Here is a 115,343-nt window from a genome sequence, read left to right as displayed (position 1 = left end):
AATTCCGGTAAAAATGACTGACACAATGCTTCTGCCACTGGCTTGATTTGCGCCACATAATCGGCACGCCATGCATCAATCTGTTCAGCCAGATGCGCCAATTCCGCATCCCAATATTTGAGTTCTCGATAATCCGTCGCGGTTTTCAGTAACGCATTACGTTGCTTATTCAGACGACGAAAACGTCCCCAAGCCTCAAAAAAAGCCACGACGGAATGAAAGATTCCCCAGTCGAGAAATGCCCGTCGCTGTTTCGGACCATCCGTCAGCAATTCAAAGCCTTCAGGATGAATCAATTGCAGGGGTAATACCTGCGCCAGCTGAGCCAATTTTTGTCCGGCCTGCCCCCCTATTTTAACCTCAACCGTGCCATCGCGCTGCTTATTAATGCCAATCGGTATCTCAATTTGGTCGGGGTTCAAAAAACGGCCATGAACAAACAGCTCCTGACACTCATTTTGGATCACTCTGCCTGTTAAACTACTTTTAAACGAACGTCCGTGACCCAGCATATAAATCGCTTCAAGTACGCTGGTTTTACCGCTGCCATTCGCCCCGATAAGAAAGTTAAAGCCTGATGATAATGAGATATCACAGGCTTTGATATTCCTAAATTGCTGAATCATTAAGCGCGAAAGTGGCATACTTCAATCTATCGTTCGAATGCATTCATTGACTGCTCAGACTTATAACCGGATCGGCATAACGACATACATCGCACTATCGTCTTCGACATTTTCGATCAAAGCACTGGCATTCGAGTCTGACATCGACATTCGGACATTATCGCACTTCAATGTATTGAGGACATCCAGTACGTAACTCACGTTAAAGCCGATTTCTATCGGCTCACCTTCAAAATGAACATCTAACAATTCTTCTGCTTCTTCCTGCTCCGGATTATTCGCTGTAATCCGCATATCACTGCCATCAATATTCAGGCGCACACCGCGAAATTTTTCATTCGACAGAATCGCAGCGCGAGAAAACGCATGACGCAAGATATCACAAGATGCCACCAGCGCTTTATTGGTACTCTGCGGCAACACGCGGCGGTAATCAGGAAAACGACCATCGATCAATTTTGAGGTAAAAATAAACTGATTCACCTCAATACGGATGTTTGCACTACCAATTTGCACGATAACCGGCTGTTCCGGCATATCGAGCAATTTCACCAGTTCCAGAACGCCTTTACGCGGCACGATAATTTGTTGTGCAGCCAATGGTTCCGGTAATGACACTTGAGCAACAGCCATCCGGTGACCATCGGTTGCCACAGAGCGCAATGTTGTCTCTTCGATATCAAACAACATCCCGTTGAGATAGTAGCGAACATCCTGATTGGCCATCGAAAATTGCGTTTTTTCGATCAGTCCACGTAGGTCTGCCTGTGACAAAGTGAGTGATAATTCACTCTGCCAGTCTTCAATATTCGGGAAATCTTTTGCTGGCAACGTTGCCAAAGAAAAACGACTGCGACCGGAACGAATCTGTAATCGATCACCGTCTAATAAAACAGAAATCATCGCATCATCGGGCAGTCCGCGACAAATATCGAGTAATTTGCGGGCTGGCACGGTTACGCGGCCAGGCTCCACATCACCTTCCAGAGCAATTTTACCAACCAATTCAACTTCCAGATCGGTGGCCGTCAGCATGAGGGTATCACCTTCAACCGCCAACAACAGATTACCGAGAATCGGCAATGTTGTCCGTCCACCAACCGTTCCCGATACTTGCTGAAGCGGTTTAATCAAATGGCTACGTTCAATGGTAAATTTCATAGTTCGCTCTTTATTATATGTCACGCCACCGAATCAGGTCGGAGATTGACGACACCGTGCTATTTGTTCTGTATGACGATTAATTTTTTGTCCAGATATCAGGAAGAGAGCGTCCGAATTAGATTGGAATAATCTTCCTTAATATCATGGCTTTCTTCTCTTAACTGCTCGATCTTACGACAAGCATGAAGAACCGTCGTATGATCGCGTCCGCCAAATGCATCACCAATTTCTGGCAAGCTATGGTTAGTTAGCTCCTTTGCCAATGCCATCGCTAATTGACGAGGCCGGGCAACCGAACGTGAACGACGCTTCGACAGTAAATCTGCAACTTTGATTTTATAATACTCAGCCACAGTTTTCTGGATATTATCAATCGTGACCAATTTTTCCTGTAAAGCCAATAAATCACGCAACGCTTCACGGACAAAGTCAATTGTAATCGGCCGACCGGTAAAGTTAGCATTAGCAATGACACGATTAAGTGCGCCTTCAAGCTCACGGACATTCGAGCGCAGTCGTTTGGCAATAAAGAAAGCCACTTCATCAGCCAGATGAATCTGGTGGTCTTCCGCTTTCTTCATCAAAATGGCGACTCGCGTTTCCAATTCAGGGGGTTCAATCGCGACCGTCAAGCCCCAGCCAAACCGGGATTTAAGACGATCTTCTACACCGTGAATTTCTTTCGGATAACGATCGGATGTCAGAATGATTTGTTGATTCCCTTCCAGCAATGCATTGAAGGTGTGGAAAAATTCCTCTTGAGAACGCTCTTTGTTGGCAAAAAACTGAATATCATCGATCAAAAGCGCATCGACGCTACGGTAGTAGCGTTTGAATTCTTCTATCGCATTATTTTGCAGTGCTTTTACCATATCCTGCACAAACCGCTCAGAATGCATATAAACCACTTTTGCTTGTGGGTTATGATCAACGATCGCATTGCCAACTGCATGTAACAGGTGCGTTTTACCTAAACCGGTACCACCGTATAAGAAGAGAGGATTGTAGGCTGCTCCCGGATTATCGGATACTTGTTTTGCTGCTGCGAGACCAAGCTGGTTCGATTTACCTTCGACAAAGTTATTGAACTTATGCTTCGGGTTCATATTCGACCGATAGTTAATCTCGATCGGTGCCGACTCATCATCCCAAGTTTTATGGATGGGTTTTCTGGCTTGCAGTCGGGCAGGCGCTGACGACTCGGCAGCAACATCAGCCGGCGTACGTACCGGCGTGCGTTTCTGCTCAGCAACCGGACGATTGCCAATTTCGAAGCGTAAACTTGGAATATCACTCCCACAATACTCGTTGAGAAGGCGATTGATGCTATTGAGATACTTATCTCGAACCCAATCAAGCACAAAACGGTTGGGGGCGAATAAAGTGAGAGTATTGTCATTGAGCTCGGCTTGCAGCGGTCGAACCCACATACTGAATTCTGTCGCAGGAAGCTCTTCCTGAAGCTGTTGCAAACATTGCAACCAAAGAGAAGATGACACTGTTCCCTCACTCCGATTAGATGATCGATAAAGATTGGCAATTCTACCTGTTGATCTTCAAGATCGCCAGTGATTGATCGTCAATCCTGTAAACTAGATCCAAGTTATTCACACTTTTTGGCCAATTTATTCTTGGATCCACCCCAAATGTCCCTACTTTACCCACATGTTCATGCACAAAAACGTCGATCTTACAAAGTTATCCCCAAATGCGTATAATCACATTTTGTAAAATATAGCGGTTCTCGGTCCTGATAGAGATCATTACAAGAGATAAACAATATGAATGGATATTCATATTTTTATTATAGGTTATGAACCATAACTTATGGTTATTTCTTTTGTTGTGCTATATGTCATTAAAATAAGCGCCCGAAAGATTTTGGAGCTCAACATGAAAAAATGGTTTATTGCTGCAATTGCGGCTCTCACATTGACAACTATCAATGTCCATGCAGCAACAGAGGTAAAAGTCGGCATGTCTGGCCGCTACTTCCCGTTCACGTTTGTTAAAAAAGATGAACTACAAGGATTTGAAGTTGATCTATGGAAAGAAATAGGCAAACGCAATGACTATCAAGTGAAATTTGTAACCGCAAGCTTCTCGGGTCTGTTTGGTCTGTTAGAAACAGGGCGAGTCGATACGATCTCAAACCAGATCACCATCACTGATGCCCGCAAACAAAAATATCTTTTCTCAGACCCATACGTGATTGATGGTGCTCAAATCGCTGTACGTAAAGGTAATAATACCATTCACAGCCTGGATGACCTGAAAGGTAAAACCGTTGCCGTTAACTTAGGTTCTAACTTTGAACAACTGTTACGTGAGCACGATGCAGATCATCAAATCAACATCAAAACTTATGACTCAAGCTTTGAACAAGATGTTGCTCTGGGTCGAATCGATGCTTTTGTTATGGATCGTCTTTCTATTCTGGAAGTGATTCAAAAATCAGGCTTACCACTTCAATTGGCAGGAAAACCATTCGAAACTATTGAGAATGCCTGGCCTTTCCTCAATAATAAAAGAGGTAAGAAGCTTCAGGGTGAAGTCAACAAAGCTCTCGCAGATATGCGTGCTGACGGAACACTGAGCCAGATTTCAGAAAAATGGTTCAATACAGACATTACAAAAAGATAATGAACCATCGGCATGATTCCTGATGAATCATGACACTATATAAACCCACTGTCTGAACCAGCACAGTGGGTTTCTTTTTAAACACACAAATGCATTAACACCAACATTCAGGAATCACTGACCGCTGTCAGTTGCTGATTCCCTGATAAAAAAAGAAGACACACATTATGGGTTTTGATTTTCAATATATGCTGGAGCTGATGCCAATCCTGCTTAAGTATCTCGGCATTACAATAGAGTTAGCCTGTTGGGGCATGATACTTTCCATCATTTTATCGGTCATCATTGCGAATATCCGGGTCTTCCGTATCCCAGTACTCGATCAGATTTGCCAACTTTATATTAGCTATTTTCGGGGCACACCGCTGCTCGTCCAGTTGTTCCTCTTTTATTATGGATTACCACAAGTTTTCCCGATCATGACCGGAATGGATGCTTATAGTGCCGCGATTCTCGGTTTAGCGCTCCATTTTGCGGCTTATATGGCGGAAACCATTCGTGCTGCAATTATTGGCGTGGACAGAAGCCAGATGGAAGCGAGCTTATCTATCGGTATGACAACCACTCAATCGATGCGTCGTATTATCCTGCCACAAGCCACACGGATCGCTTTACCTTCACTGATGAACTATTTCATCGATATGATCAAATCAACCTCACTGGCATTCACGCTCGGGGTTGCTGAAATTATGGCGAAAGCACAAATGGAAGCCTCTTCCAGCTTTCATTATTTTGAAGCTTTCCTCGCCGTCTCTTTCATTTACTGGGGAATCACCATTATCCTGACCCGAGTACAAAGCTGGGCAGAACACAAACTCAATAAGGCGTATATGAGATGATCAAGTTAACCAATATTCATAAACGTTTCGGAGAGAGTGAAGTTCTCAAAGGGATTGATCTTGAAATCAATCAAGGCGAAATCATTGTCATTATCGGATCGAGCGGCACCGGAAAATCAACGCTACTGCGCTGCGTGAATTTTCTGGAGAGTGCCGACCAAGGCTCAATTACCATCGGTGATGTGAGCGTCGATAGTACCAATCCGAATAAAAATGATGTACTGGCACTCAGACGTAAAACCGGATTTGTATTTCAAAACTATGCACTCTTTGCGCACCTGACAGCAAAACAGAACATCGCAGAAGGATTGATCACCGTCCGGGGCTGGAAAAAAGATCAAGCGTATGAGCGTGCTCAGCAAATTCTCAATGACATCGGACTTGGGGATAAAAGCGAACAGTATCCGGCATCACTTTCCGGTGGTCAGCAACAGCGCGTAGGCATTGGCCGGGCAATGGCTCAGGAGCCGGAACTCCTGCTATTCGATGAACCGACATCGGCGCTCGATCCAGAGTGGGTGGGCGAAGTACTGAGCTTAATGAAAAAACTGGCCCGAGTTCATCAAACCATGCTGGTGGTCACCCATGAGATGCAATTTGCCAAAGAAGTCGCGGATCGCGTGATCTTTATGGCTGAAGGCAACATTGTTGAACAAGGATCTCCACAGGATATATTCGATAATCCACAGGATATCCGCTTGAAAAAATTCTTAAATCAAGTCGGGATCGAATAAGGATCCTTGAGATTTTATCCGTACAACGTATAATCGCCCGACTAAATTGAAATGAAGCGCAGTATCGTGCCGATTTGCTTTGATTAGCGGTTAGCAAAACCGAGATAAAAGCAGTTTATAAGCCAGAGATTCAGACGCTTCGTTTCCCCAATTATTGACACCATCGGTGGCAGTGATTACAATTCCGCCTCTTTGTTGCAAGGCGTCGGATTTTACTCTCTTGAAAAAGAGGCAAATAGAGCCCAACGCCGGGTTTAACAAGAACCTAGAAACTACTGATCAGTAAGGTAAAAACAATGAAACGCACTTTTCAACCTACAGTTCTGAAGCGCAAACGTACTCACGGTTTCCGTGCTCGTATGGCAACTAAGAACGGTCGTAAAGTAATTAACGCACGTCGTGCGAAAGGCCGTGCACGCCTGTCAAAATAATATCTGAATTATTTTGAACAAGTACGCTTTTCGTCGGGAGTTACGTTTGTTAACTCCCGAACACTACCGATATGTATTCCAGCAAGCTCGTAGTGCTGGCTCTCCTCATTTTACCATCATTGCCCGTAAAAACGCTTTATCCCATCCAAGACTGGGATTAGCCGTTCCGAAAAAACAGATTAAAACTGCCGTTGGGCGCAATCGTTTTAAACGGCTTGCCCGAGAAAGTTTTCGCCTGAAGCAGCACGAATTACCGCACAAAGACTTTGTCGTGATTGCGAAAAAAAGCGCTCAGGAACTCAGCAATGACGAAATAACAAGGCTGTTTGATAAACTATGGCAACGCCTGTCTCGCCCTTATCGTGGTTAGTCATCGGACTGATTTATCTATACAGATGGTTCATTAGCCCTCTGTTAGGACCACGTTGCCGATTTACACCGACCTGCTCTCGATATGCGATAGAAGCATTGAAAGCTCACGGTTTTGTAAAAGGATGTTGGTTATCAGGCAAACGTCTATTAAAATGCCACCCTCTGAATGAAGGGGGCTATGACCCCGTTCCACCTAACCCAAGACAAGACAGAGATAAATAACGATGGATTCTCAACGTAATATCCTGTTAATCGCTTTGGCGCTGGTTTCTTTCTTACTGTTCCAGAAATGGCAAGTAGCACAGAATCCTGCACCAACTGCGGTTGAGCAGACACAATCAAGTAGTTCAGTTCCTGCTGCTCCTCAAAGCTCAGATTCTGATGAGTTTGAACCCGTATCAACTCAGGATGTTGCAGGAAAGATAGTGACCGTGAAAACGGACGTTCTCACGCTTTCCATCAATACAGTGGGCGGTGACGTCATTTCTGCTGAACTGAATCAATACTCCAAAGAATTGAATTCTGATCAGCCTTTCGCGCTGCTGAAAAAGAACAGTAATTTTCAGTTTATCGCTCAGAGTGGTCTGATTGGCCCGCAAGGCATCGATAAAAGAGACGGTCGCCCGACTTATCAAGTTACCCAAAGTCATTATCAACTGGCAGATGGTCAAGATGAAATTCGCGTCCCATTGTCTTATCAGGCGAACGGCATCACCTACACGAAAACATTTATCCTAAGACGTAACAGCTATGCGATTGATGTTGATTTCAACGTCAATAACCAATCGGGTCAAAATGCGACTGTCGGCATGTATGCGCATCTTCGTCAGACTCTGGAAGCATCCGGTAGTAGCTTTGCCATGTCAACGTACCATGGTGGTGCTTATTCGACAGAAGATACCCGCTACAAAAAATTCAGCTTCAGTGACATGAAAGATCATGCCCTCAATGAAACATTGAATAATGGTCAAGGCTGGGCAGCGATGATCCAGCACTATTTTGCAGCGGCATGGATTCCACGTCAGGCTCCGGATACCAAACTCTTTTCGCGGGTGATGACCAATCGTAATCTTGGTGATATCGGAATTAGAGAGCCAAACCGGACAATCGCAACAGGCGAAAGTACAGACTTCGATGCAACCTTATGGGTTGGCCCGAAATTACAAGACCAAATGGCAGCAACAGCACCAAATTTAGATCTCGTGGTCGATTATGGCTGGTTATGGTTTATCGCCAAACCACTGCATAGCCTGCTTTCCTTTATTCAGGGTATCGTCTCAAACTGGGGTATCGCAATTATCTGTCTGACCTTTATCGTCCGTGGTGTCATGTACCCACTGACCAAAGCTCAGTACACTTCCATGGCAAAAATGCGCATGCTGCAACCGAAGTTGCAAGCCATGCGTGAACGCATTGGCGATGATCGCCAACGCATGAGCCAGGAAATGATGGCGCTATATAAAGAAGAAAAAGTGAACCCACTGGGTGGCTGTTTCCCAATTATTCTGCAAATGCCAATTTTCATCTCGCTCTACTGGGCACTGATGGAATCTGTTGAGCTCCGCCACCAGCCGTTCTTTGGTTGGATCCACGATTTGTCTGCACAAGACCCGTACTACATCCTGCCACTGTTGATGGGTGCAAGTATGTTCATGTTGCAGAAGATGAGCCCGACAACCGTTACCGATCCGATGCAACAGAAGATTATGACATTTATGCCAGTCGCATTTACGGTCTTCTTCCTGTTCTTCCCATCAGGTCTGGTGTTGTACTGGTTGGTATCAAACATCGTAACCCTGATCCAGCAAATGGTGATCTACAAAGCGCTGGAGAAGAAAGGTTTACACTCGAAGAAGTAGAAACCTGAGCAATGTGAAAAGAGGCGGCCAAAGGGTCGCCTTTTTATTAGCGGCTGATTACAATGCCCATCATACTATCCATCATGACAATCCATGATGGATACTGCCTTTTTTGACTGAACAGACAAAATCACTATGACTACAGATACAATCGTTGCACAAGCAACACCGACAGGCCGTGGTGGTGTCGGCATCATTCGTGTATCCGGCCCGAAAGCAACTGAGGTTGCCAAAGCCGTAACGGGGAAAAAACTCCGCGCCCGATATGCAGAATATCTGCCTTTTCAGGATGAAGACGGCACCCAATTGGATCAAGGCATCGCCCTGTTTTTCCCCAACCCGCATTCGTTTACCGGTGAAGACGTTCTTGAGTTACAAGGACACGGTGGCCCCGTCGTGATGGATATGCTGATCCGACGGATTCTGACTCTTCCCGGAGTTCGGGCCGCACGTCCCGGTGAGTTTTCAGAGCGGGCATTTCTCAATGACAAACTGGATTTAGCACAGGCCGAAGCGATTGCTGATTTGATCGATGCCAGTTCCGAACAGGCAGCCAAATCAGCACTGCAATCCCTGCAAGGGCAATTCTCAACCCGCATTCATACCTTGGTTGAGTCACTGATTCATCTGCGGATCTATGTCGAAGCGGCAATCGACTTCCCCGAAGAAGAGATCGACTTTCTGGCTGACGGTAAAGTTGCCGGTGATCTGCAAACAATTATTGATAATCTGGACAAAGTTCGGCGCGAAGCCAGCCAAGGCGCAATCATGCGTGAAGGGATGAAAGTCGTCATCGCCGGTCGGCCGAATGCGGGCAAATCGAGCCTGCTCAATGCACTCTCCGGCAAAGAGTCCGCGATTGTCACCGACATCGCCGGAACCACCCGCGACGTTCTGAGAGAGCACATCCACATTGATGGTATGCCGCTGCACATTATCGATACCGCAGGGCTGCGGGAAGCTTCTGACGAAGTCGAACGCATCGGGATTGAGCGTGCCTGGGATGAAATCAAACAAGCCGATCGCGTTCTGTTTATGGTCGATGGCACCACAACCGATGCCACCGATCCGAAAGAAATCTGGCCGGATTTCGTTGATCGTCTCCCGGACAATATCGGCATGACCGTGATCCGCAATAAAGCCGATCAAACCAATGAAGAAATGGGGATCTGTCACGTCAATGTCCCCACGCTGATCCGGCTCTCGGCCAAAACCGGTGACGGGGTCGAGGCACTGAGAAGCCACCTCAAAGACTGCATGGGATTCACCGGTAGTCAGGAAGGCAGCTTTATGGCCCGCCGCCGCCACTTAGATGCTTTGGACAAAGCCGCCGAACACCTAGCCATTGGCCAACAGCAACTTGAAGGCTACATGGCCGGAGAGATTCTCGCTGAAGAACTGCGCATCACCCAACAGTACCTCAACGAGATCACCGGTGAATTCAGTTCCGATGATTTACTCGGACGAATCTTTTCAAGTTTCTGTATCGGGAAGTAAAGTCGCTTTTTAATCAGAGAAACGAGTGAAACCCTTCAAAACAAATCAAGCCAATTATGGTCATTTTGGAATTTTGTTTATGAATCGGTTTTACTCCCTTTTACATACCTTTGCTTCATACCCAGTCAAAAAGTCCCATTACAAACTATTAAAAACTATCTATTCAATAAAATCAGATCATTCTCCGGCACAATATCTCATCATAAAAAGAAAATGAAACTGAATGTATAATTAACTAAGTGATAAATTTAAAATAATCCCTTTCCAAGTCAGTGGGGCATCTATGGTGTCATCCCTTCAAGCCTGACCTTATAGGTTTTCTCCAAATAAACAACACCACGAAAATCGTATAAAGCAAAAAATCAACAACCACATCATTTTGAGGACAACAACCAAATGAAAAGCGGTCGGTATTGGGTAACATGGGCAAATTCACATGCAAAGAATAGCCAGAGTGTTGAGGATCTTGAAGCTGGATTCAAAGCCAACGCCAAAGCTTTTATCAAAGCATTAACCGATGCTGGTGCAACCGTGAAAGTATCAACGACCAAAAGAAGCGCCAAACGAGCCTATCTGTTTCACTGGTCGTGGAAAATATCACAGGGGAAATGCAAGCCATCAGAAGCTAAAAAAATGTCTGGGGTTGATATTCAATGGGATCATAACGATCTGGCAAAAAGTAAGGCCGGCGCTCTGGAAATGGTCAAAGGGTTTGGGTTAGCCGTTCCTCCCAGAAGTATTTATCCACCTTCACTGACAAGTAATCATATTGCTGGAAAAGCTATCGATATGACCATTACATGGAGTGGTACAATCACGATCAAGAAAAACGATGGTACTGGTGTTAAAGTGACTTATATGAAAAATGTCAATGATAATACGGTATTGCACACTGTTGGAGCATCTTATGGTGTTAAAAAGTTGAAAAGTGACGCACCACACTGGTCATATAATGGAAGATAAAATGAAACAATTATTACGCTTCAGCACTGTTTTGTTACTCACATCCTGCCATGCAATACCAGAAAGCAATCATCACTCTGGTTTTCGTGATATTGGCTGGATGCATGGTAAATGTCTGGCGATCAAAAATTCAAAACTGAAATTACCTGTTGAAGTCACTGTCGTTCATCTGGAAAACAGCAATCAAATAACCCAAGGCCATGTCACCAATAAGGCCACATCGGCTGACAACTGTTATGCGCTCACAGAAGACAGAAAACAAATAAATATCGACAACGGCTATAGTTTTTATCAGGTCAGTTCAGAGAGTGATATTGGCCTGGCAATCGGACTGATTCATATTCCTGAGCCCCAAAAGTATAGCTACCATTACTGTACAACCAGCGAAGGAATTCAATACTCGATGAAACTTCAGGGAAACAGTGTCTGGCAAGGGTATTACTATCTTGGCTATGATTCAGAAGAAACCTGCTCAGCCGAAGCCAATCACTGATCATACCTTCACAAGCCATATATTTTGCATCTGCTCCATAAAAAGAACAGGTGCAAAACGGTTTATTCCAGCCAACCGCCTTGATCCCAGTTATCATACCCCATGGTTCCGCTTACATTATGCCGCCAGATAATTTCTTTATAGCTTAATTCAAGGACTTCATTCATCTCTTCTTTATGATCAATAACAGTATGAGGAAGTTTAAAACTGATCCCTGTAATCACTGCTTTTTTCAATTCAATAGAATAAAATTTTTCGTTATATCCCTGCTCATTGGTTCTGAAGAAGTCAATCACACAATCCAAATATTCTTGTTTAGCAAATGCCGTCGATAGTAGGGGGCTGGATTTATCAATATTTTTGATAATTTGAATCGGATGATGTGTCTTCCCGTGTTGGCCCTGATCTTTAAACATATTTTGTTCACAAGCCAAGATGGTAATTTCATCAGTATGAGTTTCCTGATATTTATTTCCCATTGAATCTTTGGTGTTACAACCACTGGAAATCATCCCTTGCTTCTCACCATTAACCGTCATATATGCTATATGTGCCATCTGCTCATACCCACCATTATGTAAATAATGAAATATGATGACTAACAGGAATGCTGTCTATAACTTCTTTATGAGATTAATTGCAAAATGATTTTGTACCAGAATTTTACACATACAAATCAGTTGATTGTCAATAATCTTTTCTGATGCTGTTTACTTTTGATTTAGCAGCCACAGTAAAATCAGATCTTCATCCTTACATCTAATAAAGGAGAGCTTCGCTCTCCTTTGACTTGCCCACCGATATTAGTCCTCTTGCTGCAACTGCATTTCATCATAGGTAATCAGATTATTGAGATACAACAGCACTTCGCGCAGCTCATGTTGATTGGTCTGAGCATCGGTACACAAGCCAAGCAGATCGATCAGATAACCACGGGCAACCAGCGGCAGATAGAGTGTAAATTGATTCAAATCGGACATATGCTTTTCCTCGAGTTCATGAATAACTTCACCACTGATAGAGGTTCGAATCTCGGGAGGTGGTGAACTGAACGGGTTCGAACTGCCGCACTCAAGGAAACGGCCTGACCGAAGCCAGCCTCATCCAGTCCACCATAATTCAGATATGGTAAGACTGTGTATAGTAAAGTCCGTAAAGACGGACGTCTATACTCCTTAAGCTTGAATGCGGGGTTCGAATCCCGACGCCGGAAATCACCGGCACCCGTGCAGACTAAATGACACCTGCCTTGACCACGAGTCACAGCAACAAAAAATCCGAATTGAATCGAAGCAAACCATTCTTTCATAACTGGTTTGTTACCGAATCTTACGAGTGACTTCACGGTTTTGGCGCCCATGAGGGGCAAGTCAAAGCGACGATATTCGCTCCGATAAGCACATATACAGACAAACGGATCATGATATTGATCGAACAAACCTGGGCAAAGTGATCATTGATTGTTACCCACACCAAACCCACATTAGTATACAAGTGATGATCATGCTCGATGATCACCTTCATACACGGGTTAGTCTCATCCTATCCACACTATATACAGTTTGCTTCTTCCTTTCCCGCTTCGGTTTGATTACTCTTATGCTGACAATTTGTATCTCGACACATGTTTCTGATGAGATTTTGGTGTCAATACGTTTTATCTAAATTAATCAAAGCATTCCATTGGTGAATGCCATTGTGAAGAGGATGAATATGATCCATATCATTACGGGAAGTACGCTGGGCGGCGCTGAATATGTCGGTGATCATCTTGATGAATTACTCCAACAGCAAGGACATGAAACCGAGATTCATAACCAGCCGGATTTAGCGGATATCCCGGCAGAAGGCATCTGGCTGATCATTACATCAACACACGGTGCCGGGGAATATCCTGATAATATTCAGCCGTTTATTCGGGCACTTCAGGATACACCGCCCAGAACAGACCAATTATCATTTGCTGTCATCGCGATTGGCGATTCCAGCTATGACACATTCTGCGCCGCAGGAAAACATGCTTACGAACTGATGCTTGATATCGGGGCGACGCCTCTGACTGACTGTTGTACGATTGATATTATTGAGCATCCAGTTCCGGAAGATGCCGCCGGGGAGTGGCTCACCCAGCATATTGAACAGTTCAATGCATAATTCAGTAGCACATAAAATAAACCATACATAAAGCCAACGGTGTATAAGTAGTTACCCACAGGGTAGTAAAGCTGCCCTGTAAAATGACTCCCAAGCTTGTCCACACAATAAATCACAACCAATTGCGTTAAAATTACTGACAATCCTCTTTATGCTATCGTAATGAACACCATGTCTTAAATTTAAATAACCAATTGATTTTATTCATTTAAATAATCATTTATTCATCGATGGATATGAAACAAGAATATTTCGCCTGGCGTGAAATCCCATTGAGATCTTCCCCCAAAAGGGAGCAGGAGAACCCATATATTCAGATCAACGGCATAAGCAGCACTTTCGGATTGAAACGTTGATCACTCACTCCTTGCCATTTTTAGGTTCAAATCATCTGTGGATAAATACAGAAAGATCCAGTGAAGAAGCTATAGTTATCCCAATAATAACTTAGCACTCCCCGAGGGGTTGTGTATAAGTGCCATTTTTGATCCCAGCTAATCCTCGATCTGATCAATGCTTGATCACAGTAAGTGATCGTCCTAAAGCTGATGATCATGTTGATCATTTTGGCGTTATCCACAAAGATCCGCTTCCTTAATAGTAGATCTAATAAAAAGATCTATATAAAGATCTTATATATTTATAGGGTTCAAGGATCATGTGTAAAAGCACAAAATCAATTTTCTAACGCCGATAAAAAAGGTAGAATGCGGCTCTTTTATTTCTTACACAGATCTGAATATCTGAGGTCGGTTCATGCTTTATCACGAAAATTTTGACGTCATTGTGGTTGGTGGCGGTCACGCTGGAACGGAAGCCGCTCTCTCATCTGCACGCACAGGACAAAAAACATTACTCCTAACACATAATATTGACACGTTAGGACAGATGTCATGCAATCCAGCCATTGGTGGGATCGGGAAGGGTCATCTGGTTAAAGAGGTTGATGCTTTAGGTGGGCTTATGGCTCAAGCGATCGATCATGCAGGTATTCAGTTCAGAACACTGAACGCTTCAAAAGGCCCAGCTGTTCGAGCAACAAGAGCTCAGGCAGATCGAGCGTTATACAAAGCGTATGTACGCCACGCATTAGAAAATACCCCGAATCTGATGTTGTTCCAGCAAGCAGCCGATGATCTGATCGTCGAGCAGGATCGCGTGATCGGCGTTGTAACCCAAATGGGGCTCAAATTCCACGCGAAAGCGGTAGTACTCACTGTCGGAACATTCCTAGGTGGAAAGATCCATATCGGGATGGAAAACTATTCTGGTGGCCGCGCAGGTGATCCACCATCGATCGCACTGGCTCAGCGTTTACGTGAATTACCATTTCGGGTTGATCGTTTAAAAACAGGAACACCACCCCGGATCGATGCCCGTACTGTCGATTTTTCGCAGTTAGCGGTACAGCATGGTGATGATCCAACCCCGATCTTTTCGTTTTTAGGTCGTCGTGATCAGCATCCGCATCAAATTCCTTGCTACATTTCTTATACCAATGAAAAAACTCACGATGTGATCCGCAATAACCTTGACCGTAGCCCGATGTATGCGGGAGTTATTGAAGGTATTGGTCCACGTTACTGCCCGTCAATCGAAGATAAAGTGATGCGGTTTGCTGACAAAAATAGTCATCAGATCTTTATTGAACCGGAAGGCTTAACAACAACCGAATTATATCCAAACGGGATCTCCACCAGCTTGCCGTTTGATGTTCAGGTGCAGATCGTGCGTTCGATGCAAGGTTTTGAAAATGCACATATTGTTCGTCCGGGATATGCCATTGAGTATGATTTCTTTGACCCGCGTGATTTAAAACAGACTTATGAAACTAAATTTATTCAAGGGCTATTTTTTGCCGGGCAGATCAACGGGACAACGGGTTACGAAGAAGCGGCTGCACAAGGTTTGATGGCAGGTTTGAATGCGAGTTTGTATGTTCAAGAGAAAGAAGGCTGGAGTCCGCGTCGTGATCAAGCCTACATGGGCGTACTGATCGATGATCTATCAACACTCGGTACCAGTGAACCTTACCGAATGTTTACCTCACGCGCTGAATATCGTTTGTTACTCCGAGAAGATAATGCTGACTTGCGTTTGACTGAAAAAGGTCGCGAACTTGGTCTGGTTGATGATGAACGTTGGGCTCGTTTCAACCAAAAAATCGAAAATATGGCTCTTGAGCGTCAGCGCTTGAAGGATATCTGGGTCAACCCTGAATCTACGGGGGTTGAATCTCTGAATGAGATGCTCAAAACACCGATTTCCAGAGAAGCCAGCGGCGAAGATTTATTACGTCGCCCAGAAATGACCTATGATTTACTGACAAGCTTACCGCAGTATTCCCCGGCATTAGATGATCATCAGGCCGCTGAGCAGGTTGAAATTCAGGTCAAGTATGAGGGGTATATTCAGCGGCAGAAAGATGAAATCGAAAAATCACTGCGTCATGAAAATACCAAACTACCGATTGATCTCGACTATAGCCTTGTCAAAGGGTTATCGAATGAAGTGGTGCTAAAACTGAATGCGGCAAAACCGGAGACGGTTGGTATCGCATCACGTATTTCGGGGGTTACGCCGGCAGCGATTTCTATTTTGCTGGTGTATCTCAAGAAAAATGGCATGCTTAAGAAGGGAGAGGCGGCATAACATGGGGACGCTGGCAGCACGTCTGACGCAGTTGATTGCACAGACAGATCTCACGGTAAGTGAACATCAGATGACGCTTTTGCTCGGATATGTCGAGCGCTTGGATAAGTGGAATAAAGCTTATAATTTGACGTCGGTTCGTGATCCGGAAGACATGTTGGTGAAACATATCATGGATAGTATCGTTGTAAGTCCTTACTTACCCGGTAATCACTTTATCGATGTCGGAACTGGGCCTGGTTTGCCCGGTATTCCACTTGCGATTATGAACCCTGATAAGTGTTTTACTCTGCTGGATAGTTTAGGAAAACGGATTCGGTTTATTAAACAGGTGATTTATGAATTGAATATTCATAACGTGACACCGGTTCAAAGCCGAGTTGAAGATTTCCAACCAGAAGATAAATTTGATGGTGTGCTCAGCAGAGCATTTGCTTCCATGGTAGATATGGTAAATTGGTGTCATCATCTCCCCAAAGCGGATGGAGGTGTTTTTTTGGCATTGAAAGGACAATTACCGCATGATGAGATAGATTCGCTTCCTGAATGGTGTTTTGTGACGGATATCCAATCTTTAGCCGTTCCTGAACTCGAAGGTGAGCGTCATCTTGTAATCTTATCGCGCAAGGAATAGACAACGAGGCATGCCGTGGGAAAAATAGTAGCAATCGCCAACCAAAAAGGTGGTGTTGGTAAAACAACGACTTGTGTCAATCTTGCCGCCTCGATGGCGGCAACGAAACGTAAGGTATTAGTGATTGATCTTGACCCGCAAGGCAACGCAACAATGGCAAGCGGTATTGATAAGTATCAGATCGATTATACCGCTTACGATTTATTAGTTGAGGAAGTGCCGTTTCAGGAAGTGGTCTGTCAAAAGACAACTGGCCGTTATCATTTGATTGCTGCAAATGGTGATGTGACTGCTGCGGAAATAAAACTGATGGAAGTTTTTGCCCGTGAAGTCCGGCTGAAAAACGTACTCTCTTCGGTTCGTGATAACTATGATTTCATCTTTATTGATTGTCCTCCCTCTCTTAACCTCCTTACAATCAATGCGATGGCTGCTGCGGATTCTGTTTTAGTACCAATGCAATGTGAGTATTTCGCGCTTGAGGGATTAACGGCCCTGATGGATACCATTAGTAAGTTGGCAGCTGTCGTGAATAGTAATCTGAAAATCGAAGGGTTACTGAGAACGATGTACGATCCTCGTAATCGACTCTCCAATGAGGTATCCGATCAATTAAAACAGCACTTTGGTGATAAAGTGTATCGTACCGTTATCCCACGTAATGTTCGTCTTGCCGAAGCGCCAAGTCATGGTAAACCAGCAATGTATTACGATAAATATTCTGTTGGTGCCAAGGCTTACCTTGCATTAGCCGGAGAGATGTTGCGCCGAGATGAAGTCATTGCATAACCAAAAAGGAATCCGCTTACATGTCTAAACGTGGTTTAGGAAAGGGCTTGGATGCGTTGCTTTCGACAAGTTCTATGGCAAGAGAAAAGCAACAAGTGGCGACCCAGAGCCAAACGATGTCATCTGACGGCGAATTGGCAGAAATTTCTATTACCCACCTGAGACCCGGTGTATATCAACCCCGGAAAGATGTCTCTCCTGAAACCTTGGAAGAGCTATCGGCTTCGATTCAGGCGCAGGGAATTATCCAACCAATCGTAGTGCGGCCGATTGATAACGGAAATTATGAAATTATTGCCGGAGAACGGCGGTGGCGAGCTGCCAGACACGCAGGTCTCAAGCAAGTCCCTTGCTTAGTCAAACATGTGGAAGATCGTGCAGCAATTGCCATGGCGCTGATTGAGAATATTCAGCGGGAAGATCTGAACGCAATTGAAGAAGCTCAAGCACTGGAACGGTTACAAGACGAGTTCAAACTGACCCATCAGCAAGTTGCGGATGCGATTGGTAAATCCCGAACGACAGTGACAAATTTATTGCGTCTGAATCAGCTCGATGAGGTTGTTAAATCATTGGTTGCTGAGAAAAAAATAGAAATGGGTCATGCGCGAGCGCTGTTGATGCTAGAGGGTGAGGCTCAGGCTGAGATTGCCAGCCAAGTCGCGAAAAAGCAGTTAACCGTTCGTCAGACTGAGCAACTGGTCAAAAAAACACTGTCACCGAAACCTGAAATACAGAAACCTATTGTAACGAATCAGGCATTGAATTTATCTGATAGATTGAGTGAAATGCTGCAGGCTAAAGTTTCTGTGAACCTTTCTGATAAAGGGCAGGGGAAAATCACCATCAGTGTTGCTGACAGCCAAGCTTTGGAAGAAATATTGCAATCATTGACTGCAAAACTAGAGTCATAATCCATAGAACAGAGATGATTATTTTTGCAATCATTGATTTACATTTTATGGGTTTTTGTGATGTATCTAGAGGAATTGTAGGTCCGACTTTATTGTAAAAGGTAAAGGCGGATGTATAATCGGCCTATAGTTAACGGGTGGTAACTTATGTTAAATAAATGGTTTATTCTGTCATTTTTGTGGCAGTTAGCCTTTTTCATAGTATTAGCTACCATTGTCGGCTATGTGCTGGATGAGAAAAGTGGTCTTTCCGCTTTTCTTGGGGGACTTACGTACATCGTACCTTCACTATTGGCAAATTTATATATGCATAGAAAGTTGAGCCGCGAAGACAATGCGGGTCTGGATGTTGGTCGTGCATATATGGGCAATCTATACAAATTAATGATGACCGCTGGCGTTTTAGTGTTTATTTTTAGGGAAATTGACATAAATGCCGGGGCTCTTATTGTGTTTTATTGTCTGGCTAGTGTGGTGCAGTTCGTAACGTCATTTTTTTCAATCAACCGTGAATAGATAGGATATTCAATGTCTGGTTCAGGTGAAACCACTCTAACCTCTCAAGAATATATCTCTCACCACCTGACCTTTTTAAGTTCAGGCGATGGCTTTTGGAGTCTGAATATAGACTCAATGGTTATCTCTGTCCTTTTGGGGGCTGGCATGCTTTGGCTGTTTTTTCGAGTCGGAAAAAATGCGACAAGTGGTGTACCCGGAAAACTACAATGTTTCATCGAGATGCTCGTTGAATTCGTAGACGGGACTGTCAGAGATGTATTCAGCGGAAAAAGTGCGTTAATTGCTCCATTGGCGATAACCATTTTCGGATGGGTGTTCCTGATGAACTTAATGGACTTGATCCCGGTAGATTTTCTTCCTCATGCAGCAAGCTTAGTTGGAATCCACTATCTTCGTGTCGTTCCTTCTGCCGATGTCAATATTACGCTATCGATGGCGTTAGGTGTCTTTATTTTGATTCTGTACTACAGCTTCAAAATTAAAGGGCCAATCGGGTTTGCAAAAGAGCTAACACTGCAGCCATTCAATCATTGGGCATTCATTCCAATCAATTTGATTTTGGAAGGGGTGACTTTGATTTCGAAGCCGGTATCACTGGGTCTTCGTTTGTTCGGTAACATGTATGCGGGTGAATTGATCTTTATATTGATTGCCGGATTGTTACCATGGTGGTCACAGTGGGTGTTATCAGTGCCTTGGGCTATTTTCCATATACTGATCATCACATTACAAGCATTTATCTTCATGGTATTGACGATAGTTTATCTATCTCAAGCTTCTGAAGATCACTAATTCAACTTAATCAATCAGAAACTCAATTAGTATAAAACTTGGAGTCAATAATGGAAAACTTGAACATGGATCTGCTGTATCTTGCAGCGGCAATCATGATGGGCTTGGCAGCGATTGGTGCAGCAATTGGCATCGGTATGTTGGGTGGTAAGTATCTTGAAGGTGCTGCTCGCCAGCCAGATCTTATTCCACTAATCCGTACTCAGTTCTTTATCGTGATGGGTCTTGTGGACGCGATTCCTATGATCTCTGTCGGTCTAGGTTTGTACGTCATGTTTGCGGTTGCCGGCTAAGTTAGCACAGTAGGTTTGTGTCTATAGAATTGGCTGGTGTTTTTAATTATTTGCAAACATAGAAGGAGTCTGCGGTGAATATAAACGCAACTCTGCTAGGTCAGGCTATTGCCTTCGCTATCTTTGTTTGGTTTTGCATGAAATATGTATGGCCACCATTGATGGCAGCAATTGAAGAACGTCAGAAAAAGATTGCTGACGGTCTATCGGCTGCTGAACGCGCTGAAAAAGACCTCGATCTAGCTAAAGCGAATGCTTCTGAACGTATCAAAGAAGCCAAGCAAGCAGCGGCTGAAGTCATTGAACAGGCGAATAAACGGAAATCACAAATTCTTGATGAAGCGAGAGATGAAGCCCTTGTTGAGCGTAATCATTTGATTGCTCAGGCTGAAGCTGAAATTGAGTCTTTGCGTATTCGTGCCAGAGATGACTTACGTAAACAGGTTGCTACGCTTGCTGTGGCTGGAGCTGAGAAGATTCTTGAGCGTTCTATTGATAAAGATGCGCATAAAGATATTCTCGATAGCATTACTGCGAAACTTTAATTAGGGGGGCGCAAATGTCTGATTTGACAACAATAGCACGCCCCTATGCTAAAGCAGCATTTGACTTTGCGGTAGAAAAGGGGCAACTCAACGAATGGGGTGAGATGCTTACTTTTGCTGCTGAAATCACGAAGAACGAACAGATCCATGAACTACTGAGTAGTTCTATGGCTGCCGGTAAGTTGGCAGACATTTTTGTTGCGATTTGTGGTGAACAGTTTGATGAATACGGTCAGAACCTGATTCGGGTGATGGCTGAAAATGGGCGCTTAAGAGCGCTCCCTGATGTTTGTGAACTGTTTTTTGTGTTGAAAAAAGAGCATGAAAAACAGGTGGAAGTTGAAGTTGTTTCGGCAACGGAGCTTTCCGCAGAACAAAAAGCAGAGATCAGCAGCAAACTGGAGCAGCGCCTCGAGCGCAAAGTTCAGCTGAATTGCAGTATAGATGAGGCCCTACTCGGTGGGGTAATTATTCGAGCCGGAGACTTAATCATCGATAACTCAGTACATGGCCGTTTGAGCCGTCTGAGCGATGTATTACAGTCTTGATGGGGATTGGAGAATGCAACTTAATTCCACGGAAATTAGCGATCTAATTAAACAGCGTATTGAACAATTCAATGTTGTTAGTGAAGCTCGCAATGAAGGTACTATCGTCTCGGTAAGCGATGGTATTATCCGCATCCACGGCCTGAAGGACGTGATGCAAGGTGAAATGATCGAATTACCGGGTGGCCGTTATGCCTTAGCACTCAACCTTGAGCGTGACTCGGTTGGTGCGGTTGTAATGGGCCCGTATGCTGACCTTAAGGAAGGCACTAAAGTTACAGGTACAGGTCGGATTCTTGAAGTACCAGTTGGCCCTGAAATGCTTGGTCGTGTGGTCAACACGCTGGGTGAGCCGATTGATGGTAAAGGTCCAATTGAAGCAAAATTAACTTCTCCTGTAGAAGTGATTGCACCTGGGGTTATCGAGCGTAAGTCGGTTGATCAGCCTGTTCAAACGGGTTACAAATCTGTTGACTCAATGATTCCGATCGGTCGTGGTCAGCGTGAGTTGATTATCGGTGACCGTCAGACTGGTAAAACAGCGATGGCGATTGACTCGATTATCAACCAGAAAGATTCTGGTATTTATTCTATTTATGTTGCGATTGGACAGAAAGCTTCCACGATTGCAAACGTTGTGCGCAAGCTTGAAGAGCATGGCGCATTATCGAATACAGTCGTTGTTGTCGCTTCTGCTTCTGAATCTGCAGCACTGCAATATCTGGCGCCTTATGCTGGATGTGCAATGGGTGAATACTTCCGTGATCGTGGTGAAGATGCACTGATTGTTTATGATGATCTGTCAAAGCAAGCCGTTGCTTATCGTCAGATTTCTCTACTACTGAAGCGCCCACCAGGCCGTGAAGCATTCCCTGGGGATGTATTCTATTTACACTCTCGTTTACTTGAGCGTGCATCACGTGTCAGTGAAGGATATGTAGAAAAATTCACCAATGGTGAAGTGAAAGGTAAAACGGGTTCTTTAACTGCATTGCCTATCATCGAAACTCAAGCTGGTGACGTTTCTGCATTCGTACCGACAAACGTAATCTCGATTACAGATGGTCAGATCTTCCTGCAGACAGAATTGTTTAACGCAGGGGTTCGTCCTGCTGTTGACCCAGGTATCTCGGTATCTCGTGTGGGTGGTTCTGCTCAGACGAAAATTATCAAGAAACTCTCTGGTGGTATTCGTACCGCGCTTGCACAGTATCGTGAGTTGGCTGCGTTTGCTCAGTTCTCTTCTGATCTGGATGATACGACGAAGAAACAGCTGGATCATGGTCAGAAAGTTACTGAACTGATGAAACAGAAGCAATACTCACCAATGTCCGTTTTTGAACAGGCACTGGTTATCTTTGCTGCGGAACGTGGTTATCTTGGAGATATCGAGTTAAATCGACTCCTTGATTTTGAAGCCTCATTACTGTCGTTCGCTCGTAATCAATATGCTGATTTAGCAGCTGAGATCAACAAGACAGGTGCTTATAACGATGACATCGAAGCACAGCTGAAGAAGCTGGTCGATGAGTTTAAAGCAACTCAAACTTGGTAATCAAAGTCGGTGGCTTGATTGCCACCAACTAATGGAGAGTGACGATGGCCGGCGCAAAAGAGATACGTAGTAAAATCGGGAGTGTGAAAAGCACCCAGAAGATTACGAAAGCGATGGAAATGGTAGCGGCTTCTAAAATGCGTCGTAGTCAAGATGCAATGGAGTCTTCCCGTCCATACGCGGAAACAATGCGTAAAGTGATCGGTCATGTGGCAAACGCAAATCTGGAATATCGTCATCCGTATCTGGAAGAGCGTGAAGCCAAACGTGTTGGTTATATCATCATTTCTACTGATCGTGGATTATGTGGTGGTTTGAACATTAACTTGTTCAAAAAAGCCCTACTGGATATGACATCCTGGTCAGAGAAGAATGTTGACGTTGAGTTGGCCGTGATCGGTTCAAAAGCGACAGCATTTTTCAATAACAGCGGCGCAAAAGTTGCTGCTCAGACTTCTGGATTAGGAGATGCTCCATCTCTGGAAGATTTGATCGGCTCTGTTAATGTGATGCTGAAAAAATATGATGAAGGTGAGTTGGATCGCCTCTATGTCGTGTTTAACCGTTTTGTGAACACCATGGTGCAAGAACCAACGATCGATCAATTGCTACCTTTGCCTAAATCAGACAGTAAAGAAGTAAAGCGTGAGCATTCATGGGATTACCTCTATGAACCTGAACCAAAACCTCTACTTGATATGTTGTTGCAACGTTATATAGAGTCTCAGGTTTATCAAGGGGTAGTGGAGAATCTTGCTTGTGAGCAAGCGGCTCGAATGGTTGCTATGAAAGCTGCAACTGATAATGCGGGTAACCTGATTGAAGATCTGGAACTTGTGTATAACAAAGCGCGTCAAGCTGCGATTACACAAGAACTGTCGGAAATCGTGGGCGGCGCAGCTGCGGTTTAAGTGAAGGTCAAATAAATAGTTTAGAGGATTAACGATGGCTACAGGTAAGATCGTACAGATCATTGGTGCAGTAGTCGACGTAGAGTTCCCACAGAGTGATGTACCTAGTGTTTACGATGCTCTGAATGTTGTCGATGCTAAAGAGCGTTTGGTTCTTGAAGTACAACAACAACTAGGCGGTGGCGTGATTCGTGCCATCGTTATGGGTAGCTCGGATGGTTTACGTCGTGGAATGACAGTAGAAAATACTGGCGCTCCAATCTCAGTACCTGTCGGTACTAAAACGTTAGGTCGTATCATGAACGTTTTAGGTGATGCGATTGACGAACGTGGTGATATCGGTGCAGAAGTAACGTACTCAATTCACCGTGAAGCGCCAAGCTACGAAGAACAGTCAAATTCGACTGAGCTTTTAGAAACAGGTGTTAAGGTTATTGACTTGATTTGCCCGTTTGCAAAAGGGGGTAAAATCGGTCTGTTTGGTGGTGCTGGTGTTGGTAAGACCGTCAACATGATGGAGCTGATCAATAACATCGCACTGCAACACTCAGGTTTGTCAGTATTCGCAGGGGTTGGTGAGCGTACTCGTGAAGGGAACGATTTCTACTTCGAGATGCAGGAAGCTGGTGTTGTAAACATCGAAAACCCTGAAGAATCTAAGGTAGCGATGGTTTATGGTCAGATGAATGAACCACCAGGTAACCGTCTGCGTGTTGCCCTGACTGGTTTGACAATGGCCGAGAAGTTCCGTGACGAAGGTCGTGATGTACTTCTGTTTATCGATAACATTTACCGTTATACATTGGCGGGAACAGAAGTTTCAGCCCTATTGGGTCGGATGCCTTCCGCGGTAGGTTATCAGCCGACACTGGCAGAAGAAATGGGTGTGCTACAAGAACGTATCACGTCAACCAAAACAGGTTCTATCACGTCTGTACAGGCGGTATATGTACCTGCGGATGACTTGACTGACCCATCTCCGGCGACAACATTTGCTCACTTGGATGCGACGGTTGTATTGAACCGTAACATCGCGGCAATGGGTTTGTATCCAGCGATTGACCCGCTAGATTCAACGTCTCGTCAGCTTGATCCACTCGTTGTTGGTCAAGAACATTACGACATTGCTCGTGGTGTTCAGTCAACACTTCAACGCTATAAAGAGTTGAAAGATATCATTGCGATTCTGGGTATGGATGAGCTTTCTGAAGATGATAAGCTGGTTGTTGCTCGTGCGCGTAAGATCGAGCGTTTCCTGACTCAGCCTTACCACGTTGCTGAAGTATTTACTGGTGACCCAGGGATTTACGTCCCTCTGAAAGAAACCCTACGTGGTTTCAAAGGTCTCCTTTCCGGTGAATATGATGACGTTCCTGAACAAGCGTTTATGTACTGCGGTGCAATTGATGACGCTGTTGAGAATGCGAAGAAGCTATAAGGCTGACTAGGAGGCGATATGGCATCAATACCCTTTCATCTGGATGTTGTCAGTGCTGAGAAGAAAATTTTCTCTGGCATGGTTGAAACATTTCAGGTGACCGGTAGCGAAGGTGAACTTGGTATTTACCATGGTCACGCACCGCTTCTGACCGCTATAAAGCCTGGTATGGTGCGTATTGTGAAGCAGCACGGCCACGAAGAAATCATTTATGTTTCTGGTGGTATAGTGGAAGTTCAGGCAAGTACCTCTACGGTACTGGCTGATACAGCCATTCGTGGTGAAGATCTAGACGCAGCAAAGGCGGAAGAAGCCAAACGTCGCGCTGAAGAGAAAATTCAGAATCAGCAAGGCGGTATGGACTTCGCGCAGGCGGCCAGTGAACTGGCTAAAGCCATTGCTAAGCTACGAGTAATCGAGCTGGTTAAAAAACGTCGTTAAACCATTTATGACGTTCAAAAAGGCGACCTGCGGTCGCCTTTTTTGTTTCCCTTCAAAAATTATTGCTGATGATTTAACTATTGGGGATTTCCCATATAAAATCAGAAGTCTCTTTCCGATTAAAAATAAAGGTAGTCCATGAAATTCAGTGCCGTGATTTTGGCCGCGGGAAAAGGAACCCGGATGTATTCTCAGTTACCCAAGGTTCTCCATACGTTGGCAGGCAAACCGATGGTAAAACATGTGATTGATACATGTCAGGGGATTGGTGCCCAGCAAATCCACCTTGTTTATGGTCACGGTGGTGAGTTGATGCAACAACAACTTTCGACTGAATCCGTCAATTGGGTACTGCAATCGCAGCAATTGGGGACAGGACATGCAGTCGATCAGGCGGCTCCTTATTTTCAGGATGATGAGCAGATCATTGTTTTGTATGGTGATGTGCCGTTGATTTCGGAAGAGACGATCGGCAATTTGCTCTCTTCACAGCCACAAGGTGGGATAGCATTATTAACCGTCGTATTAGACAATCCTACAGGATATGGACGAATTATCCGTCAAAATGATGCTGTGACTGCCATTGTCGAGCAGAAAGATGCCTCAGAAGCAGAACTGGCGATCCAGGAAGTGAATACCGGTGTATTGGTCGCTTCAGGAAAAGATCTAAAACGCTGGTTGTCTGGATTAGAGAATAATAATGCGCAAGGTGAATATTATTTAACGGATGTTATTGCGGCAGCCCATGCGGAAGGAAGAGCGATTCAGGCCGTTCACCCGATGGATTCAATGGAAGTAGAAGGTGTGAATGATCGTGTTCAGCTTTCTCGGTTGGAAAGAGCTTATCAGCATTCGCTGGCGAATAAACTCTTAGCGCAAGGGGTTATGCTTCGGGATCCGGCCCGGTTTGATCTCCGGGGACAGTTACAATGCGGTTATGATGTCGAAATTGATGTCAATGTTGTTATCGAAGGCAGTGTCTCTCTGGGCAATAATGTAATTATTGGCGCGGGCTCGGTGTTGAAGGACTGTGAGATTGATGACAACACAATCATTCGTCCGTACAGTGTTATTGAAGGGGCGACGGTCGGAGAAATGTGTACTGTCGGTCCGTTTACTCGGTTGAGACCGGGCGCTGAGTTAAAAGATGATGCGCATGTCGGTAATTTTGTCGAAGTTAAAAATGCACGTTTAGGCCAGGGTTCGAAAGCCAATCATCTCACTTATCTGGGTGATGCTGAAATCGGTGATCGCGTAAACGTTGGTGCGGGTGTGATTACTTGTAATTATGATGGTGCCAATAAACATAAAACAGTGATTGGTGACGATGTGTTTGTCGGGTCTGACTGTCAGCTGGTGGCACCGGTCACAGTTGAAGATGGTGCAACGATTGGGGCAGGGACAACATTAACCCGAAATGTGGCTCAGGGAGAGTTAGTGATTACCCGAGCGAAAGAGCGCCGGGTTGAAGGTTGGCAAAGACCTGTGAAAAACAAATCCTAATTCACAAGAGATACGGGTTAGGAACTAATCATAGTTAGAAACCAACCATAGTTAGAAATCAGTGCTCACTAGGTATGAATAAAAGAAAAGGCTCCCGAAAGGAGCCTTTTTCGTTTGGGGAGCAATCTGATTAGCGGACGCGTTCAAAAATAGTCGCGATTCCCTGGCCCATCCCGATACACATAGTTGCCAGCCCAAACTGGGCATCCTGATGTTCCATTACATGTAGTAGTGTTGTCGATATTCTGGCACCTGAACATCCCAGCGGGTGACCCAATGCAATCGCACCGCCCCATAAATTCACTTTATCGTCAAAGCTATCCGTCAGTTCAAAGTGCCGGATACAAGAAAGAGCCTGAGCTGCAAAAGCTTCATTCAGTTCGATGACGTCAATATCGTGCAGAGATAATCCGGCTCTGTTCAGTGCTTTTCGGGTTGCAGGGACGGGGCCAATTCCCATCACTGAAGGTTCACATCCTGCGACAGCCATTGCCCGAATCTTTGCGCGAATTGGTAATCCGAGTTGCTGTGCTTTCTCTTCTGTCATGACAACCATGGCTGATGCTCCGTCTGATAAGGCAGAAGAACTTCCGGCGGTCACGGTTCCGTTCGCTGGGTCGAAAACAGGCTTGAGCGATGCAAGAGAATCGAGCGATGCATCACGACGAATGACTTCGTCCTCTTGCAGCGCAATCAGTGCGCCTTGTTCATCGTGGCCTTGCGTTGGCACGATTTCCCGTTGAAATAACTTTTTCTCGGTTGCTTGTGCCGCTCTTTGATGAGAGCGTAAAGCAAATTGATCTTGGGCCTCTCGACTGATGTGGTTTTGTTTGGCCAACATTTCCGCGGTCAAACCCATCATCCCGGCAGCTTTCGCCGCATGTTTACTAAGGCCGGGATGCATATCAATCCCATGTGTCATCGGGACATGGCCCATATGTTCGACCCCACCGATGAGACAAATATCTGCGTCCCCGACAGCAACAGATCTTGCGGCATCATGCAGAGCCTGCATTGATGAACCACACAGGCGATTGACCGTGACTGCGCCTATTTCAAATGGCAGTCCGGCTAAAACAGCGGCATTGCGCGCAATATTCATTCCTTGTTCTAGCGTTTGTTGAACACATCCCCAATAGATATCTTCGATTTCTGTAACCGGGATTTGTGGGTTACGTTGAATTAGTGATTGCATCAAATGTGCGGACAGTGTTTCTGCACGAGTATGGCGAAACACACCTTCTTTTGAGCGGCCCATTGGCGTGCGGATACAATCCACGATCACTGCTTGCTTACTCATACTCTTACCCTCTCTCTGATGCTGATTTTTCATGGTGGATAGGATAGAAAACCCTGGCCTCACGAACCATAACTTCGAGAGATTTCGGAACCTGATAGAGTTCTCCTAAACGCTGGTATGACTGAGCAGTTTGAATATATTGTGCAATACCAATGGTATCCAGATAGCGACAAACACCGCCTCTGAATGGCGGGAAACCGAGCCCGTATACGAGAGCAATGTCTGCTTCTGCGGGTGAGAAGACAATCTCTTCTTCCATACAGAGAATCACTTCATTCATCATCGGAATCATCATGCGATCCATAATCATTTGCTTATCCGTCACTGGTAGTGGCTCTTCCGATGCATAGACAAGCGGATAAATATCCGGTGATAAAACCTTCTGGCTTTTGCCCCGTTTATCCGTATGGTACTGATAGAAGCCTTCACCGGTTTTCTGACCGAATTTCTTCGCCTCATAAAGTCGGGTAATAATGTTATCCGAGGATGCTTTCATCCTTTCGGGATAAGCTTGGCAAATCACTTGCTGAGCGTGATACGCAATGTCGATACCGACGACATCAAGCAAGTAGGCCGGCCCCATTGGCCAACCAAAATCTTTTTCCATGATTTTATCAATCTGGACGAAGTCATATCCTTCATCAAGTAACTGACAAAAGCCCAGAAAATAAGGAAACAGAACGCGATTGACAAAAAATCCGGGGCAATCGTTGACGACAATAGGCGATTTTCCCATCTGAGCTGCAAAAGCAACCACAGCCGAAATCGTTTCTTCACTGGTTTCTTTACCGCGGATAATTTCAACCAGCGGCATTTTATGCACCGGATTGAAAAAATGCATGCCACAGAATTTTTCAGGTCTTGAGAGTTCGGCAGCTAATTGGGTAATCGGAATTGTCGAGGTGTTTGACGTCAGAATGGTATCTGGCGAGACTTTTTCTTCCAGCTCTTTCAGGACTGACGATTTGATTTTAGGGTTTTCAACCACGGCTTCAACCACGATATCGACTTCTTCTATACCGGTATAGTTGAGTGTCGGGCGAATCGATGCAAGCGTGTTGGCCATATCTCTCGGGGACAGTTTGCCTCTCTTAACGCCTTGCTCTAACAATTGGGTCGTATGATCCATTCCCAATTTTAGAGAGTCAGGAACGATATCTTTTAAAACGGCTGGGATGCCTTTTATTGCGGACTGATAAGCGATACCGCCACCCATCACGCCAGCACCAATCACTGCACTATGGTTGGTGGCATGGGTAAGTGACTGTTTGGCTTTTTTAGCGAGACCTTTAATATATTGATCATTGAGATAAATACTGACCAGAGCGGTTGCCTGATCTGATTTCGCGAGTGTGACAAAGTTCTTCCGTTCAATATTGAGCGCTTCATCTCGGTGCAGAGTGGCTGAAGATTCAATGGTCTCAATCGCCAAGAAAGGTGCCATGTAGTGAGTGCTCACTTTTTGGTGAGTCATTCCCTTGGCTGTAGAAAAGACCATCAAGCTTTCGACGGGTGATAAAGAAAGTGGTGCACATTTTTCCTGACGTATTTTTTTCCAGTCAATCCGACAGTGAATGGCATCATCCAGCGTTCTTTTTGCTGTTTCGAAAAGTGCTTCTTCGGTTGTGATCGCATCGACCAACCCGATGGATAGGGCATGTTCAGCATTAAATATCTTAGCCTGAACAATCGCTTCTAAGGCGTTATCTGCACCCACTAACCTTGGCAGACGAACACAGCCGCCAAATCCGGGCATAATTCCGAGCCTTGTTTCGGGTAAGCCTATTTTTGTTGATCGCGCTGCAACACGAAAATCGGTTGCGAGTACACACTCACATCCACCCCCAAGGGCATATCCGCGTAGTGCTGAAACTGTCGGTACCGGCAGATCTTCAAGTTTACAGAATATTTGGTTGGCATAGTGAAGCCATTGCTCCAACTCATCACTTGGATATTGGAACAAGCTTAAAAACTCATTGATATCGGCACCGACAATGAAACTGTCTTTATCGGATGTCAGTACTAAGCCTTTAAGTCCCGGAAAGTCTTGGATTGTATCCAATGCTTTATCCAGATAGCCCAACGTTGTCGTATCAAGGGTATTGACCGACTGAGGTGTGCAAAACTGCAGCTCAAGGATACCACCTTCTATTTCCTTTACCTGCAATGTCTTTGATTGAAAAATCATGAATTATCTCCTGACATGCATTTGTCCTAAGTCAACTGGTACGATGACTTTTTTAGTATTCGAAAAGTGTGGTCATAAGTCGAGATAACTGCAATAAATGGAAAGATAAATTCCGTTTTTTTAGATCCGCAGCACTTTTCTTTATGGTCGTGCTAGACTGTGGCAATTCTCTGATTTGATGTGATTCTGAATATTGAATGAATGATCAGCCTTATGCAGTTCCGGCAATTCCGGTCCGTTATGAAGAAGAGATCAAGAAAAGTCTGTTTATGACTTTTCTTCAGCATACGCCGGGGATTGAATCATCCAAGGGCTTTATTGAGCAGATTAAACATCAGTACCCTGATGCCAGACATCATTGTTGGGCTTTTGTCGCCGGACGACCGGAAGATTCAATGAAATGGGGATTTAGTGATGATGGTGAACCATCCGGAACGGCAGGAAAGCCGATTTTAGCGCAGTTGTCGGGGGCGCACATCGGAGAAATTACCGCGGTAGTTGTTCGTTACTATGGTGGTATTAAGCTGGGAACTGGTGGATTAGTTAAAGCTTATGGTGGTGGTGTTCAGCAAGCGCTTAAGCAACTTCAAACTATCGAAAAAAAAATCACCAAGAGATTAAACTTGGCGCTAGACTATGGGTTGATTCCTTTGGCTCAATCCGTTATTCAGCAATTTGGTGCTCAGGAGCTAGAAGCACAGTACCTTCAGCGGGTTGTTATCACGATTGAGATTGAAATTCGATATATGGATGAGTTTATACAAGTGATAACCAATAAAAGTAGTGCAAGAGTTCTTGTGAGTTCAGATGATGAACTAATCAACTAAGGTCAGAATCAACCATACCATCATGCAATTTCGTTCTATTATCCGTATCGTCGGATTACTCCTTGCCTTATTCAGTGTTTCTATGCTGGCGCCTGCGCTGGTGGCTTTGATCTATCGTGATGGTGCCGGCGTCTCATTTGTGACGACTTTTTTCGCCTTGCTCCTTTGCGGTGCTGTTATTTGGTTTCCGAATCGGAATCATAAACATGAATTAAAATCTCGTGATGGTTTTTTGATTGTTGTTTTATTTTGGACCGTGATTGGGAGTGCCGGGGCGATTCCATTTTTTATTTCGGAGAATCCGAATATTTCTTTGACGGATTCTTTTTTTGAATCTTTTTCTGCCCTGACAACCACCGGAGCGACCGTCATCGTCGGCTTAGATGAGCTTCCTAAAGCCATTTTGTTCTATCGACAGTTTCTACAGTGGTTCGGTGGGATGGGAATCATTGTTCTAGCTGTTGCAATTCTCCCTGTTCTTGGAATCGGTGGGATGCAGCTCTATCGGGCTGAAATACCCGGTCCCGTGAAAGACACGAAAGTGACACCACGGATTGCCGAAACCGCAAAAGCGCTTTGGTATATCTATTTAGGAATCACGGTCATCTGCGCTTTTCTGTATTGGCTCGCGGGGATGACCCTCTTTGATGCGATATGCCATAGTTTCTCTACGATAGCGATCGGTGGGTTTTCTACGCATGATGCCAGTATGGGGTATTTCAATAGTCAGGCGATTAACCTGATAACGGTTGTTTTCCTGCTGATCTCTTCTTGTAATTTTACGTTGCATTATGCGGCCTTTGCTTCCGGCGGTATCCATCCCAAGCTCTACTGGAAAGATTACGAATTCAGAACATTTTTGTTTATTCAGGCGATCCTGTTTGTCACTTGTTTTTCCGTTTTACTGATTCATCAGCAATCCGGTTCAGTCGCTGAAGTGTTTGATAAAGCACTATTCCAGAGTGTCTCCGTTTCAACCACTGCCGGATTCACGACCACGGGGTTTTCGGATTGGCCACTTTTTTTACCGGTATTGTTGCTCTTCTCTTCATTTATTGGCGGGTGTGCAGGGTCCACGGGCGGTGGGTTGAAAGTGATTCGGATTCTGCTGTTGACCTTGCAAGGTGGGCGAGAGATGAAACGTCTTGTCCATCCTCGGGCTATTTATCCGATTAAGCTCGGAGATAAAGCCTTGTCTCCACGAGTTATTGATGCCGTATGGGGGTTCTTTTCTACCTATACGCTGGTTTTCGTTTTATGTATGTTGGCTTTAATCGCGACAGGGATGGAAGAATTAAGTGCTTTTTCGGCTGTTGCAGCGACACTCAATAACCTTGGTCCGGGGCTGGGAGAAGTCGCTGTCCACTTTGGTGATATTAATGATAAAGCAAAGTGGATTCTGATTATTTCGATGCTATTTGGACGATTAGAAATCTTTACACTGCTTGTTCTATTCACACCTGCATTTTGGCGTAATTAAGAGGGATACTTGTGAAAAAAGTTCTCTGTCTGTATTCAACCCGAGAAGGGCAGACCAAAAAAATTGTTGAACATATCATTGCACAGCTTGAAGGCTATCAGTGTGAGTATGTTGATTTACATCTGAATCCAAAACTCAATTTGGCGCTTTACGATAAAGTATTAGTCGGTGCTTCGATTCGCTACGGTCGATTGAACAAAGCACTTTATCAATTTATCGATCATCATCATCAACAGTTGGATGAATCAAAAGCCGCTTTTATTTGTGTCAACTTAACCGCGCGAAAAGAAGATCAGAAAAAGGACACACCGGAAGGGAGTGCTTACATTCAGACGTTTTTACGTAAATCTCTCTGGCACCCTCAAATGATCGGTGTATTTGCAGGGGCATTACGTTATCCAAAATATCGTTTTTTTGATCGGTTCATGATTCGCTTCATCATGAAGATGACCGGTGGTGAAACCGATACATCAAAAGAAGTCGAATATACAAACTGGAATAAAGTTGAAATTTTTGCACAAGCATTTAAAAATTTGTAGATAAAACAAGCTGATTGAGTGAAATATACCCATAAACAGGTGTGTTCATCGTTGTTTTAAAAAAACTTGCAAAAAAGGCTTGCCAATCGAAAGGCGATGCCTATAATGCCCCTCGCTGACACGGGATAGCGGAGAGAAATCCCCGTCTGTATCAGTCCGGTCTTCACCGAAAAATAAATCTGAAAAAAGTGTTTGACACCAAGATTTATCTCGCTAGAATGACCGCCTCTTCGAACGGAGAACGTTTTGAAGAATCGCTCTTTAACAATATAGACCAATCAATCTGTGTGGGCACTCGTCGATAAATATCCAATAAGATTTTATCAATGAATCGAGTGACCAATATCAAGTTGGAAAGCAGTTTACTGTAATCTGACAAGAGCACAGTCAATTCAACATTACTTATGTAATGTCACTTTTTGCTTCTGCTTTTTTAAAAAGCGGAGACGAAAAGCAGTATTCATTGAGCCGACACTTCGGTGTCACAAAAACTTTAATTGAAGAGTTTGATCATGGCTCAGATTGAACGCTGGCGGCAGGCCTAACACATGCAAGTCGAGCGGTAACAGAAAGAAGCTTGCTTCTTTGCTGACGAGCGGCGGACGGGTGAGTAAAGCCTGGGAAATTGCCCTGATGTGGGGGATAACCATTGGAAACGATGGCTAATACCGCATAATGTCTACGGACCAAAGAGGGGGACCTTCGGGCCTCTCGCGTCGGGATATGCCCAGGTGGGATTAGCTAGTTGGTGAGGTAAGGGCTCACCAAGGCGACGATCTCTAGCTGGTCTGAGAGGATGATCAGCCACACTGGAACTGAGACACGGTCCAGACTCCTACGGGAGGCAGCAGTGGGGAATATTGCACAATGGGCGCAAGCCTGATGCAGCCATGCCGCGTGTATGAAGAAGGCCTTCGGGTTGTAAAGTACTTTCAGCAGTGAGGAAGGGTGTAGCTTTAATAGAGTTACATTTTGACGTTAGCTGCAGAAGAAGCACCGGCTAACTCCGTGCCAGCAGCCGCGGTAATACGGAGGGTGCGAGCGTTAATCGGAATTACTGGGCGTAAAGCGCATGCAGGTGGTTTTTTAAGTCAGATGTGAAAGCCCGGGGCTTAACCCCGGAGTTGCATTTGAAACTGGGAGGCTAGAGTACTGTAGAGGGGGGTAGAATTTCAGGTGTAGCGGTGAAATGCGTAGAGATCTGAAGGAATACCGGTGGCGAAGGCGGCCCCCTGGACAGATACTGACACTCAGATGCGAAAGCGTGGGGAGCAAACAGGATTAGATACCCTGGTAGTCCACGCCGTAAACGATGTCTACTTGGAGGTTGTGGCCTTGAGCCGTGGCTTTCGGAGCTAACGCGTTAAGTAGACCGCCTGGGGAGTACGGTCGCAAGATTAAAACTCAAATGAATTGACGGGGGCCCGCACAAGCGGTGGAGCATGTGGTTTAATTCGATGCAACGCGAAGAACCTTACCTACTCTTGACATCCAGAGAAGCCGGAAGAGATTCTGGTGTGCCTTCGGGAGCTCTGAGACAGGTGCTGCATGGCTGTCGTCAGCTCGTGTTGTGAAATGTTGGGTTAAGTCCCGCAACGAGCGCAACCCTTATCCTTGATTGCCAGCACTTCGGGTGGGAACTTCAGGGAGACTGCCGGTGATAAACCGGAGGAAGGTGGGGACGACGTCAAGTCATCATGGCCCTTACGAGTAGGGCTACACACGTGCTACAATGGCGTATACAGAGGGCGGCCAACTTGCGAAAGTGAGCGAATCCCAAAAAGTACGTCGTAGTCCGGATTGGAGTCTGCAACTCGACTCCATGAAGTCGGAATCGCTAGTAATCGTGGATCAGAATGCCACGGTGAATACGTTCCCGGGCCTTGTACACACCGCCCGTCACACCATGGGAGTGGGCTGCAAAAGAAGCAGGTAGTTTAACCTTCGGGAGGACGCTTGCCACTTTGTGGTTCATGACTGGGGTGAAGTCGTAACAAGGTAGCGCTAGGGGAACCTGGCGCTGGATCACCTCCTTACGAAAAGATATTTGAGATGAGTGTCCACACAGATTGATTTGGTTTATGTAGAGTGCATTGTCCCGTTCGTCTAGAGGCCTAGGACACCGCCCTTTCACGGCGGTAACAGGGGTTCGACTCCCCTACGGGATACCACTTCCCTAGTGAAGTCTGGGTCGTTAGCTCAGCTGGTAGAGCAGTTGGCTTTTAACCAATTGGTCACAGGTTCGAATCCTGTACGACCCACCATTTTCCTCCTGTTTGAGGAAACGCCTGAAAGTGGGCGATTAGCTCAGTTGGGAGAGCACCTGCCTTACAAGCAGGGGGTCACTGGTTCGAACCCGGTATCGCCCACCACTTTCTAACTATTTTTGGCTCGACAACTCAAACCAGCGGTTTTAACCGATGTGGTTCGATTTTGTGGCGCTGAAAGTCATTAGAAAGTGTTGCTTGAAGTAACAAGTATTGCACTTTGCTCTTTAACAATTTGGAAAGCTGACAAAATAATGTGTGTTTCTTTGGAAACAGACGATTATTTGTAAAAGTTCTCAATCCTTTCTCGAAAGAGAAAGACCAACACAATCAAGTGTTCTTGGAATGACACGATTTAGTGTCTATTCAATTGAGTCCGGCAAAACCAGTCTCTCACTCATGTAAAATAATGAGAGACACCTAGGTTGCTGATAATGCAGCTCGAAACTTCTTCGGGTTGTATGGTTAAGTGACTAAGCGTACACGGTGGATGCCTTGGCAGTCAGAGGCGATGAAGGACGTACTAACTTGCGATAAGCGTAGATGAGGCAGTAAGAGCCACTTGAGTCTACGATTTCCGAATGGGGAAACCCACATGCAGCAGCATGTATCATCAGGTGAATACATAGCCTGATGAGGCGAACCGGGAGAACTGAAACATCTAAGTACCCCGAGGAAAAGAAATCAACCGAGATTCCGAAAGTAGCGGCGAGCGAAATCGGAGTAGCCCTTAAGCTTTTACAGCGTTAGGTGAAGTGTCTGGAAAGGCACGCGATAGAGGGTGATAGCCCCGTAACCGAAGGCGTTGTTTAAGTGAAAACGAGTAAGGCGGGACACGTGATATCCTGTCTGAAGATGGGGGGACCATCCTCCAAGGCTAAATACTCCTGACTGACCGATAGTGAACCAGTACCGTGAGGGAAAGGCGAAAAGAACCCCTGTGAGGGGAGTGAAATAGAACCTGAAACCGTGTACGTACAAGCAGTAGGAGCACCTTCGTGGTGTGACTGCGTACCTTTTGTATAATGGGTCAGCGACTTATATTCAGTGGCAAGGTTAACCGATTAGGGGAGCCGTAGCGAAAGCGAGTGTTAACTGCGCGTTTAGTCTCTGGATATAGACCCGAAACCGAGTGATCTAGCCATGGGCAGGTTGAAGGTTGAGTAACATCAACTGGAGGACCGAACCGACTAATGTTGAAAAATTAGCGGATGACTTGTGGCTAGGGGTGAAAGGCCAATCAAACTCGGAGATAGCTGGTTCTCCCCGAAAGCTATTTAGGTAGCGCCTCGGACGAATACTACTGGGGGTAGAGCACTGTTAAGGCTAGGGGGTCATCCCGACTTACCAACCCTTTGCAAACTCCGAATACCAGTAAGTACTATCCGGGAGACACACGGCGGGTGCTAACGTCCGTCGTGGAGAGGGAAACAACCCAGACCGCCAGCTAAGGTCCCAAATTACAGCTAAGTGGGAAACGATGTGGGAAGGCTCAGACAGCTAGGATGTTGGCTTAGAAGCAGCCATCATTTAAAGAAAGCGTAATAGCTCACTAGTCGAGTCGGCCTGCGCGGAAGATGTAACGGGGCTAAGCTGTAAACCGAAGCTGCGGCAATGCGATTTATCGCATTGGGTAGGGGAGCGTTCTGTAAGCCGTTGAAGGTGTGTTGTAAAGCATGCTGGAGGTATCAGAAGTGCGAATGCTGACATGAGTAACGACAAGGGGGGTGAAAAACCTCCCCGCCGGAAGACCAAGGGTTCCTGTCCAACGTTAATCGGGGCAGGGTAAGTCGACCCCTAAGGCGAGGCTGAAAAGCGTAGTCGATGGGAAACGGGTTAATATTCCCGTACTTGTTGTGAATGCGATGGGGGGACGGAGAAGGCTAGGTGGGCCTGGCGACGGTCGTCCAGGTTCAAGTGCGTAGGCTGTGGGATTAGGCAAATCCGGTCCCACAATAGGCTGAGACACGATGTCGAGCATCTACGGATGTGAAGTCATTGATGCCATGCTTCCGGGAAAAGCCTCTAAGCTTCAGTTCACAAGAAATCGTACCCCAAACCGACACAGGTGGTCGGGTAGAGAATACCAAGGCGCTTGAGAGAACTCGGGTGAAGGAACTAGGCAAAATGGTACCGTAACTTCGGGAGAAGGTACGCTCTTGACGGTGAAGTCCCTCGCGGATGGAGCTATTGAGAGTCGCAGATACCAGGTGGCTGCAACTGTTTATTAAAAACACAGCACTGTGCAAAATCGTAAGATGACGTATACGGTGTGACGCCTGCCCGGTGCCGGAAGGTTAATTGATGGGGTTAGACTTAGGTCGAAGCTCTTGATCGAAGCCCCGGTAAACGGCGGCCGTAACTATAACGGTCCTAAGGTAGCGAAATTCCTTGTCGGGTAAGTTCCGACCTGCACGAATGGCGTAATGATGGCCACGCTGTCTCCACCCGAGACTCAGTGAAATTGAAATCGCTGTGAAGATGCAGTGTACCCGCGGCTAGACGGAAAGACCCCGTGAACCTTTACTACAGCTTGGCACTGAACATTGAGCCTACATGTGTAGGATAGGTGGGAGGCTTTGAAGCAGTCACGCTAGTGATTGTGGAGCCGACCTTGAAATACCACCCTTGTATGTTTGATGTTCTAACTTGGCCCCGTTATCCGGGGTGAGGACAGTGCCTGGTGGGTAGTTTGACTGGGGCGGTCTCCTCCCAAAGAGTAACGGAGGAGCACGAAGGTGGGCTAATCACGGTTGGACATCGTGAGGTTAGTGCAATGGCATAAGCCCGCTTAACTGCGAGAGTGACGGCTCGAGCAGGTGCGAAAGCAGGTCATAGTGATCCGGTGGTTCTGAATGGAAGGGCCATCGCTCAACGGATAAAAGGTACTCCGGGGATAACAGGCTGATACCGCCCAAGAGTTCATATCGACGGCGGTGTTTGGCACCTCGATGTCGGCTCATCACATCCTGGGGCTGAAGTCGGTCCCAAGGGTATGGCTGTTCGCCATTTAAAGTGGTACGCGAGCTGGGTTTAGAACGTCGTGAGACAGTTCGGTCCCTATCTGCCGTGGGCGTTGGAGAATTGAAAGGGGCTGCTCCTAGTACGAGAGGACCGGAGTGGACGAACCTCTGGTGTTCGGGTTGTGATGCCAATCGCATTGCCCGGTAGCTAAGTTCGGAATCGATAACCGCTGAAAGCATCTAAGCGGGAAGCGAGCCTTGAGATGAGTTCTCCCTGGCGCTTAAAGCGTCCTGAAGGGTTGTTCGAGACTAGAACGTTGATAGGCAGGGTGTGTAAGCGCTGTGAGGCGTTGAGCTAACCTGTACTAATTGCCCGTGAGACTTAACCATACAACACCGAAGGGGTTTTAGGGCTCATAAGAGACTTGATTGTGTAGAGAGAATCAGCTTTTCGAATTGAAAGAATTTGCTTGGCGACGATAGCGTTTTGGACCCACCTGATTCCATGCCGAACTCAGACGTGAAACGAAACAGCGCCGATGGTAGTGTGGGGTCTCCCCATGTGAGAGTAGGACATCGCCAGGCTTACTTCCTTGTTTTCAGATTTTGAAAAATCTGAAGGCAAAACTAAATAAAGCATCTAATCAATAAGACTTTATTTGGTAAAAAATTGAGTGGAGCGGTAGTTCAGTTGGTTAGAATACCGGCCTGTCACGCCGGGGGTCGCGGGTTCGAGTCCCGTCCGCTCCGCCACTTATTTGAAACCTTGGTCGTGATACCAAGGTTTTTTTGTATCTGGCGAATAGAGCCCCATTCTTACGTCTCATCAACAGTCCAAGTGGCGCGGTCGTTCAGTGGGTTAGCCTTCTTTTTAAAAACGGCGGCCTGTCACGCTGCCGTGAGGCAATCGCGGGTTCGAGTCCCGTCCGCTTGTCCGTAAAGAGATGGGCACTTATTTTGAAACCTTGGTCGTGATACCAAGGTTTTTTTGTATCTGGCGTAAAGACCGATTCCTATTGTTTCATCGACAGTCCAAGTGGCGCGGTCGTTCAGTGGGTTAGCCTTCTTTTTAAAAACGGCGGCCTGTCACGCTGGCGTGAGGCCATCGCGGGTTCGAGTCCCGTCCGCTTGTCCGTAAAGAAATTGCCACTTATTTTGAAACCTTGGTCGTGATACCAAGGTTTTTTTGTATCTGGCGTAAAGACCGATTCCTATTGTTTCATCAACAGTCCAAGTGGCACGGTCGTTCAGTTGGTTAGCCTTCTTTTTAAAAACGGCGGCCTGTCACGCTGGCGTGAGGCAATCGTGGGTTCGAGTCCCGTCTACTTATCTGTAAAGAAATAGCCACTTATTTTGAAACCCTGATAGCGATGTCAGGGTTTTTTTGTATCTGATGTAAAGACCGATTCCTATTGTTTTTCCTACGACTGAGAGATGTGTTTGGTCGGTTGGTTTTCAAGATCATATTGTGATGCCCCAATATTGAGCCTTAGTCGGAATACTGGGGTTTTTTACGTTGAGAAAGAATAGTTTAGTCGTTTTAGCTGACGACTAAAAAGGCAGCTGATTTGCTTTAAAGAGCCGTTCTTATTGAAGGTGTGAACAAGGTCTCAATAACAATAATGATATAAAAACAATCGTTTTAGTAAGAATAGCTATATCGATGGACATATTAGCTGATTTATAGAATTTGCATATTATGCAACTGATAGTATTCATTGTTCAGATAATAATTCAGGTCGAAATTAAGAAGATACCTGATTTTTATTTCTATCTGAACGAGGTCTATTACTATGTATAAGTTCAAACTCTCAGTTCTTGAGAAAGTTGGATTTGGCTCAGGAGATATGGCTGTTAATGTGGTGATATCATCAATGATGCTTATCATCACATTTTTTTATACCGATATCTTTGGCATAAAAGCCAGTGATCTGGCGATATTATTCATTGTCGTTCGTTTGATTGATGCTGTAACTGACCCAATCATGGGGATGATTACAGATAAAGTGAATACCCGTTGGGGGCGCTATCGTCCTTACATGCTGTTTTTATCGATTCCCTTTGGTATTTCGGTGTTCTTAACCTTTAGTACGCCAGATTTGGATTACAACGGGAAATTAGCATATGCCTATGCGACCTATATTTTTGTGACGGTGATGTTTACCGCTGTCACGATTCCATATATTTCTTTAATTAGTGTGCTTACCGATGATCCGAAAGAAAAGCTATCAGCCAATGGATATCGACTGTTCTTTGCCAAAATTGCTGCATTTATGGTGACGATTATCGTTCCCTTACTCTCTGAGAAGTGGGGCAGTGAAAATATTCAATTGGGCTATCAGTATGCGATGGGATTGATGGCTTTGATGGGGACACTACTGTTCTTATTTTGCTATTTTACGACCACAGAACGTATCGACTATGTCATAGAAAGCAAACCATTTACCCAACAACTGAAATCTCTTATCAGTAATGATCAGTGGGTTATCTTATGTATGGTTTGTATCACCGGTACGGTCGGCTACACCGTACGAGGCTCTGTTGCCGCGTATTATGCCAAGTATTATTTGGGGGGAGATGCCGGGACGATATCGGCATTCCTCGCGACAGGGGTTGTCGCTGCGATTCTGGCGATGGTGGCATCCACTTGGATAACCAAATACTACTGTAAGGTTAAACTATTCCGCTACAGTCAGATCGCTGTGATGATTTTGAGTGCTATTCTCTATTTTTCTGTCGGGCCGTCTGACTTTGCTCTCGCTTTTATTCTCTATTTTCTGTTGTCCTTTATTGTTGATTTGCATGCTCCGATATTCTGGTCTGCGATTGCAGAAGCCGTCGATTATGGTGAATTTAAATTAGGTCAGCGCGTCTCTGGCTTATCGTTTGGCGGTATTTCATTTTGTCAAAAATTTGGAATGGGGATTGCCGGTGCGATTGTCGGGTGGTTACTGACCTTTTTTGATTATGCACCAAATCAGGCACAGTCCAGTTTTACACTGACAGGGATTGCTTTAATGCTCACCCTGATTCCCGGTATCTTCCATTTGATTATGGGGCTTTTGATGTTCAGATATAAAGTGACAGACAGCTATTATAACGAAATGATTCATCAGGGAAGCACCAGCCAAGATATGAGTGATGGTATCGATGATGTAAATGATAAGACACCGTTATCTGTCCCAGTAAAATGAGGTTATTCCATGGTATTTAAAATAAAAAATCCAGTCATTGAGCAGCGAGCTGACCCACATGTCTATCTTCATCATGATGGGTATTATTATTTCACTGCATCGGTTCCTGAATATGATCGCATTGAAGTCAGAAGGGCAAAAACACTTGCTGGATTGGCCGAAACTGATGAAATTGTGACGGTTTGGCACAAGCCGGATCATGGTCCTTATTCTGACTTAATCTGGGCACCGGAGATCCACGCCATTGACGGGAGCTGGTATATCTACTTTGCGGCCGCGCCAAGTCGAGAAATTAAGGATGGTCTGTTTCAGCATCGGATGTATGTCATTCGTTGCGATGGAGAGAACCCGCTGGCAGAACCGTGGACGTTTTGTGGGCAGGTCGATTCTGGGATCGATGCATTCTGTTTAGATGCGACGACATTTGAGCATCGGGGAACCCGGTATTATGTCTGGGCGCAGAAAGAACAAGCGATAGCCGGGAATTCCAATTTATACATTGCAGAAATGCTGTCACCGACAACATTAAAACTACCCGGCAGTCGGTTATCAATACCTGAGTTTGACTGGGAAACTCAAGGTTTCATGGTGAATGAAGGGCCGTATATCCTGATTCGTCACGGAAAAGTCTGGCTGACATATTCTGCCAGTGCGACCGACGAACGTTACTGTATGGGGCTCTTACAGGCGGATGAGAATGCAGATTTGCTTAACCCTGAAAACTGGTACAAATCGCCACATCCGGTTTTCGTGACCAATGCCAGCGACCATGTTTTTGGCCCCGGGCATAGCTGCTTTACCCAAGATGAGCAGGGCAATGATATTTTGGTGTATCACGCCCGTGATTATACGGAAATTGAAGGGGATCCGTTATGGGACCCTAACCGCCATACCCGAATGAAACAGGTTCTCTGGGATGGTGAGCAACTGGTACTTGGACAGGCTGAATAACATGTCTCAAGTTCAGCCCTGAGAAAGACATCAACCCTAACCTACCGCTATGGGTGAGGAATCAAATGTGCTGCGTTAACTGAACTGTGCACAGCAAATTGATTTCTCACCCATGCTGCATTCTGAGATGTGAGAAAAAAATTTATATTTTTGATCTTCTTCATGTCACACAGTACCATCAATCTTATTCATCTCCTTTGAACAATCGATATTGCGGTGAATGATATATTTCACAATGGCACATCAATGCCTATATGAATTTAGTGCCGATGTTCGGTATCAATTCATAATATGATACTTAATGAATATTTAAGCGTTGGGTTAAGTGAAGGATTACGGCATAAAGTGACTCCTGTAACTTTTTTATTCTGTGAATTTTTATGACCTTAGTTACACGTATTTTTCATAACGAAAAGGTTGTACTTGGGAATTTTTTGAGGAAATGATGATGAATCAGTTCTCTGTTCTTGGCTTCATTGCCTTTGGGGGAGCATTTGGTGCTTGCTCTCGATATTTGATTTCGGAACTTTGCGTCTTCTTATTTGGTAAAGGTTTTCCTTATGGAACCTTGACCGTGAATATTTTAGGCTCATTCATGATGGGGCTGTTAATTGCTGCGCTTCAAGGGGAGCTGATTTCTGTTGAACCATGGCGTCAAGTCATCGGATTAGGATTCTTAGGCGCTTTGACAACGTTTTCTACGTTCTCTATGGATAATGTTTTACTGATGCAGCAAGGGGCATTCATCAAGTTTGGTCTGAATATTTTGTTGAATGTTATTTTGAGTATTTCTGCTGCGTGGGTTGGTTTTCAACTGATTACCAAAAGCTAAACTATTTTTTTACTTTGTTTAATCAAATCCGTTCTCTATAATGTTTCTACTTGTCGGAGTGCCAAAAGGCTGAGACCGTTCATTCGGGATCCGTTGAACCTGATCAGGTTAATACCTGCGAAGGGAACAAGAGAGAATATTCAGGCTATATTACATATCATCACAGCCTCTCTATTGTCCGAAAATCTGTCCGTATATCGTTATATTGTTTTCACAATGCGATAATTGATTTTCACCTCTTGTCTATACGTCCTTCCGTCAAGCATTTATTTCTTAACCATTTACTGGAGAAAAATGCATGTCGAGCCGTAAACAATCCAGACTGGAAGCAAAGCAGTTTATCGAGAATATCCAGTCAACACCTTACCCCAATTCAACCAAAATTTATGTGCAAGGGCCTCGGGAAGATATCCGGGTACCGATGCGATCCATCCAACTTGCCGATAGTTTAGTCGGTCATGCGAAGGATGCTCCTATCTACGAGCCGAACGAATCGATTTGTGTCTACGACACTTCAGGGGTGTATACCGATCCGCAATATACAATCGATGTTTATCGAGGCTTACCGGCTTTGAGACAAGCATGGATAGAAGGGCGTTCTGATACAGAAATACTCGACCAAATGACCTCTCACTATGCGCAAGAGCGCCTTGCTGATAGCACGCTAGATGATTTGCGATACAGTCATTTGCCGCTTATCCGCAAAGCGCTGCCCGGTCATTGTGTCACCCAGCTCCATTATGCCCGACGGGGGATTATCACCCCAGAAATGGAGTTTATTGCGATTCGCGAGACCATGCAGCGTCAGCAGTATCGTGATGAGCAATTGAACTTACAGCATCGGGGAGAAAGTTTTGGTGCGCATATACCGGAAGCGATCACCGCTGAATTTGTCCGCCGTGAAGTGGCGGAAGGGCGAGCGATCATTCCGGCAAATATCAACCATCCTGAATCTGAACCCATGATTATCGGGCGTAACTTTCTGGTCAAAGTGAATGCCAATATTGGCAATTCATCAGTCACATCCTCGATCGAAGAGGAAGTTGAGAAGCTCGTCTGGTCAACGCGCTGGGGCGCTGATACGGTGATGGATCTCTCCACTGGGCGCAATATACATGAGACGAGAGAGTGGATTTTACGCAATAGTCCTGTGCCTATCGGGACGGTTCCGATGTATCAAGCTTTGGAAAAAGTAAATGGTGTTGCCGAAAACCTGACTTGGGAAGTGATGCGCGACACATTGATTGAGCAAGCGGAGCAAGGCGTCGATTACTTCACGATTCATGCTGGCGTATTGTTGCGATATGTTCCGATGACTGCAAAGCGAGTCACGGGGATTGTTTCCCGAGGCGGTTCTATTATCGCGAAGTGGTGTCTGGCCCATCATGAGGAAAACTTTCTTTATACCCGCTTCCGAGATATCTGTGAAATCTGTGCACAATATGATGTTTCACTCTCTCTGGGTGATGGACTCCGGCCCGGTTCTGTCGCTGATGCAAATGATGAAGCCCAGTTTTCTGAACTCAGAACACTTGGAGAACTGACCAAAATTGCATGGGAATATGATGTTCAGGTCATGATTGAAGGGCCCGGACATGTGCCAATGCATCTCGTCAAAGCGAATATGGAAGAACAGCTGCGCCATTGTTCGGAAGCACCGTTCTATACATTAGGCCCACTGACGACTGATATTGCCCCCGGATATGATCACATTACGTCTGGAATTGGTGCGGCCATGATTGGTTGGTATGGCTGTGCGATGCTCTGTTATGTCACACCCAAAGAGCATCTTGGGCTGCCAAATAAAGACGATGTGAAAACAGGATTAATCACCTACAAGCTTGCAGCCCATGCTGCGGATTTAGCTAAAGGGCACCCCGGTGCGCAAGTTAGAGATAATGCTTTATCAAAAGCGCGGTTTGAATTCCGCTGGGAAGACCAATTTAATCTGTCTTTAGATCCGGTTACCGCTCGCGCTTACCATGATCAAACCCTGCCTCAAGCGTCGGGAAAAGTCGCTCACTTTTGTTCTATGTGTGGCCCTAAATTCTGTTCAATGAAGATCTCTCAGGAAGTTCGTGAGTACGCGAAAGCACAGCAGGATAGTCATTCAGAACATGATCATGCTGTGAAAATCCAAATGCTAGACACCTCTTCATCTTCAGATGATGAACGTTCAGATCATGAGCGGCTGGCAGGCATGAAGCAAAAATCTCAAGAGTTTAAAGCGCAAGGTTCGGCATTATATCGTTTAGCTCAGGATACTGATCAGGAGGCGTAGAATGATTGGGCTACGCATTTCTAAAGCGCTTCTGACAGCGGAAATGAGTATCTTGCTGAAGGAAGAGCTTCACCATTTCTTGAAGGTTGCACAAACAGAAGGGTTAGCGGCAGCGGATACGAGTCTCTTTTTTGATGAGAATAACGTTGATGAGCATAGCGACGATGGTTGGTTGATCTGTCTCGGGTCAATCGATCTGAGAAAGCCGGACAAATATCATGGTGTCGGGGTGGGTAAACAAAGCGTCATGCTGACCGCAGATGAGTGGCCGCAACAACATCTTCAGCAGCGCTATCATGTGACCTACTGTGAGCAAATCAATGATCAACGGCTGACGGATGGACAGAATGATCAGCCAAGGGTGTGGAAAACCAAACCGCTTTCCAAGAGAAAGCCGAAGGATGGCGATACTGTCAATCTTGCTGCTCATGTGATGATCGCGAGTTCACCACTGCCGGATGCACCGCTCTCTGAACGATGGTTGGTGGAGGATAAAGTGCGCTCACTTTCTTCAGGCACTCAGGCTGATGCATCAAACCCTGTCTCTATATTGCAATACACACCATCGCAATACACATTCTCACAACATTCATTTGTCTCAAAGCATTTAGCTTGGTTTATCGGCGGATTGATTTTAGATTTTCCACTTGAGGATGCTTTAATCATTGCTCGGGCATCACTGAATGTTTCACGTGAAACATGGCCGCGAAGTGTGCATGATTTCCCTGTGATTGCCGCAGATGCAAATGAAAATTTAGATGGCGATATAGAAAAGATATCCGCCGAGTTACCCATTTCAGAGACAGCGATTTCCGATACAAATGACAATCAGCACTGCTTTAAGGCGGTCAATGCTGCCGACTTGTCATTGTATCCTGTCGTTGATGACGTGATGTGGGTGGAGAAATTACTCCGCTTAGGCGTGAAGACTATCCAACTACGGATTAAAAATCCGCATCAAACCGACCTTGAACAGCAGATTAAGCAGGCTGTTTTGCTGGGAAAGACATATCAAGCACAAATTTTTATTAATGATTACTGGCAATTGGCGATTCAATATCAGGCATTTGGTGTACATCTGGGACAAGACGATTTACCCACCGCAGATATTCAGGCGCTGCGTCATGCAGGGATTCGATTAGGAATTTCAACGCATGGCTACTGGGAAATTCTCAAGGCACAACAACAGCAGCCAAGTTATATCGCCCTCGGGCATATTTTCCCGACCACGACGAAACAGATGCCTTCTCTGCCTCAAGGCCTTGCCCGGTTACGGCTTTATCAACAGCTGGTCGATTCGATTGCCGAGGCTCATCATCGGGCAATGCCAACCGTTGCAATTGGCGGGATCGATTTAGAGAACGCCGCGACGGTTTTAGCACAGGGCGTTTCCAGCTTAGCTGTCGTTCGTGCCGTTACACAGGCGGCAAATGCCGCGAGTGTTGTAGATGCCTTTCAGCGGTTATTTTTGTCGCGGGAAGGGGGGCTGTTGAGGAGAGCACCATCTCAGTCAGGGAGGATAGACAATGGCATTACTCGATGATCATGCATTTCTTCGCTATCAGAGACAGATTGCTTTGCCAGAAATTGGCGAAACCGGGCAATGTGAGCTGAACAAAAAGCATGTTTTGCTGATTGGATGCGGTGGACTCGGAACCCATGTTTCATTGTATCTTGTCGGTGCTGGCATCGGTTCGATGGTTTTAGTGGATCATGATGCGGTTGAGCTCAGTAATTTGCATCGACAAATTGCTTACCGGGAAAGTGATATCGGCGCCAGAAAAGTAAGTGCGCTTGCCGGTCAATTGCGAAATCTCAATCATGGATGCCGGATTCGGACTATCGATAAAAAACTGGATGATGAACAGCTTCAGCTTGAGGTGATGTTGGCCGATGTGGTGATCGACTGTAGTGACAACTTTCCGACACGTCATCAAATCAATCGTATCTGTTATCAACAAAAGACAACCCTTGTCTCTGCATCTGCGATTGGCTGGGACGGGCAGTTATCCGTTCACCGTTTCTTAAGTGATACCCCCTGTTATCGCTGCTTAGTTGGTGACACCGCGAATTATTCTCCGAAACGATGTCATGAGTCTGGTGTGCTAGGCCCGGTTGTCGGGGCGATTGCTGCGCTTCAGGCGATTCAGGTGATTCAACAACTATTGCGGGATACTCATCAGAGCCCGCCGTTCACACCAGATAAAGCAAGTGATGAACTGTCAGAATTCATTCATTTTGATGGACGACGAATGCAACTGAAATCATTGCGCTATGGAAAAGATATCGCTTGTCCCGTCTGTGGTCATGCAGATGGTATAGATGATGATCACGATGACAAGGGAAGATGAGATGAACATACAGATAATGCTTAATGAGGCAGTTTATACATTTCCTGCTGGTATCACGTTAGCACAAGTGATCAGCCAGCTTCATTTACCTGAACAGGGATGCGTTTTTGCACTGAATGAGCAAGTGATGACCAAAAGTCGATGGTCACAGGTGATGCTCAATGATGGTGATCAGATTTCGCTCTTTCAGGTCATCGCCGGGGGTTAAGTCAATGACAAGTAAAACACAGTTCAATCACGGAGCATCGCTCGACATGAATACACCGCTCAATATTGCAGACCGGACATTTGGTTCGCGTCTATTTACCGGAACCGGCAAATTTGCCAGTGCTGAAATAATGGTTGAAGCAATTCAAGCATCAGGGTCAGAAATGACAACTATGGCTTTGAAACGGCTCGATCTACAACATTCAAATGATAATATTCTGGCACCCTTGAATACGTTGGACCTGCATTTTCTCCCCAATACATCAGGTGCGAAAACAGCCCAAGAGGCAATCTTTGCTGCACACTTAACACGGGAAGCACTGCAAACAAACTGGATAAAACTCGAAATTCATCCGGATCCAAAGTATTTGCTGCCAGACCCCATTGAGACGCTTCGTGCTGCGGAACAGTTGGTCAATGATGGTTTTGTCGTTCTGCCTTACTGCCATGCAGATCCGGTATTATGCAAACGACTTGAAGATGTGGGGTGTGCTGCTGTGATGCCGCTTGGGGCGCCGATTGGTTCCAATCAGGGATTAGCGACCAAAGCTTTTCTGGAAATCATCATCGAGCAGGCCAATGTACCGGTTGTGGTTGATGCCGGTATTGGTCTGCCATCTCATGCGGCTCAGGCGATGGAAATGGGGGCGGATGCGGTGTTGATTAATACTGCGATTGCCAGTGCAGCCGATCCATTGATGATGGCGAGAGCCTTCAGACTGGCGGTTGAATCTGGGCGAATGGCTTATGAGTCTGGTATCGGTGCTGCATCTTCTTATGCTGTGGCGACGAGTCCGCTGACTCAGTTTTTAGGGGAGGAGTGAGATGAGTTTTCTCGACGTTTTCCATCAATTTAACTGGGATGATGTACGACTTTCACTCTATAGCAAAACATCTGCGGATGTGGCGCGTGCTTTGAGTAAAACCAAACGGTCGTTAGAAGATTTTAAAGCGCTCATTTCACCGGCTGCTGAGCCTTTTCTTGAGCAAATGGCCCAACAATCAATGGCTCTGACCAGGAAACGATTTGGTAACACGGTGGGATTTTATATCCCGCTATACCTCTCTAACCTGTGTTCCAACTCATGTACCTATTGCGGTTTTTCAATGGAGAATCGGCTAAAACGCAAAATATTGAGTCATCAGGATATCGACGCTGAAATCGCAGCGATTAAACAGATGAAATATGACAGCGTTTTACTGGTGACGGGGGAGCATGAAACGAAAGTTGGTCTATCGTATTTCGAGCAAGTTGTTCCTCAGGTTAAACAGCATTTTAACTATCTGGCAATGGAAGTTCAGCCGCTTGATACCGAGGCATATGTTCAGTTGAAAACATTAGGTTTGGATGGGGTGATGGTTTATCAGGAAACATATCATCCTGCGACTTATGCTCAGCATCACTTGCGTGGTAACAAGACCGACTTTGAATATCGTTTACTCACGCCCGATCGGCTTGGTAAAGCGGGCATTGATAAAATTGGCTTGGGCGCATTGATCGGGTTAGATGACTGGCGAACTGATATTTTCCATGTTGCTTTACATCTGGCCTATTTGGAAAAAACTTACTGGAAGTCTCGCTATTCGATCTCTTTTCCACGTTTGCGGCCGTGTGCTGGTGGTGTTGAACCTGTGTCGATCATGACGGATAGACAGCTGGTACAAACGATCTGTGCATTTCGCTTGTTTGACCCAGAAGTTGAACTGTCGATCTCAACCCGGGAATCTCCAAGTTTCAGAGACAATGTAGTTCCTCTTGGTATTACTGCTATTTCTGCCGGCTCCAAAACCCAGCCGGGAGGATATGCCGATCAATCCTCAGCATTAGAGCAGTTTAGTGTTGGTGATGACCGTTCAGTCGAAGAGGTGGAACAAGCGATTATCCATCAAGGATTGGAGCCGGTATGGCATGACTGGCACGCTGTTTTTTCAGGCTAAGATTAAGAGCGGTGAACTTGGTTCTTTCAATGTTTCACGTGAAACATGAAGCCAAGTTCTCATCTGTTTTGAATATCGGCTCGTTTGAATATTTGTGAGCAAGTTAGAAGGATCAAGAGTGAAGTCAGTATGAGGTAAGCAGAAGAGAAGGCTTGTTATCGTGTTCAGGTGGTTGTGAACATAAACAGATTGAAGCCTTCTCCCTTTATTTCTCTTATCTTTCTCTTATTTATCATGCGCTATTTTTCCAGTCAGCACACGACCTTCAATCAGCGCGTGGTCTTCAGTCAGAACTCGACATGGCTATGCCACTTTGGCAGGCTGATTATATTTACCAAGCAGTGCATGATAGAAATTGTCATCACTGAGAATGCCAACAAACTGGTCATCCTCAACTAACACCACAGGGTGTCCTGTCAGATAGCGAATTTCAATCGCATCACGCATTTCTATGTCTGGTGACGCCAGAATAATGCAATGTCTGTCCAGCGTTGTCATGTCATGATGCTGGTCCCAGTCAACGGTTTTGATTGACTCTGAGCCTTGAATGACTAACTCGCCATTTTGATTTTCTAGCCATAAATCATGATGTTGAGAGACTTGCCAGCGTCCTTCCTGATGGGGCAGTGCATCAATCGGTTTCATCAGTGAACGTCCTTTGAGTACATTTAGAGGGTTGGTATGAGCAACGAATTCACGGACATAGTCAGTTTTGGGTTGCAAAACGATCTCTTCTGGTCGGCTATGTTGGATCAGACGTCCTGACTCCATGATAGCGATACGATTCCCGATCTTTAATGCTTCGTCTAAATCATGACTGACAAACAAAATCGTCTTGTTTAATTTTTTCTGTAAGGCGAGTAGTTCATCTTGCAGTTGGGTCCGGATCAGTGGGTCAAGGGCAGAGAAGGGCTCATCCATTAACAAAATATCACTGTCCATGGCAAAAGCTCGTGCGAGACCAACTCGTTGCTGCATTCCTCCGGAAAGTTCATGCGGATATTTATTTTCCCATTCTGCCAGGCCGACCATTTCGAGCTGATTATGGGCATGTTGGCGTCGCTCTTTCTTCGCCATCCCTTGCATTTCAAGACCAAAGGCCACATTGTCGAGAACCGATAACCAAGGCATGAGCGCAAACGTTTGAAACACCATCGACACGCGTTGTGTTCTGAGCGTGCGTAATATCTCTGCGCTACAGTTTGCGACATCAACGCAATCCTGCCCATGTTTGACTTTTAGCGAGCCTCGGGTGATTGGGTTGAGCCCGTTGACGGCACGGAGCAGACTTGATTTACCCGAGCCCGATAATCCCATCAAAACACAAATTTCACCCTCTTTTACGGTCAGACTGACATTGTTTACTCCAACCACTAATCCTGTCTCATCAATAATCTCTTGGCGGGTTCTGCCCTGATCGAGCAGTTCTGTCGCTTTCTCTGCGTGTCGGCCAAACACAACATCCAAATTTTCAATCGTAATCGCATCTGCTGCGGCATGATTTACATGTTGATTCATCTGATTACTCCTTGGTCTGGTTTGGTGTTTTACACAGGCGATCAAGGATGATGGCAACCAATACAATGGCGAGCCCGGCTTCAAATCCTTGTGAAATATTAACGGTATTCAATGCCCGAACCACGGGTTTACCTAGACCGTCGGCTCCGACCAATGCTGCAATCACAACCATCGACAGAGACAACATAATGCACTGTGTTACACCTGCCATAATGCTGGGCATTGCTGCCGGAAGTTCGACTTTAAATAACAGCTTCATATGGCTGGCACCAAATGCTTTCCCTGCTTCGATTAAAGCTTCCGGCACACGAACAATCCCCAGATAGGTGAGACGAATCGGTGATGCAATGGCAAAGATAATCGTTGAAATTAATCCGGGTACCACACCAAGACCGAATAACACCAGTGTCGGAATTAAGTAAACAAAAGTTGGTACGGTTTGCATCAGATCTAAAACTGGTCGAATCGCGGTATACAACCAAGGCCGATGAGCAGCCATGATGCCAATGGGGACGCCGATTAATACTGAAATGGTTGTGGCAGAAAATACCAGCACGAAAGTTTCCAGCATTTCTTGCCAGTAGCCGAGGTTAAGAATCAGCAATAGAGAGGCGACGATAAAGATGACTAAAGATATCCGACGATGAAGCCACCAAGCTAATGCGGCAGTGATCAAAATCGGAATTGAAGGTGGCATCGATTGGAAAATACCAACCAGAAACATTATCACCGTCTCAAGGGTGTATGAAATGGTGTCAAAAAAAACAGCTGCATGGATGGTTAACCAGTCGACGAATGATGCCATCCACTGACCGAGCGGAATTTTATACTCTGTAATGAAATTATTCACAATAAGGTACCTCACCGGTGCTGACTGAACTGCACCGACTGTTAATGATAGTATTGAATCGATATATGATTAACTGGCGTGTAAATATTGGAGTAGTGCGTCTTTACCCGGTTTGCCATCCAGCGTGGTAACACCATCAAGCCATTGTTCTAAAACATTTAAATTGGCTTTTAACCAAGCCTTTGCCGCCTGTTGCGGGGGCATTTTTTTGTTGAGGATATCGTCCATAATCTGGTTCTCCATCGGGAGACTGAATTGCAGATTTTTAAGCAATTGCCCCACGTTCGGACATTGTGAGGTATAGCCTTTACGAACGTTGGTATAAACTGTTGCACCACCATAGTTCGGGCCAAAGTAGTCATCTCCGCCAGCAAGGTAAGTCATTTTAAAATTACTGTTCATGGGATGAGGTGCCCAGCCGAGGAAAACAATCCACTGATGGCGACGAATGGCGCGGGCAACTTGTGACACCATGCCGGCTTCGCTCGATTCAATCAAATCGAAATCTTTCAACTGAAATGCATTGGTATCGATCATCTTTTGAATCAGTCGATTCCCATCATTTCCGGGCTCAATGCCGTAGATTCGGCTGTGGAATTTACTGGAAAATTTCGCTAAGTCGGCAAAGTTATGCACGCCAGCATCATAGACATACTGAGGGACAGCAAGGGTATATTTCGCACCGGTTAAGTTTGCCCGAACCTGTTCGACACGGCCGCTATCAAGATATTTTTTAATATCACCTTCCATTGTTGGCATCCAGTTCCCCAGAAAGACATCGACGTCACCATTGGCCATTGAGGAATACGTCACAGGCACTGAAAGCAAATCGGTCTTGGTTTGATACCCTAGGCCGTGCAATATCTCCGTTGTGACTGCGGTTGTTGATGTGATATCTGTCCATCCCACATCGGAAAAATGGACCATTTCACAACGGTCCGCAGCATAGCTTTGCGCAGCGCAGCATAGACCGAGGCTGAAAGCTGCAATTTTGGTAATAAGAGGCCATTTTCTGAAATTCATAGTCTTTCCTTCCTATTCATCATTTCATTTCTGTACGGATACAGAAGTGAGTTGAGGCTGTGTCGTCCGTTGTTCTGTCTGCCAGTCTTTCGCTATCCATACCGGAGCGTCAGCGGCGGGGAGTGGGGTTTTACCTAAAATAAAATCAGCTGCCCGTTCTGCAACCATCATGGTGGGTGCATTTAAGTTGCCGTTGGTAATGGTGGGAAATATTGACGAGTCCACGATACGTAGCTGGTCAAGACCAATCACTTTGCACTGAGAATCGACGACCGCCATCGGGTCATCCGTGCTGCCCATTTTGCAGGTGCAAGAAGGGTGATAAGCACTTTCGACATTTTCTCTGACCCATTGATCAATCGCGTCATCACTTTCAATATCGATACCGGGCTGAATTTCATCGCCACGGTAGGCGGCGAATGCCGGTTGAGCAATAATCTCCCGGGTCAGGCGGATACAATCACGCCAGTCCTGTCGGTCTTGTGCTGTCGAGAGGTAGTTAAATTCAATCCTTGGTTTGATATGCGGATCAGCTGTAGTAATCCGTATTGTGCCCCGGCTTTGTGGCTTGTTGGGACCAACATGAACCTGAAAACCGTGTCCGGCAAACGCTGCCCGGCCATCATAACGCATCGCTGCCGGCAGAAAGTGATACTGGATATTCGGCCACTTCAGTCCCGCTCTGGAGCGAATAAAAGCACAAGATTCAAAATGGTTGGTTGCACCAAGTCCTTGATGGGTGAGAAGCCACTGCGCCCCGATGAATCCTTTGCTGATGAGCCCTAACTTACTGTTGAGAGTGATGGGTTGTTTGCATTGATACTGAAAATAGACTTCAAGATGATCCTGAAGATTTTCACCAACCCCTGCGAGTGCATGATTCACTTTGACACCGGCAGCGTCTAAGACATCTCTCGGACCTATTCCTGAACATTGCAGCAGTTGTACTGACCCGACAGAACCGGCTGATGAAATCACTTCGGCATTGGCATAAGCGCTTTGGATAGCGCCTTGGTATTCAAACTCAACTCCGATCGCTTTCTTGCCGTCGAGCAGAATTTTTCTCGCGACCACATGCTTCAACAAAGTCAGGTTGGTACGTTTTACTGCGCGCTTGAGATAGGCATTGGCTGTGGAGGCCCGAACACCGTGATCAACGGTCATATGCATCGGGCCGAAGCCTTCTTGCTGATAGCCGTTATAATCAATCGTTTCTGGGTAACCCGCTTCGATACCTGCCTGAATAAATGCAGTATAGAGCGGGTTAAGCTTCATCTCGTTGCCGTTACATGTTGCAACCGGACCTTCTTGACCACGGTACTGATCGCCGCCACCTGACCAAGATTCGGCACGTTTGAAATAGGGCAGGCAATTGGCATAATTCCAGCCTGTTGCACCTTGTGTCTCCCATTCATCAAAATCACAGGCATGACCGCGGACGTAAACCATGCCGTTGATTGACGAGCTGCCACCCAAAACCTTACCTCGGGGGCAGTGGAGTCGGCGGCCATCCAGTCCTTTCTCGGGAACCGTTTCAAACTGCCAAGCATATTTCGGGGTATTCATCGGGTAGGAGAGTGCTGTTGGCATTTGAATGAAGATACTTTTGTCACTGCCTCCGGCTTCGAGAAGCAAGACGTTGTATTCCCCGGATTCGGTTAACCGATCAGCCAGAATACAGCCCGCTGATCCGGCACCGACAATGATATAATCAAATTGCTGTTTCATCTGTAGAATCCTGATACGGGTAAGGGCTTTCAAAGTTACCTAACTCGATGAAGACACTCTTGGTTTGTGTGTAGTGAGTGAGTGTCTCAAGGCCATTCTCTCGGCCTATCCCTGAGTTTTTGTATCCCCCAACAGGCATTTCTGCTGGTGAGTTTCCCCAGGTATTTATCCAGCAGATACCGGCCTGAAGCTGATGAATGATGTTATGCGCGCGTGATATATCACGGGTAAACACGCCTGCTGCTAATCCGTAAGCACTATCATTTGCCCGTTGAATCACATCTGCTTCATCTGAGAATTTCATCACTGCCATGACCGGACCGAAGATCTCATGCTGCACCAGTGCCATGCTTTCATCGCAGTCATAGAAGACGGTCGGCGCCACAAAATTACCTTTGTCCAAGCCGTTTTCTGTGAGTTGAACACCACCGGTCAGAAGTTTAGCGCCACCGTTACGTGCCTCATGAATGGCTGCCATCACCTGACGACAATGTTTTTTGGAAATCAGTGCGCCGACCTGCGTTGCCATGTCCATTGGGTCACCGATAATCAGTTGCTCTGTACGGGCTTTTAGCTGTTGTAGGAAATCCGCGTAGATTGATTCGTGAACGAATACGCGGGTGCCATTGGTACAGACTTCACCCTGAGTGTAGAAATTGGCAACCATTGCTGCTGATACTGCTTGAGTGAGTGGGGCATCATCAAAGATCAACAGTGGCGATTTTCCGCCAAGTTCCATCGTGACAGACTTGAGAGTCCGGGCGCTGTTTGCCATGACTTTTTTGCCTGTTTCGACCTCACCGGTGAACGAGACCTTGGCTATGTCAGGGTGAGATGTCAGTTGCTCTCCGACCTGACCATCCCCCTGAACGATATTGAACACGCCATCGGGAACGCCCGCTTCGGTATAAATCTCAGCGAGCTCAAGGGCTGTCAGTGGTGTTTCTTCTGAAGGCTTAAATATCATCGCATTACCAGCTGCAAGAGCCGGTGCCGATTTCCACATAGCAATCTGGATAGGATAGTTCCAGGCTCCGATGCCCGCACAGATACCCAGCGGTTCCTGACGGGTATAGAAAAACTGATGGTGTGTCAGTGGTTGTTGCGTACCGACTAAGGTTGGCGCCAGTCCCGCATAGTATTCAATGACATCAGCACCGGTGACGATATCGACTTCAATTGCTTCTTGTAATGGTTTGCCGGTATCGAGCACTTCCAGTTTCGCCAGCGCATCATTTTTTTCTCTGAGGAGCCTGACGGCTTTAAGCAGAATTCGGCTCCGTTCTATTGCGGTCATCGCTGACCAGCGGGCAAACCCTTGCTTCGCCGATGTGACCGCTGCTTCAATATCCTGCGCGGAGGCTTGTCCAAGTTCAGCAAGCACTTCGCCGGTTGCTGGGTTATACGACGTAAATGTTTTTCCGGAAGTGGCGTTGCATCGCTTGCCATGGATATACAGTGATTTCATTGTTGGGCCCTAACCTTGCTGTTGTCGTGGTACCAAATTTGTTTGTCCAGATAATCGTTAATGACGGTTTTGGCAAACGCAGCATCAATGCCTTTTGGATTTAATGCGCCCCGTAGCCAGATACCATCAATCAGTGCTGCAATGCCATGGGCAACGGATGATGCTTGTGGCTGAGGAATTAAGGTTTTCAATTCGATTTTGAGGTGTGAAATCAAACGTTTTTCATTGACGCGCTGAAGTCTGTGGAGCTGGGGGGAATGCATCGCGTAAGACCAGAATGCCAGCCACGTTTTGACCACTTCACTCTCAGTCTGAAATTCGTTGAAGTTCCCATCAATAATGGCGTTGATACGCTCATAGTGAGCATCGGGCGGGAGCTGTTTTAACGCAGCAGTAATTACTCGGGAATGTTCACGCAAAATCGCGCGCATCGTTTCTTCAAGCAATCCTTGTTTTCCACCGAAGTAGTGATTGATGATGCCAGTGGAAACGCCCGCTTCTTTACTGATCAGCGAGATACTTGCACCGTGTAATCCGACTCGTTCGATCACATTCATCGTCGCCTGAACGAGTTGCGGTTTACGGATATCTGGCATGCCGAGCTTAGGCATAGAGTCTCCATGTTTTTTTAATTGAACGATTAATTAACAAAAAACTAACATGGAAATTATTTCGATTTCAAATCTTTTTTGATCAAAAAGTGTCTCATTTGAATCTGTATGTACTATTTTTAATTTTAAATCAGGGTTTTACGTTGTTAATGATGATTAGGGGTCTAATCTTTATGTTGTGAGGAAAGGCGAGGTGGTTATGTGCTTGTTAAAAGCCAGTCGATCAAAGCGATCGACTGGTGTTGTACGATAAGGGGGGAGAGCTAGATCAGCATGATGGTGACGAGATTGGCTGAGTTGCTTGCTTGAGCCATGTTTTTACCGTGCCGGTGACAAGCGGTGAGACCTCATCCCAGACTTTTTGGTGATACGAATTAAGCCACTGAATTTCTACATCGTTGAGTAATGACAAATCAATTGCGCGCTGATCGATTGGACAGCGTGTTAAAGATTCAAATCCCAACACATTAAAATCGCCTTCGGTTGCTACCGAAGTGACTAATTCCAGATTTTCGATACGAATACCAAACTGGTCAGCACGGTAATAACCGGGCTCATTTGACACGACCATGCCAGGCTGTAACGCGACGGTATTCGGCGCTTTACTGATGCGTTGTGGCCCTTCATGGACATTGAGGCAATGGCCGACACCATGACCTGTACCGTGGTCGAAATCGTAACCGTGGGCCCATAGATGCTGACGTGCCAGTGCATCAAGCTGATGTCCGGATGTTCCCTGTGGGAAACGCGCGCTTGCCAGTGCGATATGACCTTTCAAAACCAGTGTAAATTGCTGTTTCATCAGGGGCGATGGGGTCCCTATCGCGACGGTGCGGGTTATATCTGTTGTCCCATCTGTATATTGACCACCGGAATCGACCAGATAGAAACTATCTGGAGTTAACTGCCCGGGAGTTGGTTGATTGAGGTGATTATAATGGCACATGGCCGCGTTGCTTCCGGCTGCGGAAATGGTGCTAAAGCTGAAGTCCAGTAATGTTGGATCCTGCTGTCTGAATTCAGCCAATTGATCCGATAATGTGGCTTCATTGTGCATATGACCTTGAGCAACTTCCTGATCCAACCAGGATAAGAATTTTGCCATTGCAGCACCATCACGAATATGACAGGCTTGCATCCCTGCGATTTCACTGGCGTTTTTCGCTGCTTTCGGTAGCATACAAGGATCGGCACCGTGAATGATGGATACGCCGGCATTTTGTAAGGTCAGGCTGAACCAAGCGTTGCAGGTCTCGGGATCCAGTAAAACCTGTTTGCCTTGTAAGTTTGTCAGTGATTCTTCCAGTGTTTCCGGCGGACAGATTCTGACCCCCGGCCCGACATGGCGGTCAAATGCTTCAATCACTCGTTGTGGGTCGATGAACAGATCAACACTGGCATCGTCATAGATAATGGCATAAGTCAGCAGTACCGGGAGGCAAGCGATATCTTGCCCGCGAATATTGAGTAACCAGCAAATCGAGTCTGATTGTGTCAATAGTGCACAGTGGGCTTGTTTTTTTCTGAGGATGTCGGCAATGGCTTGTCGTTTATCTGCACTGCTCTGACCAGATTGTTCGAGATCCATGAGCCACATTTTTGAAAAAAATGGTACTGGACGGTCCTGCCATAACAGGTCAACTGGGTTATCCTGCAGCGGACACAGTGTCAATTTCCCCGAGATTTTTTGTTGAGCATGTGTTATCCATAGGCTCCGGTGAAGACGCGGATCGAATCCGACTTTACTGTTTGGGGAAAGATGGTCTATTATCCAATCGAGAAATGGTTCTTCAATCAGGTGATGATATTCAAATATTGACTCTGGTACTTGTTTGGTGACTTGAACCGTGTAGCGGCCATCAACGAAAATTGAGGCATGCTCTTGGGTAACGACGGCAACGCCCGCAGAGCCAGTAAAGCCTGTAAGCCATTGCAGGCGTTCATTGTGGACGGGTAGATACTCTCCCAGATATTCGTCCTCATGAGGAACAATCAGCGCATCAAGTTGGTTTTCTTTTAGCCAGCTTCTTATATTTGATATCCGTTCAGATATATGATTTTGCATCTGGTGTTATCCTTTTGTAGTAGATAGTAAAATGCTACTCGTGAGTGAGTGATGTGAAATAAGCTACGCTTTTTTTACCTGACTCGCAATTTTGCATGATAAGTATCATTATTCATATAGGACATTGGATGTGATGTTCTATATGAATAAATAGCAACCATCGTTTGCGAAACTGTTTATATTTATATGTTCGCACCCGATAATTATTTAGACATATCTTTAACATTATAATATTTTTTGGAAATCACATATGTCGATGACAACTTATGAAATGGCTCGAATTTTAGAGCAACTTGATGAAACACCTGAGAAGGTTATGTTTGGCAAGTTGCTCAGTGAATTGGGCAACCAGAGTAGCGAGCGCATTCGTAGTGCCGCTAAACAAGTACCTGTTCCTGTGCTGCGTGACTTGGTTTATCAATTTGAGCAAGTAATTGAATCCCGCAAATATGAGCAAGTTGAAACAATGGCAAAACATTTAGCGGCTCAAGGTATTTCTGCAGAAGAGCTACTGAATTATTTAGGTAAAAAATAGCGTTATTTAAAGTCACTATATTTGTGTGGTTTTTATGCCACTCATTATGGGATGACGTTTCGATTGATGGGGTTCTGTAATGAAATTAATGTTTCAGTAGATTGGACCTCATCAATACTTTGCAATTTATCGATGAGTACGTATTGAAGTTCTTCAATTGAGTGACACATTAATTTTGCAAATATATTGTATGCACCCGTCGTATAATATGCTTCGACAACTTCATCGAGTGCATTCAGCTTTTCTAAGGCTGAATGATAGTCTCTTGCGGCATTCAGATTGATACCAATAAAACAACAGACATCGTAGCCCAATTTTTTGGTGTTCACGACGACTTCTGTTTTTTGGATAATATCTGCGTTTTTCATTTTCTCGATGCGAACGTGGATCGTTGCCGGACTGACATTAAATTGCTTTGCCATTTCAGCGTAGGGCGTTCGGGCATCATCCATTAATCTTTTGAGGATGGCACGATCCAAATCGTCTAGTTTGGCCGTATTAGGATGCATGATTATTCCTTGTTTGAGCTTTTATGTTTTTTTATAGGAAATACTCAGAACTTCATGTCTTGTGTGACGTCCTGAGGTTGAGAGGTTATATCGATATTATGGTTCTATCATATCAGGCTATTCTATCATTCAAATAGCCAAATGATGTATACCGTCAAGTCGATTTCATGCATATCATCGCTGCGGTGGGCAGAGGAGAATGTTTTTGTTACTACAGTTGTTAACAGAGTCCCCTGATAAACAGTCAACCTTAGCTGCGATTGCCGAGCGCTGGCAGCTTGAACATACCGATGCCAGCCCGTTTGCTTTAGTGCTTACTGAAGAACGTTTGGAATTGCGTCAGTTGGATGAGCCTAAATTGGGCGCTATCTATGTCGATTTTGTCGGCGGCGCGGTCGCTCATCGGCGTAAATTCGGTGGCGGCAAAGGACAGGCCATTGCGAAAGCGGTTGGGCTGAATAAAGGTGTAACGCCTGTTGTGCTGGATGCAACGGCCGGACTGGGCCGTGATGCTTTTGTTCTGGCGTCTTTGGGTTGTCAGGTGTTGATGGTTGAACGTCATCCTGTCGTCGCGGCTTTATTGGAAGACGGACTGAGACGAGCCTGTGCAGATGCGGAGATCGGCACATGGGTCAGTGAACGGATGACACTGTTGCATGAGAGTAGTCATCGGGCGCTGGATCATCTTGAGCACCCGATCCAGCCAGACGTCGTTTATCTCGATCCAATGTATCCTCATCCGGTGAATAAGAAGAAAACGGCATTGGTGAAAAAAGAGATGCGGGTCTTCCAATCTTTGGTTGGTGCTGATGACGATGCTGATGCGTTGCTAGTTCCGGCACTGCGGCTGGCGAAAAAGCGGGTCGTGGTTAAGCGTCCTGATTACGCACCTTGGCTTCATGAACAACGGCCAACCATGGTGATAGAAACCAAGAAAAACCGCTTTGATGTTTATGTGAATGCTGCCATGGATGAGAAAGAATAGCCTGCCCAACAACCCCATGTGATATAACCGTTTGACCTGATAATTTTACTTGATTCCCGGACGATTGCTTTGTATATCTAATTAAGAATAATTATTATTTTTATTGGGGTGAAGCATGAGCAAGCGCCTGTGTCAATTTGACCGACGTGAAATCCGCCATACGCTGGGAGATATTCATCATTTGGTGAGTGCTCCAAAGTTTGTCTGCCTGTCTTGTGCGAGGAGTGCAAACCAATGCGCTCGTTTATGTAAGCCGGTGGCACTTCCCGCCACGATGCATCAACCGATCACTCCGGAAATATCACCATCACGGCTGAATATTCCGCTGCCGATGTGGGATAAAAAAACACTCAAACAGTTCAAGAAACAGCAGACAGACAAGAAAGCCCGTAAGCAGATTAAGAAATTAATCCGCCAGCAAAAGAAATTACGCAAAGAATCCGGGAAAATTCAAAAAAGGCTGGAGAAGATAGCTTGTTGAACCGTTGTAAGTGATTACTTACTTTTTCTTGTTATTCTTCAGTCTAGAGATACCAATAAAAAGATGGCCATGGCCATCTTTTTCTCTTGATTCGTTTTCGTGATATAAACGGATTTCGTTATCAGCCGATTTTGTTATCAACTATGCTGCTGCGCAACTTTACGTTTGACCCACGTTTCATTGAGCCACAGCGATAACATGATGATGGCACCACCGAGAATCAGTTTCGGCAGATTGGCATCCCGGTTCCAGATCAACAGATTTACAAGCAAACCTGCCGGGACAAGCGCATTGTTCATGATCGCCAGTGCTCCTGCATTGACCAGGCAAGCCCCTTTATTCCACATAAAATAGCCCAACCCTGAAGCGATTAACCCCAGATAGACTAATATTCCCCATTGCAGAGAAGTGGTCGGTAACTTATCGGTGTGACCAAAAAGCAGAAAAGCAATGGTTGCGACGATCAAAGCCCCGAGATAGAAATAACCAAATACCGTGTGTTGCGGGAGTTTGGTGTCATGACTTTCCATCAAATATTTGTAACCGACCTGACCGATAGCAAAGCAAAGGTTCGCCCCCTGAACGACCAAAAATCCCAGTAGAAAGTCTTCTTGAACGCCGGTCTTTTTGATAATGATGGTTCCTAAAACGGCGACGACGGCGGTGACGAGATACCAAGGTGAGAAGCGGCCTTTGAGGAGGTCATAAATCAACGTGACATATATCGGCGTAAATACCGTAAATAACAGCACCTCAGGGACACTGAGCAACAAAAAGGATTGGTAGTAAAAGCAGTACATCAAACCAAGTTGAATCCCCCCGATAGCCATCAGTTTGATGATCAGAGATTTAGCAACTTGTCGGAATTTCAAAAAGGGTACAAACACCACACTTGCAAGCGCGATGCGCATGAGGACGGAAAACCAAGAATCAACCTGACCGGCGAGATAAACACCGATCAGGCTGAATGAAAAAGCCCATAATAGGGTAATCGCAGAAAGATAAGCCATATGATAATTTCAACATGATCAATAATGGCTCAGAGTCTAGCGAAGTTTTCCCTGTTCGTCAGTCTTTGAGTGGCACTACCAGCATATCAACCGGAGAACAGTTGATGAGGAGTTTGGTTGAGGAAAGCAGTTTGCTCCAGAAATCCTGATGATGCCCACAGACGACCAAATCGATTTCATATTCATTGATCGTTTCACAAATTTCGTGGCCTAAATCACCACTGCCGACCAAGGTGTGATGAATCGGATAATTGGCATGTGTTGCAATTTCTTGTAAATGTTTTTGTGACATTTCCATGGATTGATGTTGTGTCTCTGCCAGATTGATATCGATCAGCCCTGTGTACAGTTCGGCATAATTCACATCAATATGAATAAAAGACAATTTTGCTCCGAGAGGTTTTGCCAATGCAACAGCTTTATCGACTAGAACACGGCTTTCCTCAGACAAATCGACTGTGACTAAGATATGTTTATAGCTCATTATACTGTCTCCGTTTCATATCTGATGGTTTCACTTTAGCATCGCCCTGAAAAAAAAATTGTCGGAATGATCTCAGTTCCACTTCTCTGCCAGAAGATGATAAAGTGTTGAAGGTGTTATATTTCAATCAATACGAGAGTAAATCAGGAGACACAGTTATGCTAGCACAAGCAATGGTTGATCAACTAAATGATCAAATTAATCTCGAATTTTTCTCATCCAATCTATACTTACAAATGAGTGCTTGGTGTGAAGATAAAGGCTTTGAAGGTGCAGCAATGTTTCTTCGTTCTCATGCTCAGGAAGAAATGCAGCACATGCAGCGTCTGTTTACTTATGTGAGTGAGACAGGGGCGTTGCCTATTCTCGGTGCGATTGATGCACCCAAACATGACTATGATAGTTTAGGGGAGGTTTTCCGCGAAACATATGAACATGAGCAAATGATAACTCAAAAAATTAACAAGTTGGCCCATGTAGCATTTACATCCCAAGATTACTCGACCTTTAACTTTCTTCAGTGGTATGTAGCTGAGCAGCATGAAGAAGAAAAATTGTTTAAAGGGATTTTAGACAAGTTAGAGCTGGTTGGTGAAGATGGTAAAGCCCTGTTCTTCATCGATAAAGATTTAGCAGACATGGTAAATGAAGGTTCATCTTCCGTAATGGATTCTCAAGCCGGGTAATCTCAGGAATATCACTGCTGATTGTCTTTTCTTTGAGATCCTCGTGAAGATGTAGGGAGGAAAAGATGATCAGCGAAGATACGATCTTATTCGCACTCATGGGAGTGACACTGGTTAATGTTGCGCGGTACCTCACAGCGCTTCGGGCACTGATTTATATCATGCGTGAAGCGCATCCTCTCTTGTATCAGCAAGTAGACGGTCCCGGATTTTTCACCACTCACGGTAATATGAATAAACAGGTCCGTTTATTTCATTACATCAAAAGTAAAGAGTACCTCCATCATCATGATTCAGTGTTTACTGGTAAGTGTGAACGAGTAAGACAACTCTTTATACTCACATCTTCTCTTGTCGGAGTCACAATGCTTACCTCGCTGATTCTGTAAAGAGAAGTGCCACGTCAGGCGCTTGATTGGTAAAATGACGCGCTTGACGTTAGAATCATCTTTCAATCGATGAAGGATGTGCTGACTGGCACATCCTTTTTTCGTGTCTTTCATGTTTATAGATCGCTTTAGTTCGATGTTGGTGAGATAAGAATGAGCAAACAGGTTGATGTCGTTGTAATCGGAGCCGGAGCCGCGGGGCTGATGTGCGCTGCGCAGGCTGGTAAGCGGGGACGACGAGTCTTGGTTGTCGATCATGCGAAAAAGCCGGGGCGGAAAATCCTGATTTCGGGCGGGGGACGCTGCAACTTCACCAACTATGATGTTTCTGCGAGCCACTATCTTTGCCGCAATCCACATTTCGTTAAATCCGCACTGTCTCAATATACCAACTGGGATTTTATCTCTTTGGTCACTCAGTACGGTATTGCGTTTGAAGAACGCGATCACGGGCAATTGTTCTGCCTTGACAGTGCCAAAGAGATTGTCAATTTACTCCTGAAAGAGTGTGATTTGCCTCATATCGAACAGCGTTATCAGGTTGACATTCAGGCCATTGAAAAAACGGAAGCAGGCTTTTGTCTTCAGACCGGGCAGGGAACTATCGAGTGTCAGTCGCTGGTGGTTGCAACCGGCGGTTTATCGATGCCGAAACTGGGCGCAACGCCTTTCGGTTATCAAATTGCGGAACAGTTTGGTTTGCCGGTTATTCCGACCAGAGCCGCATTGGTGCCTTTCACCCTCCATAAAGAAGAGAAAGAGCAGTTTGCCGAACTATCGGGGATCGCCGTGCCGGCGGTTCTCTCGGCTGAAAATGGGACGTCATTTAAAGAAGCACTGCTTTTCACCCACCGGGGGCTATCAGGGCCTGCGGTGTTACAACTGTCTTCCTATTGGCAACCGGGGGAGAAAGTCACGGTGAATTTGCTACCGGATGAAGATATCGGGGAAATGCTGAACCGTTCCTGTGCCAAGCACCCCAATCAAAGTGTGAAAAATACCCTTGCGAAAGTGTTACCCAAGCGTTTGGTTGAAGTCTTGATTGAGCGGGGCGAGCTGGTGGATAAACCACTCAAGCAACTGCACGGAAAAGAAATGACCGCCTTGGTTGAAACACTCACTCACTGGCAGATATTGCCCAATGGCACCGAAGGTTACCGGACCGCCGAAGTCACTCAGGGAGGTGTTGATACGGATACCATCTCTTCGAAAACCATGGCTTGTAAATCCGTCCCCGGCTTGTTCTTCGTCGGTGAAGTGATGGATGTAACCGGTTGGCTTGGCGGATATAACTTCCAGTGGTGCTGGTCTTCCGGCTGGGTCGCCGGGCAGTGGGTGTGATGGTGTGCAGAGACAAAAAGTTTGTCCGTAAGCTCTAAAGTTTGTCCGTAGTGACTTCGATTACTATGATAATTTCAGGTAAACGTTATTGGATTTAGTATGGGATGCGGGCGAAAACTAGAGTCGTTGAGAGACATTGAGCGAGCATTAAAAAGTAAATATGGGATTGGTCACGGATCAGAGTATAAGCCTTGCTCAGAATTCAGGATATAAAATCTAATGGTGTGCGCTCGGTAATTTATGGAAGGAAGGCCAAAAGAGAGCATTACATGCTATCTTCAATTGTGTGATTCATAGACATCCTTTCCCTCATCGCGCACCATACAATCCACATTAATTTGAAACCTGCCGCTACGTCGTCCAGGTCATACAACTCTTACTGGCAAAGTTTTTGGTGATGGTCCATGAATAACTTGTCCCGGCAACTTTATCGACAGCTCTTGCAATAAGATCTTTTAAAGCATTGCGATAGGACGCGCCCAGAGCATTGTACCATCCCTTATCTGATAAGGTTGTTCCCCAAGTTCCGTTTAAGACGTAATTAACCATAAGATCACTGCTGGAAACACAGCTGTGAACTTCCTTCGTCATACCCGAATTCGGGGTAAACTTCCCATAATCAGTATCGTGATTCTTCCAACCTTTTTCCTTGTTTAAACGATCTAAGCATGCCGCAGTCTTATCAGTCGGGACCAAATAAAGCCGGATAGTGGAACTATACAGAGAGCTTTCAGTTAATATTGCTCCGACTGGGGTATCTCTTATTTGTCTAACGCGGTAGGTTCGTTCTTCAGGTTTTTTACCCTGTAAAAACTGGATTGAATAATAACGTTCAGTTTTTTTGTCCTCATAAATATTGTCACCTTCGAGTTTTTCGATCGAAATGTTGTTATCACTTTGGCTGCCTTGCCAGACGATGAAGTTGTTTCCCTCCGGTTTTTTATAAATAGCAATGAAACTGAAGTGTCCTGATTCTAACCCCATAGATAAACTTCTTGTTTTTAACCCGACACTGTGAGACCAGGTTTCCATCACACCGACCCATAAGCGGCCTTTTTGTTGGATAAGGTTTTTCTCGTCGTCACTTAAATTTTTGATGATATGATCAAGACCATAATAAGTATCTTGTTTCAGTTCTGACTCTTGTGACTTTTGTATCCACGCTTCAAACTGTTGTTTAGCTTCATCATCTTTAGCCTGTTGCCAGTCCTTTTCACTCATGATGCTTTCTCCATTGTTAAATCTATCAATTGTGTAATAGATCTTTACGTTGACTATCAAAAATATAATGAGTTGCAAAGTAGAGGACTCGGAGAAACTTAGTGAAATAACGGGTGTAATCAATAAACAACTCGAAACATACCCAATAAGTACTATTGTCAGTGATGCAATCAAAAGTTGTGGCCTGTCTCCAAAAACCATCCTCAAATATAAGCATGTGAAAACAGCCTCTCAGTTAGTGGCCAGTAAACTCAACATTAATGAAGGGGATAAGTATGTTGAGATCAAAAGATTGAGGTATGCCAATGACAAAATAGCGGTGTTTAATATTCATCACTTTAGGCTGCATGCCATTGAACATGCGAGTGATGATGCACTCTGTGGCTCTCTGTTCGATTATCTTGAAGAGACCGGTAAAAGTATTTCTTACGCGAAAACCAAAATAAAATCCGTTGTCCTGACACAGCGAGATATCCCGGAAATGGACGTGGCGCTGGAACCCTTCATTCTCCTAGAAGAAACCTATTATAGTGATTCAGGCGAAGTTTTTTGTTATACCGAAGACTACTATTCCGATGAGATCTTTAGCTTCGACATCATTCGCAGACGCTCATAGTGCGGGTCTTGAGCCGCTCGTGTTTCCGCCATTCCATCGAAGCCCCCGATAGCAGTCAATATCGAGGTCAATTGGGGATGGCAGTCTGTTGCATGTCCTGCCATCAATACTGACTGCATGTCAGATGCCATTATTCTTTCCCTCAGAAAAGTACAATCCTCCCAACGAACGGCCTGTCTCGGCCAGTGTCTTCCGATCATCTAGGAATGCATAAACATGTTTGTAAGAAAGTCCTAACGGCCTGTCTCGGCCAGTGTCTTCCGATAATGAGTTCTTTTGCTGTTTGTGGAATGGATAAGGTCCTAACGGCCTGTCTCGGCCAGTGTCTTCCGATAGTAACGTTTTGTTCAATCAACCTAAAGAGGTCTGTCCTAACGGCCTGTCTCGGCCAGTGTCTTCCGATAGCGCCCCCTGGCAGCCTTGATATATAAGGGCTGAGCAAAGCAATTTGGCCGATCTGTATAAATATACATAGAAAAACCTCATTTTTGGCCCTTTTCAGGGGGGGATCGGCCAATTGCCGATCTCGTCAGACAAGTGTTGATTATATCATCGGCTCTGATTTGGATTCAAAGCGTTAAACGAGGCGTGCAGAGGTTTCATGTTAAATTGTGCTCTTTGCCCGATCCCCTGGGTGATACTTCAAAATAACCATAACCTACCGCGCTTTTTGCACCGGCACCTTGATAAGATAAGGCACTACAGAGCATATCCGTGATAAAAGCCAATTCTCCTGTGGGGGCTTTTTCTGTTGAACCGGGACGCGGTAGTACCGCCAGTTGCAGTTCAAAGTCTTCCAGCGCCAGAAATGGGATGGGGACTGGGTCATGCCAGTCATTTGGTGTGGTGTTTAACTGACCCGTTTTTGTTGCCCCGTCTTGATACCAATTGCCGAAATGAGGCGTCATGACATCGGTAACAAATGTCATTTTTTGGGTTGGCAGAGCGTCAAAGAAAATATAATCGCCTGCCTGATTTTTTGTCTGATGATCAGTATCGGATGTTTCCGGACATTCATCACTACCGAAAACCCGCCGTATAAAATCAATAAAATCGGCATCATGTTTCTCCGCGTCATTGAGCGGATAAGTATTCATTAAAAATGATTTCAGAATGCCTTTTAAGGCGGAACCCGGTAGATAAGGAATACCGAGTGTCGGATGCCAGAACAGATTTACTCCCATTAGGTGAGGCATTGATAAGCCATTGACGAACCGCCAGACACAGGTGACGGTTTTGATTGCATCCTGTTCTTGGATATCCGAGCCTTTGAGTCGTTTGACCATTTCACATTGTCTATGGGTATAGCGCTGGCACACTGATGACAAGGCATGTTGATCATCTTGCAATGTATTGCGTACGATTTTAATCAAATCAGCGCCTTTACCGACAGTCAGAAGTGTGCATTCATTCCACTGTTCTGTAGACAGATGACCTTGACACATCAGGCTGAAGAAACGGGTTGTATCGGTTTCTTTACCTATTTGTGCTAAATTTTGGGGATTAGAGGTGAGAAAGTATTTGTTATACAGCAGCCCCCAATTGAGGGTGTGATGCCACTGAGGTTTTGCTGATTGAGCATGATCGTTCATTCTTTACCTCCGGCGGTGCTTGTCTTCTGAGCTTGCTGCGCTGACATTGTTTTTTTCGCCCGTAGCAGTGATTTGAGCCAGACCAATAATTCATTGACTTCATTTTCGATGGCGATATGTTCTTGGGTTGTCATCGTTTCATGCTCTAACAAATATTGATATAACGTCTTTTTTTCATCCGCCCTATAATCCGTCCACGACTGTTTTGTTAGCCACTGTTCTAGTGCGTCTAAACAGAATTTGTAAGCCGTGTGGTCTGACTTTTGGGTGAGCAACGCGATAAAGTGCAGCAGACCATTATTACGCAGAAAAGCAGGCATACCCGCGACAGTTGTTTCATAATTTTCCAGTGTGTCTTTATCCGTTATGTTGAGCTGATCATAGCAATGCATGGCTCGTTGATGGGAAAGTAATATCTCACTCATGATGCATTATCCTCAAGGATTAATTCTTAAAGGCTTGATGATATAGTTCAAACCAGCCCATTCCGGTGGTTTCATTGCCGCCAATCTGAATATAGTCTTTCAACAGGTGATTCAGTTGCGCCTGATCGGTCAAACGTTGGGTATAGATTAAAGTGCTGTAGAGCATGGTTTCCGGAGGTAGGGTTTCTACATACCAGAGGCTGTGATTGGCTTTGGTTTGCGGTTCGAGTTTGACATGCGGTGTGACTGGGGTTGCCATGGTACACAGATGGGTAAACACTGTATCACTGACCATCACCAGCTTTTGCGCTGTTTCCTGAACAAGGAGGGCACCTTCTTGAGCTGCTGGTTTTGTCATCTCTGCAATCTGATTTTTCAATTCCTCCAACCACAGATAAATATCCTCATGGCCTTCTTTAGGGATAATGTTCAGACAGTAATCTTCCAGAATCAGTTGTGTGTTTGGCTGATGATATAAAGTGACCACCTGATCATCAGCAAGCTGATAGTAATTATTGTTCGGAAATTCTTGCCCCATGCGGCGCATATCCCGAGCAAAGCGGGAAAGCACGCTCGGGCTGGTGACCCATAATGTATGACTGTTGAGGCTACGCACCGGCAGCCATAATAACCGCGCATCCCCGAACATTAGCGCACCGGCACCGTTACCGGATTCACTATCATCACCAAACCAGTTTTTCAGCTGTTTTTCCTGTTTTATGTCTTGGCTGGCTTTCGCTCGAAATGCACCTTTGACGGCTGAGCCGAAGATCACCGGCCAGTTGTTATGGGCTTCGCGCATGATGGGGAGATCGATCAGGCCGTTACCGGAGCCAGCACCGGCATGGACAAATGTCTCAGCCCGCATCAGTAAGATATTGTTGGTTGTCATGGTGTATTCTCCTTCATTACCTCAACGGGATCAGAGTGTAATAACCGTAGCCGTACAGGCCATATGGGTGTGGTAATAAGTGTGATAATACGCTGGATTCATTGAACTTTTCCCGGAAAAACATCTGTAATGTCTTGCCTCTGGTCAGCCGGAATAACAGGCAACTACCGGACTCAAAGAAATACTCAGCGTTGACGGGGCCCGATTTACCGTTTTTGATCTCTCCGGCTGGCTGCCAACCGCCAATAGGAACGGGTTTATCTGTCAGCCGATTGAGTAATTCACAGCCCTTGAATGTCTCTTGCATCTGCTGGACGAAGTCAGGCCATTGGCTCGCCGGGCAAGGGCTGATCAGGTGAATGGCAAATAAATCACCATTTGCGTATTCAAAGTGGTCTCTGATCGTCGGATAACGTGGCAATATTTCTGGGTCTTCTGCAATAAAGGCCATTCGGCCTTCAGCACCGAAGCGAACGTAAGCACCTTTTGCTTTGATAGATGCACTGAACATATCTTTGATAAGCGGGTTATCAAATGTCAGCGAGACGGCAAAGCAAAGATCTTGACCATTAAATTTTTGTGTGTATCGCACATGTTCGGTTAGATAAATCAGCCCGTCTTTCGCACTTTTTTTCTCTGGTTCTAACCCGATACCCAGCCGGGTTTCACGGCTGAACAGCGTTTCCGGATCGAGTATGGTGCTGTTCAGGATTTCAGGTTTGAGTGCCAGAGGTTTGTTCTGCATGATCCACAACTGACGCTGGCGGTAGTCCTGATACTCCTTTTCTAGTGATAAGTCGTGCATCATCCCCAGATCGGTTTCAAATGTTTGGCCACGAACAGGCGGCCTCAGACATGAAAATGTATCTTTGGGAGACTGCTGATCCTCAAAAATCTGTTCAACAACTAATCGTGATGCCGGGATATAATACTGAGACCCACATTTTAGCCGGACCGGAGACAGATGAACCGGTGGCGTTTTCTGCCAGTTATCCTGAAACAGTCGTTGATAGTCTGCCTTATTCAGCGCTGAGCCAACGGTTTCTTTTAGCAGTGCCATTAGAGCGCCGAGAATTGTTCGTTGAGGCGGAATCAGTTTGCTGCCAGCGGCGAGCTGAGCACTGCCAGCGTGGTTGCGGCCATCACGAAAATACCAGGTGTCATGTGGGTGGATCAGCAGGTGAATTGTCTGCTCTGTCATACCTGCGCCTCTTGTCTGTTTTGGGTCGGTTCAGGTGTGGTGTTGCACCTGACTTTGCTACATAAAAATTTGGCGATAAATGCAATATCCGGATTAAAAAAATGAGTTGAAGTTTGGTGGTTTTGCTTCGTGGTAATTTCATCACAGAGAGTGAACAGCTCGTTCATCCATTGAAGATCTACCTGCTCCGATTTCTTGAGGTTTCGGTTCTGGGTTCGGAGATATTGCGCTGTAACCAGTGATTTCAGCATGTCCGGTTGATGCTGCTTTGTACCATGATGCTGATTTTGTCGGCTCTGATAATCAGCGGTATGCCGTTCCGGATTGAGCATACCTAATTGCTGGGCGATATGGCGTAGGTGATAAAGAAAGTTGTTACTGGTTACTTCATCACAGTCACGCAGCCCGTCGATGATATCGTATAACCGGATCCTCGGTGTCTTCCTGTCAGTTGCTGACTCATTGGTTACCGGTCTGAATTCGATAAATTTACGCCATTTAGCCCCCCATTGCTGTTGAATACCGCTCTGGTTGACAATCCGAATCGCGATGGCGTCCCGGCCATATTGCTGTTTTGCCACTCCCGAAAGTAGTTGTTGAACATCGCGTAATACGCGCATCAACGGGACATTGACATGATTGAACTGCACTGCGGCAGAAATCGTTGGCAGATTTGTATGGGCGTTTCTCTTGAAGTGGGAGTTAACTGCATGCGTAAAATCTATTTGTAGCTGATGAGCACAATTGAGTGCATCTGCACCCGGTAATAACGCAACTAGGTCTTCGCCACCGGCATAGATTAAAAAGCCGTGATGATTTTTGACGGTTTCTTGTGCTTTCTGAGTATATTCACTGAGCGCCTTACCAATTTTACCGGTGTTGTTGCCTTGATTCGATATTTTGCTGATAAACTGACCCAAATGATCACCGTCCAGTGCAATGACCGCGTAGTAACGTTCTGGCTCTTTGAGGTTATCTGGCAATTGTTCTTTTAATTGCTGGAGTTGAATCAACCGTTTTTGGGTCTTTTTGCTTTGCTTGTCGAATAGGGCAATTTGTTGGGTGATGGTGTGTTCATCTGGGCTGTTTTTTTGCTGTTGCTCCAGTTGACGGAGGCGTCGTTTCGTCAGATCGTTTTCGCCTTGTAGCAGAAAATCATAACAGCTATTACCCTCCAGGCATCCCAGATGAATTTCCTGCCCATCTTTAAAAGCCGCCAATGTTTGCGTAATGTCGTCACTGAATCCAAGCAGATAACGACTTTTTACCGAGTCGTTATCACTGCCTTCGGCAACAAACTGTTGAAAAAGTGCCAGTAACCGGTCATCTTGCTGAGTCACAATATGTTGAGCTATCTGCCTCAACCAGTTGGCTGCTGCAATGAAAGTGACCGAAGGCACGCGGCCGTCAAGCGTCCAGCCGCTCAGAGTAAAAGGTTTGGTATTCGGTAAGGAATCTTTGGTTACAAAAGCCCAGATTCGGCTGAGCAGTGGGTGAAGTACACTGGTTTCATCCTGATAGATAAATTGAGGAAAATAAAATGCGAACCGACGTTTAAAATAAGCCACAGCGCAGAGCATTTCCTGATCATCGATATCATGTTCAAGCCGGATTGGTTCACCGCTTTGTGTTAATCGATGTGTTCTTAATGGTGTCCAGAAATCATCAATCACGGTTTGTTGTAAGGATTTGTTTTTATCCGGTTGAGTGATTCCTGATATTTCCTGCAAGCCCGCAAAATAATTACATTTCACCCCCGGTTCTGCCGCTTCAGACGGTAGATGCTCACGACGTAATTTACGGTTTTTCATGGCCTGAAATCCGGTTTTTAAATCAGGGGTGATTGCCCAATGGATTTCCCAATAGTTATTCAACTGCCGTTCCCATACCGCGTAGCAACGATCTTTTGCTTGGTGGTTACTCCCGAATAAGGTACCCAGATCCCGGTCAAAAACGGCTTGCCACATTAGGTTCCAACATTCTTGAACGTCTTTGACAATCTCTTTTGCCTGCTCAGCATTAAATTTTTCTGGCACAATTGCTGAGAAGCGGTTCGGTAAACAGGCATATTGTGGTCCGGCTTCACCGGATTGAAGGGCTTTGCTGAGCTGCTCATTTTCTTCCGGCAAGATCGGGCCTAACTGGCTTGGCTCCTGCTTTTGGTTTTTTTTCTTTTTATTTTGGTTTTCTGCCTGTTCCTGAGCACAACGGATCATGACCGATTTTTGTGCCGTGGCACATAAAAAAGAGATTAAAAAGGAACCGGCCCAAAAATCTCGAGTACGACGACCCTGATTAATAAACGACTGTACCGGACTGATGGATAGGTGGAAGTACTTATTTTTCTTTGGACGCATCGGGATTCCTTCCTTAGCCTGCAACGACTGATTGCTGGGAAATATATTGAGAATGGTTCAGATTTTTCGTCAATTCAGCAAAGAAACCGCCTGTACCAAAAAGTTCGTCAGTAACATCTTTAGGATTAAAATCAATGTTTTTATAATGCGTTTTTTTACTAGGGGAAATTGCATCTGAGAGTTGTAGGTAAGACGGTTTCTTTGCTGATGAATTTTTAGGAAGAAAATCAGAGCTCAGTAATAGGGCATGAATGGAATATTTCCCAGTATCTGTCAGCTTGCAAGACAAAAACACCAATGACCCGCGGCGTTTTACTTCTTTATCCAGATAAAACATGCTGTAATTTGTTCTTTTCTCTATATTTTTGGGGCTATGATTTTTATCAATAACAAGCCGATTTGTTACCAGAGGAAAACCAACTTGTAGTCGGGCTGGATACTGAGGCGGGGAGTTAAATATCCTGTTTTTATCACCCAGACCAATCTGCAGACGGGCTGTTTTATAGGCATTGCCCAGTTCCACTAGAAGTTGTTTATCCGTCATCTTTTTATCCACAGAAAATTGAGTCCACTTTGTTGCGGCAGAAAAGGCCGGAATAGGGGGAATACGCCAGTTTGTAATTGCAGAAGAATGAATGCGTTCATGTTTGATTGTATGAATGAATTGTTCATGCAACTTCTGTTGGGATAAAGCCTCTCCATTTTCTTTGATCAATGACTGTGTAAAACTGACTGAGAAAGAACCGAACCCTTTTCTGGAACGGGAACCCAAACCGCCAAATTCAGCAAAACACAGCAGCGCTTCAAAAACCTGCCGGATATGTGTTTCGGATAATTCAGGAGAGAAATGCAATAAGAAAGAGATTGTCTCCTTCGAAGTGGCTACAGGGCGCAGTGGTGACATATCTGATAACTCACCTTTATCCAATTTATATGCCTGTCCGGCAATATATTGAATTGATGAAATTTTATCCTGCTTTTTAGTTTTATTACTCTTAAATATATCGGAAGAGCGACATATTTGGATCTGATTGTTTTGAGGAATAATTCTTACTTTAGAACAGCCAATGCCTTCGCTTTCTTCTGCACTTCCCCAAAGGGCTCGCTCACTCTGATGCAAGTCTTTAAGGGCTATTTCATCAATAGACGCCTCATCTTCCGGAAGTTGCTTTGTCTTTTCATTTTCCTGAATTGCTTTTAACTTAGTCGGAACCCACTGTAAGGCGCGCCACCAATAGCGTAAGCCGCCTTTCAGGCTGGCAAGGGGAAATTCTGCCTGATTGTGAGCAGTAATTTTATCTTTCAGCTTATCCCTCACTTGTTCTAATTCTTTTTTTCTCTGATTACTGAGTTTTTCATCTTGTTCTAATTCTTGTTTTCTCTGATCACTGAGTTTTTCATCTTGTTTTAATTCTTTTTTTCTCTGATCACTGAGTTTTTTCTCTTTTTTTAATGCAGTAAGGCACTTGGCCAATTGCTTCCATTCCGGTGACATCTGTTCTGCATTATTTAAGAAAGCCATGCTTTCAAAAGTTAATGTGACAGCAACACATCGCTCTTTTGTTACGTTATCAACTTTATTTTTAAGTATTTCGTAGAATGCGGTATCTGTCATTTTATCCCCCCAGTTTTGCCAAATCGTAATAACGAAGATCAAATAGATTCACGTTGTATTTTTCATCGACATATTGTGCTTTTACATCCGTTGTTGTGGTCATAAAGGTTGCCACCATACTTGCGACTTTATTACCGGAGGTAAAATCGACAATCGTGTCCCATTCGGATATAGACGAGTCGGACACAAGGCTTTGTACGGCGTGCATACAACTGTCGAACGCATAAAAATTGGCCCCGTGAGCACCTTTCTCAAAACCGTCAGGCATGATGACCGATTCCGGAACTGGTGTGTTGTATAACGCTTCAGAAGTGAATCGGGTAAATGGCTGTGAGTGTCCGGGTTTGTATAAATGAAATTCGATCTGGTGATTTCGTATTTTGTGATAAATCAGATAAAGTGATAACAGTTTCATCAGGGAGTCAATTTGACGATTGCTTCCTGCTGCATTTGGTGCGGTGATATTATAATTTTCATCTTGGCTGTATCCTCGATCAGACACAATCAGAGAAATGATTTGTGGTGTGTTTAGATGGTTCTGCGTAGCTTGTAGGTGCTTCTCCAGTGCAACAAACAGCATTCTCCAACTGGTTCTGGCTCCGTCAGAATTAAAGTAAGTCAGCACTGCATCATAGATACCGATTAAGTCGCTAAATTTTGCGCAGGAATCGTTGTCAGCGTCCACATAAGATGGCCTCTGTTCCAAACGATAACTGACGTAATGACTGATGACTTCTATCAGATGTTTATCAGTGACAGGTTCTTCACTCTCATCTGTTGACAGCGCGAATTTAAACAGGCTTCCTTCATCAATATGGCAGAGGTCATCTATTATGTTTTGGACGTTAATTGTGCCATTTTCAGAAATAAAGTTTTGTGCTGTCGAATGTTGATTTGCCGCGTCAAATAATTGCTTCATGATGACGAAGCCGATTTTACTGAAGTGATTTCGAGCATTGCTTTTTGATTGATCTGGATATGCTTCATTTTTTGCCAGATTTTCAATGCGTTCCGGTAAGCGATTTTTTATTTGTTTGATCTTGTATTGCTGGCAAATTGACACAAATAAAATCAAATGTTGGTGTGGTTCGATGTTTTGCTCTTTCTCCAACATATTCGTGGGTACCGCGTGTCTGCGAACCTGATGCAAAAACAGATAACCGCCAAGAATGGCAAGCCACAGGTAATGCAGAGCAGAGAGCGGCGGGTGACAGCCGATAGCAATGCCAGTTACAAAAACAAGGCTGGTTAACCAGCAATCTGATGGTGTTTGAAAGTATGTCGTTGAGAGTTTTCTGAGTCTTGAACCTGAAGAATATGAATACAGGTTGGTTGCCGATGTTTTCCGGATTGCCTGAAAAAATAACAGGAAAAACACAGACATTGTGGCAGGGATGACCCAATAGGGGGTAGATTTTACAACGTTTTGCAGTATATCTTTGCCAATATCTAGCAACAACGTAAACAGTAATAAAGTGATTAGTAAAAGGATGCGTTGCCTGTCAGAAGGTAATTGTTTCAGTGAATGCTCAGCTTTGGGATTTGCAGAGAGCTGAATGCGTTTCTCACGGAGCGGAATGATTGAAAGCAACAGAATGATGATAAAAATCAGCCCGGAGATCACCAATGTCACCCGGCTGAGACCGCCAGTCCCCTGAGTCCCCAGTAATAAAAATTTCAGTTCAGTTGATAGCCATCCGACACCAATTGCTGCAATAATTGCGGTCAGAGCATATCCGATTAAAGTCGCGTTCGGTGATTGAAGAAATACAGTGATTTTCTGCTTGATGGCTTTTCTTTTTCCATTGTGTTTCCTATTCACCGTCATCCTCTCTGACTAAAAGCCCAAACTGAAAAGATACGTTCTCAAGCCGGAGTGACATCATGTCTTCCTGTGGCAACCGTGTTTTTAGATCAAAGACCACGGCTTCGTCCCCGATTGCCATTTCAATCGCAATCCGCTGGTATGGAATACTGATCCCTGTCAGTTGGGTTAGAAATTTAGCGGCGCTCTCATGCCCAATAGCAGAAACAAACCCATGATTCAGTTTGTTTTTGACTTCAGGGACTGTCAGTGGGCCAGTATAGTGGTAACGGCCAAAGGTGGTCAGTACCGGTGAATTGAGAAGAAACACCGCCATGATATGCTCCAGCATGATAAAATATTATGCTCATATATAAGGATATTAAGCTAATCGCTTAAATACTGAGCTGTCAACGACTAATCAGGATTTTTCAGATGCCCAGAGAAATTGATTTCAAAAGCTTGCTGCCGATCAAAGGAATTGATGTCAGTCTACGCTGCCTGTCCACAATATACTGTCAGCCTTTTCATTACCCAGCGATGACCGCATGGTTGAGATATTTACTCGATATCGGTGAAGAATATGAGAAGTATTTTTGTATCGGACTGGCGGAATCCGGTAAAACCGAGTTTCACAAAGGGGATTATTATCATCTGAGAATTGTGATGATTGCGCCACCGGATGCTCTGGTTGAATACCTGTTCCGGCAATTGCAGCAACTCCCAGACAGCCTGACTCATGAAACTTATGGGGCATTTGGTCGAAACCTGACACTGGTTTCCATCAAAGATAGTTTCTCGCTGAAAAATGTGACACAGGCGGATCAACTTTTGGGATTGGATGAAGCTCATTTAACATCTCAGGCCGAAGCGTTGCAGTCTACGGATCAATTTATCTGGCGCTGGGATAGCTTTGTTCGGTTGAGAAAGAAATATTCTCCTGATCGTTACAGACCACTAAAAGGTGACAATCGGTTCTGCCGAGACTGTGATGACTTTTCTGCTGAGTTATTAATGGAAAGGGTGTTCACCACGCTGGCGACACTGGTGGCAGTACATCGAGACAGTGAACGACCACGGTTAGGTGATCTTCCTAAAATTACGTTGACTGAGTGCGACACCTTCTGGCTGGATAATTATTATCTTAAACACGGAAATACAGATCCCAAATCGATTGGTGGTGCCAGTGGTGAGCTGGTGTTTGCCGGCCGTTTAGATCTGCTTTGGTGGCGATATATCATCCTGCTGCATTGGCTGGGGATGGGACAACAGCGGATATTTGGTCTGGGCCGGTTTAGTCTGTTGACACTTGAAGGGGCGCCATTATTAAACCATCGGCCAGAGCCGGCTCTGTACTGGAGTCAGATGTTTCATCAGGAGCGTTATCTTGATCTGGCGCTAGAACATAGTGATGGAAGCGTGCAGGAACCATTGCCCGATAAACCACAACTGAGACAGATGGTGACTGCATTATTAAACCGCGACTATGAAGTCCCTGTCTTACAAGGCTGTATTTTAAAGAAGGACGGTCGGGCCCCTCGGGCGCTCGCTTATCCGCCACTGGCAGATCGGGTGTTACAGCGAGTGGTGTTACACATCCTGCAAAGTAGTTGTGAAAAATTCTTTGATCACGCCAGTTATGGCTATCGTCCGGCACATTCACGGCAACAGGCAAGAGATGAGATCCTTAAATTGGTAAAAGCCGGTTATCGGTGGGTGTTTGAATCCGATATTGAAGATTTTTTCGATACGCTGGATCGGAAAAAACTCGCCATGCGGTTACGCTATCTATTTAATGATGACTGCTTGGTTCATTATCTGCTGGCATGGATGTCGGCACCGGTGGATTATCAAGGGGAGCGAATTGAGCGGGAAAACGGAATTCCACAGGGAAGCCCGCTCAGCCCACTGATGGCAAACCTGATGCTGGATGACTTTGATAATGATCTTAAATTACAGGGGTTTAAACTGGTTCGGTTTGCCGACGATTTTGTCATTCTGTGCAAGAATAAAAAACGAGCAGAACAAGCTCAGATGATTGCCGAAAAATCTTTGGGTGAGCATGGGCTGGCGCTGAATCCGGACAAGACCCATATCACGGAAATTGATCACAGTATTCAGTTTCTCGGATATTTGTTTGTCAATGAAACTGTGCTGGATAATCCGAAACGTTCAGCCGACAGTGATCTATCTGTTCCCCCCCGTTCATGGTTGGCGGAATATCAGGCCCGTATGGCCGCGAAGGCTGAAAATCCGGGTGACCCAGAAGCTGAAGATCCGTCGGATGTCGTGACTGACTCACCTCTGGTCATCGAACCACTACAAGCTGACCACACTATTAGTGAAACGGATGATGATTTTTCTATATCGACGAATTTTTCTATATCGACAAATGTGTTAGCGGACGACCCATTAGCTGATGAAGATTTAATGCAGGAGACAGATGATGAGAGCGTGCAGCTTAATCCGGCTGAAGAATCTGCACCGGCAGGGCAGCGAGATGGTCGGGGGACCGGCATTTATATCTCTGGTGACCCGTGTATTGTTCGTACCTATGCTCACCGGGTTGTGGTGCAGCGAGGAGAAAATATTCTGACAGATACGCCGTGGACGGCTGTCAATCATTTGATCTTATTTGGTCATCATCAAATGACCAGTCAGGCGATTCATCAGGCCTGTGAACACGATATTGCGATCCATCACGCGACTGGAATAGGCCGCTATGTGGGGGTGACTTGCGCTCCGGCCCAGAACTCTGCCAGTCAGCGGCTTCAACAGCGACAGCTTCAGCTCGATGAAACGCAGCAATTGCAGATCAGCCGAGCCTTAGTTGTGGCCAGAATCCGCAGCTGTCGGGAAATATTGCGCCGCCGGAGCCGTCCGGAACATCAAGCGTTGCAGCAGTATCAGCAACAGGCGGGGCGTGCGGCCAGTTTAATGCAATTACGGGGTTATGAAGGAATGGCAACCCGATTCTATTTTGCTGTTCTTCAGGAGATTCTACCGGATTGGGCCGGATTTACCGGACGTAATCGTCAGCCACCGCAGGATCCGTTTAATGCTTTGTTGTCGCTCGGTTATACGATGTTGTATGGCTTTACCGATAGCTTACTACGTGCCAGTCATCTGTTATCGTGGGCCGGTGTGTACCATCAACCGGAAGGCCGCCATGCCGCACTGGCATCAGATATGATGGAGCCCTTCCGCTATCTGGTCGAACGGACGGCACTGACGTTGGTAAACAAGAAAATTCTGACGGAAGCTGACTTTGAATCCCGGGATGGGGGTCTCTGGTTGTTAAGTCAGGGACGTCAGCGCTATCTTACTGCCTTATTGCAGTCGTTGAACGCACAACAAACGGCAGGTACGCTGTCGGGGTATTCGATCATCGATCATATTCAGCAGCAGATTACCCGTTACATTACCAGTATCCGGACCGGGGAGGCATTTGAAGCATGGCACAGCCGTTAATTATCTATGCCGTTTGTTTTGATATCAGTGACGACAAGGTGCGCCGTAACGTCGGAAAAGTGCTGCTCGGTTACGGTGACCGCGTGCAGGAATCGGTATTTGAAATTGCGGTCAAGACACCTCGCCAGCTCAAACAGATTACAGAAAAAATCAACCGGCAGCTTGACGCGACAGACAAGGTTCGGTTTTACCGTTTGTGTGCCAATTGCCGGATGAATTCTCACGTTCTCGGAGAAGGTCGCATTGCTGACTGGCCGGATTCGATCATTATCTGTTGAGCCCCCTAACGGCCTGCCTCGGCCAGTGTCTTCCGATAAAGTGAAACCTTTTCATACAGAAATGTTTAAAGTCCTAACGGCCTGTCTCGGCCAGTGTCTTCCGATACCAAAAGTTTTATGAGAGGTCACTATGAACAGTCCTAACGGCCTGTCTCGGCCAGTGTCTTCCGATTTTATGAAAGAACAAAGAATTTTTGTTGTTGAGTCCTAACGGCCTGTCTCGGCCAGTGTCTTCCGATATTGTTAATAATTTTTACTGTCAACAATAAACTAGTCCTAACGGCCTGTCTCGGCCAGTGTCTTCCGATTCTACGTGGACGCTTAATATTGTGGCCAGAATGGTCCTAACGGCCTGTCTCGGCCAGTGTCTTCCGATAGCGCCCTCTGGCAGCCTTGATATATAAGGGCTGAGCAAAGCAATTTGGCCGATCTGTATAAATATACATAGAAAAACCTCATTTTTGGCCCTTTTCAGGGAGGGATCGGCCAATTGCCGATCTCGTCAGACAAGTGTTGATTATATCATCGGCTCTGGTTTGGATTCAAAGCGTTAAACGAGGCGTGCAGAGTTTTCATACTGAATTGTGCACTCTGACCGATCTGCTGATGGGCTCGCGGGAGCACACCAAAAGTTTGGACCGTTATTCTATGGGGGCTGAACATCAATATCGGGAGACTGCCCATTCAGCGCATTAATCGGATAGAAGTCAATATTTTTGTGAACCAATCAAACCTTTTGCATATGCGTACTAATGATTATTGCAATAAAGTTGTATTTTATCTGCAGTTTGGCTCTGGGTACTGATAAATTATTCATGATTAATCATCAAACAATAGTGATTCGTTGGGGGTTGGTGCTTTTACTGCTGGTTGCAGTCGTGGCCAGCATCAACCTTTGGTTATCCAATCGCGCTGTGATTGAACCGACACTGCCGCTCCCCGAAAAAAATAATAGCCTACCGCCAAACGCAGAAACACTGACCGTAGAAAAATTAAATCATCAGGTTCAGGTGAAACAGTTACGACAAGCATTGATTCATGAACAGCCGCTGTCAGCGACTGAGGTCGTCTCCGATCAAGATCTTGATCAGCAAATTGAATCACTTGAGCAAGCGCTACAGCAGTTAAGTCAGGAAAAGTAGCGCTGTATTAAATGTTAAGTGGGTTAAGTATGAATAAACGGATTGGCCTCTTGTTAGGTCTGGGGCTTTTTGTGTCTGCATCATATGCACAATCTGCCGCTATCACTGAAACAGTCGGTACTTTGCCGGGGGAACTCAGTGTTCATCAAGGGATGGCGACTTATCAGATACCAATTGAATTGCCGGAAGGCCGTGGCGGTAATACGCCACAGTTGGCGATTCAGTATTCCAGTCAGGGTGCAACGAATTCAGCATTTGGTGTCGGATTTGATATTGCCGGCCTCTCCGCAATTTATCGCTGCGGCAGTCAGGGATTTACCGATCATCAATTTCGTCCGGTTGAAAACAGCAGTCAGGATAATTTCTGTATGGATGGCAATCGGCTCATTATTGCCGACGGTGTCCGTGGTGAAGATGGTTCGGTCTATTTTTTGCAGCAGGATGATTTTACTCGCGTTTCATTGAGCGGTGATGCATTCGCGTCAGACAGCTATTTTACTTCCCAGCGTAAGAGCGGTGAACGGATGACCTATCGTTATCATCCGCAAAGCCGGTCTTGGTTACTGAGTGAAGTGACCAACACATCGCGCAAGAATCCAATCAAATACAGTTATACGACGCACGGTACGATAGCCCGGGTTGATTATGATATTTACGCTCTGGTATTTGTTTACCAACCGATGGCCAATCCGCAATTCAAACTGTCCCGGTTCAATCAAGATGGCGAGACTGATCAATCCGCGGAGCGATTATCTCGGATTGAGCTGAAAACCAGTGGCCAGTTGGCCAACTATTATCAGTTTACTTATCAAGCTAAGGCCGGTGAACAAAGCTCTTCAATCGATACGCATACCGTCCGCGCGATTCAGTATTGTGATCAGGATAATTTGTGCTTACCTAAGACTCAATTCGCTTGGCATTCCATCCCTAAGCCGAGTCAGTCGACGGTGTATTTTAACCAGCAGGTTGTCAGTACCAATGTGGGGAAATGGGGGAATAACAGTATTCCCGCGTCTTGGAAGAATAAACCGCGGTCATGGTGGATTGATCTGAATGGCGATGGTGAGCTTGATCTGTGTAAAACCGCTACAGGTGGTCTTCACTGTCATTTTAGTGTAGCCGGTGAAAACCGAACCATGGCATACCCGCTGACCCAATGGGGAGACAGTGATGCTCATTGGTGGTTGGATCTCAATGGCAACAATAAAAGTGAATTTTGCCGGAATGATCATGATCAGCTGATTTGTACGGAATTCTCTCTGAATGGCCAACAGACTTCGGAAACTTATCCGCTACCGCCGCTTGGCAAAAAAGAGAACCGTTGGTGGATCGATACCAATGGCGACGGCTATCCTGAATTCTGCCGTCGCATCGATGATGATTTGGTTTGTAGTCAACTGAAGCGGGCAAGCGCAGCAGCGCAAACCACTATCTCAGCCCAAGAAAGTACCGCCCAAGAAAGTACAACGGATGCATGGCAAGAGACGGTCCGCCTGAATCATCTGGTTTGGGATACAGAGAGTGATATCGATTGGGTTGACCTTGATGGCAACGGAAGCATGGATTTCTGTCGCATCAGTGGCAATATCGTCAAGTGTACGCTATTGAACGCCAGTGAGGTGAAAGGTGAGCGCGTCCGTGTGTTCTCGTTGGCCGATATTGGCAAGAAAGATAAACGCTGGTGGGTCGATATCAATGGCGACGGTGCCACTGATTTGTGTCGGGCAACCAAGAATAAAGCCGGTCAGGAGAAGAATCTGACCTGTTCTTATGGCTCTCACGGCAAAGTTTCCGGCCTGAAAAATGATCTGGTTTTGGCCGGAGGACCGGACTGGAATGGTAACTGGGGAGATGTGAATAAACGCTGGTGGCAGGATCTGAATCAAGATGGGGTGATTGATTTCTGTCGGGGCAGTGGCTCTCAGGTTTTTTGTACCAATATCAATCGAGAGAACTATCAGTTTAAAGTTGATACTTGGGGAAGCACTCAGCGCTGGTGGCAGGATCTGAATCAGGATGGTCAACTCGATTACTGTCACGATAAAGGGGGGGAGTTGATCTGTAAGACGGCGGAAAATCTCGTCAATCGGGCTTTACTGTTGTCTCAAGTGACGAACGGGCTTGGTCATTCATCACGCGTGTGGTTTGGTGCTTACGGGCAACATACGGATCGAAGCGCAATTTCTCCCGTGGTATTACCCAAACAGAATCTATCCTTTGCTCATCCGGTTGCTTATCGACTGGACAGTGATAATGGCAGCGGGACCACGAGTTATGTGTTCCAATATGGGCCGTACAGCTATGATACCCAAGGCGAAGGCTCGGGTGGTTTTCAGTGGCTGAAGCAACGCGAATTCGTCAATGGAGAAAACTACCGCAACCGATATATCGAGTTTTACACGGCCTTCCCATACAGCCAGTACCAGAAGCACCGTCGAGAATTTTTAGGCAATGATGACACGCTGGATGAAAACTGCCGTACTTGTCATGACACGAATTTCTGGAACTTCCGTCATCTGACACGATTGAATGAATCTGATGCTGTTTATCAGCATCAATCGGTGAGTCGTCAGGGATGGGCGCGACCAAAATCTCAGGCCCAGATTCAGCAGTCAGTCGAAGCACTCGCTCAACGATATGAATTAATCGAATACCAAGATAAAACTTATGCTAAAAAACCGGATAAGGCGTTGCTTATTCCGGGGCCGGTAATTATCTCGATCATTCAGCCGAGTCATCAATATTATCTGGTTGAAAACCGAGAGGCTGTTCCGGAACTGACGCAGGGTTCACAGGCGGTTTTATCCCCGGTTGATGATGCTCTGAAACAGAAACTGGCGACGCAGCAGAAAACGGTCACAACTCGGATTATTGCCCACGAACAGTATCAGCAGTTGGTCAGTAACACGCCACAAGTCACTCGTCATTCGAGTTATCAGGTTTATATCCAGCAACAGACGGATAAAAGCTATGATCTGGATAAAAACCTACTGATGACCACGACGGTCAGTCATGAACAGGTTGATGATTATGGTAACGTCGGAAAAACGACAACGGTAACTCAGGGACTTAACCCAGTGACTGGTACCACTGATACTTACCGTAAAATTGTTGAAAATCAGTTTAGTAATCATGCGTCTTCTTGGTTGCTGGGATTATTGACCCGCTCACAGACGACCAATATTCATACCGATGGCAGCCGGGTCAGCCATGTTGCCGAGTTTAGTTATGATCCGGTGACCGGGAAAGTCGTGAAGGAAGTGAGCGATCCCGGTGATGCGCTGGCTGTGACGAAAACCTACCGCTATAACAGCGAAGGTTTCGTTGAATCCGAGACGATTGCTGCACAACAAAATGGCGCACAGGTTCGTCAACAGTCACAGCATACCCTGACGTATGCACAAAATCTGACGACGGCAACCAACACCAATCCATTAGGGCATCAAAACCGTACTGTCAGAGACCGCTTGCTCGGTGTCATGACCAACTGGGATCCGAACGGACTAGAGTCTCGGGTTTATCTGGATGGTTTAGGACGGCGGACCGAGTCTTGGCAACAGACTGAAACTGGCTTTATCAAAACACAATATCGCTATCTGCCGGCATCCGATAACCGCTGTGGTATTAAACCGTCTGATGCCGTTTATTGTGTGGTCTCTGAGACCCCGGGACGCGCAACCCAAGTCGCGTTTTACGACAAGTTGCAGCGCAAGGTTCGCGATGCGCACCGAGCTCTGAACGGTAAATGGGTACTGGTCAATCATCAGTATACGCCGTTGGGGCAGGTGAGTTCAGTTACCCGTCCTTACTATGCCGGTGATGTACCACAGTATACGTATACCCGTTATGATCGGTTGGGTCGTATCCATACCGTTTCTCAGCCGGGACCGGCAGGGAAAGACCTGAGTTGGGTGTCTTACCAGTACCAGCCATTCGTCACCACAAAGATTGATGCCAAGGGAAGAAAAGAGTCCACCTATCTGAATGTGATGGGCTGGGAAATTCAGAAACTGGAGCCGGCTGGCGGGAGTCTCACCAAGGAATATTACGCGGATGGGAAGTTGAAATTCGTGATCAGTTCAGCCGGTAATATGACTGAGTCCCGCTACAACGTGCAGGGCAAAGAAATCTATCGCAGTGATCCGGATTTAGGGACTCGGACGTATGTCTACGATGGGTTTGGCAACCTGTTGCGTCAGACCGATGCTAAAGGTCAGCGGACGACAATGACGTATGACGCACTTGGCCGAATGATTGAGAGCAGCGAAGAGACAATCACAGCGACGGCCGAAGGCGAGCAAAAACAGATCCGGACGACTCAATGGCATTATGACTCGGTGTCAACGGCAACCGGTACCCGTCAATGGATCGGGGCATTGCTGCAAAGTGAAGTCAAAGGCGAGCTGATTAAGAATTTTTATGTTGATGCTGTCGGCAGAGCGAGCAAAGAAGAGCTGATTACCGAAGAGCAGACACTCAGCCGTCAGTTTGAATATAACAACTTTGGTCAGTTGATTGCTGAGCATCGGCCGAACCAGTTCACACTCAATTATCAGCGTGATGCGCAAACCGGGATGAATACCGAGATTTGGGGTGATATCAGTCAGGCGCAGATCCACTTTAGTGCCGAAGAATATGATCGCGTAATTAAGCCCTTGATCGACCAAGCGCTCGCTCGAGCCGGTGACTATCTGCGCAAAGCCAAGGAGCTCAGCAGGCAGCAACATTTCTATCAGGCCCGGAAAGAAGAATATCAGGCACTGAAAGACCATGTCATTTCAGCCGATGGTGTTGCAGAGAATGAGCGGTTTGCTCAGCAAATGTATGCCGAGCTTCATGGTCGGGCTCTGGAAGCATTTCACGATGAAAATGGTGAACGTTATTTTAAAGTGCCGGGCCGGACAGTCCTGATCAATCCACCAGTTACGATTACCGTGATACAGCAACCTAAATTCCACCTCAAGCTGGAAGGCAATCTATTACGTAAAGTGAGTTTGGCTGAATGGGCAAGTGTTCAGTCTGGTTTAACCGCTGCCAATCAAATTGCTTATTACGGTCACTATGCTGATAACAATAGCGGCGGGTTGGTGACTTTCACATTAGATCGCGATGATCCATTATACGACCAGCGTGTCCGGGAGATGTTCAGTCGTCTGACGGTACTGGCTGATAATGTCGGTCGTCTCGAATATGTTGCGGATCACACCCATCGTAAAGCAACCAGCTACGTGCAGGCAGCGAATCAACTGGTTCAACTGGTGAAACAGGTCAAGCTGGTTTCACAACGGTACCGGACGTTAGGGGAAGAAAGTGGTACCGAGTCACTCCTGTTACAGGCACTGAAAGATGAAAGCCCGGCCCAAGGCAGACTCAGTTACTGGAAGCTCAGTGATCTTGATGCTGAAGGCCGCATTGCTGCGGAAATCTATGGCAATGGCCTGACCAACCAGTACGACTATCAGGAAGATAGTGGTCAGTTACTCAATATCACCACGCTTCAGGGCAGTCAGACCATTCGGTCACTGCACTACACCTACGATCGGATGGATAATGTCACGTCGCGTTATGATGCCATCAATCATATTCGGGAAGAATATTATTATGACCAGTTGGATCGCCTGACCACCAACCGTCTCACCGGTACCAACCATCAACATCAGGATAATCCGTTGTTTAATCGGGATTATACGGTTAGGTATAACGCTGAGGGTAACATCACCTATAAATCCGATGTCGGTCGCTATATTTATGCTGATCCCGAGCATGTACACGCGGTCACACGCGCTGGTAATCATACTTATACCTATGATGCTAACGGTAACATGCTGACTGGCGGAGGGCGGACCATTGACTGGAATGGGTTCAACAAACCTGAGCGGATAACGTCGGGTGAACAGTGGGTTGCGTTTAAATACGATCCGGCCCGTCAGCGCTACTTGAAACAGAACCAGCAAGGCGAAAAAACCTGGTATCTGGGCAAAGTGTATGAACGCGTTGAAGATGCAGACGGTAATACGCACCATAAACAGTTTATTTATGTGGATGGCCGTCTCGTTGCCCTCAATGTTGATGTCACTAAAACCGATGGCGAAGGTCATGCGGCCTCGGTTGACCGTCAGATCCGCTATAGCCACAGCGATGCACTGCATTCAATCGATCTGGTGACCGATATGTGGGGGAATGTGGTTGAGCGCAGAAACTACGATGCGTGGGGTAAAGTCCGACCATTCGCATGGCAGCAAGACTCACAAAATGTCCCGCAGGCCTTGATGCAAAATCGGGGGTATACCGGGCATGAACAGATCGAAGAAATCGGCCTGATTCATATGAATGCGCGGGTCTACGATGCTACGCTGGCTCGCTTCCTGAGTGCCGACACCTATATTCAGGCCCCCGATCACAGTCAGTCCTATAACCGCTATAGCTATGTGATGAATAACCCGATGAAGTATTACGATCCGTCGGGGCATTTCTGGAAAAAGATCAGAAAGGCAATTAGTAAAGGCATAAAGAAAGTCACCCGAGAAATCTTTAAAGGAGTGGCGAAGGTCAAATATCTGAACACGGTTTTACAGACTGCGGCTTGTGTCATCGGTGGCCCAGCCGGATGTGCCGGTTATGCAGCGGCATCTACGCTGGGATATACCGGTTCATACAGTGGTGCATTCCGCGCGGGTGCGTTCTCATATGCCGGCGCAAAAATTTATGGAGTCGGCAATCCGTTAAGCTCAGTCAGAGGGACGGTTTCTTTCGTAACTTCCGCCACGTTAAGCCGTGAGCAGTCTACTGTGGTGAATTTTGCCTTATATGGATTGGGCGGCAGTTTCGGACAGATCGCTGCGAATGCGGTGGTGGAGGCGAAAAACTATTACTGGAAGACGCGGGTAGAGCACTATGCGAATAAACTCGGCCTGAGTCTGTACGAGGCTAATGTCTTACTACAACTGAATTCGGAGTTAGGGCTGGCTGTCGCGGGCGATACCGTAAAAATCGATGACAAAGGTGTTCAGATTTATGGGTTTACCACCCGGGATAAACATGGCATGTGGGGTGTGCTCTGGGACATAAACGACACCATTCTTGGTTATCAAGGGGAAATCGACGCAGTTGGGCGGAGCTTTATTCGTCAGGCTGAAGGGCGACGGATCGAGATCGGTCATAGCCTTGGTGCTTTGCGCTCAACCAACCTCGTGCGTCGCGGATACGCATCCAGTGCCCATGTATATGCACTGCCTGCGACCAATATCGGCGGGCCGGGAGTGACCGTAACCAACGGGATGCATGACGGAGTCAGCGGTGGCATGCTCGGTGGTCTTTTTAACCCCGGTTCTCTGATTCCCAGCCCTTACAGTCAGTTCGGTTTCATCCCGCCTATTTTCAGGCTGGATAAAAATCACCCTTACTGTTCAGCTTATGGAAAATGCTAACCCGATTGAATCTCTTGGCGGTACGCCATCGCGTACCGTCACCACAGATGATGAAATTTTGTAAAACCGGCCCAGCAGACATGCGACACAGTGGCCACTGATGATAAAGCAAGGAACTATGATGAAATTACCAAAAACATTACTGCTCGGCGGTCTGCTGCTCTCTTCGACCGCATTTGCCGGCGCTTGGACAGAGCCATTAACGATTAAAGATGTGTCGGTGAGTGTCAATGAAGGAAGATTTGGAGCATCTCAACTTCGGGTGACGTTTGATAAACCACCGGTCACTTCTGTATGTGCTGCAACTGAAAAGCTGGCAGTATACGATCCAAAAAGTGTGAATGCTTTGACTCAGACTTGGACCTCTATGTTACTCACCGCTCAGGCTCAGAATCAGAAGGTACAGATTTATATGACATCTTGCCGGGCCAATAATGTCCCGTTGCTTTACGGAGTCCGAGTGTCAAAGCAGTAAGTGCTTATTGGTCTTTGTTGAGTAAAAAGCTTTGAGTCATCGACTTGAAGCTTTTTTATTGCTGATGAGCTTTGATTGCTCATGATAAAACGCTTTCCTTTCAGTATCCGGCAGCGCATTGATCTGTTGTCTCAGGCTGTCTGCATCTCACCGGAACGCAAAATGATGGTTTGATCGGCTGTAGGGACGTGAGTTAACAATGCCCGCGCAACTTTTTGTGCCTCAATCGGGCGATAGTGTCTTGGAATGAGCGGATTGACGGCTTGGCTGATATATTTTGTGAGCGTTTCACTCAGACGAACGGGTTGTCCCAACGTTTGCCGATCTCCCAGAAGCATCGACGGGCGGGCAATAACCAAACCGTCGGGGGACAGCGCGGTTAAGGCCTCTTCCAGTTCGCCTTTGACGCGATTGTAGAAAAACCGTGACTTTGGATTGGCCGCCATGGCACTGACCACCCCGATTCGTTGGGCACCGGCAGCAAGCGCTGCTTGCGCGACCGCGAGATTGATCGTCAAATCCACGGCCCGAAATGCAGCCCGGCTGCCAGCTTGATGCATGGTGGTTCCGACTGCCAGATACACTTCATCGATTGCTGGCAAGGGAGGAATCAATTGAAAATCGACCTGATGTTCTAACAGTTTTGGGTGACTGACGCTCACGGGGCGACGGCAGAGCACATGAACTTCTCCGATTGACGGATCATCAAGTGCGTTGAGTAACAGTGCATTGCCAACCAGACCTGATGCACCTGCGATCGCGATATGCCGTTGGCCTGTCATCAGTACCTCCTTTGTTGTGACGTTGGTTTCAGTGAGAAATGTGGCGTCTGTAAAATTCTGGACTTGAGTGTAGAAGTAATCAACGGATGATGCCATTGACTGGTGGTTCTGTCGTAAAAATGTGACCATAAATTCGAAAAATGTGGCACTGCACATTTCACCCGCTATTGCTGATATTTTGCTTTACCTTGACTTTATCAATCGTTTTGACGTTATGATTGATACGTTTTATAGAAAGTGCGCAGAATCGCTACATTGGTTCAAGGTTTTTAAATTGCAACTGAGCATTGCATACACATAGATGCGTTTTTGTGTAGAATAAGCACCTTGTAGCGTTTCATTCGCGTTGGTTAAAAATAGTCCCGTACTCATCAATAAGAAACGTCAGTGAACCCATATGATTCAGTCGAAAATCAGTGCCGATATCCTTGCAGAATCGAATCACTCTCAGTGTTCCTTTTCCACATCTTCTTACAGTGCCGCTCCGACGTTGCCGGAACGTCCGGATCAAATCCCGAATGTCAGGTTCGAATATCATTTGGAAATCGCCTGTTCTGATGAGTCCCGTCGTGCAATGCTTCGCTATGGGTTTGCACTGAAAGGGCAGGAGGTTGAGCTGACGACCAGCCCGCAGAATCAATATTCGACAGAATACGGCACCCGTTATACCTACTATACCGCTTATAACGACCCGAAACGGATTATGGCTTTTAATGACCTCAGTCCTTTGGGTGTGAGTGTTCCGCATCCGATTCAGGTCAAACCGATTGGTTCAGGGTTTGTGCGGGAAGCCTTTATTCCGGTTCAGCCGGCGATTCAGGTTGGTGATCATCTGGGGCTACCAACTGAAGGATACATTTACCATTTTCATCAGGCTCGGCTGGTTCAGGAATATCATCTGATGCCGGGTGGGTCGGGTAGTTTCTATGCCACGCTGTCGCGGCATGAAAAACTCAATCAGGCGAGAGGCTGTCCTTGTGCCCATGATGCGTTGCTGGTGTTCTGGAAGATTGGTTGTCGCGATGTGCACAACCAGCATCTGCTTTACCTGAAAAAGCCGATCACTAGGGCGCAACTTGATGCATTGAATGAAACGTGGCTGGACAAACATGCTGTCAGATTAGATCTGCAGGCGTTACTGGCGATCACGCGTGAGCCGGTTGTCCTGCGGACGTTGGAGCAGCGTGCTGAGCGGGCACCCAAAAATGCAGCAGAGACACTCCATACCGTGCAGCGGATTCCCGGAACCAACCGACGAGAGAGCTGGCTTGAGATTGCAGTGCGTTATGGTTTATCAGCCAAAGAGCTCTTAGATTTAAATCCGCAGTATCATGCGAACCCGATGGCGTTGAAAATTGGTGATGAACTGACGATTCAGTCTCAAAAGAGTGATTCCCAGCAAGAAACCTTGATCGGTTTGCCTCCCAGAGCTCCGCAAACCTATAACCATCCGCTGAACAGCTATTACGCCCATCAGGCATCCTATCTTGACGGTACAACGATGAAAGCGATTAATAGCCGTGCTTTGGTCAGAAAAGATATTCCAGTTGTGCGTCTCAACCGCCTTGGCTAGCTTGTTTGTGGGGTTACACTGCTAGGCGCTGATGTGAGGAAAAGCGGCATTCACGTCATCAAGCCGTTTCATCGGTGGAAAATGGGTGTAATCATGGGGATGACTAAACATGAACGTCATCCGGTTCAGGAAGTGTTATCAACAGCACTTTGCTGTTATTCAACAGATATTCAACTGATTCAAACTTCTTCAGAGACAACGGCCTCAGTGACACTGTTGGTATAGAGTGTTGTGGTTGTATGTAGAGCCATGATGGCTCGGTGTAGTGCATCCTTTTCAGCCGGAGAGAGTTCACCTGATGTGGGAACGCTGCACTGGCTCACAACGTGGCACCAGAATAATACATCATCCACACCACTTTCATTTTCTTTTAGTTCTGACATTGTGCCCATAATATTATCCTAACCACCGACTGTTGATATTTATGTTATTAGTAATTCGCAATTAATATTATATTGATTTTAAAGGCTACTGATCATAAATTTAAAAGTTAATCAATAGTTGTAAATTTGCTGTTTATCATACTAAAGACGGTATCTTTTAGTTATTTTACAGAACGCATCCAAAAATGTTCAATATTTGGTTAGCTAATGTTGATCTAGATCACGCAATTTGTTTCGCTTTGAATGGGCATCAATTTACTGATATCTATGATACAGCGTATGGTTGGGCGGTACATGAAATTAAGTAAACAAGAAAAAATAGATAATATTAAAAATAATATTTCTTATGCGATTAAAAGTCGTAACGAAAGTAAGAAATCCTTTTCTGAACGTACGGGAATAACCAGAACGACCATTTACAATATTCTGGATGGTAAAGTCGATCGAATTCAGACGCAAACAGTTGAAAAAATTGCGAGTTTCTTTGGTACGACGTGCCGGGTCATTGAAGAGAGTAATCTGGAAGCCATCGAGTACCGTAATCAATTGATCTCTCCGGATGGCAATAAAAATCCGTTGTGCATCCCAATGGTTAATGAGAAAGAGCTAATTGCTTCACTGGATAAATATATTGGTGAGTTAATTGTTGTTCATCCGACGACATATTATTTCTCGGATGAATCCAATATGATTGGCTTGATTATTACAACCCCATTCACACATCGATATCAGGTTGGTTCATTACTGGTGATTGAACGGTTTAAACGCAACGATATTGATGATCTTGTTATTTTAACATCCAGAAATTCTTTAAAAATTGAATCTGAAAATTATGTACTCAGAGATGGCGAAATATTAATTGGATGCGTCAGGGAGGAGCGGTTATATGCAGAATAGAAAGTATAAATTAATTGGGTTCAGTCGCCATCCGGAACATGTGGCGAATGTGATGGTACTGGCGACTGGCAAACAATTGTCTATCCCACTGACTGAAATTTTTAACAGTACGGTGGCAGAAGATCTGAGCCCGATAGAGACCAAAGAAATTTGTCGTAAGTTATACAGTGCTGAAGGTTTTCAAGGGGCTTACGATATCCAGGATCGCAAAGAATCGTACTGGATTACATTTGCTGTCATCGCCACGATACTTTCAGCGGTCTTCATCTTGTCAAACATCACAGGTGTGAAGCCGATTGAGATTGCCAACTCCGGTTTCATTGTCCCTTTTGCGATTTTCTTATATCCAATCTCGTTTATTCTGGTCGATATTCTCAATGAATTTTATGGGCTACGCATGGCCCGGGCTGCAATTCTGCTGTCAACCGTGACCAATGCTTTTCTGTTATTGATGCTCAATCTCTCTGGTTACGCACCGACTATCAGCGACTGGCAAGCAGTGAATGAGAGTTATCAATCGATTATTCATAGTATTAATTCGGTTTTTCTGGCTTCAATGATTGCTTACTTTGTTTCGGAAAACGTGAATGCGTATCTGTTGCAGAAAATCAAACAACTGACCAATGGCAGACGATTGGTCGTACGGGTCTTTTTCAGTACATTCTTTGCGTCGTTAATCGATAGTGCGATTTTCATCTATCTGGCATTCAGTCATATCCTCAGTCCGACGGTCTTATGGAGTATGTTTATTTGCCAAGTGGTTGTGAAGAGTATCTATGCGATTGTCGGTGTTGGCCCGATATACGGTGCAAGGGCGCTATTTAATAAATATATCAATCGATAAACGACAACGTTAGTGGATCATTATGGATACAACTTATTCTAAAAATCTTGGTAAGAAAACAGACTATATATCAACCTACACTCCCCAACTGCTTGATCCGATTCCCCGGGCTCGCGGGCGCGGCAATATTACAGCATGTGATAGTGCTGCTTTCTCCGGATACGATTTATGGACGGGTTATGAACTGTCTTGGTTGAACCCGAAAGGTAAACCGATGGTGGCCGTTGCAGAATTTATGATTCCGTGTACCAGCCCGAATTTGATTGAGTCTAAATCTTTCAAGTTGTACCTGAACAGCCTGAATCAGACCGCTTTTGTCTCGGAACAAGAACTGGTTGAAACGTTGATTCAGGATTTGAGTGCAGCATCAGGTGGCGATGTTCAGGTGAAGCTGATACCTGTAGATGAAACGTTAGAAATTCGTGCAGATAAATCCTTTACCTGCATTGATGATCTGGATATTGAAATTGACAGTTATGGGTATGATGAAGATCGCTTGCTAGGGGCGACCTCTGCAAACAGGGTTGAAGAGAAGCTTTGTTCGCATCTGCTTAAATCGAATTGTCTGGTTACGAATCAGCCTGACTGGGGCAGTGTCTATATCCACTATCAAGGGGCTGAAATTGATCGGGAAACACTGTTGCGATACATCATCTCTTTTCGGGAACATAATGAGTTTCACGAACAGTGTGTTGAACGTATCTTTGCCGACATCAAGCGATGCTGCAACCCAGAGAAACTTACCGTACTCGCACGTTATACCCGGCGGGGTGGTTTGGATATCAATCCATTCCGGAGTGATTTTGAAGACGTGATGTTGGTCGGACGGGAATACCGCCAGTAATCACTAACGTCCTGCCATAGAAAACATAAAAAAGGCCTCCCTTCGATAGGGAGGCCTTTTTTATGGTGGCTGCCAGATACATTTCCTTGAGTTGTGAGTCTCAATTATCAAATTGAAATGGGTTGCACAAGAACTGGTTGCAGGTCCGAGCAGTTCTAAATAGGTATGAAGACACAAAATTATGAAATATTATGCATCATGTGTATTAAATTTGATAAAAAGGTGCATTAATGCCCTTCCTCTCTTGCAGAATAAAAAATTGGGAGTTTTAAGCAATGAGTGAGGCAACAAAAAGCCGTTCGATGAATGGTGCTGAAAGTCTGTTGCGTACATTGGTCGAGGGTGGTGTTGAAGTCTGTTTCGCCAATCCAGGGACATCAGAAATGCATTTCGTTGCGGCATTGGATCGTGTGCCGGGGATGCGTCCGGTTCTGGCGCTTCAAGAAAATGTGGCAACGGGGGCCGCTGACGGATATGGACGCATGACTGGCAAACCAGCATGTACATTGCTTCATTTGGGACCGGGATTAGCCAACGGTCTGGCCAACTTACATAATGCCAGACGAGCCTGCTCTCCGATTGTGAATATCGTCGGTGATCATGCCACCACACATCTACAGTATGATGCACCATTAACTTCTGATATTCATGGATTCGCGAGCCCAGTCTCTGAGTGGGTTTATACCTCTTCTTGTTCGCAACAAATTGGAGAGGATGCGGCTCGGGCTGTCCATGTTGCTTCTCAAGCGCCGGGGCAAATTGCGACACTGATTCTGCCGGCAGATACAGCCTGGAATGATGCCGAGCATGTTGCTCTACCACTTGCGACGTCGGCACCGACCGTCGTCGCCATTGAGAAAATTCATCACGTGGCTGGTTTGATCAACAGTGGGCTCAAAACAGCGATCCTTATGCGAGGTGCAGCATTGTTAGAGCCGGGATTAACCGCGGCTGGGAAGATTGCTGCGAAAACGGGTGCCCGCCTATTGTGTGATACGTTTGCACCGCGTATTCAACGCGGGGCAGGTCGGGTTCCGGTTGAACGGTTACCTTATCTTTCCGAACAGGCTGCTGATTTTTTGGCGGGTACGGAATTGATAGTCTTGGTCGGTGCTAAGCCTCCGGTCAGCTTTTTTGCTTACCCCGATAAACCGAGCTGGCTGACCCCGGAAGGTTGTCGTTTGACTCGGTTAACTGAGAGTCATGAAGATGGTACGCGTGCACTTGAAGATTTAGCCAAGGCTTGCGGGGCTGAGAACATTGAGCCATACCGCACCAGACATCAGGTGCCTACATATGAGTTTGATGGCCCGGTGACTGCGGAGTTTGTCATGCAGGTTATTGCCAAATATTTACCGGACAATGCCATTATCAGTGATGAATCTGCATCATCCGGTTTCCCCTATTATGACATCACCGAAACCGCTGCGGCGCATGACTATCTGAATCTGACTGGTGGTGCGTTGGGGAGTATGATGGCGGTTTCGATTGGTGCGGCGATTGCGTGTCCGGGTCGTAAGGTGGTCAATTTGCAAGGGGATGGGAGTGCCATGTATTTGTTGCCCGCGCTCTGGACTCAAGCAAGGGAAAACCTAGATATTGTAACGGTTATATTCAGTAATCGTTCGTACAGTATTTTGAATCATGAACTCCAACGTGTCGGCGCAAAAAATCCGGGGCAATCTGCGGCCTCCCTGATGAGTTTGGAAAATCCATCCATTCATTGGCTTGGATTAGCATCAGGGATGGGCATTTCTGCTGTTCAGGCTGAAACGCGTCAATCATTTGATATGATTTTCCAAAAGGCGATGCTGGAATCCGGACCGAAATTAATTGAGGTTGTTTTATCATGAATTAATTTTAATTCTGATTACTGTTGATATTTTATTGAAGATGGTATTTGTTGTGAAATATTAATCTCTGTTTTACTTTGCTAAATATTATTAGTTTTTGGCTGGTGGTTATTTTTTAAAATAATTGCTGGCCTGTTTTTTATTTGTCTCTATTCGTATATTGAGATTTTTTATTTTTTCTTGTGTGATTTTCATCCAGTACTTTTCTCCATGATATACTCATATCCAGTGTGAACAAATTAGACCACAATATTTTTACTCAACTCTCCTTGTTTTTTTATACACTGAATTTACTTTCAATGATTTGTTTTTATTGATCTTATTTTTGTTTTCTTTTGGTTTGGCTTTAGCGGGTCCATTTTTTAAATATCATTGTTATCAATTAAATTTAATTTAATTTTGATTTTTTACCAAGAAAGAAAAAAAACAATTTATCTTACTGGAATTATTTATATTACGTTTTCAATTAAATTGACGCTTTATCGGTTGTTTTAATTGGTTTTCCTATTCATTACTCATTGGTTTATTGAATATATAGGGCAATTGTTCATGATTGAATTGAATACTGTTTTATTATACAAAGTAAAAAGATTTAATCTTAATAACATTGTTAATTTATTGGCTTTGTTATTTTGTCCATATGTTTGAATTCTATTTATCAAGAATGTGTGAGTGAATATCAATATGAACGATAACCATAAATCCTCTATTCAATTAGAGCGAGAAAGTCATTTGGCGCTTCCATTATCATCGGCTCAACGGGGAATCTGGTTTGCGCAAGAGCTCAAGCCTGATGCTCATGGCAAATTCTTTAAAATTACCGAATATCTGGAAATATCTGGTGTGGTTCAGCCAGATCTTTTTGAAGTGGCCATCCGCAGGACGGCCAGAGAGATTGAATCTTTTCAACAGGTTTTTGAGCTGACACCTCAAGGGCCAAAGCAGCGGTTTGGCGTCGCTCCCGGCTGGGAATTACCCATTCTCGATTTTCAGGCTGAATCTGATCCACAACGGGCAGCTAAAGCATGGATTAATGCCGACTTAGCCCGTCCCTTTGACTTGGAGCAAGGTCCTCCGTTTTCTTTTGCGCTGTTACAACTCGGTCCGGAGCGTTTTTGGTATTACGCCTGCGTTCACCATTTGGTGCTGGACGGTTTTGGCGGGGTTCTGTTATCCAGCCGTGTGGCTGAAATTTATTCTGCACTGGTGGCAGGAGAAGAACCGCCGGCCTGTCAGTTCATTTCGTTGGCTGAAGCGCTCGAGATTGAGCAGGAATACAAAGCCTCGAAACACTACCTTCGCGACAAAGCGTATTGGCAAGAGGTTCTGAAAGATCGGCCTGCGCCTGTGAGTTTGTCTGACAAACAGGCCCCCTGCACGAATATTATTCGCAAACAGATGTATTTACCGGCATCCACCAACCGGATGTTAAGAGAACTGGCGGTTGAATGTAAAAGTCAGGTGCCACAGTTGCTGATCGCTTTAATCGCGATTTATTTGCACCGTGTTACCGGAGAAGATGATCTGGTTGTCGGGTGCCCGATGGTTGCGAGAACCAATAAGAGACTGCGTCAATTCCCCGGTATGGTTTCCAATGTACTGCCCTTACGGCTCAATATTGGTTCTGAGGACACGCTCGTCGATATCGTCTCTCAGGTAAAACGCCGTATTCTTGGTGCCGTACGCCATCAATGCTACCGCGGTGAAGATCTGGCGTCCGATCTTGGGATTCTGACCGAAAGTGAACAACTGTTCTCGACGGATATCAATATCCTACCGTTTGAATATGAAATGAAGTTTGGTGACGCGCCCGTCAATGTGAATAACCTGACTTTGGGGCCCATTGACGACCTCTCGATCAATATTTGTGATCGTGGCCCCCAACAGGGGCTGGAGCTGTGTATCGATGCTAATGCTGCTTTGTATAGTGAAATGACTCTGGCTTCTCATTTCTATCGCCTGATGCACTTCTTCTCCAGTGTAGTGAGTGAACCGGCACTCACGGCAGTGAATCATTATCATCTGCAAATGCCAGAAGAGTCGTCGATGATTGACGCATGGAATCAGACGCAAATTGCGTTTCCACCGGCTCAATATATTCATGAATTGTTTGAACAACGGGCCAGTGAAGATCCGGAACATATTGCACTGACGTGTGCCGGTGAAAGTGTCAATTACGGTGGGCTGAACATTCGTGCTAACCGTCTCGCTCATTACTTACGCTCGCTCGGAGTCGGTCCGGAAAGTCGGGTTGCCATCTGCTGTGGCCGGGGACCTGACTTATTGATCGCGATGCTGGCAACACTGAAAGCCGGTGGCGGATATGTACCGATTGATCCCGCGTATCCGGCAGAACGTGTGCAGTACATGCTTGCCGACAGTGCACCGACCGTGGTGCTGACCGATGGGGTGATTGATCTCAGCGGCCTGATGGCTGAAACATTGCCCGAATCACAGCTGATTCATACCCAGCAAGATCGTGGCTTATGGTTTGAGCAACCTGCGTCAGATCCTATCGTCAGCGATCTCGGCCCCGAACATCTCGCTTACATTATCTATACTTCCGGCTCAACCGGTCAGCCAAAAGGTGTCATGGTTGAACACCGCCAATTACTGAATCTGGTCAACTGGCATAACCGTGCTTTCCATGTTCAGCCTGGCACGTGTGTGTCAAGTGTTGCCGGGCTCGGATTCGATGCGGTTGTCTGGGAAGTGTGGCCCCCATTAAGTGCCGGTGCGACATTGACGATGCCATCGCTGGAAGCTTCGCGAGATCCAGAGCAACTACTCCATTGGTGGGTTGAACAGCCGATTGAAGTCGGTTTCTTACCGACCCCGATTGCTGAACTGGCATTTGCACGTCAGGTTGCACCGAAGAAGTTACGGTATCTGTTGGTCGGTGGTGATCGGCTGACGCGTCAACCGGATGAATCGGTCTCTTATACCTTGGTGAACAATTACGGCCCGACAGAAACAGCAGTTGTTGCAACATCGGGCGCAATTCGGGCAGCGGATGATGTGCTGCATATTGGTAGCCCGATTGCAAATACTCGTATCTATATCCTTGATGAATTGTTACGTCCCGTCCCACTTGGTGTGACCGGTGAAGTCTATATCGGCGGGAATAGTGTCAGCCGTGGGTATTTGAACCGTCCGGAGATGACCGCTGAACGCTTTCTCGTCGATCCGTTCTCAGATCAGCAAGAGAGCAAAATGTATCGCACAGGGGATCTCGCGCGTTGGCGTTTAGATGGGACGATTGAATATCAGGGCCGCAATGATAGTCAGGTCAAAATTCGGGGGTTCCGGATCGAGCTGGGTGAAATTGCCACGGCTTTGCAGGCTTGTCCGGGCGTTCAGAGCGCCGTTGTCACGGTGTTGCATGCCGGTGAATCATCCGAGCGTTTGGTCGCGTACTACACCCGTCAACACAAGACATCGATTGAGATTGAAGCGTTAAAACAACGACTGAGTGAATCTCTGCCCAGCTACATGGTACCAGCGGCATTTGTCGGCTTGGACGCGATTCCGCTGACAGCAAACGGCAAAGTCGATTATCGAGCATTACCCGAGCCCGATGCGGATGCATTTGTGCACCGGAGTTATGAAGCGCCACGCGGCAATGTAGAGCAGTTACTGGCCTCGATTTGGCAATCCCTGTTGCATGTTGAGCAAGTGGGGCGACATGATAATTTCTTTGAACTGGGTGGACACTCACTGCTGGCGGTACAGTTGATCGAACGTCTGAGACATCATTATTACCATCTGGCGATCAAATCGTTGTTCACCACTCCGACGCTGGCCGATCTGGCGCAAACCTTGAGTCAGTCATCGAAGAATGAGCGTCAGGTCCCAGCGAACCTGATTCCAGAAGGATGTACACAAATTACCCCGGACATGCTGTCACTGGTGGAACTGAGCCAGTCTCAGATCGACACCATTACGGCCACCGTTCCCGGTGGTGCAGCAAACATTCAGGATATCTATCCGCTGGCACCGTTACAGGAAGGGATTTTATTCCACCATTTGTTGGAAGAAAAAGGCGACCCTTACGTGACACGGGCGATTAAAGCTTTCGCCAGTCAGGATGCGTTGCAACAGTTTGTTGATGCGCTTCAGGCAGTCGTGAAACGTCATGATATTCTCAGAACCAGCCTCGTCTGGGATCAGTTGGACGTGCCGGTTCAGGTGGTATGGCGTGATGCCGTGTTGCCGCTGACGCCACTGACGCTTGACGGTTCGAACATGGTCAAAGCGATTCAGCAGCGATTCGATCCAAGTCATACCCGTCTGGATGTTCATCGGGCACCGATGATTGAAGCCTATCAGGTTGAAGATGCCGCCGAAGGACGATGGCTACTCTGCTTGCTGATGCATCATTTCTGTCTGGATCACACCACATTGGAATTGATGATGGAAGAAGTGCAGGCGCACCTGCTCAATCGGGTGGAACAACTGCCAACACCCCTCCCATTCCGAAACTTTGTGTTTGAGAGTCGGCTCGATAGTGATCCGGAAAAAGAGAGTGCTTACTTCTCTGCACGTCTCGGTGACATTGATGAGCCTTCAGCACCATTCGGTTTACTCAATGTGCAAGGTGATGGTCACGAAATTCATGAACTGCATTTACCGGTTGATGATGATCTGTCTCAGTTGCTCCGTGAACACGCTCGTCGTCAGGGCGTCAGTGCTGCCAGCCTGTTCCATTTGGCATGGGGGCTAGTGGTTCGTGCGACGACTGGCAATGATGATGTGGTGTTCGGCACGGTACTGTTTGGTCGGATGGCCGGTGGTGAAGGGGCTGACCGTGTGCTGGGGATGTTCCTCAATACATTACCGTTGCGTTTGTCACTTGCCCATGAAACCGTCACGGAAGCTGTTCAGTATACGCATCGGCATCTGGCAGAAATGCTTGAGTATGAGCATGGTTCATTGTCACTGGCTCAGCAGTGTAGTGGCGTGGCACCACAAACACCGTTGTTTAGCAGTTTGCTCAATTATCGCTATGATGGGGGTAATAGTCAGACGGGAATTGACACCGGACCAATGAACCTGCTGTTTACCGAAGAACGGACCAATTATCCGATCACGCTGTCGGTCAATGACAATCCCACCCAAGGGTTTTCTTTAGATATTCAAGTGGATGAAAGTATCGGATGCGAACGTATCGGTGCCATGGTAATGCGTGCCTTGCGTGAGGTGCTCTCGGCACTGGAAGATGAACCTAAACGGTTGATTCATTCGTTAAACATCTTGCCGAAAGATGAATACCGGAGAGTGATCAATCAACTGAATGCTGCCCGCACTGCCGCTGTCACTGATATTTGTGTCCATACCCTGTTTGAACAACAGGTTGAACAGTATCCCGATGTGATGGCTGTGATGAGTGATACTCAGAAACTGACATACCGTGAATTGAACCAGCAAGCCAACCGTCTGGCGTATTATCTGCGGGCTCAGGGCGTTTCTCCCGATCAGCGGGTTGGCCTCTGTTTTGACCGTAACACCGATCTCATGGTTGCGATGCTGGCGACATTGAAGGCTGGGGGATGTTATATCCCGATGGATCCGACTTATCCGGCCGATCGTTTGCAATACATGGTATCGGATAGTCAGCCAACATTGATTCTATCGGACGGTATCCTCGATACAGAAACGATTGTCGGCAAAGCCGGAATCCGAGTCATTAACGTCAGCACAGAGATATTTATGTGGCGCGATTATCCGGCAACCAATCCGCAATCTGAGCACATTCGACCGGATCATTTGGCCTATATCATTTACACATCAGGCTCAACCGGACAACCCAAAGGGGTGATGGTTGAACACCGCAATCTGGCGAACTTGGTGCATTGGCACAATCGGGCGTTTGAGATTCAGGCGGGTACTTGTGTTTCCAGTGTGGCAGGGGTGGGCTTTGACGCAACCGTCTGGGAGGTTTGGCCGCCACTGTGTACCGGAGCTCATATCATGCTACCGACGCTTGAAATTTCTCGCGATCCGGAGCAGTTACTGGCGTGGTGGATATCACAACCGATTGAAGTCGGCTTTTTATCGACACCGATTGCTGAACTGGTGCTGTCAAGACAACTTGACCACCCGACGCTGCGGACGTTGTTAGTCGGTGGTGATCGATTGAATCATCACCCACATCCCGAGACCTCATTTACGCTGGTCAATAACTACGGACCCACCGAAACCACCGTGGTTGCTACGTCGGGTGTGATTCATCCGACAGGTGATTTGTTGCATATTGGCTCACCGGTCGATAATACCAGTATCTATATTCTGGATGAGTATCGGCAGCCCGTTCCCATCGGTGTCAAAGGGGAAATTTATATCGGTGGTAAGGGGGTCGCCAGAGGTTATCTCAACCGTCCCGATATGACGGAAGATCGCTTCCTCGATGATCCGTACGCTTACGAATTCGGTGCCCGGATGTATCGCAGTGGTGACTTAGGTCGTTGGACTGCCGATGGGACGATTGAATACCTTGGCCGGAACGACAGTCAGGTTAAAATTCGGGGGTTCCGAATCGAGTTGGGAGAAATCAGTGCCTGTATGAGCACCCATCATGGGGTCTCTGAAGCCGTGGTGATTGCGGCGAAAACACAGAATAATGATCAGCGTTTGTTGGCTTACTATGTCGGCAATGCCCAGACAGCACCGCTACGTGCTTACTTATCTGCGCGTTTGCCGGATTACATGGTGCCCGTGGCTTATGTCAAACTTGACCAGATTCCGCTGACTCCGAACGGCAAAGTTGATCGTAAATCACTGCCAGAGCCGGAAGCTGCTGACTTTGTCACGCAGGTTTATGTTCCGCCAGAAGGTGAAGTGGAAGAAACCATTGCTGCGATTTGGCAGCGGTTACTTGGGGTTGAAAAAGTCGGGCGTAACGATAGCTTCTTTGAATTGGGCGGTCACTCTCTGGTGGCGGTACAGTTCCTTAACGAAGCCCGTCAACATGGCTATGAGCTGACACTCTCGACGTTATTTTCTGCATCGCGCCTTGCCGATATTGCCGATTATATTCAGCGCAGTTCGGAGGCATTAATTGAACATGCTGTGGCACTTCGTCCTGCAACTGGCGAGCAGCGGCCACTGTTTATTGTGCCGGAAGCCAGCGGAGAAATGCTGTATTCACCCCTGCTGACCTCTTATATCGATAAAGATATTGCGGTGTATGGCCTGGTTGCCCCGGCACGTAATACGCCACCGTTCTACACCATTCAGGGCGCTGCGGCACGTTATGTCAGAATCATCCGTGAAACCCAACCGGAAGGGCCATATCGGATGACGGGCATTTCGCTCGGCGGCACTCTGGCCTATGAAGTCGCGAGACAACTGCTTGGGCAAGATCAGGAGATTGAATACGTCGGTGTGATTGATACAAGGGCGGAGAAAGCCTTTGTGCCGCGCCATGTGGGTGAAGAGCACCTGACCGAAGAGCAGAAAATTCTGCTGATGAGTAAAGAGATTTACGACGGTCTTGCGTATGACATCTATGGTCTGGCCGAGTCGGAAAGTACCCTGGAAGAGGGGATGACATGGAAAGATCACTACCGGATGGCCAAAGATATGGGGATGCTACCCGCGGGCTGGACAGACACGTACTTCATGAACTGGATGTTGCACCGTGAGGCATTGATCCGAGCGGAATATGAGTACAAAAATCTACCGGTCGATATCGATCTTTATGTTGCAGAGCTGCGTCCTCAAGGTGAAGAAGATGATGTTGTGCCTTATCTGCGTTGGGATCGCTTCTTACCTGAAGCATCGATTCATCCGACGACTATTCCGGGCGCGACGCACTATCACTTAATTGTTGAGCCATATATTGGCTATGTCGGTCAGGCGATCTCAAATGATCTCCATGATCGGGAGAACGACTATGCGGGTGGTAAAGTCATGCGTAATGCCGAATATGATCCTATCGTGACCCTCCAGGAAGGTCATGGTCACGGACCGACCGTTCTGTGTATTCCCGGTGCCGGTGTGAATGTCTGTGCCTTCATGGGGTTGGTGCAGTCCATTGCATCTGACTGGACGGTTTTGGGTTTCCAACCACGGGGGCTGGAAGGCAATGATATTCCGCATACCACGGTTCAGGCAGCCGCTGCTTTCTATCTGAAAGCGCTGGAATCAAGATCTTGTGTCGGGCCCGTGCATCTTGTCGGACACTCGTTCGGGGGCTGGGTTGCCTTGGAGCTGGCCGCATTGCTTGAGGCGGAAGGGGTTCAGGTCGCCTCCCTGACGGTTGCGGATTCTGAAGCACCGGATGCGACGCCTCGTGAATACAGCGATTTGTCGGCACTGATGTTGCTCATCGAGCAGTTTGAAAGACAAGGGGCGGCTTTAGGCCTGACAGAGCAAGACCTGAAAGGCCTCAACCACCGAGAGCGGTTGACGCTGGTGCATGGTTATCTGGTTGAACAAGGCGTGCTGACGGGCAATACCAGTGTGGATGATTTGGATGGTATTTTCTCGGTCTTTGCGACCAACATCCGCACGCATTATCAACCTGCCGTACAGCCTAGGGCATCGGTCAATCTGGTGTTTACTCAGGATATGAAACCCGGTGTCAAAGAGGCTTGGCAGGCGCAGTCACTGAATCTGCATTGCATTGAGAGTCGTGCTGATCATTTCAGTTTACTCAGACCGCCTTTCGTCGATTTGATTGCTGAAATTATGCGGCCGACATTCCGTACTTTAGTGACCGACATCTAAATGAATGTTGAGTGACGAGTCATAAAAGAAATTGCCCACCGTCTGGTGGGCAATTTTTTGTGAGTGAATTATCAGTGATTATTGATAGCTTAAATCACAGCTTTTCTGGTGGTATCGCGAATTAGCGCCCTTGAGTCGCTAGTAACGGATCCGGTGTGACCTGACCCGGCTTCAATTTCTCCGGTCGGTTACAGAGTAAAATTCCCACAATGGCCAGCAAGCCACCCACGCCCATTAACGCGCTGAGACGCTCATCAAGTAGGAGCGCGCCCAGAGAGACGGCCGCAATTGGATTGAGAGCGATAAAAGCACCGGCCCGGGTTGCGCCGATCTTTTCAATACCACTGTAGTACCAGATATAAGCAAGCGCTGATCCGACAATCCCCAGATAACTGAGGCTCATGAAGTCCTGAACATGAATCGATGTCAGTGTCTCAAGATGAAATTGACCGCTGAACAGGGTGGTTAGCGTGAGCATGGCGGCACCGGCTAAAACTGAGTAAGTCACCGTATGCAGTGGCCCGATGGTTTGTACGGTTTGCTTGCCGAACACGCTATAGGCAACCCAACTGAGTACGCAGCCGACAATCATGAGATCACCGATGATTGAGGTGTGAGTCTGGAACACGGATTGAGGGGACTTACTGATAATCACCATCGCTGCCCCAACAATACAAAGGGTAATGCCGCATAGTCGGGTGAGTGAAAACCGTTCTTTGTGGAACAGAAAAGATGCGATAGCAATCATAGCTGGATTGGCAGCAACGATCAGCGAGGCTCGGGAAGCACTGATATGTTGTAATCCATAAAAGAAAAACAGGTTATAGGTGTAGATACCGCAGAAACCGAGCCCGAACAGGACACAGACTTGTTTCTTTGTGATACGGACAAAGCCCTTTCCGCTCAAGGCTAACACCAGTACCAGTGTTGCTCCGGCCAGCAAGAAACGCAGTGTCGCAGAAACAAGTGGCGGGATTTCTGGATTGATTGCCCGTCCGGCAACAAAGGTTCCGCCCCAGATGACCGAAACTAAGGCGAGTTTGAGATAGATGCCGGGATGACGGGCGCGGCTATCACTCGGCTGAGATGAACGTTCAGTTGTATGACGCATATTGGATTAACTCGCTATATTGAGAGCGTACTGTGCGTGTTGCGCCGCATACGCTTTGGTCAGATGGAGGATATCGCGCTGTGCATGGCTGCCACCGATGAGATGCCAAGACTGCTGGCTTTGTTCCAGTTCCGATAAACAGGTTTGATACTGTCCGAGCGTGAACTGATGAATCGCTCTTAAAATGGCCACCCCAGTACGGTGTGTTTGCGGGTCAATCCCGAAGCCGTCACATTCAGCGATGAGCTTTTCAATCAGAAACGGTTGTTGGGTCGCAGAAAATGACAACGCGGCATGGAGCTTGTGAAGATAAGAAACAGAGTTTTCAATCACGCCTGTCCAGAGTGTTGCAAGCTTCTGCCACTGATTCTGAAACGCATCATCGGTCTGCTTCAGGTGAAGCCGCCATAGAAACCCAACGGCATCGAGGTCCTGTTTTGCAAACGGAGTTTCTTTCATATCACACAAGGTGTAGAAGGTCTCTAAGGCAGCTTCCGGCATCTGATTTTGTTCATAAGCAATGACAAGATGCCAGCAGATATGAATTTTCATTCCGGGATTATTCATCCATGATGAGGACCGGTGATTTAAGAACTCGATGATCTGTTCCCATTGCCCGGTTTCGTGCAACGTGTGGACAACTGCGTGAATACCGTAAACATTGTCAGGACAGCTTTCGATAGAATCCCAGCCAGCGGCTAAGGCGGCTTCATATTGCTGACATTCACACAGTACGAAAGACTTGATTGAGAGATAGAAAGGGTAGAGCGCATGGGTACGGGGTAAAGCCGCTTCACAATGTTCCAATACATCGAGCAACCGCGTCGTTCGGCCGGTACAGAACTCAAACATATGTAAAATATACAGAGCAATCACATCGGTCGGAAAGCGCTTTAAGTGAACTCTCATCAGCGTATAAGCTTGTTCATACTGAAACCGCGCCCAGGCTTCACAAGCCTGATAGATGAGTTTGAATTCAGGTCTTTGGATTTCACGCCAGTTCATTTGGGCGAGATGTAAGTTAAACCGATAAAACTCGCGAATTTCACAACTGGTGGTGCCGTCAAATCCGGCCAAGAGCTGATAGAACGTCTGGTGCGTTTTATTCTGGGGTTGAAAATGTGCCGGAATTTCCTGAAAAGATAAAAAATAGCCGTTAATTTCGGGCCATAAAGATGAAACGCCATCTGTTGAGCGTTGTGACTGATGAACCATACTGCCACTCCTTTGCCATCGTTGTTTTATGGTGTAGACCATAGAAAAGATTTGATTCATATGGTTTTATATGATTATCGATATGATCACTCATAAGGAAATGAGGATTTACTCATGAGGTGGGTATGACATTTACGCAGTTGGAAATATTTTCGGTTTTATCGGATAGTCTGCATTTTACGATTGCGGCCCAGCGGCTTGGCATTTCTCAATCGGGGGTGTCACATGCGATCAAAGCATTAGAAGATGAATTTGGGGTGAAACTGTTTCACCGTCATCAAAGTCGCGTCGAGCTAACCGATATCGGGACTCGGCTGTTAGCGCGATCACGGACTGTGCTGGGTGTCGCAGAAACAATGCGTCAGGAAGCGACCGATGCTCAGGGAATGAAGCAAGGCATGTTGCGTATCGGCTCATTTGGGCCCACTTCCTCCGTCCGTTTGTTGCCGCATATGATTCACCAGTATCAGAAAAAATTTCCGGGGATCGAAGTCTATATCGATGAAGGGCCGGATATGCAGGTGGTTCAGTGGTTGAGAGAGCGTCGTGTCGATGTGTGTTTTGTTGTTTTACCGGAAAATGATCTGGATGTGTTCCCGCTATTAGACGATCAGATGGTCGCGTTACTGCCTGTGGCACATCCACTGAGTCGGCTTGAGTCGGTGACGTTATCGTCACTGTGTTATGACCCGTTTATCTTGACCGGGGCGGGCTCCGGTGAGTGGGTCATTCGTCTGTTTCATGCCGAGAAGCTACAGCCGCAGATTCGCTATCGCACGTCGCAGTTACTCAGTATTTTGTCACTCGTTGAAAGTGGTGATGCGATTTCCGTTGTGGCGGAGTCGTCGCTACCGGATCGTGATTCGGACCGCTATGTCTGTCGGCCATTATCACCACCGATCAAGCGGCGTATCGGGTTGGCGGTATTGGACAGTCATCAGGCCAGCCCTGCGGTCAAGGCATTTATTACCCTTGCTCAACAGTTGCATTCGGTGGGAGCGTGATTGTGTCCTATTCCGGAAGGTCGATGATATCAGGTGGTACATTGATATGAGTAAAAGGTCATTTGTAACGATTTCCCTTGTATTTGTATTGTTTCTATCGATTTTTATTTATGCCTTGATGATACAGTTTGCAGAGGATCGCCAATACAGCCAGAATAGTCTCGATTATTTAATTTTAACGCCTGAAGACATTGTCGATATAAAAGATCTCTGCCAGACAAAACCTCAGTTTAGATATCGTTCAGCGGATGGCCCGAAACCGATGATGATGCAACTAGACTGTCACCTAGACACAAAAAATTTACACTCATATTTATCTCAGAAAAAGTACACTGGAGATAGCACCCACAGGACATACAGACAAGGAACATCTGAAATTATACTGACCGATGTCCAAGATGGCACAGTACAATCCTTAATGTTTCTTGAATACACTCAATAGAATTTGTGCTGAAACGATGTCAATGACCTGTGCGTTATTTCAAACACTGAAAGTGTGGCGGTTTTGTGCAGATAGTTATTGCAGGACACAGGCCAGAAAACGTTCGGTAGATTGGGCTAGCATAAAAGAAGGGGTGAACAAAGAACACCATCAACCCCGACTTTGTGCATATTTCTCAGCAAAATTTTTTGTAATTCAAAGCCCTAACACCTGCTTGCTATCCAGCGTTAATGAAAGCTTCAGCGTTACAGCATGAAACTGATCCTGATACAGGCGATAAGCCGCGTCTTCTGAAGAGGGAGACAGCAGCAGTTGATCAGGATTTTGAGCGCTGCCACTGCTGGAAAAGACCGGCAATATCAGACGAACACAACAACGGCATTGCTTGTTTAATCTGTTCCAACGGCCAATCCCACCATTGCATCTCCAGCAACATTGCAATTTCCGGTTCTGAAAAGCGTTTTCTTATCGCTTTTGCGGGATTACCGCCAACAATGGTGTAGGGTTCGACATCTTTGGTCACCAAAGCCCGGCTACCAATGACTGCACCATGACCGACTTTTACGCCTGCCATGATCATCGCTTCAGAGCCAATCCACACATCGCTGCCTATCACGGTATCTCCGGCACTCTGGTAAGCATTGACTGATTCCGAAAATGCAGGCTCTTCATCCATATAGAAGAAAGGAAATGACGTTACCCAATCATATCGATGACCTTGATTTCCGGCCATGATAAAGGAGGTGCCTGTGCCGATAGAACAAAAGCTGCCGATAATCAGTTTATCCACATCATCGCGATCGGGCAGGAGGTAGCGAGCGCACTCATCAAATGAGTGTCCATGATAGTAACCCGAATAATAGCTATAACGGCCGACTTTGATATTCGGGTTCTTGACTTGTTCTGTCAGCTGTTTTCCCTTAAACGGGCTTTCAAAATAATTTTTCATTTAATGTTTACACCAAAATTCTTGAATTGAATGCCTGCGTCTTTTCGTTGATATCGAAGCATCAATCTCTGATATTTGTTCTGAGGGTTTAAGCTTATTCAATACCGTAGTCTCGTTCGACCTTCGATATCCGAGTTTTGAATGATGAGTACCATTTTTCATGGCCAAGCCTTTGGGCTTCTTGATGCGCTGCATTGGCTTTCCACTGCTTGATGGACTCAAGGTCAGTCCAATATGAAACGGTTATTCCTACCCCTTCTCTTGCGGACTCGATGCCTAAAAATCCCGGTTGTTTTGAAGCTAATTCAACCATCCGGTCGGCCATCTGGTCGTAACCGTTATCACCTTCCGTGCGGTGAGAAGTGAAAATCACCGCGTAGTAAGGCGGTTTCGGTGTGTTAGCGATGAGAGGCATATTTCGTCCTTTTAATATTTCATGCGATTATGATGTCAGTTGTTGACAGAACTTCAACCATTCATCGTCACTTCGCATGGTTGAATACTTGGCTATATTATCGTTGATAAAGCCGACATCCCAATTTGCTCCGGAATCCATGTGAATATGAGCGAAAATTTGAGTTGTTGCGGGCGGTGGGTCTCTGGTATCCGGTTCAGGGGGAACAACATCGCACTCAACTCAAAATAATGACCCGATACGATATCTCTTAAAGGTAATTTACAAAGAATGTCAAAGCGATACAATGAACGCTTCCCCCTCATCACACCACAAAATGACCATGAAACCTGATAGAGTCACAGCGATGCAGTTGATTATTGACCAAGCTAAACGAGAGTTACCGCTTTATGACAGCGACACTTTCCGTTGTGGTACGGAATCCAATTGCATTGGCTGTCCCAAAAAACTGATGGAACTGGTAGAGTCAGAACTTTCTTATTGGGAACACAATCTATCACGAGGGTCTGTGCCTAATTTTGATGACATTCGGCGGTTTGGAAAGCTTTGCAAGAACGTCAAAAGAGGGCTGGTACGTAATCATATTTTGTAGGTTTCGTGTGTTGGCCGTCCGTTTGAAATCGTTTGTATGGAGAATCAGCATTCTAAATCGGGTAAGGTGAGCCCCAGATTTTAGCTGCAACTTATTAGGTGCATGAGTACGACGCACCGTTGATCTTGCGGACAGGGATATTTGAAAGCACTTCATTCTCAGCCATTCTCATATTAACCGCCAAGATATCTTCAGAGCACTTCGGTGTTGTAATGTAATGCGTTAAGCAGCCACATATGTTGCAACGATGAAACTCGACTTCTTTGTCACCCCAACAATAAAAAGCCGTTTGCTCATTCATGTTTATTTGGACCTGCTCAGGAGAATAGTACGCCCAAGCCGCAGCATAACGACGACAAATAGAACAGTTACACTCACCAACTTCTTCAGGGAGCGAATTCAATATTAAGCTAACGTTTCCACAGTGACACTTTAATTCCATTCGATCATTCCCCTGTATTCACCGAACCGTTGTCAGACCGCATCCATAACATTCTTCTGCAATTGTTCTGTATAACATGACTTCTGATGGGAATAAATGGTTGCTCCATTCGTCTCGTCGGGTTGTTTGGATTCGGTGAAACCTTTTTAAAAGCTAACGTGATCGATGCACTCAGCGTAAACATTTACGGCATCGTCATCTTCCCCAAGGCATCGCCTTAAAATATGCAAAGCCCCCGGACAGGGAAATCTGCCGAGGGCTTTGGGGGGGGAGACATTATTTGCTTTTAAATATCAAAGCACCGATAACTTAAACCTTTCTGGATTTTTGTTTGTAGCGGTCAAAAATGACGGCTGCTAACAGAATCGAACCGCGAACCACATACTGTGCGAACGGAGACATATTCAGCAGGTTCATCGCATTCTCGACGGTGCCCAGAATCAGTACCCCTGCAATCACGTAAGAGACTTTGCCGATCCCGCCTTTCAGTGACACACCACCCAGAACACAGGCTGAGATAACGACCAGTTCGAAACCGACGGAAGTCATCGGCTGTCCACTGGTCATCCGTGCTGCGAGGATGACACCGGCCAGCGCAGAAATAAATCCGGATACCGTGAAGATAATCATTTTGGTTTTCACCACGTTGACCCCAGCCAGTCGCGCTGCTTCTTCGTTACCTCCGATGGCGAGCGTATTGCGGCCATAAACCGTCCGATTGAGCAGGAATGCGAAGACAATAAACGTGATAATTGTCAGCCAGATAGGCGTTGGAATACCCAGAACTGAAGAGTTACCCATGGCGAAAAAGCTTTCTTCGGTGATACCGACGGCTTTCCCATCAGAGATAATGTAGCCCAGTCCGCGTGCAATCTGCATGGTCGCCAGTGTGGTGATCAGGGCATTGACCTGTAGTTTGGCGATAACGAAGCCATTGATCAGACCAAAGAATACCCCAGACAATAATCCGGCAATGATGCCGAGGGTGACGCTACTGGTGGCATTGATTGCGACAGCGGTAACAACGCCGGAGCAGGCAATCACTGAGGCAACCGAGAGGTCAAGGTCACCACAGGCAAGGCAGAATAACATTGCGCAAGCGACCATGCCGCTCATGGAGATCGCCAGTCCCAATCCTTTCATATTGATAAAGGTGGCGAAATAAGGCACGAAAAAAGCGCAGAGCAGAAATAGCCCTGCAAAGACAATGAGCATCCCGAATTTGTCCCAGATGTGGGAGAAATCGATGCCCGGTTTCTTCGGCTCATTGGTGTTCGGTTTGGTGGTTGTAATGGCCATTACTGATTTCCTCTATGCTGCAACAGGGTTGCTTGTACCTAACATCGCCAGACGTAATGCGGTTTGTTCATCAAACTGTTCACGTTGTAGCTCTCCGGAGATTGCACCGTCTTTCATGACCAGTAATCGATCGGAGATCCCCAACACTTCTGGCAGGTCACTGGATACCACGAGTACCGCGACACCGTTCTCTGCCAATTTGAAGATCAATTCATAAATTTCAGATTTTGCACCGACATCGATTCCCCGCGTCGGTTCGTCGAGTAGGATGACTTTCATGTCCGTTGATAGCCAACGGGCAAGAATTACTTTTTGCTGGTTGCCGCCTGAGAGCTCACCGATAAGTTGGTCAAGGGAGGCGGCTTTGACGTTCAGTGCTTCGCACTGTAATTGGGCATTTTTCTCTTCCCAGCGATAATCAATGCATCCGCCTGGCTTGAGAAAGTCTGGCCGGGCACTGATATTGGTGTTTTCCCGAACCGAAAGAATCGGCACGATACCGTCAGCTTTACGGTCTTCCGGGCAGAGGGTGACACCAGCACGAATCGCTTCACTGGGAGAGTTGATCCGGACGGTCTCACCTTGGATGGTGATCGTACCGGAAGTTGCTTTATCTGCGCCGAAAATCAGCCGTGTCAGTTCAGTTCGACCGGCACCAACCAGACCGAAGAGTCCGAGAATCTCTCCGCGACGAATGTCGAGAGACACTGGCTGGGTAAGCCCCGGCCCCATCAGCTCGTCAATTTTCAGCCCGCTTTCACCGTATTCGCGGCCGCGGTAATGATAGATATCATTGATTTCTCGTCCGACCATCAGCTCGACGAGTCGGTCATTGGTGAGATCGGTCAATGTATCGAAAGTCTGGACGTGGGTACCGTCTTTGAAAATTGTAATGGCATCACACAGCTCGAAGATTTCTTCCATTCGGTGTGATACATACAGAATGATTTTGCCGTCATCACGTAATTCACGAATGACTTTAAATAAATTCTCGATTTCCCGTTGTGACAAACTACTGGTCGGTTCGTCAAAGGCAATGATGCGTGCATTGCGGCTGAGGGCTTTCGCGATTTCAACCATTTGCCACTGACCAATCGAGAATTCTTTCAGTGGGCGGGAGGGGTCAAAGTCTTCCCCGAGTC

General features: G+C 46.1%; 92 protein-coding genes, 4 tRNA genes, 3 rRNA genes, 1 CRISPR repeat array and 1 riboswitch (2 of these 101 running past the window's edge). Of the genes, 64 read left to right on the top strand and 35 right to left on the bottom strand.

All coding sequences use genetic code 11. From position 1 onward, the window contains the following. The 3 genes from recF to dnaA all read right to left on the bottom strand — a co-directional run. Positions 1 to 644, bottom strand: partial view of a DNA replication/repair protein RecF gene (gene recF, locus BSQ33_RS08835; protein ID WP_088133874.1) — the 5' portion only. 436 nt of this gene lie to the left of the window's left edge; the window shows 644 of its 1,080 coding nt (coding positions 1–644); its start codon is at positions 642 to 644; its stop codon lies off the left edge, out of view. Positions 645 to 686: 42 nt separating this feature from the next. Continuing rightward, a complete protein-coding gene (gene dnaN / locus BSQ33_RS08830) occupies positions 687 to 1,787 on the bottom strand; it encodes a DNA polymerase III subunit beta (protein ID WP_088133873.1) in 1,101 nt (366 codons plus the stop codon). Between the two features lie 98 nt (positions 1,788 to 1,885). After that, positions 1,886 to 3,289, bottom strand: coding sequence for a chromosomal replication initiator protein DnaA (gene dnaA, locus BSQ33_RS08825; RefSeq protein WP_021021430.1), 1,404 nt, complete (start codon positions 3,287 to 3,289; stop codon positions 1,886 to 1,888). A gap of 394 nt (positions 3,290 to 3,683) precedes the next feature. On the opposite strand from dnaA, the gene BSQ33_RS08820 reads away from it, so the two are divergent. The 10 genes from BSQ33_RS08820 to BSQ33_RS08775 all read left to right on the top strand — a co-directional run bounded on the left by BSQ33_RS08820 (position 3,684) and on the right by BSQ33_RS08775 (position 11,621). Then, positions 3,684 to 4,433, top strand: coding sequence for an amino acid ABC transporter substrate-binding protein (locus BSQ33_RS08820; protein ID WP_027694352.1), 750 nt, complete (start codon positions 3,684 to 3,686; stop codon positions 4,431 to 4,433). A 167-nt stretch (positions 4,434 to 4,600) separates the two neighbouring features. Beyond that, positions 4,601 to 5,272, top strand: coding sequence for an amino acid ABC transporter permease (locus tag BSQ33_RS08815; RefSeq protein ID WP_021021428.1), 672 nt, complete (start codon positions 4,601 to 4,603; stop codon positions 5,270 to 5,272). After that, a complete protein-coding gene (locus BSQ33_RS08810; protein WP_021021427.1) occupies positions 5,269 to 6,006 on the top strand; it encodes an amino acid ABC transporter ATP-binding protein in 738 nt (245 codons plus the stop codon). Before BSQ33_RS08815 ends, BSQ33_RS08810 begins: the two co-directional genes overlap by 4 nt. Before the next feature lie 296 nt (positions 6,007 to 6,302). Next, positions 6,303 to 6,437 (top strand): 50S ribosomal protein L34, encoded by a 135-nt coding sequence (rpmH, locus tag BSQ33_RS08805; RefSeq protein ID WP_005378825.1) that lies wholly within the window; start codon positions 6,303 to 6,305, stop codon positions 6,435 to 6,437. A gap of 13 nt (positions 6,438 to 6,450) precedes the next feature. Further along, on the top strand, positions 6,451 to 6,807 hold the full coding sequence (rnpA, locus tag BSQ33_RS08800; RefSeq protein WP_021021652.1) for a ribonuclease P protein component: 357 nt from the start codon (positions 6,451 to 6,453) through the stop codon (positions 6,805 to 6,807). After that, positions 6,774 to 7,031, top strand: coding sequence for a membrane protein insertion efficiency factor YidD (yidD, locus tag BSQ33_RS08795; protein WP_085049914.1), 258 nt, complete (start codon positions 6,774 to 6,776; stop codon positions 7,029 to 7,031). The genes rnpA and yidD overlap by 34 nt, the downstream gene beginning before the upstream one ends. A gap of 2 nt (positions 7,032 to 7,033) precedes the next feature. After that, complete coding sequence (gene yidC / locus BSQ33_RS08790; RefSeq protein WP_021021425.1) at positions 7,034 to 8,668, top strand: membrane protein insertase YidC; 1,635 nt, start codon at positions 7,034 to 7,036, stop codon at positions 8,666 to 8,668. 135 nt (positions 8,669 to 8,803) lie between these two features. Beyond that, the gene (mnmE, locus tag BSQ33_RS08785) at positions 8,804 to 10,165 is read left to right on the top strand and encodes a tRNA uridine-5-carboxymethylaminomethyl(34) synthesis GTPase MnmE (RefSeq protein WP_088133872.1); all 1,362 of its coding nucleotides are present in this window, start codon (positions 8,804 to 8,806) and stop codon (positions 10,163 to 10,165) included. Positions 10,166 to 10,561: 396 nt separating this feature from the next. Continuing rightward, positions 10,562 to 11,128: a hypothetical protein gene (locus BSQ33_RS08780; RefSeq protein WP_088133871.1), complete on the top strand. Its 567-nt coding sequence runs from the start codon at positions 10,562 to 10,564 to the stop codon at positions 11,126 to 11,128. 1 nt (position 11,129) lies between these two features. After that, positions 11,130 to 11,621 (top strand): hypothetical protein, encoded by a 492-nt coding sequence (locus BSQ33_RS08775; protein WP_088133870.1) that lies wholly within the window; start codon positions 11,130 to 11,132, stop codon positions 11,619 to 11,621. 62 nt (positions 11,622 to 11,683) lie between these two features. On the opposite strand, the gene tssD is transcribed toward BSQ33_RS08775, so the two are convergent. Both tssD and BSQ33_RS21555 read right to left on the bottom strand, forming a co-directional pair. Then, positions 11,684 to 12,133 carry a type VI secretion system tube protein TssD gene (gene tssD / locus BSQ33_RS08770; RefSeq protein ID WP_232471915.1) on the bottom strand — a complete coding sequence of 150 codons (450 nt, stop codon included), beginning with the start codon at positions 12,131 to 12,133 and terminating at the stop codon, positions 11,684 to 11,686. Between the two features lie 291 nt (positions 12,134 to 12,424). Then, on the bottom strand, positions 12,425 to 12,601 hold the full coding sequence (locus tag BSQ33_RS21555) for a hypothetical protein (RefSeq protein ID WP_157721372.1): 177 nt from the start codon (positions 12,599 to 12,601) through the stop codon (positions 12,425 to 12,427). A gap of 733 nt (positions 12,602 to 13,334) precedes the next feature. Here BSQ33_RS21555 and mioC point away from each other — a divergent pair. From mioC to glmU, 15 genes are all read left to right on the top strand, one after another. Further along, positions 13,335 to 13,775: an FMN-binding protein MioC gene (gene mioC, locus BSQ33_RS08760; protein ID WP_021021413.1), complete on the top strand. Its 441-nt coding sequence runs from the start codon at positions 13,335 to 13,337 to the stop codon at positions 13,773 to 13,775. Between the two features lie 756 nt (positions 13,776 to 14,531). After that, positions 14,532 to 16,427: a tRNA uridine-5-carboxymethylaminomethyl(34) synthesis enzyme MnmG gene (mnmG, locus tag BSQ33_RS08755; protein ID WP_088133867.1), complete on the top strand. Its 1,896-nt coding sequence runs from the start codon at positions 14,532 to 14,534 to the stop codon at positions 16,425 to 16,427. Between the two features lies 1 nt (position 16,428). Beyond that, a complete protein-coding gene (gene rsmG, locus BSQ33_RS08750; RefSeq protein ID WP_021021411.1) occupies positions 16,429 to 17,061 on the top strand; it encodes a 16S rRNA (guanine(527)-N(7))-methyltransferase RsmG in 633 nt (210 codons plus the stop codon). A 15-nt stretch (positions 17,062 to 17,076) separates the two neighbouring features. Continuing rightward, positions 17,077 to 17,850 (top strand): ParA family protein, encoded by a 774-nt coding sequence (locus BSQ33_RS08745; RefSeq protein ID WP_021021410.1) that lies wholly within the window; start codon positions 17,077 to 17,079, stop codon positions 17,848 to 17,850. A gap of 20 nt (positions 17,851 to 17,870) precedes the next feature. After that, on the top strand, positions 17,871 to 18,764 hold the full coding sequence (locus BSQ33_RS08740; RefSeq protein WP_021021409.1) for a ParB/RepB/Spo0J family partition protein: 894 nt from the start codon (positions 17,871 to 17,873) through the stop codon (positions 18,762 to 18,764). Positions 18,765 to 18,911: 147 nt separating this feature from the next. Further along, positions 18,912 to 19,280 carry an ATP synthase subunit I gene (locus BSQ33_RS08735; RefSeq protein ID WP_021021408.1) on the top strand — a complete coding sequence of 123 codons (369 nt, stop codon included), beginning with the start codon at positions 18,912 to 18,914 and terminating at the stop codon, positions 19,278 to 19,280. A 12-nt stretch (positions 19,281 to 19,292) separates the two neighbouring features. Next, positions 19,293 to 20,075, top strand: a complete 783-nt coding sequence (gene atpB, locus BSQ33_RS08730) for a F0F1 ATP synthase subunit A (RefSeq protein ID WP_021021407.1) — start codon at positions 19,293 to 19,295, stop codon at positions 20,073 to 20,075. A 50-nt stretch (positions 20,076 to 20,125) separates the two neighbouring features. Beyond that, positions 20,126 to 20,368 (top strand): F0F1 ATP synthase subunit C, encoded by a 243-nt coding sequence (gene atpE, locus BSQ33_RS08725; protein WP_021021406.1) that lies wholly within the window; start codon positions 20,126 to 20,128, stop codon positions 20,366 to 20,368. 74 nt (positions 20,369 to 20,442) lie between these two features. After that, complete coding sequence (gene atpF / locus BSQ33_RS08720) at positions 20,443 to 20,913, top strand: F0F1 ATP synthase subunit B (RefSeq protein ID WP_021021405.1); 471 nt, start codon at positions 20,443 to 20,445, stop codon at positions 20,911 to 20,913. A 14-nt stretch (positions 20,914 to 20,927) separates the two neighbouring features. After that, complete coding sequence (gene atpH, locus BSQ33_RS08715) at positions 20,928 to 21,461, top strand: F0F1 ATP synthase subunit delta (RefSeq protein WP_021021404.1); 534 nt, start codon at positions 20,928 to 20,930, stop codon at positions 21,459 to 21,461. Between the two features lie 13 nt (positions 21,462 to 21,474). Further along, positions 21,475 to 23,016, top strand: coding sequence for a F0F1 ATP synthase subunit alpha (gene atpA, locus BSQ33_RS08710; RefSeq protein WP_027694350.1), 1,542 nt, complete (start codon positions 21,475 to 21,477; stop codon positions 23,014 to 23,016). 44 nt (positions 23,017 to 23,060) lie between these two features. After that, positions 23,061 to 23,927, top strand: coding sequence for a F0F1 ATP synthase subunit gamma (atpG, locus tag BSQ33_RS08705; protein ID WP_021021402.1), 867 nt, complete (start codon positions 23,061 to 23,063; stop codon positions 23,925 to 23,927). A 34-nt stretch (positions 23,928 to 23,961) separates the two neighbouring features. Beyond that, a complete protein-coding gene (gene atpD / locus BSQ33_RS08700) occupies positions 23,962 to 25,365 on the top strand; it encodes a F0F1 ATP synthase subunit beta (RefSeq protein WP_021021401.1) in 1,404 nt (467 codons plus the stop codon). Positions 25,366 to 25,383: 18 nt separating this feature from the next. Further along, positions 25,384 to 25,806: a F0F1 ATP synthase subunit epsilon gene (locus tag BSQ33_RS08695; protein WP_021021400.1), complete on the top strand. Its 423-nt coding sequence runs from the start codon at positions 25,384 to 25,386 to the stop codon at positions 25,804 to 25,806. Positions 25,807 to 25,944: 138 nt separating this feature from the next. Then, entirely contained in the window at positions 25,945 to 27,309 is a 1,365-nt protein-coding gene (glmU, locus tag BSQ33_RS08690; RefSeq protein ID WP_088133866.1) for a bifunctional UDP-N-acetylglucosamine diphosphorylase/glucosamine-1-phosphate N-acetyltransferase GlmU, read from the top strand. Between the two features lie 130 nt (positions 27,310 to 27,439). Here the strand turns inward: glmU and fadA are convergent, their stop codons facing one another. Next, complete coding sequence (gene fadA, locus BSQ33_RS08685) at positions 27,440 to 28,609, bottom strand: acetyl-CoA C-acyltransferase FadA (RefSeq protein ID WP_021021398.1); 1,170 nt, start codon at positions 28,607 to 28,609, stop codon at positions 27,440 to 27,442. 4 nt (positions 28,610 to 28,613) lie between these two features. Further along, positions 28,614 to 30,797: a fatty acid oxidation complex subunit alpha FadB gene (fadB, locus tag BSQ33_RS08680; protein WP_088133865.1), complete on the bottom strand. Its 2,184-nt coding sequence runs from the start codon at positions 30,795 to 30,797 to the stop codon at positions 28,614 to 28,616. 197 nt (positions 30,798 to 30,994) lie between these two features. Between fadB and BSQ33_RS08675 the strand changes: the two genes are divergently transcribed. From BSQ33_RS08675 to thiH, 19 genes are all read left to right on the top strand, one after another. Beyond that, on the top strand, positions 30,995 to 31,624 hold the full coding sequence (locus BSQ33_RS08675) for a YigZ family protein (RefSeq protein ID WP_088133864.1): 630 nt from the start codon (positions 30,995 to 30,997) through the stop codon (positions 31,622 to 31,624). Between the two features lie 22 nt (positions 31,625 to 31,646). Next, complete coding sequence (locus BSQ33_RS08670) at positions 31,647 to 33,104, top strand: TrkH family potassium uptake protein (RefSeq protein WP_021021395.1); 1,458 nt, start codon at positions 31,647 to 31,649, stop codon at positions 33,102 to 33,104. Between the two features lie 11 nt (positions 33,105 to 33,115). Continuing rightward, positions 33,116 to 33,643 carry a menaquinone-dependent protoporphyrinogen IX dehydrogenase gene (gene hemG, locus BSQ33_RS08665; protein ID WP_021021394.1) on the top strand — a complete coding sequence of 176 codons (528 nt, stop codon included), beginning with the start codon at positions 33,116 to 33,118 and terminating at the stop codon, positions 33,641 to 33,643. A gap of 494 nt (positions 33,644 to 34,137) precedes the next feature. Beyond that, positions 34,138 to 35,679: ribosomal RNA gene (locus tag BSQ33_RS08660) — 16S ribosomal RNA — on the top strand. Between the two features lie 59 nt (positions 35,680 to 35,738). Then, a tRNA-Glu gene (locus tag BSQ33_RS08655) sits at positions 35,739 to 35,814 on the top strand. A 17-nt stretch (positions 35,815 to 35,831) separates the two neighbouring features. Beyond that, positions 35,832 to 35,907, top strand: a tRNA-Lys gene (locus BSQ33_RS08650). 32 nt (positions 35,908 to 35,939) lie between these two features. Then, a tRNA-Val gene (locus BSQ33_RS08645) sits at positions 35,940 to 36,015 on the top strand. Positions 36,016 to 36,373: 358 nt separating this feature from the next. Further along, positions 36,374 to 39,263, top strand: a 23S ribosomal RNA gene (locus BSQ33_RS08640). Positions 39,264 to 39,342: 79 nt separating this feature from the next. Continuing rightward, a 5S ribosomal RNA gene (rrf, locus tag BSQ33_RS08635) occupies positions 39,343 to 39,458 on the top strand. Together the 16S, 23S and 5S rRNA genes with 4 tRNA genes alongside form the textbook arrangement of a ribosomal RNA operon. Before the next feature lie 91 nt (positions 39,459 to 39,549). Beyond that, positions 39,550 to 39,626: transfer RNA gene (locus tag BSQ33_RS08630), tRNA-Asp, on the top strand. A gap of 1,121 nt (positions 39,627 to 40,747) precedes the next feature. Further along, entirely contained in the window at positions 40,748 to 42,067 is a 1,320-nt protein-coding gene (locus tag BSQ33_RS08625) for an MFS transporter (protein ID WP_232471914.1), read from the top strand. A 9-nt stretch (positions 42,068 to 42,076) separates the two neighbouring features. Beyond that, positions 42,077 to 43,018, top strand: a complete 942-nt coding sequence (locus BSQ33_RS08620; protein ID WP_021021266.1) for a family 43 glycosylhydrolase — start codon at positions 42,077 to 42,079, stop codon at positions 43,016 to 43,018. Positions 43,019 to 43,466: 448 nt separating this feature from the next. Beyond that, positions 43,467 to 43,850, top strand: a complete 384-nt coding sequence (gene crcB, locus BSQ33_RS08615; RefSeq protein ID WP_021021265.1) for a fluoride efflux transporter CrcB — start codon at positions 43,467 to 43,469, stop codon at positions 43,848 to 43,850. 44 nt (positions 43,851 to 43,894) lie between these two features. Further along, positions 43,895 to 43,993: riboswitch (TPP riboswitch) on the top strand. Positions 43,994 to 44,148: 155 nt separating this feature from the next. Continuing rightward, a complete protein-coding gene (thiC, locus tag BSQ33_RS08610) occupies positions 44,149 to 46,131 on the top strand; it encodes a phosphomethylpyrimidine synthase ThiC (protein ID WP_088133862.1) in 1,983 nt (660 codons plus the stop codon). Position 46,132: 1 nt separating this feature from the next. Beyond that, positions 46,133 to 47,674, top strand: coding sequence for a thiamine phosphate synthase (thiE, locus tag BSQ33_RS08605; protein ID WP_232471913.1), 1,542 nt, complete (start codon positions 46,133 to 46,135; stop codon positions 47,672 to 47,674). Then, on the top strand, positions 47,658 to 48,482 hold the full coding sequence (locus tag BSQ33_RS08600; RefSeq protein ID WP_021021262.1) for a HesA/MoeB/ThiF family protein: 825 nt from the start codon (positions 47,658 to 47,660) through the stop codon (positions 48,480 to 48,482). Before thiE ends, BSQ33_RS08600 begins: the two co-directional genes overlap by 17 nt. Before the next feature lies 1 nt (position 48,483). Beyond that, positions 48,484 to 48,690, top strand: coding sequence for a sulfur carrier protein ThiS (thiS, locus tag BSQ33_RS08595; protein WP_021021261.1), 207 nt, complete (start codon positions 48,484 to 48,486; stop codon positions 48,688 to 48,690). 46 nt (positions 48,691 to 48,736) lie between these two features. Next, positions 48,737 to 49,513: a thiazole synthase gene (locus BSQ33_RS08590; protein WP_021021260.1), complete on the top strand. Its 777-nt coding sequence runs from the start codon at positions 48,737 to 48,739 to the stop codon at positions 49,511 to 49,513. A 1-nt stretch (position 49,514) separates the two neighbouring features. After that, complete coding sequence (gene thiH, locus BSQ33_RS08585; RefSeq protein WP_088133861.1) at positions 49,515 to 50,627, top strand: 2-iminoacetate synthase ThiH; 1,113 nt, start codon at positions 49,515 to 49,517, stop codon at positions 50,625 to 50,627. 303 nt (positions 50,628 to 50,930) lie between these two features. Here thiH and choV read toward each other — a convergent pair whose 3' ends face one another. The 7 genes from choV to BSQ33_RS08550 form a co-directional block, all read right to left on the bottom strand. Further along, positions 50,931 to 52,145: a choline ABC transporter ATP-binding protein gene (gene choV, locus BSQ33_RS08580; RefSeq protein ID WP_021021258.1), complete on the bottom strand. Its 1,215-nt coding sequence runs from the start codon at positions 52,143 to 52,145 to the stop codon at positions 50,931 to 50,933. Between the two features lie 4 nt (positions 52,146 to 52,149). After that, entirely contained in the window at positions 52,150 to 52,950 is an 801-nt protein-coding gene (gene choW / locus BSQ33_RS08575) for a choline ABC transporter permease subunit (protein WP_420070628.1), read from the bottom strand. Positions 52,951 to 53,064: 114 nt separating this feature from the next. Next, entirely contained in the window at positions 53,065 to 54,018 is a 954-nt protein-coding gene (locus BSQ33_RS08570) for a choline ABC transporter substrate-binding protein (protein WP_021021256.1), read from the bottom strand. A gap of 24 nt (positions 54,019 to 54,042) precedes the next feature. Next, the gene (gene betA, locus BSQ33_RS08565; protein ID WP_021021255.1) at positions 54,043 to 55,746 is read right to left on the bottom strand and encodes a choline dehydrogenase; all 1,704 of its coding nucleotides are present in this window, start codon (positions 55,744 to 55,746) and stop codon (positions 54,043 to 54,045) included. Then, on the bottom strand, positions 55,730 to 57,214 hold the full coding sequence (gene betB, locus BSQ33_RS08560) for a betaine-aldehyde dehydrogenase (RefSeq protein WP_088133859.1): 1,485 nt from the start codon (positions 57,212 to 57,214) through the stop codon (positions 55,730 to 55,732). Before betB ends, betA begins: the two co-directional genes overlap by 17 nt. Next, positions 57,211 to 57,825, bottom strand: coding sequence for a transcriptional regulator BetI (gene betI / locus BSQ33_RS08555; RefSeq protein WP_088133858.1), 615 nt, complete (start codon positions 57,823 to 57,825; stop codon positions 57,211 to 57,213). The genes betB and betI overlap by 4 nt, the downstream gene beginning before the upstream one ends. A 268-nt stretch (positions 57,826 to 58,093) precedes the next feature. Further along, on the bottom strand, positions 58,094 to 59,890 hold the full coding sequence (locus tag BSQ33_RS08550; RefSeq protein ID WP_088133857.1) for an aminopeptidase P family protein: 1,797 nt from the start codon (positions 59,888 to 59,890) through the stop codon (positions 58,094 to 58,096). Between the two features lie 250 nt (positions 59,891 to 60,140). On the opposite strand from BSQ33_RS08550, the gene BSQ33_RS08545 reads away from it, so the two are divergent. Then, the gene (locus BSQ33_RS08545; protein WP_021021251.1) at positions 60,141 to 60,425 is read left to right on the top strand and encodes a hypothetical protein; all 285 of its coding nucleotides are present in this window, start codon (positions 60,141 to 60,143) and stop codon (positions 60,423 to 60,425) included. 44 nt (positions 60,426 to 60,469) lie between these two features. On the opposite strand, the gene asnC is transcribed toward BSQ33_RS08545, so the two are convergent. After that, positions 60,470 to 60,934, bottom strand: coding sequence for a transcriptional regulator AsnC (gene asnC / locus BSQ33_RS08540; RefSeq protein WP_021021250.1), 465 nt, complete (start codon positions 60,932 to 60,934; stop codon positions 60,470 to 60,472). Between the two features lie 205 nt (positions 60,935 to 61,139). On the opposite strand from asnC, the gene BSQ33_RS08535 reads away from it, so the two are divergent. Together BSQ33_RS08535 and BSQ33_RS08530 are read left to right on the top strand one after the other, a co-directional pair. Continuing rightward, positions 61,140 to 61,919 (top strand): class I SAM-dependent methyltransferase, encoded by a 780-nt coding sequence (locus tag BSQ33_RS08535; RefSeq protein ID WP_088134559.1) that lies wholly within the window; start codon positions 61,140 to 61,142, stop codon positions 61,917 to 61,919. Between the two features lie 115 nt (positions 61,920 to 62,034). After that, positions 62,035 to 62,400, top strand: a complete 366-nt coding sequence (locus tag BSQ33_RS08530) for a hypothetical protein (RefSeq protein ID WP_021021248.1) — start codon at positions 62,035 to 62,037, stop codon at positions 62,398 to 62,400. A 137-nt stretch (positions 62,401 to 62,537) separates the two neighbouring features. Here the strand turns inward: BSQ33_RS08530 and BSQ33_RS08525 are convergent, their stop codons facing one another. Both BSQ33_RS08525 and uspA read right to left on the bottom strand, forming a co-directional pair. Next, positions 62,538 to 63,410: a carboxylate/amino acid/amine transporter gene (locus BSQ33_RS08525; protein WP_088133856.1), complete on the bottom strand. Its 873-nt coding sequence runs from the start codon at positions 63,408 to 63,410 to the stop codon at positions 62,538 to 62,540. A gap of 58 nt (positions 63,411 to 63,468) precedes the next feature. Next, positions 63,469 to 63,894 (bottom strand): universal stress protein UspA, encoded by a 426-nt coding sequence (gene uspA / locus BSQ33_RS08520; RefSeq protein ID WP_021021246.1) that lies wholly within the window; start codon positions 63,892 to 63,894, stop codon positions 63,469 to 63,471. A 158-nt stretch (positions 63,895 to 64,052) separates the two neighbouring features. Between uspA and ftnA the strand changes: the two genes are divergently transcribed. From ftnA to BSQ33_RS08505, 3 genes are all read left to right on the top strand, one after another. Then, complete coding sequence (ftnA, locus tag BSQ33_RS08515; protein ID WP_021021245.1) at positions 64,053 to 64,580, top strand: non-heme ferritin; 528 nt, start codon at positions 64,053 to 64,055, stop codon at positions 64,578 to 64,580. Positions 64,581 to 64,645: 65 nt separating this feature from the next. Beyond that, entirely contained in the window at positions 64,646 to 64,969 is a 324-nt protein-coding gene (gene uspB / locus BSQ33_RS08510; RefSeq protein WP_021021244.1) for a universal stress protein UspB, read from the top strand. A gap of 153 nt (positions 64,970 to 65,122) precedes the next feature. Next, complete coding sequence (locus BSQ33_RS08505; protein ID WP_088133855.1) at positions 65,123 to 66,310, top strand: NAD(P)/FAD-dependent oxidoreductase; 1,188 nt, start codon at positions 65,123 to 65,125, stop codon at positions 66,308 to 66,310. A 351-nt stretch (positions 66,311 to 66,661) separates the two neighbouring features. On the opposite strand, the gene BSQ33_RS08500 is transcribed toward BSQ33_RS08505, so the two are convergent. Next, entirely contained in the window at positions 66,662 to 67,531 is an 870-nt protein-coding gene (locus tag BSQ33_RS08500) for a hypothetical protein (RefSeq protein WP_021021242.1), read from the bottom strand. A gap of 217 nt (positions 67,532 to 67,748) precedes the next feature. Between BSQ33_RS08500 and BSQ33_RS08495 the strand changes: the two genes are divergently transcribed. Then, positions 67,749 to 68,147 (top strand): GntR family transcriptional regulator, encoded by a 399-nt coding sequence (locus tag BSQ33_RS08495; RefSeq protein ID WP_157721371.1) that lies wholly within the window; start codon positions 67,749 to 67,751, stop codon positions 68,145 to 68,147. A gap of 599 nt (positions 68,148 to 68,746) precedes the next feature. On the opposite strand, the gene cmr6 is transcribed toward BSQ33_RS08495, so the two are convergent. Genes cmr6 through BSQ33_RS08455 form a run of 8 tightly spaced genes read right to left on the bottom strand, consistent with a single transcriptional unit; the run spans position 68,747 to position 78,370 of the window. Further along, positions 68,747 to 69,739 (bottom strand): type III-B CRISPR module RAMP protein Cmr6, encoded by a 993-nt coding sequence (cmr6, locus tag BSQ33_RS08490; protein ID WP_088133854.1) that lies wholly within the window; start codon positions 69,737 to 69,739, stop codon positions 68,747 to 68,749. Then, a complete protein-coding gene (gene cmr5 / locus BSQ33_RS08485; RefSeq protein WP_085049903.1) occupies positions 69,736 to 70,164 on the bottom strand; it encodes a type III-B CRISPR module-associated protein Cmr5 in 429 nt (142 codons plus the stop codon). The genes cmr6 and cmr5 overlap by 4 nt, the downstream gene beginning before the upstream one ends. A 19-nt stretch (positions 70,165 to 70,183) precedes the next feature. Then, entirely contained in the window at positions 70,184 to 71,056 is an 873-nt protein-coding gene (gene cmr4 / locus BSQ33_RS08480; RefSeq protein ID WP_021021238.1) for a type III-B CRISPR module RAMP protein Cmr4, read from the bottom strand. 16 nt (positions 71,057 to 71,072) lie between these two features. Next, the gene (locus tag BSQ33_RS08475) at positions 71,073 to 72,257 is read right to left on the bottom strand and encodes a type III-B CRISPR module-associated Cmr3 family protein (RefSeq protein ID WP_088133853.1); all 1,185 of its coding nucleotides are present in this window, start codon (positions 72,255 to 72,257) and stop codon (positions 71,073 to 71,075) included. Then, positions 72,254 to 74,614, bottom strand: coding sequence for a type III-B CRISPR-associated protein Cas10/Cmr2 (gene cas10 / locus BSQ33_RS08470; protein ID WP_088133852.1), 2,361 nt, complete (start codon positions 74,612 to 74,614; stop codon positions 72,254 to 72,256). The genes BSQ33_RS08475 and cas10 overlap by 4 nt, the downstream gene beginning before the upstream one ends. 13 nt (positions 74,615 to 74,627) lie before the next feature. Next, a complete protein-coding gene (locus BSQ33_RS08465) occupies positions 74,628 to 76,229 on the bottom strand; it encodes an RAMP superfamily CRISPR-associated protein (protein WP_088133851.1) in 1,602 nt (533 codons plus the stop codon). Position 76,230: 1 nt separating this feature from the next. Continuing rightward, a complete protein-coding gene (locus tag BSQ33_RS08460) occupies positions 76,231 to 78,051 on the bottom strand; it encodes a hypothetical protein (protein ID WP_157721370.1) in 1,821 nt (606 codons plus the stop codon). Beyond that, positions 78,044 to 78,370, bottom strand: coding sequence for an STIV orfB116 family protein (locus BSQ33_RS08455; RefSeq protein ID WP_157721369.1), 327 nt, complete (start codon positions 78,368 to 78,370; stop codon positions 78,044 to 78,046). The genes BSQ33_RS08460 and BSQ33_RS08455 overlap by 8 nt, the downstream gene beginning before the upstream one ends. A 98-nt stretch (positions 78,371 to 78,468) precedes the next feature. On the opposite strand from BSQ33_RS08455, the gene cas1 reads away from it, so the two are divergent. The 5 genes from cas1 (at position 78,469) to BSQ33_RS08430 (ending at position 90,826) form a co-directional block, all read left to right on the top strand. Continuing rightward, positions 78,469 to 81,504 carry a CRISPR-associated endonuclease Cas1 gene (gene cas1 / locus BSQ33_RS08450; RefSeq protein ID WP_088133848.1) on the top strand — a complete coding sequence of 1,012 codons (3,036 nt, stop codon included), beginning with the start codon at positions 78,469 to 78,471 and terminating at the stop codon, positions 81,502 to 81,504. After that, positions 81,489 to 81,782, top strand: a complete 294-nt coding sequence (gene cas2 / locus BSQ33_RS08445; protein ID WP_088133847.1) for a CRISPR-associated endonuclease Cas2 — start codon at positions 81,489 to 81,491, stop codon at positions 81,780 to 81,782. The genes cas1 and cas2 overlap by 16 nt, the downstream gene beginning before the upstream one ends. Position 81,783: 1 nt before the next feature. Continuing rightward, positions 81,784 to 82,158: a CRISPR direct-repeat array (repeat unit 36 nt; unit sequence AGTCCTAACGGCCTGTCTCGGCCAGTGTCTTCCGAT). 439 nt (positions 82,159 to 82,597) lie between these two features. Beyond that, positions 82,598 to 82,924, top strand: coding sequence for a hypothetical protein (locus BSQ33_RS08440; RefSeq protein WP_141650697.1), 327 nt, complete (start codon positions 82,598 to 82,600; stop codon positions 82,922 to 82,924). A 29-nt stretch (positions 82,925 to 82,953) separates the two neighbouring features. Then, positions 82,954 to 90,351 carry an RHS repeat-associated core domain-containing protein gene (locus BSQ33_RS08435; RefSeq protein ID WP_198298085.1) on the top strand — a complete coding sequence of 2,466 codons (7,398 nt, stop codon included), beginning with the start codon at positions 82,954 to 82,956 and terminating at the stop codon, positions 90,349 to 90,351. Between the two features lie 118 nt (positions 90,352 to 90,469). Then, positions 90,470 to 90,826, top strand: coding sequence for a hypothetical protein (locus BSQ33_RS08430; RefSeq protein ID WP_141650696.1), 357 nt, complete (start codon positions 90,470 to 90,472; stop codon positions 90,824 to 90,826). Positions 90,827 to 90,957: 131 nt separating this feature from the next. On the opposite strand, the gene BSQ33_RS08425 is transcribed toward BSQ33_RS08430, so the two are convergent. Further along, entirely contained in the window at positions 90,958 to 91,608 is a 651-nt protein-coding gene (locus BSQ33_RS08425) for an NAD-dependent epimerase/dehydratase family protein (protein WP_027694320.1), read from the bottom strand. Between the two features lie 397 nt (positions 91,609 to 92,005). Between BSQ33_RS08425 and BSQ33_RS08420 the strand changes: the two genes are divergently transcribed. Further along, a complete protein-coding gene (locus BSQ33_RS08420) occupies positions 92,006 to 93,181 on the top strand; it encodes an MIX and LysM peptidoglycan-binding domain-containing protein (protein ID WP_021021225.1) in 1,176 nt (391 codons plus the stop codon). A 179-nt stretch (positions 93,182 to 93,360) separates the two neighbouring features. Here BSQ33_RS08420 and BSQ33_RS08415 read toward each other — a convergent pair whose 3' ends face one another. Continuing rightward, positions 93,361 to 93,573 carry a hypothetical protein gene (locus BSQ33_RS08415; protein ID WP_021021224.1) on the bottom strand — a complete coding sequence of 71 codons (213 nt, stop codon included), beginning with the start codon at positions 93,571 to 93,573 and terminating at the stop codon, positions 93,361 to 93,363. A gap of 285 nt (positions 93,574 to 93,858) precedes the next feature. Between BSQ33_RS08415 and BSQ33_RS08410 the strand changes: the two genes are divergently transcribed. From BSQ33_RS08410 to BSQ33_RS08390, 5 genes are all read left to right on the top strand, one after another. Then, positions 93,859 to 94,461 (top strand): helix-turn-helix domain-containing protein, encoded by a 603-nt coding sequence (locus BSQ33_RS08410; RefSeq protein WP_027694319.1) that lies wholly within the window; start codon positions 93,859 to 93,861, stop codon positions 94,459 to 94,461. Continuing rightward, positions 94,451 to 95,305 carry a queuosine precursor transporter gene (locus tag BSQ33_RS08405; RefSeq protein WP_021021222.1) on the top strand — a complete coding sequence of 285 codons (855 nt, stop codon included), beginning with the start codon at positions 94,451 to 94,453 and terminating at the stop codon, positions 95,303 to 95,305. The genes BSQ33_RS08410 and BSQ33_RS08405 overlap by 11 nt, the downstream gene beginning before the upstream one ends. A gap of 22 nt (positions 95,306 to 95,327) precedes the next feature. Beyond that, a complete protein-coding gene (gene queF / locus BSQ33_RS08400; protein WP_021021221.1) occupies positions 95,328 to 96,149 on the top strand; it encodes an NADPH-dependent 7-cyano-7-deazaguanine reductase QueF in 822 nt (273 codons plus the stop codon). A 275-nt stretch (positions 96,150 to 96,424) separates the two neighbouring features. Further along, entirely contained in the window at positions 96,425 to 98,002 is a 1,578-nt protein-coding gene (locus BSQ33_RS08395; protein ID WP_021021220.1) for an acetolactate synthase large subunit, read from the top strand. Positions 98,003 to 98,686: 684 nt separating this feature from the next. Further along, positions 98,687 to 106,732, top strand: coding sequence for a non-ribosomal peptide synthetase (locus BSQ33_RS08390; RefSeq protein WP_088133844.1), 8,046 nt, complete (start codon positions 98,687 to 98,689; stop codon positions 106,730 to 106,732). 121 nt (positions 106,733 to 106,853) lie between these two features. Here the strand turns inward: BSQ33_RS08390 and BSQ33_RS08385 are convergent, their stop codons facing one another. Further along, positions 106,854 to 107,843: a DMT family transporter gene (locus BSQ33_RS08385; protein WP_088133843.1), complete on the bottom strand. Its 990-nt coding sequence runs from the start codon at positions 107,841 to 107,843 to the stop codon at positions 106,854 to 106,856. 6 nt (positions 107,844 to 107,849) lie between these two features. Next, the gene (locus BSQ33_RS08380; RefSeq protein WP_088133842.1) at positions 107,850 to 109,058 is read right to left on the bottom strand and encodes a tetratricopeptide repeat protein 38 family protein; all 1,209 of its coding nucleotides are present in this window, start codon (positions 109,056 to 109,058) and stop codon (positions 107,850 to 107,852) included. A 125-nt stretch (positions 109,059 to 109,183) separates the two neighbouring features. Between BSQ33_RS08380 and BSQ33_RS08375 the strand changes: the two genes are divergently transcribed. Then, a complete protein-coding gene (locus BSQ33_RS08375; RefSeq protein WP_021021216.1) occupies positions 109,184 to 110,062 on the top strand; it encodes a LysR family transcriptional regulator in 879 nt (292 codons plus the stop codon). A gap of 758 nt (positions 110,063 to 110,820) precedes the next feature. On the opposite strand, the gene catB is transcribed toward BSQ33_RS08375, so the two are convergent. Then, positions 110,821 to 111,453 (bottom strand): type B chloramphenicol O-acetyltransferase, encoded by a 633-nt coding sequence (gene catB / locus BSQ33_RS08365; protein WP_088133840.1) that lies wholly within the window; start codon positions 111,451 to 111,453, stop codon positions 110,821 to 110,823. Between the two features lie 94 nt (positions 111,454 to 111,547). After that, entirely contained in the window at positions 111,548 to 111,868 is a 321-nt protein-coding gene (locus BSQ33_RS08360; RefSeq protein WP_088133839.1) for an antibiotic biosynthesis monooxygenase family protein, read from the bottom strand. Between the two features lie 316 nt (positions 111,869 to 112,184). Between BSQ33_RS08360 and BSQ33_RS21970 the strand changes: the two genes are divergently transcribed. Then, a complete protein-coding gene (locus BSQ33_RS21970) occupies positions 112,185 to 112,460 on the top strand; it encodes a hypothetical protein (protein ID WP_021021212.1) in 276 nt (91 codons plus the stop codon). A 94-nt stretch (positions 112,461 to 112,554) separates the two neighbouring features. Here the strand turns inward: BSQ33_RS21970 and BSQ33_RS08350 are convergent, their stop codons facing one another. From BSQ33_RS08350 to araG, 3 genes are all read right to left on the bottom strand, one after another. After that, positions 112,555 to 112,902 carry a GFA family protein gene (locus BSQ33_RS08350; protein ID WP_088133838.1) on the bottom strand — a complete coding sequence of 116 codons (348 nt, stop codon included), beginning with the start codon at positions 112,900 to 112,902 and terminating at the stop codon, positions 112,555 to 112,557. Positions 112,903 to 113,211: 309 nt separating this feature from the next. Continuing rightward, a complete protein-coding gene (gene araH, locus BSQ33_RS08345; protein ID WP_021021211.1) occupies positions 113,212 to 114,201 on the bottom strand; it encodes an L-arabinose ABC transporter permease AraH in 990 nt (329 codons plus the stop codon). A 12-nt stretch (positions 114,202 to 114,213) separates the two neighbouring features. Next, on the bottom strand, positions 114,214 to 115,343 hold the 3' portion of the coding sequence (gene araG, locus BSQ33_RS08340; RefSeq protein ID WP_021021210.1) for an L-arabinose ABC transporter ATP-binding protein AraG. Its footprint extends 388 nt past the window's final position; only the last 1,130 of its 1,518 coding nucleotides appear in the window; its start codon lies beyond the right edge, outside the window; its stop codon occupies positions 114,214 to 114,216.

Origin of the sequence: Vibrio gazogenes, assembly GCF_002196515.1 — a bacterium.
In the GTDB taxonomy this organism is placed as follows: Bacteria; Pseudomonadota; Gammaproteobacteria; order Enterobacterales; family Vibrionaceae; genus Vibrio; species Vibrio gazogenes_A.
The sequence above is the reverse complement of the archived record's forward strand: the minus strand, read 5'-3'. Positions and strand labels throughout refer to the sequence as shown.

Excerpts from the sequence above, each read along its gene's own strand:
- dnaN (WP_088133873.1), bottom strand. The coding sequence starts at position 1,787 with ATGAAATTTACCATTGAACGTAGCCATTTGATTAAACCGCTTCAGCAA.
- BSQ33_RS08820 (WP_027694352.1), top strand. The coding sequence starts at position 3,684 with ATGAAAAAATGGTTTATTGCTGCAATTGCGGCTCTCACATTGACAACT.
- BSQ33_RS08815 (WP_021021428.1), top strand. The coding sequence starts at position 4,601 with ATGGGTTTTGATTTTCAATATATGCTGGAGCTGATGCCAATCCTGCTT.
- BSQ33_RS08810 (WP_021021427.1), top strand. The coding sequence starts at position 5,269 with ATGATCAAGTTAACCAATATTCATAAACGTTTCGGAGAGAGTGAAGTT.
- rpmH (WP_005378825.1), top strand. The coding sequence starts at position 6,303 with ATGAAACGCACTTTTCAACCTACAGTTCTGAAGCGCAAACGTACTCAC.
- yidD (WP_085049914.1), top strand. The coding sequence starts at position 6,774 with ATGGCAACGCCTGTCTCGCCCTTATCGTGGTTAGTCATCGGACTGATT.
- yidC (WP_021021425.1), top strand. The coding sequence starts at position 7,034 with ATGGATTCTCAACGTAATATCCTGTTAATCGCTTTGGCGCTGGTTTCT.
- mnmE (WP_088133872.1), top strand. The coding sequence starts at position 8,804 with ATGACTACAGATACAATCGTTGCACAAGCAACACCGACAGGCCGTGGT.
- BSQ33_RS08780 (WP_088133871.1), top strand. The coding sequence starts at position 10,562 with ATGAAAAGCGGTCGGTATTGGGTAACATGGGCAAATTCACATGCAAAG.
- BSQ33_RS08775 (WP_088133870.1), top strand. The coding sequence starts at position 11,130 with ATGAAACAATTATTACGCTTCAGCACTGTTTTGTTACTCACATCCTGC.
- tssD (WP_232471915.1), bottom strand. The coding sequence starts at position 12,133 with ATGATTTCCAGTGGTTGTAACACCAAAGATTCAATGGGAAATAAATAT.
- BSQ33_RS21555 (WP_157721372.1), bottom strand. The coding sequence starts at position 12,601 with ATGTCCGATTTGAATCAATTTACACTCTATCTGCCGCTGGTTGCCCGT.
- mioC (WP_021021413.1), top strand. The coding sequence starts at position 13,335 with ATGATCCATATCATTACGGGAAGTACGCTGGGCGGCGCTGAATATGTC.
- mnmG (WP_088133867.1), top strand. The coding sequence starts at position 14,532 with ATGCTTTATCACGAAAATTTTGACGTCATTGTGGTTGGTGGCGGTCAC.
- rsmG (WP_021021411.1), top strand. The coding sequence starts at position 16,429 with ATGGGGACGCTGGCAGCACGTCTGACGCAGTTGATTGCACAGACAGAT.
- BSQ33_RS08740 (WP_021021409.1), top strand. The coding sequence starts at position 17,871 with ATGTCTAAACGTGGTTTAGGAAAGGGCTTGGATGCGTTGCTTTCGACA.
- BSQ33_RS08735 (WP_021021408.1), top strand. The coding sequence starts at position 18,912 with ATGTTAAATAAATGGTTTATTCTGTCATTTTTGTGGCAGTTAGCCTTT.
- atpB (WP_021021407.1), top strand. The coding sequence starts at position 19,293 with ATGTCTGGTTCAGGTGAAACCACTCTAACCTCTCAAGAATATATCTCT.
- atpE (WP_021021406.1), top strand. The coding sequence starts at position 20,126 with ATGGAAAACTTGAACATGGATCTGCTGTATCTTGCAGCGGCAATCATG.
- atpH (WP_021021404.1), top strand. The coding sequence starts at position 20,928 with ATGTCTGATTTGACAACAATAGCACGCCCCTATGCTAAAGCAGCATTT.
- atpA (WP_027694350.1), top strand. The coding sequence starts at position 21,475 with ATGCAACTTAATTCCACGGAAATTAGCGATCTAATTAAACAGCGTATT.
- atpG (WP_021021402.1), top strand. The coding sequence starts at position 23,061 with ATGGCCGGCGCAAAAGAGATACGTAGTAAAATCGGGAGTGTGAAAAGC.
- atpD (WP_021021401.1), top strand. The coding sequence starts at position 23,962 with ATGGCTACAGGTAAGATCGTACAGATCATTGGTGCAGTAGTCGACGTA.
- BSQ33_RS08695 (WP_021021400.1), top strand. The coding sequence starts at position 25,384 with ATGGCATCAATACCCTTTCATCTGGATGTTGTCAGTGCTGAGAAGAAA.
- glmU (WP_088133866.1), top strand. The coding sequence starts at position 25,945 with ATGAAATTCAGTGCCGTGATTTTGGCCGCGGGAAAAGGAACCCGGATG.
- fadA (WP_021021398.1), bottom strand. The coding sequence starts at position 28,609 with ATGAGTAAGCAAGCAGTGATCGTGGATTGTATCCGCACGCCAATGGGC.
- fadB (WP_088133865.1), bottom strand. The coding sequence starts at position 30,797 with ATGATTTTTCAATCAAAGACATTGCAGGTAAAGGAAATAGAAGGTGGT.
- BSQ33_RS08675 (WP_088133864.1), top strand. The coding sequence starts at position 30,995 with ATGAATGATCAGCCTTATGCAGTTCCGGCAATTCCGGTCCGTTATGAA.
- BSQ33_RS08670 (WP_021021395.1), top strand. The coding sequence starts at position 31,647 with ATGCAATTTCGTTCTATTATCCGTATCGTCGGATTACTCCTTGCCTTA.
- BSQ33_RS08625 (WP_232471914.1), top strand. The coding sequence starts at position 40,748 with ATGATGCTTATCATCACATTTTTTTATACCGATATCTTTGGCATAAAA.
- BSQ33_RS08620 (WP_021021266.1), top strand. The coding sequence starts at position 42,077 with ATGGTATTTAAAATAAAAAATCCAGTCATTGAGCAGCGAGCTGACCCA.
- crcB (WP_021021265.1), top strand. The coding sequence starts at position 43,467 with ATGAATCAGTTCTCTGTTCTTGGCTTCATTGCCTTTGGGGGAGCATTT.
- thiC (WP_088133862.1), top strand. The coding sequence starts at position 44,149 with ATGTCGAGCCGTAAACAATCCAGACTGGAAGCAAAGCAGTTTATCGAG.
- thiE (WP_232471913.1), top strand. The coding sequence starts at position 46,133 with ATGATTGGGCTACGCATTTCTAAAGCGCTTCTGACAGCGGAAATGAGT.
- BSQ33_RS08600 (WP_021021262.1), top strand. The coding sequence starts at position 47,658 with ATGGCATTACTCGATGATCATGCATTTCTTCGCTATCAGAGACAGATT.
- thiS (WP_021021261.1), top strand. The coding sequence starts at position 48,484 with ATGAACATACAGATAATGCTTAATGAGGCAGTTTATACATTTCCTGCT.
- BSQ33_RS08590 (WP_021021260.1), top strand. The coding sequence starts at position 48,737 with ATGAATACACCGCTCAATATTGCAGACCGGACATTTGGTTCGCGTCTA.
- thiH (WP_088133861.1), top strand. The coding sequence starts at position 49,515 with ATGAGTTTTCTCGACGTTTTCCATCAATTTAACTGGGATGATGTACGA.
- choV (WP_021021258.1), bottom strand. The coding sequence starts at position 52,145 with ATGAATCAACATGTAAATCATGCCGCAGCAGATGCGATTACGATTGAA.
- choW (WP_420070628.1), bottom strand. The coding sequence starts at position 52,950 with ATGGCATCATTCGTCGACTGGTTAACCATCCATGCAGCTGTTTTTTTT.
- BSQ33_RS08570 (WP_021021256.1), bottom strand. The coding sequence starts at position 54,018 with ATGAATTTCAGAAAATGGCCTCTTATTACCAAAATTGCAGCTTTCAGC.
- betA (WP_021021255.1), bottom strand. The coding sequence starts at position 55,746 with ATGAAACAGCAATTTGATTATATCATTGTCGGTGCCGGATCAGCGGGC.
- betB (WP_088133859.1), bottom strand. The coding sequence starts at position 57,214 with ATGAAATCACTGTATATCCATGGCAAGCGATGCAACGCCACTTCCGGA.
- betI (WP_088133858.1), bottom strand. The coding sequence starts at position 57,825 with ATGCCTAAGCTCGGCATGCCAGATATCCGTAAACCGCAACTCGTTCAG.
- BSQ33_RS08550 (WP_088133857.1), bottom strand. The coding sequence starts at position 59,890 with ATGCAAAATCATATATCTGAACGGATATCAAATATAAGAAGCTGGCTA.
- BSQ33_RS08545 (WP_021021251.1), top strand. The coding sequence starts at position 60,141 with ATGTCGATGACAACTTATGAAATGGCTCGAATTTTAGAGCAACTTGAT.
- asnC (WP_021021250.1), bottom strand. The coding sequence starts at position 60,934 with ATGCATCCTAATACGGCCAAACTAGACGATTTGGATCGTGCCATCCTC.
- BSQ33_RS08530 (WP_021021248.1), top strand. The coding sequence starts at position 62,035 with ATGAGCAAGCGCCTGTGTCAATTTGACCGACGTGAAATCCGCCATACG.
- BSQ33_RS08525 (WP_088133856.1), bottom strand. The coding sequence starts at position 63,410 with ATGGCTTATCTTTCTGCGATTACCCTATTATGGGCTTTTTCATTCAGC.
- uspA (WP_021021246.1), bottom strand. The coding sequence starts at position 63,894 with ATGAGCTATAAACATATCTTAGTCACAGTCGATTTGTCTGAGGAAAGC.
- ftnA (WP_021021245.1), top strand. The coding sequence starts at position 64,053 with ATGCTAGCACAAGCAATGGTTGATCAACTAAATGATCAAATTAATCTC.
- uspB (WP_021021244.1), top strand. The coding sequence starts at position 64,646 with ATGATCAGCGAAGATACGATCTTATTCGCACTCATGGGAGTGACACTG.
- BSQ33_RS08505 (WP_088133855.1), top strand. The coding sequence starts at position 65,123 with ATGAGCAAACAGGTTGATGTCGTTGTAATCGGAGCCGGAGCCGCGGGG.
- BSQ33_RS08500 (WP_021021242.1), bottom strand. The coding sequence starts at position 67,531 with ATGAGTGAAAAGGACTGGCAACAGGCTAAAGATGATGAAGCTAAACAA.
- cmr6 (WP_088133854.1), bottom strand. The coding sequence starts at position 69,739 with ATGAACGATCATGCTCAATCAGCAAAACCTCAGTGGCATCACACCCTC.
- cmr5 (WP_085049903.1), bottom strand. The coding sequence starts at position 70,164 with ATGAGTGAGATATTACTTTCCCATCAACGAGCCATGCATTGCTATGAT.
- cmr4 (WP_021021238.1), bottom strand. The coding sequence starts at position 71,056 with ATGACAACCAACAATATCTTACTGATGCGGGCTGAGACATTTGTCCAT.
- BSQ33_RS08475 (WP_088133853.1), bottom strand. The coding sequence starts at position 72,257 with ATGACAGAGCAGACAATTCACCTGCTGATCCACCCACATGACACCTGG.
- cas10 (WP_088133852.1), bottom strand. The coding sequence starts at position 74,614 with ATGCGTCCAAAGAAAAATAAGTACTTCCACCTATCCATCAGTCCGGTA.
- BSQ33_RS08465 (WP_088133851.1), bottom strand. The coding sequence starts at position 76,229 with ATGACAGATACCGCATTCTACGAAATACTTAAAAATAAAGTTGATAAC.
- BSQ33_RS08455 (WP_157721369.1), bottom strand. The coding sequence starts at position 78,370 with ATGGCGGTGTTTCTTCTCAATTCACCGGTACTGACCACCTTTGGCCGT.
- cas1 (WP_088133848.1), top strand. The coding sequence starts at position 78,469 with ATGCCCAGAGAAATTGATTTCAAAAGCTTGCTGCCGATCAAAGGAATT.
- cas2 (WP_088133847.1), top strand. The coding sequence starts at position 81,489 with ATGGCACAGCCGTTAATTATCTATGCCGTTTGTTTTGATATCAGTGAC.
- BSQ33_RS08440 (WP_141650697.1), top strand. The coding sequence starts at position 82,598 with ATGATTAATCATCAAACAATAGTGATTCGTTGGGGGTTGGTGCTTTTA.
- BSQ33_RS08435 (WP_198298085.1), top strand. The coding sequence starts at position 82,954 with ATGAATAAACGGATTGGCCTCTTGTTAGGTCTGGGGCTTTTTGTGTCT.
- BSQ33_RS08430 (WP_141650696.1), top strand. The coding sequence starts at position 90,470 with ATGATGAAATTACCAAAAACATTACTGCTCGGCGGTCTGCTGCTCTCT.
- BSQ33_RS08425 (WP_027694320.1), bottom strand. The coding sequence starts at position 91,608 with ATGACAGGCCAACGGCATATCGCGATCGCAGGTGCATCAGGTCTGGTT.
- BSQ33_RS08420 (WP_021021225.1), top strand. The coding sequence starts at position 92,006 with ATGATTCAGTCGAAAATCAGTGCCGATATCCTTGCAGAATCGAATCAC.
- BSQ33_RS08415 (WP_021021224.1), bottom strand. The coding sequence starts at position 93,573 with ATGGGCACAATGTCAGAACTAAAAGAAAATGAAAGTGGTGTGGATGAT.
- BSQ33_RS08410 (WP_027694319.1), top strand. The coding sequence starts at position 93,859 with ATGAAATTAAGTAAACAAGAAAAAATAGATAATATTAAAAATAATATT.
- BSQ33_RS08405 (WP_021021222.1), top strand. The coding sequence starts at position 94,451 with ATGCAGAATAGAAAGTATAAATTAATTGGGTTCAGTCGCCATCCGGAA.
- queF (WP_021021221.1), top strand. The coding sequence starts at position 95,328 with ATGGATACAACTTATTCTAAAAATCTTGGTAAGAAAACAGACTATATA.
- BSQ33_RS08395 (WP_021021220.1), top strand. The coding sequence starts at position 96,425 with ATGAGTGAGGCAACAAAAAGCCGTTCGATGAATGGTGCTGAAAGTCTG.
- BSQ33_RS08390 (WP_088133844.1), top strand. The coding sequence starts at position 98,687 with ATGAACGATAACCATAAATCCTCTATTCAATTAGAGCGAGAAAGTCAT.
- BSQ33_RS08385 (WP_088133843.1), bottom strand. The coding sequence starts at position 107,843 with ATGCGTCATACAACTGAACGTTCATCTCAGCCGAGTGATAGCCGCGCC.
- BSQ33_RS08380 (WP_088133842.1), bottom strand. The coding sequence starts at position 109,058 with ATGGTTCATCAGTCACAACGCTCAACAGATGGCGTTTCATCTTTATGG.
- BSQ33_RS08375 (WP_021021216.1), top strand. The coding sequence starts at position 109,184 with ATGACATTTACGCAGTTGGAAATATTTTCGGTTTTATCGGATAGTCTG.
- catB (WP_088133840.1), bottom strand. The coding sequence starts at position 111,453 with ATGAAAAATTATTTTGAAAGCCCGTTTAAGGGAAAACAGCTGACAGAA.
- BSQ33_RS08360 (WP_088133839.1), bottom strand. The coding sequence starts at position 111,868 with ATGCCTCTCATCGCTAACACACCGAAACCGCCTTACTACGCGGTGATT.
- BSQ33_RS21970 (WP_021021212.1), top strand. The coding sequence starts at position 112,185 with ATGACCATGAAACCTGATAGAGTCACAGCGATGCAGTTGATTATTGAC.
- BSQ33_RS08350 (WP_088133838.1), bottom strand. The coding sequence starts at position 112,902 with ATGGAATTAAAGTGTCACTGTGGAAACGTTAGCTTAATATTGAATTCG.
- araH (WP_021021211.1), bottom strand. The coding sequence starts at position 114,201 with ATGGCCATTACAACCACCAAACCGAACACCAATGAGCCGAAGAAACCG.